We start from the raw sequence: 110,722 nt of genomic DNA, 5'->3' as shown, positions 1-110,722 counted from the left end.
CCATCGCCGATGCTCTGGTTGCACAGCATCGCCAGGTCGCAGCCCGCATCGAGTGCCGCCAGCGCGGCATCGGCATAGCTCAGCAGCTCGCCGTCGATGTAGCGCCCTGCTTCCATGCTCAGGTCATCGCTGAAGATGGCGCCATCGAAACCGAGCCTGCTGCGCAGGATGTCCTCCAGCCACCTGGAAGAAAAGCCCGCGGGCCGCTTGTCGACCTTCGGATAGATCACGTGCGCCGGCATCACTGCGGTGAGCGTGCCCGCGAGCCAGTCGTAGGGCCGCGCATCGTCGGCCAGGATGGCCTTGAGGCTGCGCCGGTCGACCGGGATTTCCACATGCGAATCGGCGGTGACGAAGCCGTGCCCCGGAAAGTGCTTGCCGCAGTTGCGCATGCCCATCTGCAGCATGCCGTGCATCAGGCTCTTGGCCAGCAGCGCCGCCACGCGCGGGTCGCGGTGGAAGCTGCGGTCGCCGATCACGCTGCTGCCGCCGTAATCGAGGTCGAGCACCGGCGCAAAGCTGAAGTCGACGCCGCAGGCGCGCAGTTCGGCGGCAAGCACCTGGCCGGCGGCGGTGGCCGCCTGCGTGGCGCGCATGGCGTCGCGCATCCACAGCTCGCCGAGCGCGCGCATCGAGGGCAGGCGCGTGAAGCCGTCGGTGCGAAAGCGCTGCACCCGGCCGCCTTCATGGTCCACGCAGATCAGCAGGTCGGGGCGGATCGCCTTGATCTCGGCATTGAGCGCGCTCATCTGCGCACGGTCCTGCCAGTTGCGGGCGAAATGGATCACGCCGCCGACCAGCGGATTGGCGATGCGCCGGCGGTCGGCGTCGTTCAGTTCGGTCGCCGCCACGTCGATGATCAGCGGCGCGTGGGTACGGGCGGGCCCGGCGGTCATAGTTTCTCCACCACCACGAAGCTCGCGGCGTATTCGGTTTCGTCGGTCACGGTGACGTGGGCCGTGAGGCCGCGGGCCTCGAACCACTCCTTGAGCTCGCCATGCAGCACGATGACGGGCTTGCCGCTGCGCAGGTTGGCGATCTCGCACAGGCGCCAGCTCATCGGCATGCGCATGCCCAGGCCGATGGCCTTGCTGAAGGCCTCCTTGGCGGAAAAACGCGTGGCGAGATAGCTCAGGCCGCGCTTGGGCCAGCGTTCGCTGCGGGCCTTCCAGACCGCGAATTCCGCGTCGCTGAGCACCCGGTGGGCAAAGCGCTCGCCTTGGCGCTCGAAGGTTGCTGCGATGCGCCGCAGATCGCAGATGTCGGTACCAATGCCGTAGATCATGCCGCTGCAGCGCTCACTGCGCCTCTTGGATGCAGCGCAGGTATTCCTTGGTGGTGGCGGCGTAGCCGAGTTCGAGCGCATCGGCGATGAAGGCATGCCCGATCGACACCTCCTGGACGCCGCGCACCGCACGCAGGAACGGCGTGAGGTTGTCGCGGCTCAGGTCGTGGCCCGCATTGAGGCCGAGGCCCGCCGCCTGCGCCGCGCGGGCGGCTTCGACATAGCGCGCCAGCACGGCCTGCTCGTCCGGCGTGCCGCGCGATGAGGCATAGCCCTCGGTATAGAGCTCGACACGGTCGGCGCCCACCGCCTTGGCCGCGGCCATCATCTCGGGAATGGGGTCCATGAAGAGGCTCACGCGCACGCCCAGCGCCTTGGCTTCGGCAATCAGCGGGCGCAGCCGCTCGGCGTCTTCGGGGAAGCTCCAGCCATGGTCGCTGGTCGACTGGGTTTCGCTGTCGGGCACGAAGGTGGCCTGGTGCGGCTTCAGCGCGCGCACGAAGTCCATCAGGTTGTGGAAGGGGTTGCCTTCGATGTTGAACTCGATCGCGGGCCAGTCCCTGGCCAGCAGCGCGGCCAGGTCGCTCACGTCGTGCGGCCGGATGTGGCGCTCGTCGGGCCGCGGGTGCACGGTGATGCCCTGCGCTCCGGCGGCAAGGCAGGCCTTGGCGGCGGTGAGCACGCTCGGAATGCCGAGATGGCGCGTATTGCGCACCAGGGCCACCTTGTTGAGGTTGACCGACAGCGAGGTGGTAGCGGATTGGCCGGAAGTGCTCATAGGGCTTGCAAATCTCTCATCATCTGCCGCGTGCGCAGCGTGGACACACCGCAATGGTAGTTGAGCAGCGCGCGCAGCTGGTTCCTGAGGGCGCTGTTGCTGCCGGCGTTCATGGTGGCGATCTCGCGCAGCGTGGCCGTGAAGGGCGCGCGGTCGTCGAGCACGCCCTGCAGCGACTGCCAGTCGGCACCGGACAGCGCCGCCTCGCCTTCGGCCGCCAGCCGCAGGCCGGCTTCGGGCACCAGGGTGTAGCGGGCATCGGCCACGAGCGGCTCGAGCGTGAGGGTCTGCACGTCGAGCGACGGCAGGAGGCCCACTTCGCGCAGCAGCAGCAGCTCGAAGGCGCGCAGCGCCGCGGCCTGGGTGGCGGCCTGCGCGCCGGCATGGTCGCCGGCCAGCACCTGGACCACGCCCGCATAGGCATCGAACAGCGCCTCGTGGGCATCGTCCCGCGCCAGCAGGCGCAGCAGCAGTTCGTTGACGTAGTAGCCCGAGAGCAGCGCCTCGCCGGTCGGCATGACGTGGCCGCCCATCCACTCGGCGCCCTTGAGCGTGCGGATCTCGGCGTCGCCGCCGTAGTTGAGCTGCAGCGGCTGCAGCGGCAGCAGCACCGGCCTGAAATTGGAACTCGGCCGCTTCGCCCCCTTGGCCACCAGCGCGATGCGCCCGTGGTGGCGGGTGAAGACCTCGAGGATCAGGCTCGACTCGCTCCAGTCGTAGCGATGGAGCACGTACGCGGGTTCGTGCGAAACGCGGTGGGCAGCGGCCACTTCATTCGTAGCCGAACGAACGCACGCGGGCCTCGTCGTCGGCCCAACCCGAGCGCACCTTGACCCACAGTTCGAGGAACACCTTGGCGTCGGCCAGCTTTTCGAGCTCGACGCGGGTTTCCATGCCGATGCGCTTGATGCGCTCGCCCTTGTCTCCGATCACCATGGCCTTGTGGCCGTCGCGCTCCACCACGATGGTGGCGGCGATGCGCAGCAGGCGCTTCTGGCCCTTTTTCTGCGGCGGCTCTTCCTCGAACTTGTCGATGATCACGGTCGAGGTGTAGGGCAGTTCGTCGCCGGTCAGGCGGAACAGCTTTTCGCGCACCAGCTCGCCCGCGAGGAACTTCTCGCTGCGGTCGGTGAGCTCGTCCTCGGCATAGAACCAGGGCTGCTCGGGCAGGTACTTCTCGCAGATGCCGAACAGGCGCTCGACATCCTTGGCATTCTTGGCCGACATCGGCACGAACTCGGCGAAGGAGTGCTTCGCCTGCATGGTCTGCAGCCAGGGCGCGATGTCGCCGCGGCGATGCACGTTGTCGAGCTTGTTGGCGAGCAGCACGGTCGGGATGCCCTTGCCGAGCAGCTTGAGCACCCGCTCGTCGGCCGGCGTGAAGCTGCCGGCTTCCACCACGAAGAGGATCAGGTCCACGTCGCCGACCGCGCCCTGCACGGTCTTGTTGAGCGACTTGTTGAGCGCGTTGGCATGCAGGGTCTGGAAGCCCGGCGTGTCGACGAACACGAACTGCGTGGCGCCCAGCGTGCGCATGCCCGTGATGCGGTGCCGCGTGGTCTGCGCCTTGCGCGAGGTGATGCTGATCTTCTGCCCCACCAGCGCATTGAGCAGCGTCGACTTGCCCACATTGGGCTTGCCGACGATGGCGATCAGGCCGCAGTGCTGTGGGCCGCTTGCGCCCGTATCGCCCGCCGGGCCCTGGGATTCTGCTGCTGAATTGATAGCGTCGTTCATTCTGATTTCACGCGGCCCCGCGTGCCTTGAGCCGGATCAACATGGCCGCCGCGGCAGCCTGCTCGCCGGCGCGCCGCGAACCACCGATGCCGCGTTCGCGCAGGCCCAGCTCCGGCACCTCGCACTCGACATCGAAGGTCTGCTTGTGCGCTGCGCCGAGCGTGGCCGCCACGCGGTACACCGGCAGCTTCATTTTGTGACCCTGCAGCCATTCCTGCAATTCGGTCTTCGGATCCTTGGCCACCGCGTCCATGCGCGGATTGATCTCGACCGACTCGTAGAGCCGCCGCACCAGCGCCTCGGCGGCCGAAAAGCCGGCATCGAGGTAGACCGCGCCGATCAGCGCCTCGAGCGCGTCGGCCAGGATCGAGGGCCGGTTGGGCCCGCCGGAGCGCGCCTCGCCCTCGCCGAGCCGCAGCAGCGGCGACAGCTGCAGCTCCAGCGCCAGGCGGTGCAGGGTGTCCTGCTTGACCAGGTTGGCCCGCACGCGCGACAGGTCGCCCTCGGGCAGGGCAGAGAGGCGGGTGTAGAGCAGGTGCGAGACCGCGAGATTGAGCACCGAGTCGCCGAGAAATTCGAGGCGCTCGTTGTGGTCGGCCGAAAAACTGCGGTGCGTGAGCGCGAGCTGGAGCAGCCGCGTGTCGGAGAACGAATGCTTGAGGCGCTCCTGCAGCGCCGTGAGGCCGCCGTCCACCTTGCGTGTCGCCGCGTTCAGCGGGTCTGGCCCTTGTACTTGAGCACCAGGAAGGCCGGCCCGAACAAGGGAATCTCGCGCTCGTAGGCATACGAGACGACCACCTTGTCGCCGACCTTCTTGATGTCGAGGTCCTTGCCCGAGACCGACTGGAAGTCGTCGATGGCCTGGGCCCTGTCGAAGATCGCGCGCACTTCGGGCACGGTGGTGCCTTCCTTGGCCTTGTTGGCGGCCTTGTCGATGGCCTGCCATTCGATCAGCGTCGGGATGACCTGCGCGACGACGACGCCGACGCAACCCAGCACCACGGCGACGAACACCAGACCGATGAACGAGATGCCGCGCTGGTGCGCGGCCCTGCTGCGGATGGACCGATTTGTTCTCATGCCCTCTTACCCCTCGAACAATGCTGACTGCTTATTGGAATGGACCGATGCGACCCAGGTCGCCGAAGTTCATCCAGACGAAGAACGCCCTGCCCACGATGTTCTTGTCCGGAACGAAGCCCCAGAAACGCGAGTCCGCCGAATTATCGCGGTTGTCGCCCATCATGAAGTAGTTGCCGGCCGGCACCTTGCAGACCACGCCTTCGACGGAGTAGCGGCAGTTCTCGCGGTACGGGAAGTCGCTGGCACCCTGCACGAAAGCCGGACCGGCATCGTCGTTGAGCAGCCTGTGCTGCTTGCCGCCGAGGTCTTCGTTGAACTGCCGGAGCAGGCGCATCGACTCGCTGTCGAGGTAGTCGGGCATCGGGGTCTTGGAGACCGGCTGGCCGTTGATGGTGAGCTTCTTGTTCAGGTAGGCCACTTCGTCGCCCGGGATGCCGACCACGCGCTTGATGTAGTCCATGCTCGGCTTGGGCGGATAGCGGAACACCACCACGTCGCCGCGCGCCAGCGGCGTGCCGTCGGTGATCTTGGTGTTGATGACCGGCAGGCGCAGGCCGTAGGTGAACTTGTTCACCAGGATCAGGTCGCCCGTGAGCAGCGTCGGCATCATCGAACCCGACGGAATCTTGAAGGGCTCGTACAGGAACGAGCGCAGCAGGAACACCACCAGGATCACCGGGAACAGCCCCGCGGTCCAGTCGAGCCACCACGGCTGCATCAGCAGGCGCTCGCTGGCCTTGGCGTCGACGGTGTCGACCTGCGTGATGCCCTGGCCGGCCAGGCGCGTGTTGCGCTCGCTCAGCGAGGCCTCGAGCGCCGCGGCGGCGCGCTCGCGCCGGGGCAGGAAGTAGAAGCGCTCGGCCAGCCAGTACAGGCCGGTGACCACCGTCGCCAGGAACAGCAGGAGCGCGAAATTGCCCTCGATGGCACCAAAGTACCAGGCACCGACATAGCCGGCAAAGGCCGCGAGGACCAGGGAAGTGATGAATGCCATTTTTGAGATCAGTCTTCGACTTGCAGAATCGCGAGGAAGGCCTCTTGCGGGACCTCGACGGAGCCGATCTGCTTCATTCTTTTCTTACCCGCCTTCTGCTTCTCGAGCAGCTTCTTCTTGCGGGTGATGTCGCCGCCGTAGCACTTGGCAAGAACGTTCTTGCGCAGCGCCTTGATTGTCTCACGCGCAATGATGTTGACCCCGATGGCGGCCTGGATCGCCACGTCGAACATCTGGCGCGAAATGATCTCGCGCATCTTCGAGACCACCGCCCGGCCGCGGTACTGCGACTGGCTGCGGTGCACGATGATCGACAGCGCATCGACCTTCTCGCCGTTCAGCAGGATGTCGACCTTGACCACGTCGGACGCGCGATATTCCTTGAACTCGTAGTCCATCGAGGCATAGCCGCGGCTCACCGACTTGAGCTTGTCGAAGAAGTCGAGCACGATTTCGCCGAGCGGCATCTCGTAGGTCAGCATGACCTGGCGGCCGTGGTAGGCCATGTTCATCTGCACGCCGCGCTTCTGGTTGGCCAGCGTCATCACCGCACCGACGTATTCCTGCGGCATGTAGAGGTGCACGGTGACGATCGGCTCGCGGATCTCGCTCATCTTGCCGACGTCGGGCATCTTGGACGGGTTCTCGACCATGATGACTTCGCCGTCGTTGCGCACCACCTGGTAGACCACGCTCGGCGCGGTCGTGATCAGGTCCTGGTCGAACTCGCGCTCCAGCCGCTCCTGCACGATCTCCATGTGCAGCAGGCCCAGAAAGCCGCAGCGGAAGCCGAAGCCCAGCGCCTGGCTCACCTCGGGCTCGTAGCGCAGCGACGAATCGTTGAGCTTGAGCTTTTCGAGCGCGTCGCGCAGCGAGTCGTACTCGCTGGCCTCGGTCGGATAGAGGCCGGCAAACACCTGCGGCTGGATTTCCTTGAAGCCCGGCAGCGCCTCGGTCGCGGTGGCGGCCGCGCCGCCCGTGCCCGGCTTGATCAGCGTCACGGTGTCGCCGACCTTGGCGGCCTGCAGCTCCTTGATGCCCGCGATGATGTAGCCCACCTCGCCGGCCTCGAGCGATGCGCGCGGTTCGTTGGCCGGCGTGAAGACGCCGATGTTGTCGGCGTTGTACATGGCGCCGGACGCCATCATCTTGATGCGCTCGCCCTTCACCAGGCGGCCGTCCACCACGCGCACCAGCATGACCACGCCCACGTAGGGATCGAACCAGCTGTCGACGATCATCGCGCGCAGCGGGCCGTCGGGATTGCCGCGCGGCGCGGGCATCTTGTGCACGATGGCTTCGAGGATCTCGTCGATGCCCAGGCCCGTCTTGGCGGAACACGGAATCGCATCGGTCGCGTCGATGCCGATCACGTCCTCGATTTCGCTGCGAGCGTTGTCGGGGTCCGCATTGGGCAGATCCATCTTGTTGAGCACCGGCACCACCTCGACGCCGAGGTCGAGCGCGGTGTAGCAGTTGGCCACGGTCTGCGCTTCGACGCCCTGCGATGCATCGACCACGAGCAGCGCGCCTTCGCACGCCGACAGCGAGCGGCTCACTTCATAAGAGAAGTCGACGTGGCCCGGCGTGTCGATCAGATTGAGGTTGTAGACCTGCCCATCGAGTGCCTTGTAGTGCAGCGCGGCGGTCTGCGCCTTGATGGTTATCCCACGCTCTTTTTCGATGTCCATCGAGTCGAGCACCTGCGCTTCCATCTCGCGTTCCGCGAGGCCGCCGCAACGCTGGATCAAACGGTCCGCGAGCGTCGACTTGCCGTGGTCGATGTGCGCAATGATCGAAAAATTTCTGATGTGATTCATCAACGGGAACGCTTAAGTACTTGAATTGGCTCGTGCGCAGAGTGCGACAGGCAAGAAAAAAGGGCGCGTCTTCTGGAGACGCGCCCTGAACCAACAAGCAATGGCAACTGCAGTAGTTGGAACTTCATTGTAGGCAAAAAGGGAGGCACGTACATCCGGGGACAGGGTCAAAACGGGTCGTTGCAGGTCCACAACATCAAAGATATAAACAACTTATCCACAAGATCGGTGGAGCACTCCATGAACAACTTGTGGGCGATCTGTGGAGCGCCGGTGGACTGCTGTCTGACATCTCGCATGGTGGAGGAAAGCTCTCCCCTTATGCGCGGACCCGCCGCCCAATGGCTTCTATTCTACCGAAAATCGTCCTAAGCCTCTTAGAAAGTTAGTGAACGCAAACAAATCTGGGCCGCTTTTGGCCCGGAAATTTTTTTGAAACCGGGCGCTCCAGCGTCGCAAACACCTCAAAAAATAGGCCCCAAACCCGAGTGACGGGTGGGGCCACTTGACGGAAAGGCCGGATCAGCGTGCGGGGCGGATCAGGGCGTACTGGGCCCATTCGCCGCGGCGGAACAGCACGCTCAGGGGCTTGCCCTTGTCGGCCTTGGCGACCGCGGTCTCGAACTCCTTGACGCTCGAGACCTCGATATTGCCCACGGCCAGGATCACGTCCCCTTCGCGCAGCCCGGCCCGCGCAGCCCCATCGCTTGCCGCCTCGATGCGCACGCCGCCGCGCATCTTGAGCTCCTTCTTCTGCGCGTCGGTCAGATCGCTCACCACGAGGCCGAGCGCCTTGCCGGCCGCCGACGGCTTGGCCTGCGGCTCCTCGCGCTCGGGCTGGCGCTTGCTGGACGGCTTGGCTTCCGGATCGCCCTCGGCCACGGTGACCGAGAGCTCGCGCGTGCTGCCGTTGCGGAACACCGTCAGCGTGTTCCTGGCGCCGGGCTTGGTGCTGGCCACCGAGCGCGACAGGTCGCTGGGGGTCTCGATGAGCTTGTCGCCATACTTGGTGATGATGTCGCCCTCGCGCACGCCGGCCTTGTCGGCCGCCGAACCCGGCACCACGCTGCTCACGAGCGCACCGCGCGCCTTGCCCAGGCCAATGGATTCGGCCACATCCTTGGAGACCGAGCCGATGGTCACGCCGATCAGCCCGCGCGAAACACGGCCGGTGGCGCGCAGCTGGTCGCTGACGCGGATCGCCTCGTCGATCGGGATCGAGAACGAGATGCCCATGTAGCCGCCCGAGCGCGAATAGATCTGGCTGTTGATGCCCACCACTTCGCCGCGCAGGTTGATCAGCGGGCCGCCCGAGTTGCCGGGGTTGATGGCCACGTCGGTCTGGATCAGGGGCACCAGGTCGCCGGTGTCGCGCTGCTTCGCGCTCACGATGCCGGCGGTCACGGTGTTCTCCAGGCCGAAGGGCGAACCGATGGCCATGACCCATTCGCCGACGCGCAGCTTCGAGATGTCGCCGATCTTCACCACCGGAAGGCTGGTCGCCTCGATCTTGACCACGGCAACGTCGCTGCGCTTGTCGGCACCGATCAGCTTGGCCTTGAATTCGCGCTTGTCGGTCAGCGTGACGAGGATTTCAGAGGCATCCTCGATCACGTGGGCATTGGTCATGACGTAGCCGTCGGCCGACAGGATGAAGCCCGAGCCCACGCCGCGCGGACGCTCTTCCTCCTGCGGCTGCTGCGGCCGGTTCGGGCGCGGGCCCGGACGCGGGTTGCCCGGCAGCGGCTGCCCGAAGAAGCGGCGGAAGAACTCCTGCATCTCCTCGTCCATTTCGCCGCTGCCGCCGCCCGAGGTCACTTTCTCGACCGTGCGGATACCGACCACGGCCGGCCCCACCTGCTCCACCAGATCGGCGAAATCGGGCAGTCCGCGCGCCTGCGGCGTCTGCGCCATGGCCGGCGCGGCCGGCACGAACGCCACGGCAGCCGAGCAGGCCATGCCGAAGGCGAAGAGATAGGAACGAAGCTTGTGTCCCTCGACTTTGAACATCATCGGTTTTCTTTCAAAAGAACAGAGCGGCCAAAAGAAGAAGAGCTATGAGTCGGTGATATCGACTTGGTTCAGCGCCATCCGCAGCGCAAGCGCAGCGGGTCAGCGCGTGCGCGCCAGGCTTTGAGCGAACGCATTGAGCGTCTGCTGCGGCACCTCGCCCACCGCGGTCAGCCACCAGTCGCTCGCCGGCTCGGGCAATCGCCGGCGAATCGCGTTGGTGGCCCCGATCGTCAGTACGCCATCGCGCGGCGCACGCTTTTCATCGTAACGCTCGATGAAAAGCGACACCGAGGCCAGGCCATCGGAGAAGGTCCACTGGACGGTGCGGTCCTGCCCCGCCTTGCTGTCGCTGCCGGCCGGACGCCGGTAGAAGCTGCGCGGCTTGAAGCCGGCCACCGGGGCCTTGAGCACCCAGCCTTCGTCCTGCGCGCTGGTGCGTTCGAGCTCCAGCTTTTCGACGCGGTAGCCGCTGGTGTTGCTCATCATCTGCGCGAGCGCCTGCGCCTTGATCGGTGCGTCGAGCTGCAATTCGGAAAACGCCGATTGCTCCACCACGCGGGATTCGGCGTCCACGGTCTGCAGCTTGACCACGAGGCCGGAGCGGCGTTCGCTCCAGATGCGGTAGCCGAAGCGCAGTCCGTCGTGCGGCACCAGCTGCACCACGTCGGCATCGAAGCCCGCCACGCGGTCCTTGCCGACGGCGCGAACGTCGTAGAAATCGCCGATCGACGAATCGGGCTTGTCGGGCAGATTGGGGAACAGGTCGAGGTTCTCGCGCTTCTCGACCTTCACGACCTTCGCCTCGGGCAGGAAGGTCATCACATGGTGGTTGCGCCTGAACGTGGAGCGCGGCGGCCCCGACAGCGCCTCGATGCGCTCGATCTGCAGGTCGCCGTCGCGCACATGCCAGATGCGCGCGCTCGACAGGTCGCCGCCCGCGGCCGACACCACGAAGGTGCCGATGTAATTGCGCTGCCGCGCCCCGGTGTGCATGCGCTGCAGCCATTCGACGACGCTCATCGGGGGCGGCGCATCGCCCGCCTGGGCCGAGGCCGTCCCCTTGGCGTTCGCCAGTCCGGGCCGGGTCTGCGCGGCCGCGATCTGCGCAAAACAAAAAGCAGCGAACACCAGCGCGAACGCGCGTGCGGAGATCGGCATCTGAACGGTCATTGGAGAGAGACGGGCGCGGCTCAGCGCGCAGGGCCTTCGAAGGTCGCGTTGCGCAGGAAGCCCGAAGGCATTTGCGATGCGCCGCCAGCTTGCTGGTGCGCTTCGAGCAATTGGTCGAGCCGCGGATCGCGCAGCATGACCTGCGGGCTGCCGTTGCCGACCATCACGCGGGTTGGCGTGAGCGCGGCGGTGGGCGGAAGCTGGCTGTTGGCGGCCGCGGCGGCCAGCACGGAATTGGCGGCCGGCTGCGGCTGCGCTGCTGCGATCTGGGCACCCGGCGAAGGCACGCCGATGCCGTTCCCGACCAGGGTCCAGCTGATCGCGGCAACCGCCACCAGCGACGCCGCGCCGGCCACCAGCTTCCAGCGGAACACCGGCTCATTGGCTGCCTCGGCCCTGCGGCGCGCCGTCAGCACCGCGGGTTCAGCGGCCGGCACCCGTGCCGGCGCCGCAATGGCGGGCTCCGCGGCCAGGCGCTGCTGGAAGCGGGCCAGGAATGCGTTGCTGTCGCTGCAGGGCGAATGGGCACCCGAGCGCAGGATGTCGCCCACCAGGTGATAGGCGCGCCAGGCACCGCGCGCGTCTTCTTCCGCGCAGACGGCGTCGATGGCCCGCGCGAACTCCTCGCCATGCAAATGACCGTCCGCCAATGCGGACACCTGTTCACGAACCGTCATCGTCTGATTCATTTCATTCACCTGCTTACCTACCAACGCTTGCCGGACTGGTTGTCCAGCAGCGGTTTGACCCTGGCCGAAATGGCCTCACGCGCCCGGAAAATACGCGAGCGCACCGTGCCGATAGGGCAATCCATGACCTCGGCGATCTCTTCGTAACTCATGCCCTCGATCTCCCGCAGGGTGACCGCCTGGCGCAATTCGGGCGGCAATGCTTCCATGGCCGCCTCGACCACTTGGGCGATCTCGTTTGCTGCCAGGACTGATTCGGGGGTTTCGTCGCTGATTGGTTCGTTTCCGGGGCGGTAAGTTTCATCGTCCTCGTCAGAAGACGGCCGCAGGGCGCTTTCGGAGATGGTCGGGTCGCGCTTCATGTCGACCAGCGCCTTCTTGGCGGTGTTGACCGCAATCCGGTAGAGCCAGGTGTAGAACTGGGCGTCGCCGCGGAACTGGTGCAGCGCGCGGTAGGCCCGGATGAAGGTTTCCTGGGCGATGTCCTCGACCAGGTCGACGTCGCGCACCATGCGCCCGATCAGGCGCTCGATCCGGCGCTGGTACTTGATGACCAGCAGTTCGAAGGCCTTCTGGTCGCCCGCGACCGTGCGCTGGACCAGCTGAAGGTCGACCTCGCCCGGGCGCGGCGCCTCGGCGGACCCATCGGGCAAGCCGGAGTCCGGTGGCACTGGCGGGGGAGAAGTTGTCATCGGGGAGATTCAGGGCGCATCGGCAGGCGCGGTTGCTCGCCACGGCTCGCCCGCAGGCGAGGCGGACGGGGCGCGCGAATATACCGCACGGCGTACATCGCGCCAGCGCTCGGGCATGGCGCGCTGTTCGATCCATATCCATCGCCCGGCGCGGCCCGGCTGGGTCAGGCGGACCAGCAGCAGCGATTGCAGGTCGAGCGCCACGGCGGCGCGCGCCGCATGAACGGCCCGGCCATGATCGGCGCCCGTCAGGCTCCAGCACAGGCCGTCGAAGTGCAGCACCGCGGCACCGTCGCTTCGCAGCCCGAGTCCGGCCGCAACGCCGGAAAACAGCACGCTCAGGACCAGCAGCAGCTGGCGCCAGCCAACGCTATCGATCAAAAAGCACGAGAGACCTGCGCAGCAGGCGCCCAGGGCCCAGGTGGCAATCAGGATCCGGGTCGCACCGCGCGAGCGCCCCACCGGATAGGTCACCGAGGGTGCGCTGTACATGGAAGAGCAAGATTCAAACGCGCTTGAACACCAGCGTGCCGTTGGTGCCGCCGAAGCCGAAGTTGTTCTTGACCGCGACATCGATCTTCAGATCGCGCGCCTGGTTGGCGCAATAGTCGAGGTCGCACTCCGGGTCCTGGTTGAAGATGTTGATGGTCGGCGGGCTCTTCTGGTGATGCAGCGCGAGCACCGTGAACACCGATTCGATGCCGCCGGCGCCGCCCAGCAGGTGGCCGGTCATCGATTTGGTCGAGTTGACGACGAGCTTCTTCGCGTGATCGCCGAAAGCCAGCTTGACCGCATTGGTCTCGTTGACGTCGCCGATCTGCGTGGAGGTGCCGTGCGCATTCAGGTACTGGACCTCGTCGGGGTTGACGCCCGCATTGGCCAACGCCATGGCCATCGAACGGCGCGGGCCGTCGACGTCGGGCGCGGTCATGTGGTACGCGTCGCCGGTCATGCCAAAGCCCGAGACTTCCGCATAGATCTTGGCGCCGCGCGCCTTGGCGTGTTCGTACTCTTCGAGCACCAGCACGCCGGAGCCCTCGCCCAGCACGAAGCCGTCGCGGTCCTTGTCCCACGGACGCGAGGCCGTGGCGGGATCGTCGTTGCGGGTGCTCAGCGCGCGGGGCGCGGTGAAGCCACCGATGCCGAGCGGAGAAATGGTCGACTCGGCGCCGCCCGCGATCATGACGTCGGCGTCGCCGTATTCGATCATGCGCGCCGACGTGCCGATGGCGTGCAGGCCCGTGGTGCAGGCGGTCACGACGGCGATGTTCGGGCCCTTGAAGCCGTACTTGATCGAGACGTGGCCCGAGATCATGTTGATGATGGAAGCCGGCACGAAGAACGGCGAGATGCGGCGTGGGCCGCGACTCGCGTATTCGCCGTGCGTCTCTTCGATCATCGGCAGGCCGCCGATGCCCGAGCCGATGTTGCAGCCGATGCGCACGGCTTCTTCATAGGACAGCGCTTCGCCGGTCGGCAGTCCGCTGTCCTGCACCGCCTGGATGGCGGCGGCAAGCCCCAGATGAATGAAGCGGTCCATGTGGCGCGCTTCCTTCTCCGAGATGTATTGGGTGATGTCGAAACCCTTGACCTCACCGGCGAACTTGCAGGCGAAGGCGCTTGCATCGAACGCGGTGATGTTCGCAATGCCCGACTTCCCGGCCAGCAGATTGGCCCAGGATTCGGCTGCGGTGTTTCCGACAGGAGCGATGCAACCGAGTCCGGTCACGACGACGCGGCGTTTGGTCATGCCGGCAAACCTTTCTGGAAGCGCTGAACAGCTGCCGAGCGGCGCGGGCGGTTGAAAAAAGGGCCGCCGGCCGTCGTTGCAGTGTCAGCTGGCCGATCAGGCCTTTTGATTCTTGGTGGCGTAGTCGACGGCGTTTTGCACCGTGGTGATCTTCTCGGCGTCTTCGTCGGGAATTTCGATGCCGAATTCGTCTTCGAGTGCCATCACCAGTTCGACCGTGTCGAGCGAGTCTGCACCGAGGTCGGCCACGAAGGCCTTCTCGTTGGTTACTTGGGACTCTTCCACGCCGAGCTGCTCGGCGATGATTTTCTTGACACGTGCTTCGATATCGCTCATTTGGTTCCCTCTGAGGGTTGTAGGTAACAGTGGATTTTAGCCGGGCGCATTGTGGCATTTGCCGTGCGCCCGGTACGGGAAAAGATTGCGCCTTGCGGCTACATGTGCATGCCGCCGTTGACGTGCAGTTCCTGCCCCGTCACGTAGGACGCCTGGGGCGACGCGAGATAGGCCACGGCATGCGCGATGTCAGCCGGCTTGCCCAGGTGGCCCAGCGGGATCTGCTGCAGCAGCGCCTGCTGCTGCGCCTCGGGCAGGCTGGCCGTCATGTCGGTTTCGATGAAGCCCGGCGCCACGCAGTTGACCGTGATGCTGCGGCTGCCCAGCTCGCGCGCCAGTGCGCGGGTCATGCCCGCCACGCCGGCCTTGGCTGCCGCGTAGTTGGCCTGGCCGGCATTGCCGGACGCCCCCACCACGCTCGTGATGCTGATGATGCGGCCGTAGCGCTGCTTCATCATCGGGCGGATCACCGCGCGCGAGAGGCGGAAGACGGCCTTGAGATTGGTGTCGAGCACCGCGTCCCAGTCGTCGTCCTTCATGCGCATGGCGAGCGTGTCGCGCGTGATGCCGGCGTTGTTGACCAGCACGTGGATCGCGCCGTAGGCCTTCACGATCTCGTCGATCAGCGCCTCGACCGCGACGGCGTCGTTCACGTCGAGCGCACGCCCGCGGCCGTCGAAGGCGCTGAGCGCCGAAGTGATCTTGGCGGCGCTGTCGTCGGTGGTGCCGGTGCCGACCACTTTGAGGCCGCGCTGCGCGAGCTCGAGCGCGATGGCCGCGCCGATGCCGCGCGATGCGCCGGTGACCAGGGCGACCTGCCCTTCGAATTTGGGAATGCTCATAAAAGAAGTGTCTGGGCCCGCACCGTTCAGCCGGCGAGCGATTGTCGGGTGTCCGCGAGCGTTGCCGGGTCGTACACCGACGCGGCTTCCAGCTCGGGGGCGATGCGCTTGACCATGCCGGCCAGCACCTTGCCCGGCCCGCACTCGATGATGGAGGCTACGCCGCGCAGTTTCAAGGCCTGCACGCTTTCGACCCAGCGAACCGGGCCGGCGGCCTGGCGCACCAGGGCGTCGCGGATGCGCGCGGGATCGGTCTCGACCGCCACGTCGATGTTGTTCAGCACCGGAATCTGCGGGGGCGCCAATGTGAGGGTGGCGAGCTTTTCGCGCAGCGCCTCGGCGGCCGGCTTCATCAGGCTCGAATGGAATGGCGCCGACACCGGCAGCAGCAGCGCGCGCTTGGCCCCGCCGGCCTTGAGCAGCTCGCAGGCCTTGTCGACGGCTGCCTTGCTGCCGGCGATCACGGTCTGCATCGGATCGTTGAAATTCACCGCCTCGACGATCTCGGCGCTGCCTGCACCGAAGGACGCCGTGGCTTCCGCGCAGCCCGCCACCACCTTGGCGGCTTCCATGCCCAGCACCGCCGCCATGGCGCCCACGCCGACCGGCACGGCCTGCTGCATGGCCCGCGCGCGAAAACGCACCAGCGGCGCGGCCTGCGCGAGCGTCAGCACGCCGGACGCAACCAGCGCCGAATATTCACCGAGCGAATGTCCCGCCACCACCGACGGGGTGGGCCCGCCTTCGGCCAGCCAGGCGCGCCACGCGGCGACGCCAGCCACAAGCATCACCGGCTGGGTGTTGGTGGTCAGCGCCAGTTCTTCCTTCGGGCCGTTCTTGATCAGCCCGCCGATGTCTTCGCCCAGTGCTTCGGAGGCTTCGCGCAGGGTTTCGGCCACGGCCGGGTGATCGCCCCACGCATCGAGCATGCCGACGGCCTGGGAGCCCTGGCCCGGGAAGACAAAAGCAAAGGATTTCATTTTTATCAAAAGCGTCGTGTCGCATCGCAGCCCGAAGGGGCATTGCCATGCACTACAGATTCAATAGCACCGCGCCCCAGGTGAAGCCGCCGCCCACGCCTTCCAGCATGACGGTTTCGCCCTTCTTCACCTTGCCGGACCGCACGGCCTCGTCGAGCGCCAGCGGAATCGAGGCGGCCGAGGTGTTGCCATGCTCGTTGACGGTGACGATGAGTTTTTCGCGCGGAAGCTTCAGCTTCTTGGCCGTGCCTTCCATGATGCGGATGTTGGCCTGGTGCGGAATGAGCCAGTCGATGTCGGCCTCGGTCTTGCCCGCCTTTGCGAGCGTGGCACGCGCGGCGTCCTCGAGCACGCGCACCGCGAGCTTGAACACGGCCTGTCCGTCCATGTGCAGCAGCGGCGTGCCCAGCACGTTGCCGCCGGAGACGTGGCCCGGCACGCAAAGGATGCCGACGTGCTTGCCGTCCGCATGCAGGTCGCTCGCCAGGATGCCCGGCTCCTCGCTGGCCTCGAGCACCACGGCGCCGGCGCCGTCGCCGAACAGCACGCAGGTGGTGCGGTCGTTGAAATCGAGGATGCGCGAGAACACTTCGGCGCCCACCACCAGCGCGCAGCGCGCGGTGCCGGTGCGGATCATCGCGTCGGCCACGGTCAGCGCATAGACGAAGCCGCTGCAGACCGCCTGGACGTCGAAAGCCGGGCAGCCGGCCACGCCGAGCTTGTTCTGGAGAATGGCCGCCGACGACGGAAACACCATGTCCGGCGTCGAGGTCGCGACGATGATCAGGTCGATGTCTTCGGCCTTGCGGCCCGCGGCTTCGAGTGCGTGCCTCGCGGCCTCGAGGGCGAGATCGCTGCTCGTGACCTCGGGCGCCGCGAAGTGCCGCGCGTGGATGCCGGTGCGCTCGACGATCCACTGGTCCGAGGTTTCGATGCCGCGCGTTGCCAATTCCTTGGCAAGGTCGTCATTGGTCACCCGGCGCGGCGGCAGGTAGCTGCCGGTGCCGGTGATGCGTGAATAAGAGCTCATCAAACGTGAAGGGCCGTCGCGTCGGCTGGCACCGCGGGCTCCTGCCGCGCGAGCAATGGCGCGGCGTGAGCGATGCGGGCCCGCACGCGATCGAGCAGGTTGTTGCGAGCGGCATCATAAGCGCGATCCAGCGCATGCCCGAAAGCCACTTCGTCAGCCGAGCCATGGCTCTTGAAAACCAGGCCGCGCAGGCCCAGCAGCGCCGCTCCGTTGTAGCGACGGTGATCGAGCCGGTTTTTAAACGCTTTTAGAACCGGATAGGCAACAATTGCTGCGGCCTTCGTGAAAATGCTCCGCGAGAATTCGACGCGAATGAACTCGCCGATCATCGAGGCCACGCCTTCGCTGGCCTTCAGTGCCACATTTCCGACAAAACCGTCACATACGACGATATCTGTCGTGCCCTTGAAAATATCGTTACCTTCGACGTTGCCGTAGAAGTTCAGATCCTTCGAGTTGGCAGCCGTACGCAGCAGTTGGCTGGCCTTTTTGATTGTTTCGCTGCCCTTGATGGCTTCTTCGCCGATGTTGAGCAGGCCGACCGAAGGCGCCTCGTTGCCCGTGAGCGCCGATACCAGCGCGGAACCGAGCACCGCGAACTGGAGCAGGTCTTCCGCGTCGCAGTCGACGTTGGCACCCAGGTCGAGCACCGTGGTGGCGCCGCCCTTGGCGTTTGGAAGCTGGGGCGCGATGGCGGGGCGGTCGATGCCTTCGAGCGTCTTGAGCAGGTAGCGGGCAATGGCCATGAGGGCGCCCGTGTTGCCGGCCGAGATGGCCGCCTGGGCGGCGCCATCCTTGACCTGCTGGATCGCGATGCGCATCGAAGAATCCTTCTTCTTGCGCAGGGCGATTTCGATCGGGTCATCCATGCCCACCACTTCGCTGGCCGCGACGATGCGGGCACGCGGATGCGCAGCAAAGCCCGCCAGCGCCGCCGGCGCACCAACCAGCAGCAACGAGGCTTCGCTGTGCCGCTCGAGGAACGCGCGGCAGGCCGCAAGCGTGACGCGCGGCCCATGATCGCCTCCCATGCAATCCACGGCGAGCGTGATTGCGGAAGGCGCAGCAGTGGATTCGGGGGAAGAAGGCGTAGCCATCAAAACAAAGGCCCGACGCTACGGCAAAAGTAGCTTCGGGCCTCGGCCTTGGGATGCGAGATCAGGCTTCGGACTTGTTCTTGAGCACCTGGCGGCCACGGTAGAAACCGTTGGGGCTGATGTGGTGGCGCAGGTGCGTTTCGCCAGTGGTCGGCTCAACGGCAATGCCGGGCACGACCAGCGCATTGTGGGAACGGTGCATGCCGCGCTTGGAAGGCGACTTCTTGTTTTGCTGGACGGCCATGATGGCTCCTGGACTGTTAGGTGAGTGATTGGATGCGCTCTCTTGCGGTGGCAATCCAGGGGCATGCATGGAATGCCCTTACCTGTCTTGCTGCTCACGGCGGCGCGCGCGAAGCCCATGATTATAGCCCAGGTGCCGAGAAAGGGCTACTTGCCCTCTTCCGGCTTGCGCGAACGCAACGCCCCGAGCACCGCGAAAGGGTTCGGCTTGGCCTCTTCGGCCGCCTGGAAGTCGTCGTCGCTGGACGAGAGCCGCACCGGGACCGGGCAGACCTCGTGCACGGGCATGACGGGAATCTCCATCAGGAGTTCGTCTTCGATCAGGGTGGGCAGGTCGAAGTCCCGGCTCACGACGAGCAGGTCTTCCTCGGATTCCTCGTCTTCGGCTTCCGCCGTCGCCTCGTCGGCGACGAAACGGAACCAGCGGTCCACCACCAATGGCGTCTCCACAGGCGTCAGGCAGCGCTGGCAGGTCAGCGGCACGGTCGCGTCGGCTTCCAGATGGAGCCAGGGCACGGCTTTGCCATCGGCGCCCGGGCGCTCTTCGCCGGTCGCCGTCCAGCGGACCACGGCATCGGGCGCCGGGGCCGCCAGTTCGGCGGCAAGGCGCACACAGTTGGGCACCGGGTCGGTGGCGCCAAGGGTGGCGGCAGCGGCGGCAAAGCCGGCCACGTCGAGCCGTTGGGGGGCAAATTCTCTCTTCATCCACGCCAGTCTAGCGCGCCGGCCGCTTCACCGCCCCAAAGGCATGCCTGAGGGTTTTGCGCGGCTCCCGCACAATCTGGCCCATGCAACGCCCCTTGATCCTCGCCTCGACCTCGCGCTACCGGCGCGAACTGCTGAACCGCCTGCACCTGCCCTTCGATGTACAACCGCCTGAAGTCGACGAAACGGCGCTGGACGGTGAAACGCCGCGCGAGCTGGCCGAGCGGCTGGCGCTCGAAAAGGCCCGCGCCGTGGCCGCCCGCTTTCCCGAAGCCGTGGTCATCGGCTCGGACCAGGTGGCCGAGCTGGCGGGCGAGGCGCTCGGCAAGCCCGGCGACCACGCGCGCGCCACGGCCCAGCTGCGCCGGATGCGCGGCCAGACGCTGGTGTTCCAGACCGCGGTGGCCGTCGTCTGCGAGGCCACCGGTTTCGTCCAGCGCGACCTGGCGCCGGTGCGGGTGGTGTTCCGCGAACTCAGCGACGCGGCCATCGAGCAGTACCTGCAGGCCGAGCAGCCCTACGATTGCGCAGGCAGCGCGAAGAGCGAGGGCCTCGGCATCGCCCTGCTGAGCGCGATCGACAGCGACGACCCGACGGCCCTGGTCGGCCTGCCCTTGATCCGCACCTGCCGGATGCTGCGCGCCGCGGGGGTCGAACTCCTGTGACGCACGGCAAGCTCTACCTCGTTCCCGCGCCGCTCGACTTCGGCTGCGACACCCAGGCGCCGCTGCAGGACGCCCTGTCCCTGGGCACGATCCAGGCCGCTGCCGGGATCACCCACTGGATCTGCGAGAACGCCAAGTCGGCCCGCGCCTACCTGAAGCGGATCGATGCCGTCGCGCCGCTGGCGGCGCCGCTGCAGGCGCAGGACATCCGCGAACTGCCGCGCGAGGTGCACAAGAAGGGCGACCACGCCGGCCAGTTCGACGCCCGGCCGCTGCTGGCCGCCGCGCTCGAAGGCCACGACATCGGCCTGCTGAGCGAGGCCGGCATGCCGGCGGTGGCCGATCCCGGCTCCTCGGTGGCGCGCGCCGCGCACGACCTGGGCATTGCCGTGGTGCCGCTCACCGGCCCCGTCTCGCTGCTGCTGGCACTGGCCGCAAGCGGCCTCAACGGGCAGAACTTCGCCTTCGTCGGCTACCTGCCGCAGGACGCCGGCGAGCGCCAGGTGCGCATCCGCGAGCTCGAGGCGCTGGCGCTCAAGACAGGCCAGACGCAGCTGTTCATCGAGACGCCCTATCGCAACGCGGCGCTGCTGCAGGCGCTGGTGCAGACGCTGCAGCACAACACCCGGCTCGCGGTGGCGCGCGGCCTCACGCTCGCCAGCGCCCACGTGCGCAGCGAAACCGTGAAATCCTGGCGCGCCAAGGCGCAGCCGGGCACATTGGACGAACGCCTGCCTGCCGTGTTCGCGATCGGGCGTTGACGATGGGAGTGACCGCCGGCACGCGCTGGGCCTCGCGTGCGCAATTCTTTTCGTCCGGATTCATCTTTGCGACCTGGGGCGTCCACGTTCCGACGGTCAAGGCGCACTACGGCATCGACGAGGCCGAGCTCGGGCTGGCGCTGCTCGCGGCCGGCGCCGGCGCGATGTTCGGGCTGACCAGCGCCGGCCGCTGGATCGGCCGCCACGGCCCGCGGCGCATGGCTGCGCTCTGCGGCTCTATCTACGCCCTGCTGCTCGCCGGCCTGATCGCGATGCCGGGCTATCCTTTTCTTTTGGCGTTGCTGGCGGCCTTCGGCCTTGTGACCAGCGTGTTCGACGTGGCCATCAACACCGAGGCGGCGCAGCTCGAGCTGCGCGGCGGCAAGCCCCTGATGAGCGGCATGCACGGCATGTTCAGCCTGGGCGGCATGGCCGGCGCCGCGAGCGGCAGCGCAGCGCTGGCAGCCGGGCTCGGCGCACAGGCGCATCTGCTCTGGGTGGCGGCGGCGATGGTGCTGGTGGTTGCCTGCTCCTCGATGCACATGCTGCCCAAGCCGCCCGTTGCGAGCGATGCGGCCCCGGCAGACCATCGCTTCCGGCTGCCCCGCGGCACGCTGGCGGTGCTTGGCGTGCTCGCCGCGCTGGGCCTGATTGCCGAGGGCGCCATCTACGACTGGAGCGTGCTCTACATGCAGCAGGAACTCGGCAGTCCGCAAAAGCAGGCCGCGCTGGCCTACGCGAGCTTCTCCGCCGCCATGGCGGCCGCGCGCTTCGGCGGCGACGCCCTGCGCGCGCGCTTCTCGCCGACGGCGCTGCTGCGCGGCAGCGGCATTCTTGCGGCGGCGGCCATGGCGCTGGTGCTGCTGACCGACCTGCCCTGGCTCGCGCTGGTCGGCTTCGCGGGCGTCGGCATCGGTTTTGCGAACGTGGTGCCGATCCTGTTCGGCGCCTCGGCGCGCGTGCCCGGCGTCGAGCCCGCCATCGGCATTGCCGCCGTCTCGGCCGTGGCCTACCTGGGTTTCATGGCCGGCCCGGCGGTGATCGGGCTGCTCGCGCGGGCCAGTTCGCTGACGGCCGCGCTCTATGTGGTCGTGGTGTTTGCCGCGGCGCTGGCGGCGTCGGCCCGCTTCACGGGCGACGAGAGCCGCCGCGCCTGAGACGCCTCGCCGCCGCCGGCCTCAGCGCAGCGCCGGCGTGGCGGACTGCAGCGAGCGCACGGTGGCCGCGCCCATGGCCGCGCCGAATTTCTTCGCGAGCTTCTCGGCCACGTTGTCGCGCCGGGTGTAGTCGGTGACCTCTTCGGCCTTGATGACTTCACGCGCCACGAAGTCGACATTGCCCAGCTGGTCGGCCAGGCCGAACTCGACGGCCTGTTCGCCGCTCCAGAAGAGGCCGCTGAAAAGGCCCGGGGTGTCGAGCTTGAGCCGGTCGCCGCGACCGTTCTTCACCACGTTGATGAACTGCGTGTGGATCTGGTTCAGCATGGCCTGCGCATGGGCGCGCTGCGCATCGCTCATGGGGCTGAACGGGTCGAGGAAGCCCTTGTTCTCGCCGGCCGTCAGCAGCCGGCGCTCGACGCCGACCTTTTCCATCACGCCGGTGAAGCCGAAGCCGTCCATCAGCACGCCGATGCTGCCGACGATGCTGGCCTTGTCGACGAAGATCTTGTCGGTGGCAGCGGCAATGTAGTAGGCGGCCGAGGCGCAGGTTTCCTCGACCACCGCGTAGATCGGCTTCTTGTGCTTGGCCTTCAGGCGCTTGATCTCGTCGCTGATGATGCCCGCCTGCACGGGGCTTCCGCCCGGCGAATTGATCAGCAGCACGATGCCCTTGGCGCCCTCGTCCTCGAACGCGGTCTTCATGGCCGCGACCACGAATTCCGCGCTGGCGTCGCCGCCGTTGGCGATCTCGCCCTTGATCTCGACCACTGCCGTGTGGGCCGTGGTCTTGGCGGTGCTCGGCGTGCTGCGCGACATCGCGAGCCAGACCAGGAAGATGAAGAAGGCGAGCCACGACAGGCGCGTGAAGGTCTTCCAGCGGCGCGCCGCCTTTTGTTCGTTGAGCGAGGCGAAGGCGAGTTTCTCGAGCGTTGCGCGCTCCCATCCGGGACGCTGCGTGGGGTCTTTGGCCATGTTTCTCGGCGCGCCCTGCGAGGACGCAATGGGGGTGGCCGGCTCAAAAGGATCAAAACCTTCGGGTTCCGTGCGGTTCGGGTCGGTCATTGTCAAAAGCTCAGGGGATGGAGGTTCCAGGCAGTATGCCAGTGCACCACGCCGTCACGTTCGCTGAGGGCGATCTTCACGAGCCCGCCGCGGCACGGGCCGCCGGCGCATTCGCCGGTGTCCGGCCGGTAGACCGCACCATGGGTGGCGCACAGCAGCCACTGGCCGCTGTCGTCGAAGAAGCGGTCGGGCTGGAAATCCAGTTCCATCGCCACGTGGCTGCACCGGTTGAGATAGGCATGCGGCTGCCCCTCGAAGCGCACCGCGAAGGCCCGGCAGGTTTCGCCGCCGTAGACCACGTCGAAGGGAACGGCCCGGCTGCCTTCGACCAGGTCCGAGGCATTGCACAGGGGAATGCGCTGTTCTTCGCTCATGCCGCGATTTTCAGGCGTTCTCCAGAAGCCATGCCTCCAGGCTGGCCACCGAGTGGGCGACGAACAGCGGCTTCAGTTCATCGAAGCTCTCGGGCTCGTGCGCGCCGTAGCTCACGCCCACGCTCGGGCAGCCGGCATTGAGCGCCAGCTGCAGGTCGTGCGTGGTGTCGCCGATCATCAGGGTGCGTTCGGGCAGCACCTCGAGTTCTTCCATGAGTTCCAGCAGCATGCGCGGATGCGGCTTGCCGAAGGTCTCGTCGGCGGTGCGCGAGGCGTCGAAGCGGTCGCGCAGCGCGACCGACTTCAGCGCCTCGTTCAGGCCGCGGCGCGACTTGCCCGTGGCCACCGCAAGCTTGTGGCCGCGCGCGCGCAGCGCATCGATCATCTGCAGCACGCCGTCGAACAGCACGAGGTCGTCCTGGTGCTGCAGATAGTGGTAGCGGTAACGGGCGCCGAGCTCGGCGTATTTTTCCTTCGGCACGTCGGGCGCGGCGCGCGCAAGAGCCTCGGCCAGGCCCAGGCCGATCACCCATGCGGCATCGTTCTCGCTCGGCTTGGCGCCGCCGACGTCGATCACCGCCGCCTGGATGCAGCGCACGATGAGCCGTGTGGAGTCGTAGAGCGTGCCGTCCCAATCGAAGGCGATCAGGTCGAAGCGCAGGGGTCTGGAGGAATCAGTCATTGGCCGTGGGAGTGGGATGTTGGGCGAGCGCTTCGATCGCCTGGGGCGGCATCAACGCATGCAGTTCAGGGGGCAGGCCGGCCTGCAGCGCCACGCGCTCGCCGGTGGCGGGGTGGTTGAACTGCAGCCGCCAGGCATGCAGGAACATGCGCTTGAGGCCGAGCTTTTGCAACACGCGCTGGCGCTCGAAGTCGCCGTACTTGTCGTCGCCCGCAATCGCATGGCCGGCCGATGCAAGGTGCACGCGGATCTGGTGGGTGCGGCCGGTCTTGATGGTGACCGCCAGCAGCGACAGCGGCGCGGCGTCACCCGGCAGCGTGAGCCGCGCCAGCACGCGCACCAGCGTCACGGCCCGCATGGCATCGGGATGGTCCTTGGCGACCACCCGCACGCGGCGCTCGCCGGCGCCCGCGCCGTCACCCGGCAGCAGGTACTTGGCGAGCGGCGCATCGAGCACCTTCTTGTTGGCGGGCCAGGCGCCCTCGACCAGCGCAAGGTAGGTCTTGCCGGTCTCGCGTTCGCGGAACTGGTCCTGCAGCGCCACCAGCGCGCTGCGCTTCTTGGCCACCAGCAGGATGCCCGAGGTCTCGCGGTCGAGCCGGTGCACCAGCTCCAGGAACTTGGCGCCCGGGCGCGCCGTGCGCAATTGCTCGATCACGCCAAAGCTCACGCCGCTGCCGCCATGCACGGCCACGCCGGCGGGCTTGTCGATGGCCAGCACCGCGTCGTCCTCCAGCAGCACCGGGAATTCGCGCGCCGGCGCGGGCGGCGTGGCGCCCTCTTCGGCGCGCGGCGATATCCGGATGGGAGGCAGCCGCAGCACGTCGCCGGCCTCGATGCGGGTCTCGGCCTGCGCCCGCCCCTTGTTGATGCGCACCTCGCCCGAGCGGATGATCCGGTAGACATGCGTCTTGGGCACGCCCTTCAGATGGCGAAACAGGAAGTTGTCGAGCCGCTGGCCCGCGGATTCCGCATCGACGGTGATGAACTTGATGGCCGCATGCGGCGCGCCGGCCTCCGCCGCAGCCTTTTGGACTGCGGGGCCTGGAACTGCGGGATTTGGAGCGGCCGCGGGGCCTTGCTTCGCACCTATAATGTTTTTCACCAGCGCGGTCGTGTAAGTGCTTGATTAGACAGAAGTTTAGATCACTGCAGTCAAACGCCCAGGACCATGCTGCGAGGTCGATGCCGCTTTGGCGCCGAACCTGCAAACCCCGCGCAATTGCGCAAAGTGGCAGGCGTGGCGCCCAAGTCAAGCCGACACCCACGAAACACCGATACGGAATACCCAGCCTGCAGCTTCCAAGCTGCCGGCGGATCGAAGCGAGTCCCTTGTGTTGATGCTGCTGATTCAAATGTGCCTGCGCTGGCCCACCTGGCTTCTGCCAGCGGCCTCAGGCATTGAGTCATCCGCACCGCGCGCCACCATTGCGCAACCAGCTATCAATAAGATAGCTGCTCAACACCGAACCTGGCTCGCGCCCATCCACGCGCCCCCACCCCGGCTGTCTTCCTGAGCTGACGCTCAAGAGGCCTGTCCGCGCTCGGCGCGGCAGCGACAACATCCGGGGCCAAGCGGCAATTCCCCTCGTTTCGCGGGCGTCGTCCGTGCATCGTTGGCCCGTCATGGGCCTGTAGAACGATACATATAAGGACAACGCATCATGAAGCGGATGCTGATCAATGCCACGCAGGCCGAAGAACGCCGCCTGGCCATCGTCGACGGGCAAAAGCTCCTCGACTACGAAATCGAGATCGAAGGGCGCGAACAGCGCAAGGGCAACATCTACAAGGCCGTCGTCACGCGCGTCGAGCCTTCGCTCGAAGCCTGTTTCGTCGACTACGGCGAAGACCGCCACGGCTTCCTGCCGTTCAAGGAAATCTCCAAGCAATACTTCGCCGAAGGCGTTTCCGCCAACCAGGCGCGCATCCAGGACGTCATCAAGGAAGGCCAGGAACTGGTCGTCCAGGTCGAGAAGGAAGAACGCGGCAACAAGGGCGCGGCCCTCACCACCTTCATTTCGCTGGCCGGGCGCTATGTGGTGCTGATGCCCAACAACCCGCGCGGCGGCGGCGTGAGCCGGCGCATCGAGGGCGACGACCGTGCCGAACTCAAGGAGGCGATGGACCAGCTCGAGTACCCCAAGGGCATGAGCATCATCGCGCGCACCGCCGGCATCGGCCGCTCGGCGCCCGAACTCCAGTGGGACCTGAACTACCTGCTCAAGCTGTGGAGCGCCATCGACGGCGCGGCCAAGGGCGGCAAGGGCGCCTTCCTGATCTACCAGGAATCCTCGCTCGTCATCCGCGCGATCCGTGACTACTTCAATCACGACATCGGCGACATCCTGATCGACACCGACGACATCTACGAGCAGGCGCAGCAGTTCATGGCGCACGTCATGCCCGAGCATGCCGCCCGCGTGAAGCGCTACCGCGACGACGCCGCGCTGTTCAGCCGCTTCCAGATCGAGCACCAGATCGAATCGGCCTATGCGCGCACCGTGCAGCTGCCCTCGGGCGGCGCCATCGTGATCGACCACACCGAGGCGCTGGTCTCGGTCGACGTGAACTCGGCCCGCGCCATCAAGGGCGGCGACATCGAGGAAACGGCCACCCGCACCAACCTCGAAGCCGCCGACGAAGTGGCCCGCCAGATGCGCCTGCGCGACCTGGGCGGCCTGATCGTCATCGACTTCATCGACATGGACGAGTCGAAGAACCGCCGCGAAGTCGAAAGCCGCCTGCGCGACGCGCTGCGCCAAGACCGCGCCCGCGTGCAGTTCGGCTCGATCAGCAAGTTCGGCCTGATGGAAATGAGCCGCCAGCGCCTGAAGCCGGCGCTCAGCGAAGGCTCGTCGATCCCCTGCCCGCGCTGCGGCGGCTCGGGCCACATCCGCGACACCGAATCGAGCGCGCTGCAGATCCTGCGCATCATCCAGGAGGAGTGCCTGAAGGACAACACGGCCGCCGTGCACGTGCAGGTGCCGGTCGAGGTGGCCTCGTTCCTGCTGAACGAAAAGCGCCCCGAGATCGCCAAGATCGAGCTCAAGCAGCGCGTCACCGTGCTGATGGTGCCCAACAAGACGCTCGAAACGCCGAACTACAAGCTCGAGCGCCTGAAGCACGACGACCCGCGTCTGGACCACATCGAAGCCAGCTACAAGATGGCCGACGAGATCGAGGACCCGACCTCGGTCACGCGCCGCTCGCAGGAGCCCACCAACAAGCAGACGCCGGTCATCAAGGGCGTGCTGCCCGATGCGCCCGCGCCCGTGGTGCCGCCCCGGCCCGAACCGGTGCGCGCGCCGGCCGCCGTGGCCCCGGCACCGGTCGCGCCGCCCGTCGCGAGCGCACCGGCACCGGCCGAGACCGGCTTCTTCGCCCGCATCAAGAGCTGGTTCGGCGGCACGCCGGCACCGGCACCCGCACCGGCCGTGATCCCGGTCGAGCCTCCGAAGCCCACGCGACGTGACGGCGGCCGCCCGGGCCGCGACGGCGAAGCGCGCGGCGCCCGCGATGGCGAACAGCGCCGCGGTGGCCGCGGCGGCGAAGGCCGCGGTGAAAACGGCAGCCGCTCCGGTGGCCGCGACGGCGAACGCCGCGGCGGCCGCGGTGGCGAGCGCCGCGAAGGACGCGGCAGCGAGATCCGCAGCGAAGCAGCCGCCCAGCCGCGCGAACAACGCGAGCCCCGTGAACAGCGCGAACCGCGCGAGCTCCGCGAACCTCGCGAGCCCCGTGAAGCACGCGGCCCGCGCGACGGCGAACAGCGCCGCGGTGGCCGCGGCGAGCGCCGCGAAGGCGAAGGCCGCGAGGCACGGCCGGCATCGGCCGAGCCGATCGACGGCAGCCTCGAAGCCCAGCAGCTGGCATCGGGCGCACCCGCCGGCGATGAAGGCAATGCGCCGGCAGAACGCGCGCCCCGCGGCCGCGGCGAACGCCGGGACCGTGGCGAACGCGGTGAACGGACCGAACGCGGCGAGCGCAATGGCACCGATGCACCGCGCGATGCCTCCGGCGGCGACAACGTGGCCGCGCAGGACGGCACGCAGGCCGAACGCACCCCGCGCGGTGGCCGCGAAGAGCGCGCGCCGCGAGGCGAGCGCAGCGATGGCCGCCGCGAGCGCCGCAGCGAAGGCCAGCCGCGTTTCGCCAACGGCGAAGCGGCACCGGCCAATCTCGACGAAGCCGACATCCGCATCGCCGAGGCCGCCGAAATGGCACCCGCCAATGAAGGCGAAGCCAGCAGCGGCGAGCAGCAGGCACCGCGCCGCGAAGGCGAAGAGCGCCGCGGCCGTTCGCGCGACCGCTACGGCCGCGACCGCCGCGAGCGCGGTCCGCGCGACGACAGCGAAGCCAGCGTGGCCGGCGCATCGGCCGACAACGCCGAGGCGGGCGAAGCACCGGCACGCCAGCAGCCCCAGCCGCCGGCAACGGCCGAACGCGCCGCAGTGCGCGAAGAAGAAGCACGCGAACCGGCACCACGGAGCTACTTCGATCGCCCGGCCGCAGCCGCTCCCGCAGCTCCCGCAGCCACGGTCGCTGCAGTCGCGGCGGCGCCTGTCGCCGTCGAGAGCAGCAGCAGCAAGCCCGCGGCTGCAGCCAACGGCCGTGCACTTCCGAAGGTGCAACCCTTCGAGCTGCCGCTGAGCGAACTCGCGCAGATCGCCGAGAGCTCGGGCCTGCAGTGGGTGAACTCGGATGCCGAGCGCATTGCACAGGCCCGCGCAGCGATCGCGGCCGAGCCGAAGCCGGTGCACGTGCCGCGCGAGCGCCCGCCTGCGATCGTGCTCGACGACGGTCCGCTGGTGCTGGTTGAAACCCGCCGCGAACTCGGCGCGATGACGCTGCCGTTCGAAAAGGCACCTTCCGATGCGCAAGGCGTGAACTGAAGAAGAAGCCCGGGCCCGAGGGCCCGGCGGCAAGGAAGAACGGCGCCACATCGGCGCCGTTTTTTTATGGGGAACGCAAGAGCGGCAAGCGCCGCAGCGCGGTGCCGATGCCGGTCAGGCCTTCTCGGTCTGCGCTGCGCGCTTCCAGGCCGCTGCGGCCTGCTCTTCGTCGCCGCGCGTTTCGGCCAGTTCGGCCAGTGCCAGCCAGGCACGCCGGTACAGCTCCGTGTCCTGCAGGCCCAGGCCGGCCTGCATCAGCAGCTGCTGGGCCTTGCCCCAGAGCTGGCGCTTCATGCAGGCCATGCCCGCGAGGTACTGCAGGTTGGGGTCGCGCGGGTTGTTGCGCTGCGCGGTTTCGATGCGGGCCAGCCAATCGGCATCCACCGAGTCGAGCCCCGCCTCGAGGGCGCGCGCCATCTTGACGCGCAGCGTGTCGCCCAGGCCCCGGGGCTGCGACACCATGCGCTCCCAGGCCGGCAGCAGCCAGCCGCGCGCCAGCGACAGGTCGCCGCGCAGCGCCACCATGCGCTGGGCGGCGTGAATCGCGACCTCGGGCATTTCGCGCTCGGCCGCGTCGAGCTCGGCCCAGGCGCGAAGCAGCTGTGCCGGGTCATGCGCGCCCGACAGCAGCTCGGTCGCGAGGCCGCGCACGATGCTCTGCGCCGCGCCATCGGAAAAGGCCCGGTGCTTGGCGAGCAGGCGCGCCGTTTCCAGCGCTTCGAGCGTGCGCCCGTCCTGGCGCGCCGCCTTCAGCCGGATGCGCAGCGCGAGCGTGCGCCGCTGCACGCCTTGGGGAAGCTCCTCGAGCCGGGTGAGGGCTCCCGCGGGATCGTGGTCTTCGAGTGCCCAGCGCGCAGCGCGCAGCTGCACGCCCTCGCGCGTTTCGGGACTGGCGAGCACGTTGCGCTCGACGCTTTCGTTGAGCGCCTGCTGCAGGTGGGCGTCGCGCGCGGGCCGGTCCTGCAGGGCCTGCGCGCTCTCGGCAGCCAGCAGGTGGGACAGCACGCGCACCTGCTGGGACTGCGGCAGGCTCGCGCCGAGCGCAGCCAGCGTTTTCTCCTGCACCAGCGCGGCTTGTGCGGCCTTGCGCGCGCGCGAGAAGCGGCCCGACAGCAGCTGCACCATGGCGTCCAGCAGGGCCGAGTGCAGCATGCGTTCCTTTTGCTGCAGCCGCCATTGGCGCGCCTGGGTCGGCAGCGAGAACAAGGCCGCCAGGCCGCGCAATGCAAGATGGAGCAGCACGAACGCGGCCAGCAGGATGACCAGCACCAGGTTCAGCGACAGGTCGACCCGCCACGGCGGCCAGAACACGGTGATCGTGCCCTGGTTGTTGCCCGCGAACAGCGCCACCGCCGCCGCGACGGCGAACAGCGCGAGGAGCCAGAGGGCGGCTCTCACCTCAGCGCCCCGCCGCGGCCGTGGCCAGCGCCGACAGCGTGTCGTCGATGCGCGGGGGTTCGGCGGTTTTCATCAGCGCCTGCAGTTGCTGCAGCTGCGTGGCGGCGGCCTGCGTGCGCCGCGATGCGGGATCGAAATAGCGGTTCAGCGATGCGGCCACCGTGGCGAGTTCGCTGCGCGCGGCATCGACCTGCCGCGACAGCAGCGAAAGCCGCGCATTGAGCAGCTTGAGCTTGAGGTTCTCGCGCAGGAAATAAGTCTGGTCGGGTGCCAGCAGCACCGCCTCGGGCCGCTCGATGCGCCCGACCCGCACCAGCGACCGCGCTTCGGCGCGTATCGTCAGCAGCACCCTCTCCCACCAGGCGGCATCGGCGGGAATGGGTTCCGGCTGCCAGGCATTGAGCCCCGAGCCGCGCATGGCCACGGCGTTGAGCGGCGGCAGGTCGTCCACGCTGCGCATCAGCTCGTCGAGTTTTTGCAGCGCCTCGCCGCTGTCGGCGCTCGCGCTGCTGCGCAGGCGGTCGGCGTCGCGCTGCATGGCGCGCTGCAGCGGCGCCAGCCGGGGCTGCGCGGCGCGCGCAATGCGCAGGTCGCCGGACTTGAGGGCCGCGAGCAGGGGCTCGACGCTGCCCGTGACCTGCGCCTGCTGAAGGGCGAGGCGCACGGCCGATTCGATGTCGACCACCAGGTTCTCGTCGCGCGAGCGCGAGAGGCTCTGCATCAGTTCTTCGAGCTGCGAGCGCTGCAGCGCGACCTCGGCAACGCGGGTTTCGGTGAGCGCGGCGCGCGCCGCGGTCTCGCGCACCGTGTCGATGGCTTGGCGGGCCAGGGTGCGCGCCTCGAGCGATTGGGCCAGCGCATCGGCGCTCTGGCGCGCCAGCTGCTCCTGCATGCCGCCGACCTTCTGCCACAGCGAGATGGCCATCACCAGGGCCGCCAATGCCACGATGGCCAGCAGTCCGAAGCCGACGCGCGAGAGCATTGTTGCGGCGGCCGCCTGCGACTCGGGCGACTGCGCCATCGCCAGCGTGGCGGGCACCGGCGCGGCGGCAGATGGGGGGGAGAAGTCGTCGGACGGGGACGCAGCACTCATGTGAAGGATTCTATCGACGCGACCAGGGCTTCCCGCAGCGGCGGGCACACGCGCACCACACCGAATCCCGCGGCCCGCGCGGCTTCGCCGATGCGCGCATGGGTCGCCACCGCGCATGCCGCATGCCAGCCGGTGCCCGGCATGGCATCGCACAGGTTGGCAATGGCCTCCGAGCTGCTGAACAGCCAGACCGCGCGCCCCGCGGCGCCGTCGAGTGCCAGCGCACGCGCCGCGTCGTCGAAGGATGGCGGCAGGCGCCGGTAGGCGACCACCGTGTCGCGCAACCCCTTTGCGGCGTCGATCTCGCGCGCGAGCCAGTCGCGTCCGCTCGGCTGGCCGGCCGCATCGCCGCCGCGCACGATCAGCACGCGCACGCCCTGGCCGACCTGCCCTTTCACGCGCTCCCACAGCGCCTCGGAGTCGAAGCGGGCGGCGTCGGGAGGCGGTGCGTCGATGGCGTCTTGCGGCACGCCGGCACGCAACAACGCGCGCGCCGTGCCCGGTCCCGTGGCCCAGAAGCGCGGGCCGGTTGCGCGTTGCCCTTCTTCCGCATGCAGGAAGAAATGCTCGACCGCCGTGGCGCTCACGAACATCAGCGCCGCGTAGTCGGGAAGATGCTTCCACGCTGCGCGCAGCGGCTCCACCTCGATGGCGGGCTCGATGGCGATCAGCGGCAGCACCGCGGCGTCCAGCCCGGCGGCCCGGAATTCGTCCGCCCACTGCGCGGCCTCGCGCGCCGGCCGCGTGACGATGACGGGCTTGGCAGCCATCGCTCTTTGAAGAATCTTCAGTGCGCGCCGGCGTCGCGCAGCAGCGCGGCGGCACGCTCGCCGAGGGCGCCGGCCTGCGCGAAGTCGGCGGCCGGCGCTTGCGCATGGACCCGCACCAGCGCAGCGTTGCCTTCGGGGTCGCCCCAGGCCGCATCGACGCGCAGCGCACCGTCGGCCTGCCAGCGCGCATGGGCCGCCAGCGGCATGGAACAGCTGCCGCCCATCGACCGGCTCACCGCGCGCTCGGCGGCGGTGGCCAGCCAATCGCGCGGATGCGACAAGGCGGCCAGCAGCGCGATCAGGTCCGTGCGGTCGGCCCGCACCTCGATGCCGAGTGCGCCCTGCCCCGCGGCCGGCAGCATGGTGTCGGGATCGAAGGCGACCCGGATGCGATGCTCGAGCCCGAGCCGCTTGAGCCCGGCCGCCGCGAGCACGATGGCGTCGTAGTGGCCTTCGTCGAGCTTGCGCAGGCGGGTGTCGAGGTTGCCGCGCAGCGGCTCGATGCGCAGGTCGGGCCGCAAGGCGCGCAGCAGCACCACGCGCCGCAGGCTGGAGGTGCCGACGACGGCGCCCTGCGGCAGTTCGTCGAGCGAGGCATGGCGCGGCGACACCAGCGCATCGCGCGGGTCTTCGCGCTCCAGCACGCAGGCCAGCACGAAGCCCTCGGGCAGGTCCATCGGCACGTCTTTCAGCGAATGCACCGCGATGTCGGCGCGGCCTTCCTCGAGCGCGAGTTCGAGTTCCTTCACGAAGAGGCCCTTGCCGCCCACCTTGCTGAGCGACTTGTCCAGGATCTGGTCGCCGCGCGTGGTCATGCCCAGCAGGCTGACCGCGTGGCCCCGTTCCTGCAGCAGCGCCTGCACGTGCTCGGCCTGCCACAGGGCGAGCCGGCTTTCGCGCGTGGCGATCACGATATTGCTCAAGGCCGCTCCCAAAAAGTACATGTTGAAGACCTCTGGAATGCTAGCATGTTGCGCCGCAACAACGCAGGCGGCGCATTCTTTCTAGACCAGGAAAAACATCGAAATGAAAGCCAGCAAGACTCCTGCGCCGCCCAAGCGCCGGCAAGCCGAAGACCAGCCGCTGATCGACGACATCCGGCTCCTGGGCCGCATCCTCGGCGACGTGATCCGCGAACAGGAGGGCGAGGAAAGTTATGCGCTGGTCGAGAAGATCCGCACGCTGTCGGTGGCTTTCCGCCGCGATGCCGACCAGGCGGCCGACCGCGCGCTCAAGAACCTGCTCAAGGGCCTGAGCGCGGCCGAGACGGTGCGCGTGATCCGCGCCTTCACCTATTTCAGCCACCTGGCCAACCTGGCCGAAGACCGGCACCTGATCCGCCGCCGCACCGAGGCCGAGCGCGCGGGCGAAAGCGCCGACGGCGACCTGCAGACCGCCCTTGCGCGCATCCGCAAGGCCGGCGTCAAGCCCGACGAGGTGGTGGCTTCGCTGGCACGCAGCTACGTGTCGCCGGTGCTCACCGCGCACCCGACCGAAGTGCAGCGCAAGAGCATCCTCGATGCCGAGCGCGCCATTGCTCAGCTGCTCACCACGCGCGACGAGATCAAGCTGCGCCAGAGCGCCTACGCGGGCGCCAAGGACGCGCTTACGCCGCTCGAGTTTGCCGAGAACGAAACGCAGATGCGCATCCGCGTCACGCAGATCTGGCAGACGCGGCTGCTGCGCTTTTCCAAGCTCACCGTGGCCGACGAGATCGAGAACGCGCTGAGCTACTACGAAGCCACCTTCCTGCGCGAGATTCCGCGCGTCTATGCCGACCTCGAAAAGGCGCTGGGCCAGGGCGGCGTGCTGCCTTCGGTGGCGCCCTTCCTGCGCATGGGCCAGTGGATCGGCGGCGACCGCGACGGCAATCCCAACGTGACGGCCGAAACGCTCGAATACGCGCTGCGCCGCCAGGCCGAGCTGGCACTGCGCCACTACCTCACCGAAGTGCATTACCTCGGCGGCGAGCTCTCGCTGTCCGCCACGCTGGTGGACGTGTCGGTCGAGATGCAGGCGCTGGCCGCGCGCTCGCCCGACACCAGCGAGCACCGCAAGGACGAGCCCTACCGCCGCGCGCTCACCGGCGTGTATGCGCGGCTGGCGGCCACGCTGCGCGATCTCACCGGCGGCGAGGCCGCGCGCCACGCCGTGCCGCCGCAGAACCCCTATGCGAAGGCCGAGGAATTCCTGGACGACCTGCGCACGGTGGAAGAGTCGCTCGTCGAGAAGCACGGCAGCGTGCTGGCGGCGCCGCGCCTGCGGCCGCTGATCCGCGCGGTCGAGGTGTTCGGCTTCCACCTGGCCACGGTCGACCTGCGCCAGAGCTCGGACAAGCACGAGGCCGTGATCGCCGAACTGCTGGCCACCGCACGCATCGAGCCGGCCTACGCTTCGCTGGCGGAAGAAGCGAAGCAGACGCTGCTGCTCAAGCTGCTCGACGACGCGCGTCCGCTGCGCGTGCCCGATGCCGAGTACTCGCCGCTGGCGCAGAGCGAGCTCGCGATCTTCGCGGCCGCACGCACGGCGCGTGCGCGCTACGGCGCGGCGGCCATCCGCCACTACATCATCAGCCACACCGAGACGGTGAGCGACCTGCTCGAGGCCCTGCTGCTGCAAAAGGAAGTGGGCCTCCTGCGCGGCGCGATGAACGGCAAGGCCACCTGCGACCTGATCGTGGTGCCGCTGTTCGAAACCATCGAGGACCTGCGCAATGCCGCGCCCATCGTGCGCGCCTTCTATGCGCTGCCGAACATCCAGGCGCTCATCGAGCGCTCGGGCGCCGAGCAGGACGTGATGCTCGGCTACAGCGACAGCAACAAGGACGGCGGCATCTTCACGAGCAACTGGGAGCTCTACCGCGCGGGCATCGCGCTGGTGGCGCTGTTCGACGAGCTCAACAAGAAGAAGGCCAACCCGATTCGCCTGCGCATGTTCCATGGCCGCGGCGGCACGGTGGGACGCGGCGGCGGACCGAGCTACCAGGCGATCCTCGCGCAGCCGCCCGGCACGGTGCGCGGCCAGATCCGCCTCACCGAACAGGGCGAAGTCATTGGCTCGAAGTACGCCAACCGCGAGATCGGCCGGCGCAACCTCGAGACGCTGGTGGCCGCCACGCTCGAAGCCACGCTGCTGCCGCAGGCCAAGTCGGCGCCCGCCACGTTCCTGTCGGCGGCCGGGGAGCTGTCGAGCGCGAGCATGTCGGCCTACCGCAAGCTGGTCTACGAAACCCCGGGCTTCGGCGACTACTTCTTCGGCTCCACGCCGATCCGCGAGATTGCCGAACTCAACATCGGCTCGCGTCCCGCCTCGCGCAACCCGAGCCACAAGATCGACGACCTGCGCGCTGTGCCATGGAGCTTCAGCTGGGGCCAGTGCCGGCTCACCATTCCCGGCTGGTTCGGCTTCGGCTCGGGCGTGGAGCAGTTCCTGGCCTCGGCCGCAACGCCGGCCGCGCGCAAGGAGCGCACTGCGCTGCTGCGCCGCATGTATGCGCAGTGGCCGTTCTTTCGCACGCTGCTCTCCAACATGGACATGGTGCTGGCCAAGAGCGACCTCGCGCTGGCCTCGCGCTACGCCGAGCTGGTGACCGACCGCAAGCTGCGCCAGAAGGTGTTCTCGATGATCGACACCGAATGGCACCGCACCTCCGATGCGCTCACGCTCATCACCGGCGCCAAGCAAAGGCTCGAAGGCAACGCCGAGATGCAACGCTCGGTGCGCCACCGCTTTCCGTACATCGATCCGCTGCATCACCTGCAGGTCGAGCTGATGCGCCGCTACCGCGCGGGCGAAGGCGGCGAGCGGCTGCAGCGCGGCATCCACATCTCGATCAACGGGGTGGCGGCCGGCCTGCGCAACACCGGATGAAGGCCAATGCACCGAAGGGCAATGCCTCCACGATGACCACCATCCAGTCCCGCCGCAGGCTCATCGTCCTCATCCTGCTGGGCCTGGCGGTCGCGGGCGCGATCGTGCGGCACTACGCCGAGCGCGGCACGACCACGCGCGACATCGGCACGCTGCTGATGGTGCTGTGGGTGCCGATCATCGGCAACGTCATTGCCTGGCTCATCGGCAAGCTGCCGCGGCGCGCGGCGCCGGCCGAGCCCGCGGGCTTCGATGCGGCGCGCGCGTTCACGCCCCACTTCCTGGCCGAGCTCAGGCTGCGCCCGCCGGCACTGCCTTCGCACGACGTGCCGCTCGCGCCGGGCGAATACCGCTGCGCGCTGGTGGTCGGCAACGAAGGCTTCTCGGCGCGCTGGTTCGTGCCGCCGGGGGGAGCGCTCGCGCGGGGCAAGCCGCATGCGCTGGACATCGAGCTGCTGTCGCCGCAGACCGCCGGCCCCCGGTTTCCTGCAGGTGCGGCCTTCCGCGTGCTGGTGGGCGATTCGTTCATTGCCGATGGGCGCGTGCTGGAGCTTCGCGCACCGCATATCTAGGGAAGGTGGGGAACGGCAAAAGGGTCGATTGTTCGCCGCCGGGAAACTGACTACTGCCGGCAGGCCCCTTGGTGGCGGGCCTGTCCGCCCGGACACTGGGAAGCCTTTCGCAACAACGTGTCGGTATGCGCTTGCCGACGCGGTCCAGGACTTCTTCCCATGATGAATTCACCCAGCAGCAACCCCTGCATCGACGATCTTGCGCCCGAGCCCGCCAGGACCGCCCGCTCCGCCTGGCTGGCGGTCGGCTCGATCGCCGTCGGCACCTTTGCCATGGTCTCGACCGAGTTCATGCCCATCGGCCTTTTGACCGACATCGCCCGCGGCCTGAACGTGTCCGACGGCACGGCCGGCCTGATGATCACCATGCCCGGCGTGCTGGCGGCCTTTGCCGGCCCCGCGCTCATCGTCGCTTCGGGCCGGCTCGACCGGCGCACCGTGCTGATCGCGCTCACCACCTTGCTGATCGCCTCGAACCTGCTGGCCGCCTTTGCGCCCAACTTCGCGACCATGCTGGTCGCGCGCCTCATGCTCGGCCTGTGCGTGGGCGGCTTCTGGACCTTTGCGCCGGCCGCCGCCACGCAGCTGGTGCCGGACGCCTCCAAGGCGCGCGCCATGTCGCTGGTGCTGGCGGGCGTGTCCGCCGCCACCGTGCTGGGCGTGCCCGCGGGTTCGTTCCTGGGCACGCAGTTCGGCTGGCGCGCCTCGTTCGCGGTGACCGGCGCGCTCGCGGCCGCGGTGCTGCTGGTGCAGCTGTGGCTGCTGCCCGCGATACCGCCGGTGCGCGCCATCGGTGCGCGCGACCTGCTCACGCCGCTCACGCGGCGCATGGCGCAGGTCGGGCTGCTCGCGGTGCTGTTCTTCATTGCCGGCCACTTCGCGGCCTACACCTACCTGAAGCCGCTGCTGCAGCAGGTGTTCGGCCTCGCGCCCAACTCGGTCTCGACGCTGCTGCTGGTGTATGGCGCGGTGGGCTTTGTCGGCACCTTCCTCGGCGGCAGCCTGGTGGCGCGCAGCGTGCGCGGCACCACCCTGCTGGCGGCGCTGATGCTCGCGACCGCGCTCCTGCTGTCGACGGTGATCGGCTCCGGCTTCGTGCCCGGCGCGGTGGTGGTCGTGATCTGGGGCGTGGCCTTCGGCCTGATCCCGGTCGCGCTCACGGGCTGGATGATGGAGGCCGTGCCCGACGCGCCCGAAGCCGGCCAGGCCCTGCTCGTGAGCGGCTTCCAGGTGGCAATCGCTTCCGGCGCGCTGATCGGCGGCGTGACGGTCGACAACCACGGCATCTCCAGCGCGATGGTGCTCAGCGGCGTGCTGGTGCTGATCGCGGCGCTGATCGTCGGCACGCTGGGCCGGGCGCGCGGCGGCGCCGCGCTCGCTACTTCTTCGGCCGAGTAGCGCGGCTGGCCTGTGCGCCCGCCGCAAGGATCGCATCGAGCACCACGCGCAGGGCCTTGTTGACCGGCTTGTCGCGCCGGATCACCACGGCCAGCGTGCGGTGCATGCGGGGGGCCAGGCGGCTGATCTTCAGGCCCGGGTGCGCGCCGCGGCCCGTCATTGCCATGCGCGGGACGATGCCGTAGCCCAGCCCCGCAGCCACCATTTCCTTCATCGCCTCGACACTGCCCAGTTCCATGACGGGCTGCGGCTGCAGGCCTTCGTCCGCGAACCAGCGGTCGACCAGCTTGCGCGTGTTGGCCGCGGGCTCGAACAGCACCAGCGGCAGCGCCGCCAGGTCGGCGGGTGCCACGCGCGCCTTCAGCGGCGCAAGGTCGCTGCGGCCGATGGCGACGAATTCGTCGTCGAGCACCGGCACCACGCTCAGTGAGCGGCCCGCGGCCGGCAGCGTCACCAGCGCAAGGTCGCTGCTGTTCTCCTCCACCTTGCGGACATGGTCGTCGGTGTTGCCCGTGCTCACCACGATGCCGAGCGCCGGAAACTGCTCGCGCAGGCTGCGCAGCACGGCCGGCAAAAAATAGAGGCAGGCGGTGGCACCGGTGCCCAGCCGCACGCGGCCCGTGACGCCGCTCGCATGGTCCGCCAGCGCGTCGATGGCGTTCTCCACCGCGGTTTCGATGTGGTGGCTGTGCCGCAGCAGTTCCGCACCGGCCGGCGTGGCCTTGGCGCGCTTGCCGACGCGCTCGACCAGGCGCACCGCGAGCCTGCGCTCCAGCTGGCGGACCTGCAGGCTCACCGCGGGCTGCGTGAGGCCGAGCCGGTCGGCCGCAGCCGAGAAGCTGCCGGTTTCGATCACCAGGCCGAAGGACCGGAGCTGGTCGAGGTTGAGCGTCTTATCCAAAGTATTCCTTATGCCTTGCATCAGTCGGCGAAGCTTCACTTATCGTCCGCGCAGCGTCAAGATCCGGACCATGCCTTCGCCTGTTCAAGCCACCCAAGCTCTCGCCTCCACCGAAATCCTCGACGCCGGGGCGCACCACATGCCTTCGGTACAGGCCATCTACAGCCGCTACGTGCTGCACGACCTGTGCTCCTTCGAGGAAGAGGTGCCGAGCGTCGAAGAGATGCAGGCGCGCCGCGCCGGCGTGCTGGCGCGCGGCCTCCCCTACCTTGTCGCGCTGAAGGACGGCGAGGTGGCCGGCTACGCCTATGCAAGCCCCTACCGCAGCCGCTCCGCCTACCGCCACACGGTCGAAGATTCGATCTACGTGGCAGAAGGCATGCAGGGCCGTGGCATCGGCCGCGCGCTGCTCCAGGAGCTGATCCGGCGCTGCACCGACGGCGGCTTCGCGCAGATGGTGGCGGTGATCGGCAACAGCGCCAATGCGGGCTCGCAGCGCGTGCACCAGGGCCTGGGCTTCGAGACGGTGGGCGTGCTGCGCAACGTCGGCTTCAAGTTCGGGCAGTGGGTCGACACCGTGCTCATGCAACGTGCGCTGCGCTGAACCGGCCCCCGCGCGCGGATGGCTTGCGCTGCTGTGCGCGAGCCGGCTGCTGCAGGCCATGGTGGTCACCGCCTATTCCGGCGTGCTGCCCTTCATGATGGCCGACTGGCACATGACGGCCGCGCAGGCTGGCTCGATCCAGAGCGCATGGCACGTGGGCTACATGAGTTCGCTGTTCGCCGTCGGCCTGCTGGCCGACCGCTACGGCCCGCACCGCGTCTTCCTGATCGGCAGCGCGGTCAGCGCGTGCTCGGCACTGGCTTTTGCCGCCTTCGCGCACGGCCATCTTTCGGCGCTGCTGCTCTACGGCCTGGCCGGGCTGTGCGCGGGCGCCTCGTACACGCCGGGCCTGCAGCTGCTCGCGCGCAACGCCGAGCCCGCCGTGCGCGGCCGGGCGATGGGGCTCTTTCTTGGTTCGGCGTCGATGGGCTACGCCTTGTCGCTGGCGGTGGTGGCGGCCTTCAGCCACGCCCTGCACTGGCGCTTCGGCCTGCTGGCGGCGGCGGGCTGCACCTTCGCCGGCGCACTGCTCACGGTGCCGGCGCTGCGGCGCATGCGGCCGCCCGCACCGGCCGCCGGCGCAGGAACGCCGCCGCGCGAAGGCACCTGGCATGCGCTGGCCGAGACGGTGCGCGACAAGCCCGCGATGGCCGGCAACTGGGCCTATGCCTTCCACTGCTGGGAACTGATGGCGCTGTGGGCCTGGCTGCCGGCCTACCTGGTCGCCTCGGCCGGCGGCGCCGCGCCGTGGCAGGGCGCGGGCATTGCGCTGGCGGCGTTCGCGCACCTGGTGAGCGTGTTCGGCAGCATCGGGGGCGGTGCCGCGTCCGACCGCTTCGGCCGCGCACGCATCATGATGGCCGCCACGCTCATGAGCCTGTGCATGTCCTTCGCGTTCGGCTGGATGTGGACCTGGCCGCTGTGGCTGCTGGCCGTGATGGCCGCCCTCTACAACCTGCTCGCGATTGCGGACTCCTCCGTCTATTCGACCGCGCTGGCCGACGTGGTGGCGCCGCACCGGCTGGGCGTGGCGTACTCGGTGCGCTCGGTGATGGGCTTCGGCGCGGGTGCGCTGAGCCCCTGGGTGTTCGGCCTGGTGCTGGACAGGGGACAGACGCGCTTCGGCTTCGGCAGCACGTACAGCTGGGTGGCGGCATGGAGCTCGGTCGGGCTCGGCGCGCTGCTGGGGCCGTGGATGATCGTGCGCTTCGGCCGGCTGGAGCGCGCGCGGCGTGCGCGCTGAACTTCGCCGGCGTCTCGCACCATCAACTCCCGATCGGATATTCGACGGCCACGCGGATCTGGCGGGCGTCGAGTTCGGCCTGCGCCTTGTTGCTGCGGTGCTCGCCATAGCGCAGCAGCAAGGCCAGTCCCTTGGCCGATCCGGCCTGCACCGTGTAGCGCAGCCAGAGGTCGCGCTCCCAGTGCCGGCCGTCCTTGCCGTAGCCCAGCCAGGCATAGCCGCCGCGGGCGGGCACGCGGCTGCCGTCGATGCCGCTGCCGCGGATGTAGGCGGCGCCCATCGCGAGTCCCGGCGCGCCCCAGCTTGCGGCATCGACTTCGTAGCGCAGCTGCCACGATTGCTCGTGCGGCGCATTGAAGTCGGACAGCTGCGCGGCATTGCCGAGCCAGATGGCACCGCGCGTCAGGTAGTCGAAGGGCGTGTCGCCGTCCACCTTCTGCCAGCCCACGCCCAGGCGGTGGGGGCCGTGCGTGTAGGTGGCCATGAGGCTCGCGGTGGTGTTGTCGATCGGGCCGGCCAGCGCGCGGCCGGTGTCCTTGCTGTGATAGAGCTGCAGGTCGAAGGCCAGGGCGCGCTTCGCGCCGAGCGGCACCGCGTAGGAGGCACCGAGGTAGCCGGTGCGCCAGGTGTCCTTCAGCCGCCCGAGGTAGGCCGAGAGCGAAAGCGCGGGCGCCGCCTTCCACGTGGCGCCGGCAAAGTCGAAGGCATCGCCGCGCGGCGACTTCGGGTCGAGGTAGTTGACGACCAGCGGATTGGCGGTGCCGCGCGCGTTGCGGTCGGCCGAGCCGGTGAAATGGCCGGCCTGCAGCGTGAGCTTGTCGATCTCGTGGCTCGTGAGCAGCCAGCCGCGCATGGTCTCGGGCAAGAGGCGCGTGTCGGAGGAACTGAAGATCGGCGCCTTGGCGCGCTGCTCGCCCACCTTGAGGACCGTGGAGGAGATGCGCACCTTCAGCGCCGCGCCGCCGCGCGCAATGCCGTCCTGTGCGTAGCCCTGGCGGTCCACCGGCAGCATGCGGACCTTGCCGACGCGCAGGTCGTCGCCCGAGAGCTTGTGCGCAAAGTAGGCGTGCGCATCGGCGCCGAAGCCGACCACGCCGCGCGTGAAGCCCGACTCCACCGCGCCCATGAGGCCGTAGCCCCATTCCTGCGCGTAGTCGCTGCGCCTGGCCCTGGGCAGCACGGCATTGCGTCCGCCGTTGCTCCTGCCGCCGTCCAGGTAGTCGCGGCGTTCAAGGACGGTGCGGTTCAGCAGGCTCCATCGCGTGTCTTCGACGAAGCCTCCGGTGGCTTCGGCAACCGGGGCTTCGGCACCGGCCGCGGCACCGCCGAGCATCATCAGTGCGGCGCCCCAGCAGCGTCGCCCGGCCCTCGGGAAACGCCGGCACGGGGCCGGACGGGCGGCAGGGAATGCCGATTGCGTGCGGATCATGTCCTGCCCCTCCTCATTCCGGCGCATGCGCGAGCCGGAACGACAGCGTGGCCAGGTGCTCGACCTTGTCGGTGGCGGCGGGATCGTCCGCGGGCGCATCGAGCCTGGCGGCGATCACGTTGAGTCCCTGGTTGCGCACCGGCAGCGTGACCGTGCCGTCGGCGGCGGTCAGCACCGCTTCGCCATCGGGGTCGTTGACGAAGTCGGCCAGCACCGGCACGCCGGCAGCGGGCTCGCCGCGGTAGAGCACGCGCAGGCGCAGCGGTTCGCCGCGCATCGCGGGCAGCGCGGCATCGACCGGCACGATCTGCAGCGCATGGCCAGGCAGCCCTCCAAGCGGCCGGCCCAGCGGCGCGCGCAGATGCACCGCGTATTTGAAGTTGTGGCCGCTGGCCGAGGCGCCCGGCACCTCGCCCCTGGGTTTCTTGAACCACTGCCCGTTGGCTGCCTTGGTCCAGATGCCGTTGTCCAGCACGGCAGCGACGATGGCGGGCTGCTCGCGCAGGTCGACCAGCGCGAGCTTGCCGGCCGCTTCGAGCGCGGTCTGCACCGGGCGGCCCGCCGCGTCGTAGCCGGCCACCGCCTTGATGAGCGGCAGGCGCTTGGCGGCGTCGAGGTCGTCGCCGCCCTCGCCGTAGATCAGCGCCAGGTCGCCCGAGCGCTGGGCAAACCAGATGCCGTGGGCCTGGGCCGCGGCCGATGCGGCCCACAGCAGCGAAGCCGCGACGGCGCCGCGCAGCATGGGGTTGTGAAGAAGGAATGCCATGGCCATCACAGGTACTTGAGCCAGGCGATGTCGCGGCGCCGCGCCTTCAGGCCGGCGAAGGCGCGCACCGCGGGGTACAGCGCAACGGCCAGCACGGCCGCGGCGGCCCACACCATCCACATCGCATCGAAACCGAAGAGCGCCCCGTGGTTCCGGCCCCAGGCCGCTTCGGCGCCGAGATAGAGGAACTTGAGCACGTACAGGTGCAGCACGTAGAAGAACATGGGCGCGGCACCGAACACGGCCAGCGGCGCCAGCCATGCCGCACCCTGCCGGCGCTCGAACGCGCGCAGCAGCAGCAGGCCGATGCCGAGCGTCAGCGCAATGAACAGCAGCGAGGGCGGGTACTTGGTGATGTTGAGAAAGCCCATCCAGCTGGCCAGGGCGGTGTCGCCGGCCGTCCAGGGCTTGTCGCCATACACGTCGAGCAGCCGCAGCAGCACGAAGCCGGCCAGCAGCCCCGCGCCCCAGCCCAGCTGCCGCCGCTGGCGCTGCGCGGCATCGGCGCCGGCCGCGAACCATGGCCCGGCGGCGTAGCCCAGCGCGATCACGCCGATCCATGGAAGCAGCGGATAGGAGGTGCGCAGCTTCAGTGCAGCACCGGGCAGTTCGATCCAGCCCCGGTCATGCAGGATGGCCCAGGGCACGTGCAGTGCATGGCCCACGGGAAAGTGCAGGCCGTCGAGCAGGTTGTGCCCCGCGACCAGCACGATGCCCAGCACGATGAGCACCTTGCGCGGCAGCCATACCAGCGCCGCCAGCGCCAGCATCGACAGGCCGATGATCCAGATCACCTGCAGGAACACCTTGGCCGGCGGGAACTGGAAGGTCCATGCGAAGTTGATGACCGTGACCTCCAGCAGCACGAGGAACAGGCCGCGCTTCCACAGGAAGGAGGAAGCCGCCGCGCGGCCGCCGGGCTGCTTCGCGGCATAGAGAAAGGCCGACAGCCCGGTCAGGAACACGAACACCGGCGCGCACAGGTGGGCCAGCAGGCGGCTGAAGAACAGCTCGGACGGCGTCTCGGCCGCGACCATCGGGTCGGGCACCTGGTGGTGCAGGTAGAAAGTCTCGCGCACGTGGTCCAGCAGCATGAACAGGATCACGAGGCCGCGCAGGGCATCGATGGAAAGCAGCCGGGCGCGGGCCGGCATGGAAGGAGGCGGGATTTCAGGCATGGTGTTATCGGGAATGAATTCCCAATAATGTAGCGTACCGGAAATTCCGCGCCGGCTATTCCCCGAGCAGCTCCCCGATCGGCTGCAGGTCTTCGACCCGGTCGCAGATCGACTTGATCACCATGGTGATCGGAATGCCCAGCAGCAGCCCCCACACGCCCCAGAGCCAGCCCCAGAAGATCACGCCCACGAACACGGCCACCGGGTTCATGCGGCTGGTGCGGCTGGTGAGCCAGGGCATCAGCAGGTTGCCCACCAGCGTGTGGATGGCAAGCGACACGCCGCCCACCAGGATGCCCATCTCCAGGCTGTTGAACTGCAGGAAGGCCACCAGCCCGGCGGCCACCATGACGATCACCGAGCCGACGTAGGGAATGAGGTTGGTCACGGCCGCGATGATTCCCCACACGGCGGCGCTCTCGACCCCGATGGCCCAGAAGGCGAGGCCCGTGGTCACGCCCACCAGCGCGCTGATCAGGATCTGCACCAGCAGGTAGCGCTCGATGTTGCGGGTGATGTCGTCGAGCACGTGCACCGTGACCTTCTTCTTCTGCAGGCTCGGACCGGTGATCTTGATCAGCTTGCGCCGGAAGGTGTCGCCGGAGCACAGCGCGAAGTAGGTCAGGAAGGCGACCAGCGTGAGCTGCCCGATCGCCTCGAGCAGGCCGACGGTGCCGCTCAGCAGGTAGTCGCGCACGTTGAAGGACGGCCGCTCGATCACCACGCGCGCAACGCCCTTGCGGGCCGCGACGCGCGCGGAGTTTTCCTCGGCCGCCTTCTCGAGCTGCGCGGCCGCCTGCTGCACGCTTTCGAGCGGCGTGGCGTTGGCGCTCCTGCTCCGGCGCATGGCCTGCCCCAGTTTCTGGGCCGCGATGGGCAGCGATTCGGCCAGTTGCGTGGCATTGCCCGAAAGCGAATAGCCGGTCCAGCCCAGGCCGCCGAACAGGCCGACGAGGATCAGCGCGGCGGCGATCCAGCGCGGCAGCCACAGGCGGTGCAGCCGCTCGACCAGCGGCGACAGCGCGTAGGTCAGCAGCAGGCTCAGCATCAGCGGGATGAAGACGGCCTGGCCCCATCGCAGCGCGAAGACGCTGGCCAGCACGGCCAGCACCACCAGCGAGGCGCTGCGCACGTCGACCGGCATGTGCAGCAGCAGGCGTTCGGGCTCCGGCCGCAGCTCGGGCGGCACGGCTTCGGGCGGGGACTCCAGCACGGGTTCGGGCGGCACCTCGGCCGGGGGCTCCGCCGGCGATGGCGGCGGCTCCGGGGGCGGCTGCGCGGCCGGGGCATCGCCGGCCGGTTTGTGGTCATCTGTCATCGCGCTTCCTTCAGCACTTCGCGCACTGCAGCCAATTGTCGCCGCGACACCGCCACGGGTTCGGGAATCGCGTCGAGCCGCAGGGCCCAGCCTTCGGCGTCTTCCCCGTCGTCGTATTTCTCGAGCGCACGGATGGCCGAGCGCGCCACCAGCGCATTGCGGTGCACGCGCAGGAAGCGGGTGGGATAGCGCTCCTCGAATTCGTTCAGCGAGCCATCCAGGATGTGGCTGCGCGTGGCGGTGCGCACCGTGAGGTACTTGTACTCGGACTTCAGGTAGAGCACCTCCGACAGCGGGACCCGCTCGGCGCGGCCGCGGTCCTGGATGAGCACGCTTTCCTGCAGCGCGTCGGCCTGCAGCGCGCGCCGCTCCTTCAAAAAACGCTCGGCCTTCTGCAGCGCCTGCTGGAGCCGCTCGGCGCGCACCGGCTTGGTCAGGTAGTCGACCGCATCGAGGTCGAAGGCGGTCACGGCATGCGCCGCGTGGGCGGTGACGAACACCACCGCCGGCGCGTCGGCCCGCCCGCGCAGGGCGCGCGCCACCTCGATGCCGTCGATGCCGGGCATGTGGACGTCGAGCAGCACCAGGTCCAGCGCCATGCCCGCGAGATGCTGCTGCGCCTCGGCGCCCTGGGCGGCCTCGGCCACCACTTCGGCGGCGGGCGAGCGGCAGTCGCGCAGCAGCGTGCGCAGGCGCGAGCGGGCCAGGGCTTCGTCGTCAACGATCAGGGTCTTGAGGGTCATGATTCGGCGGGAATGGCAATGCGCACGCGGTAGTTCTTCTGGTCCATGCCGGCGCTGAACTGCATCTGCATGTCGTGCAAGAGCCGCAGCCGGTCGCGCACGTTGGCCAGCGCAATGCCATGGCCGCGCGGCAGGGGCTCGTCGGCCCAGCGCAAGGGCGGCAGGCTGTTGACCACCTCGATCACCACCACGCTGCCGCGGCGCTCGGTGCGGATGCGCAGCTTGGCGCCCTCGGGGCTGGGCTCCACGCCGTGCTTGATGGCGTTTTCGACCAGCGGCTGCAGCAGCAATGGCGGCAGCCGCGCGCTGCTGGCCGCGGCATCGAGGTCCCAGCGGATGCGCAGCCGGTCGCCGAAGCGCACCTGCTCGATGGCCAGGTAGCGCTCGGCCAGCGCGATCTCGTCGGCCAGCGTGCCCGATTCGCCCGGATCGGCCAGCGCCTGGCGGAACAGCTCGGCCAGGTCTTCGAGCATGGTCTCGGCCTTGGCGGGTTCTTCCCGCACCAGCGCAATGGCGCTGTTGAGCGTGTTGAACAGGAAGTGGGGGCGGATGCGCGACTGCAGCTCTTCCAGCCGGGCCGTCATGGCGGCCGGCGTCTGGCCGCGCGCGCGCAGCACCATCGCCGCCATCACCATGCCCGCGACGAAGGCGCCCGCCACGGCGCTCGCGAGCCAGGGCGCCGTGCCCAGCACGCCGGTCAGCCGCAACAGGCCGCAGCCATAGAGCGAGGAAACGGCACCCAGCGCGGCGCCGGCCGCGTACTGCGCCTGGCGCGGCAGGCGCCCGAGCGGCTTCTTGAGCCCGCAGGCCGCCACCAGCCACAGCAGCGTGGCGGGCAGCGCGCCGCCCGTGACGGTGGCGGTCTGCACCAGCCATTCCCCGGGGGAGGAGGACACGAACAGCGTGGCGGTCGCCACCAGCGCCTCCACGAACAGCACCGCGCGCAGCACCACCCCGATCTGGCAGGCGTCGAACAGCCCCGGGCTGCCGCGCGCGGCCAAACGCCCTCTTTCCGGCGGGGCCGGGGGCGTGGGGGTGGAGGTGGCCGATAAAATCGCCGGATTGCGCATCACTGATACATCGGGTAACCAACCCATTATTGCCTCTACCACGGCTCCCATGACTCAAAACCAACTCGACAAGAAATCCGAAGCCTGGTCGGCCCTGTTCTCCGAACCCATGAGCGACCTCGTGAAGCGCTACACCGCGAGCGTCTTCTTCGACAAGCGCCTGTGGCAGGCCGACATCGAGGGTTCCCTGGCACATGCCGGCATGCTGGCCGCGCAGGGCATCATCGGCAAGCAGGACCACGCCGAGATCGAGCGTGGGATGGCGCAGATCCGCGCTGAAATCGAATCGGGCGCCTTCGAGTGGAAACTCGACCTGGAAGACGTGCACCTGAACATCGAGGCCCGGCTGACCCAGTTGGTGGGCGACGCCGGCAAGCGCCTGCACACCGGCCGCAGCCGCAACGACCAGGTCGCCACCGACGTGCGCCTGTGGCTGCGCGGCGAGATCGACCTGATTGCCGAGCTGCTGGTGGCGCTGCAGGTGTCGCTGGTGGACATCGCCGAGAAGAACGTCGAGGTCATCCTGCCCGGCTTCACGCACCTGCAGGTGGCGCAGCCGGTGAGCTTTGGCCACCACATGCTGGCCTACGTGGAAATGTTCAGCCGCGACGCCGAGCGCCTGCAGGACGTGCGCAAGCGCGTCAACCGCCTGCCGCTGGGCGCCGCGGCGCTGGCCGGCACCAGCTACCCGCTCGACCGCGAGCTGGTCGCCAGAACGCTGAAGATGGACGGCGTCTGCCAGAACAGCCTGGACGCCGTGAGCGACCGCGACTTTGCGATCGAGTTCACCGCCGCGGCCAGCCTGTGCATGGTGCACGTGAGCCGCATGAGCGAGGAACTGATCCTGTGGATGAGCCAGAACTTCGGCTTCATCCAGATTGCCGACCGCTTCACCACCGGCTCTTCGATCATGCCGCAGAAGAAGAACCCCGACGTGCCCGAACTCGCGCGCGGCAAGACCGGCCGCGTGGTCGGCCACCTGATGGCGCTCATCACCTTGATGAAGGGCCAGCCGCTGGCCTACAACAAGGACAACCAGGAAGACAAGGAGCCGCTGTTCGACACCGTCGACACGCTCAAGGACACGCTGCGGATCTTTGCCGAGATGATCGGCGGCATCACCGTGAAGCCCGAGGCCATGGAAGCCGCCGCGCTGCGCGGCTACGCCACCGCCACCGACCTGGCCGACTACCTCGTGAAGAAGGGCCTGCCCTTCCGCGACGCGCACGAAACCGTGGCCCACGCCGTGAAGGCCGCCACTTCGCACAAGGTCGACCTCGCGGAGCTGCCGCTGGCCGTGCTGCAGCAGTTCAACCCGAACATCGAGAAAGACGTGTACGACGTGCTGAGCCTGCGCGGCTCGCTCAATGCGCGCAACATCCTCGGCGGCACCGCGCCGGCGCAGGTCAGGGCGCAGATCGCGCGCCACCGGGCCCGGCTGGCCTGACGCCCAAGGCCCCGCTTGTTCTACGCCATCCCGCTCGAGAACAAACCGAGCTGGCGCAATCCACCGTGGATGACGGTGCTGCTGATCCTCGTGAACATGATCGTGTTCTGGGGGCCGCAGCGCAGCGAGGAAAAGGCCGAGGAGCGCGCGGCCCGCTACTACGTGAACAGCGTGCTGCCCGAGCTGGAGCTGCCGCCCTTCGTGGAGTGGCTCGAGAAGACGGACCCCAGGCGCGGCAAGCAGGCGCGGCGCATGCTGCCGCACGAGGAAACCCATCCGCAGCTGCTGGACAGCCTGCAGAACGACAGCAAATTCCTGCAGAAGCTGCAGGCCGGCGAGGTCATCACGCCCGCGAACCCGCGCCATGCCGAATGGAAGCGCGACCGCCAGCAGTACGAGGCGATGCGGCCGGCGTCCTTCACCCAGCGCTGGTCGCTCGACCATGACAAGGGCGCCGAGCCCAAGCCCTGGACCTGGATCACCGCGGCCTTCCTGCACGCCGACACCGGCCACCTTCTGGGCAACATGCTGTTCCTCTTCCTGTTCGGCTTCTCGGTCGAACTGGCGCTGGGGCGCGGCACCTACCTGGCCTTCTACCTGCTCGGCGCCGTCGGCTCTTCGCTGTTGTCTGGCTGGGCCTATGCCGGCAACGGCGGCCACGGCCTTGGCGCCTCGGGTGCGATCTCGGCGCTGATGGGCATGTACGCCGTGATGTACCGGCTGCGGCGCATCCGGTTCTTCTACCAGCTCTTCTTCTATTTCAACTACGTCACGGCGCCTGCCCTCCTGCTGCTGCCGGCCTGGATCGCCAACGAGCTGATGCAGCAATGGTGGGGTGACCAGAGCGTCGGCTACATGGCACACCTGGGCGGCCTCCTGACGGGCGCCGCGCTGATGGCCGGTGCCATGTGGCTGGGCCGCGTGAAGGCGCCCGAGACCGTGAAATCGGAAATGGCGACCGACGACGACCGCTTCGAACAGCACGTGGCCGCCGCGCGCAAGCTGTCGGCGGCAATGAAGTTCGAGCCCGCCTGCGCCGAGTGGCGCGCCGCCGCCGCCTTGCGCCCCGGCGACACCGACACGCTGCGCGCCTGGTTCAACACCGCGCGGCTGCAGCCCGCGGGCGAAGATTTCCACCAGGCCGCGCGCCGCATCTTCCGCCTCCCCGCCACCGACCCCGACACCCTGGCCCTGCAGCACGCCAGCTACACCACCTACCTCGACCAAGCGAAGCCCGGCGCGCGCCTGAAGGCCGACGACATGGCCCGCCTGGCGCGCCGCTTCACGCGCGTGCGCCAGTTCCAGGACGCCGACAAGCTGTGCCGCGTGCTGCTGAAGACCGCGCCCGACCATCCGGAGCTGGCCGACACGCTGTCGGTCTGCGCCAACGGCCTGCTGCATGCCGGCGAGCGCGACATGGCCGTCGGCTGGCTGCCGCACCTGCTGCGGATCGCGCCCAACGACATGGTGACGCGCGCCCTCGAGCGCGCCTGACCGCGGCTGGAGATCAGGCCGCGGGCCGCAGCAGCCAGCGCACTTCCTGCGTCTGCTCGCTGTCCGGAAAACGAGATTCGAGCGTCGCCAGGATCGGCTGCGCCATGTCGGCGCGGCCGAGCCCCTGCACCAGCACCCGGGCTGCCAGTTCGTAGGCCTGCGGAATGGCTGCATGGCCGCGAAAGCGCCGGTCGAAACCCGACAGCAGCGCCAGCGCCGCATGCGCATCGCCATTGCGCCATTCGGCCTTGGCCAGCGTCATGACGGTGGGGGCGTCGTCGAGCGCGAAGGCCTTGTCCTTTTCGCGGCAGGCCTTGAAGACCTTGAGCGCCTCGGATGCCAGGTCGCGCCGCAGCAGCAGCGGAATGAAGCGGCGCGCCTGGTCGAGCAGCGTGGACGCCTTCTCGGGCGCGAGCAGCAGCACGCGGTGGTAGCGGCGCTGCGCCGCCAGGTCGTCGGCCGCCGCCACGCGCTGCGCCTCGTAGGCGACGCCAAGCGCACCGGCCACGTCGCCGTCGGTGATGAGCTGCGCCACTTCGGCATCGGTGCGCTGCGCGGCGATCTGCTCGGGCGTGCGGCGGTCCACCGGCGCGCCGCCGTCCACGCCGCCGCCGGGCAGGAGGTCGATGCCGAAGGCGTCGTGGTGCTGGTACATCACGTAGCCCAGCAGGCTCGCCATCACCCAGCCGAAGTAGATGAACGCGAAATTGGCGATCGGCAGCATGATGAGGCCGTCGATCATCGGCAGCAGCATGCCGATGGCAATCTGCGCACCCGCGCTCAGCAGGAACAGGAAGAAGCACAGCAGCGCATAGGGCCAGCCGATGATGCGCATCGCATCCATCACGTAGCCGGGGTTCATGGCCTGGAAGAAGCTGCCCGACTGCACCAGCACGATCACCGCGGCCGGAAAGGTGAACGACACCACGAACACCGCGACCGTGCCCAGCACCGGTTCGTACCAGGCGAGCCAGCCGATCAGCGCGCCCTGCACCACCGAAATGGCAAACAGCTTCCAGGGCAGGTTGACCCAGTCTTCGTTCAGCTCGCGCGGAAAATCGGCCGAGCGCCAGATGCCGCGCGATCCGAGCGCCGTGACCTTGAAGCCGTAGCGGCTGGCCGCCAGCACGATGCCCAGTTCGATCACGATCAGCGACAGGCCGGGATGCAGGAAAGGAATGGCCTCGAACAGCAGGCTGCAGAACGCGAGCACCAGGCCGTACATGAACGGCCGCAGCTGGAACGGAAACGCGAAGAAGCTGTTGAGGCGGTGCCAGAAAGGCGGCGGGGGCGGGAGCGATTCCTTGATGCGCATGATGGCCTTGCCCGCGGCTACTTGAAGAAGTCGCTCTGGCTCATGGCGCCGCGCCCGCCCAGGCGCACCACCGTGACGCCGTCGCCGTGCACGAGCCGCATCTGGCCCAGTTCGCGCTCCAGCCGCTGCGTGAAGCTGCTCTTGAACTGCATGGCCGCCTCGCCCATCTTCAGCACGCTGGTGCCTTCGACGGTGGCGCTCTTGCGGTCGCTTGCCACGTCGATGCTGTCGATGTGGTACTCGTACTCGATGGTGAGCATGCCGCCCATGCGCTCGCCCACCGACTCGAACATCTTGAAGGACTTGCGGATGCCGTCGCAGGCCTGCTCGCGGTCGCTGGTGGTCTCCTGCGTGCGGCCCATCATGATCTTCTTGTTCTGGATCACGGCCTTCTTGCTGAGCTGCTTGCACAGCTGCTCGGCATCGCGCGAGTAGATGGCGTGCGCCTCTTTCTCGTAGTACTTGCGCACCATGGCCTCGTCGAGCTTGCGCCCGCCGATGAAAAAGTACCACGCGCCCACGCAGAGCGCGACGACGATCGCTATTTGCTTCATTTCCCCGCCCGCACGCCCGTGCGCCCCGCTCCGATTTTGCGGGGCAGTATACGTTGCGGGATGTTTCTTGAGGGGCTTCGGGCGGGGACCGGATGGCTGCGCTCCATGCCCCACAATCCGCAGATACGATCTGATCAGCGTTCCGCCTTTCCGATGCCTTCGATGAAAACCGCGCTGGCCGCCGCGCTGCTGCTGACAACCGCACTCGCCTCGCAGGCCCAGAACCACAATGCCGTGCTGCCCTACGAGTCGCTGGACGGCACGGCGGCCGATGCGGCCGCCTCCTCCTCCGAATACCTGGCGGCCAAGGCGCGCTGGCACAACGAACTGGCCGCCTTCTTCCGGGCCGACCAGCAGCAGTTCCCGGCGCCCGGCGGCGTGGTGTTCGTGGGCAGCTCCACCGTGCGCATGTGGAAAAGCCTCGCGCAGGATTTCCGCCAGGTGCCCGGCATCGTCAACCGCGGCTTCGGCGGCTCGACCCTGGCCGACTGCAGCCTGTTCGCGCGCGACCTGGTGGTGCGCTACCGGCCGCGGCAGGTGCTGGTGTACGCCGGCGACAACGACCTGGCCGAGGGCCGCACGCCGCTGCAGGTGCTCGAGAGCTTTGCGCGCTTTGCCAACGCGGTGCGCGCGGAGCTTCCGAACACGCGCATCAGCTTCATCTCGATCAAGCCGAGCCCCTCGCGCGAGCACCTGATGCCGCAGATCCGCGAAACCAACAACGTGATCTCGGCCTACCTCAACCGGCTGCCGGACAGCGAATACATCGACGTCTTCACGCCGATGCTCGGCGCCGACGGCCGGCCGCGGCCCGAGCTGTTCAGGAGCGACCGGCTGCACATGACCGACGAGGGCTACCGGCTTTGGCAGTCGGTTATCGCCAGCCACTTGCCAGGGGCCGCGCCGGCACCCGTGCCGGTCGCGGCGCCCGCAGCGGCGCTGCCCTGAGCGGCGCTCCCGGCCAGGCTCAGGCCCGCGCAGTCTCCGTCGGCACGTCTTCCGCCGGCGGCGGCAAGTCGGCGCCGCGCGTGAAGCGCGCCACCGCGTACATGCCCGCGAACACCGCCAGCAGCAGCAGGCCGTCGCCCCACCAGGGCCGGGCGGTCTGGCTGTCGCCGTAGAAGGCCAGCACCAGCAGCACCGCCACCAGGTGCGCGCAGAACACCGGCAGCGAGGCCGCGCCCATGGCCTCGAGCCAGTGCAGGCGCGGAATCCTGCGCATGAGCCCGGGCCCGAAGCGCACCGCCAGGATGCCCAGCGCCACCAGGTTCACGAGGCGCAGCGGCCCGAGCTGCCACTTGTCGAACAGCAGGTTCATCTCCACGTCGCCGCCGAACGGCGCCTGGCCGTTGATGCCGTGGTGGCGCCACCAGAAGCCGTAGAGCGCAATGGCCAGCGCGGGCACCCACAGCCAGGCCGGAAAGCGCAGCGGCCGCGCGCCGGGCAGGTTGCGGCTGGCGCCGAGGCACAGGCCGGCAAACCACAGGAACTGCCAGGCGTAGCTGTTGAAGGCGCCCATCTCGTGGAATGGCACCGGCAGGCCGAGGTAGTTCACCGCCAGCCCGTAGATCCATTCGCTCAAGTCGAACTGCGCGAGCGCCCACAGGGTGACGCTGGCGGCCATCACCAGCGTCCAGCCGTGGCGCATGGCAAAGGCCAGCACCCAGGGGCTCATCAGCATGAAGAAGATGTACATCGGCAGGATGTCGAGCAGCGCGGGCTCGTAGATCAGCAGCAGCCCGAAGAGAAAGCCGTCGCGCGGCTCGGCCAGGTAGTAGGACACCAGGTTCTTCACCGCGGGCTGGTCGATGTGCAGCCCGAGCGCGGCAATCACGGTGAACAGGAACAGCAGGATCGCCGCCTGGCACAGGTAGACCTTGAGCACGCGCCGCCAGAAGGCCTGGCGCATCGGGTCGACGCCGCGCACGTAGCCGATGCGGCTGTAGACCAGCCCGGCCACGAAGGCCGACAGCAGCACGAAGCCTTCGGCGGCCGAGACGAAGCCGAAGGGCTGGCCCAGCGGGTCGGTCAGGCGGGTGGGCAGGTGGGTGACGGTCATCAGCACGAGCATCAGCCCGCGCAAGGCGTCTATTTCCCAGTAGCGTTTCATCGGTCGGCGGCGAGGTCTTGGTGGCGGTCCGCGCGGCGCACGCACGACAGTGCCGATTGTATGAAGAGCGGCCAAGGCATATGACGACTGGCACTGCCGGAGCGCCATTCAAATCGGCTACGCTGCGCGCTGCTTCCAGGTGGAGAAAAAATTGAAAAGAACCATTCCAGCATTGCTTCTGGCCGGCAGCGCCTTGCTCGCCGTCCCGGCCCTCGCCCTCCAGATCACCAGCCTGACGCCGCAGGGCGAAGTGGCGCGCGTGCGCCAGGTAGTCGCCAAGTTCGACCAGCCGGCCGTCAATTTCGGCGACCCGAAGGCGCCCGCGCCGCTTGCCGTGAGCTGCACCGACGCGCAGGCCGGCAAGGGCACCGGCCGCTGGACCGATGCAAAAGCCTGGGTCTACGATTTCGAGAACGACCTGCCACCCGGCGTGCGCTGCACCGTCACGCGGATTGCCGGCTTCAAGCCCGCCTCGGGCGGGGAGCTGACCGGGTCGGAACGCTATCAATTCAATAGCGGCGGACCGTTCGTGCGCAACCACATGCCGGGCAGCTATGGGCGGATCGACGAGCAGCAGATGTTCGTGCTCGAGCTCAACGGCGCCGCCACCGTGGAGAGCGTGCGCCAGAACATCTGGTGCGCGGCCGACGGCATCGGCGAGCGCATTCCCGTGCGGCTGCTCGAAGGCGAGCAGCGTGCCGGGCTCCTCAAGGCCTTCGGCCGCGAGGCGGAAGCCGCCAAGGACCCGCTGCGCTTCATCGCGCTGCAATGCAACCGCACGCTCACGCCCGGCAGCAAGGTGCAGATCGTCTACGGCAAGGGCGTGGCCACGCCCTCGGGCGTGGCCAACAACGTGGAGCGCCGCCTGAGCTTCCAGGTGCGCGAGCCGTTCGCCGTGTCTTTCAGCTGCGAGCGCGAGAACGCCCAGGCCGCCTGCCTGCCGCTGCGGCCGATGCAGCTGCAGTTCAATGCGCCGGTCACGCGCAAGATGGCCTCGCAGATCCAGCTCAAGGGCGGCGGCAAGTCGATTGCCGCCACGCTCGAGAACGACGGCGGCACGCCGAGTGAAGACGACGTGGTCAGCGCCGCGAGCTTCAGCCCGCCGTTCGCCGAGGACGCCAAGTTCAGCATCGAGCTGCCCGCCAAGTTCGAAGACGCCTCGGGCCGGCCGCTGGCCTCGCCCGGCAGCTTTCCGCTGAAGGTGGCCACCGGCGCGATGCCGCCGCTGGCCAAGTTCGCGGCCTCGCCCTTCGGCGTGGTCGAGCGGCTGGCCGAGCCCGGCACGCCGGCCATGATGCCGGTGACCGTGCGGCGCGTGGAACCCGCGCTGATGGTGCAGGCGCTGACGCCCGGCAAGGTCAGCGACATGAACCCGAAGACCGACGCCGAGATCATCGCGTGGTTCCGCAAGGTGCGCCGCTACGACGAATACACCGTGAGCCGCGAACAGGCGCGCAAGGACGTCAAGGGCGCGCTGCCCGCCGTCATCGAGACCAGCGAGCGCACCCATGTGCAAAGCCGCATGCTGTCGCTCCTGGCGGGCCAGCCGGGCGTGAAGGCGCTCGACATGCCCAAGGCCGAGAGCGGCGATCCGCGGCCCTTCGAGGTCATCGGCATTCCGCTGACGCCGGGCTTCCACGTGCTCGAGATCGCTTCGCAAAAGCTCGGCGATGCGCTGCTCGACGAGCGCTACGGCGCCAACCGCACGATGTACGTGCGCACCACCGCGCTGGCCACCAACCTGGCGGTGCACTTCAAGCTCGGCCGCGAGAACTCGATGGCCTGGGTCACCACGCTCGACAAGGGCAAGGTGGTGCCGAACGCCGAGGTGCGCGTGTCCGACTGCCGCGGCGTTGCCGTCGCATCGGGCACCACCGACGCCAACGGCATCGTCAACCTCACGGGCATCGCACCCGATGCGCCCAACTGCAACGGCCCGGACGAATACAACGCGGGCGCCTGGTTCGTCAGCGCCCGCGCCAAGGACGACAAGGGCGTGGAAGACCTCGCCTTCACCTGGAGCGACTGGCAGCGCGGCATCGAGCCCTGGCGCTTCAACGTGCCCACCAGCCTGCAGGCCGAGCCCGACCGCGTGGCCCACACCATCTTCGACCGCACCCTGCTGCGCGCCGGCGAGACGGTGTCGATGAAGCACCTGATCCGCACCCAGACCAGCAAGGGCTTCGGCCTGCCCGAGAACCGGCCCGACACGCTGGTCATCACCCACACCGGCAGCGGCCAGCGCTTCACGCAGCCGCTGGCCTGGCGCAAGACGCCGACCGGCGGCCTGAGCGCGGAGAACAGCTTTGCCATTCCGCCGGCCGCCAAGCTCGGCCTGTACGAAGTGATGCTGCGCAGCGGCAAGGGCAAGGACGCGAACAGCGGCAATTCCGAGGAAGAAGTCGAAGTCGACGACGAAGGCGGCTACAACCGTAGCTTCGCCACCGGCCAGTTCCGCGTCGAGGAATTCCGCCTGCCCGTGCTCGAAGGCCGCATCGCGCCCACCGACAAGAAGCCGCTGGTGAGCGTGGCCTCGGTGCCGGCCGAGGTGCAGATCAACTACGTGGCCGGCGGCGGCGCCGCCAACCTGCCGGTGCGCGTGTCGGCCATGGTGCGCGGCAAGAGCCTCGGCTTTGCCGACCACGAGGCCTTCAGCTTCAGCCCGCCGCGCGTGCAGGCCGACAGCTCGCAGGCACCCGCCGCGGCGGCGGCCGACACCGCGGGCGCCGAGGAAGACATCAACAGCGCCAGCGACACCCGCGTGATCGCCGACAAGCTGCCGCTCACGCTCAACAAGGACGGCGCCGGCAAGCTCACGATCGACAAGGTGCCCAAGGTCAAGGCCGCGCGCGAGCTGCTGCTCGAAGCCACCTATGCCGACCCGAACGGCGAGGTGCAGACCATCCGCAGCACGCAGACGCTGTGGCCCGCCTCGGTGATCGCCGGCATCAAGACCGAAGGCTGGGTCTCGACCAGCCAGAAGCTCAAGTACCAGGCGCTCGCGCTCGACCTCTCGGGCAAGCCGCAGGCCGGCGTCACGCTCAACGTGCGCGCCGTGGCGCGCATCACCACCACCAGCCGCAAGCGCATGGTGGGCGGCTTCTACACCTACGACAACAAGACCGAGACGAAAGACATCGGCACCGTCTGCAGCGGCAAGAGCGACGCGCGCGGACTGCTGCTGTGCGAATCCGAGCTCAAGGAAGCCGGCGAGGTCGAGCTGGTGGCCAGCGCCACCGACAGCGAAGGCCGCGACAGCCGCGCCGCCAGCTCGGTGTACGTGACCAAGCAGGGCGAACTCTGGTTCGGCGGCGAGGACAACGACCGCATCGACGTGCTGCCCGAGAAGAAGAGCTACCAGCCCGGCGAGATTGCCAAGTTCCAGGTGAGGAGCCCCTTCCGCTTTGCCACTGCGCTGGTGTCGGTGGAACGCGAGGGCATCATCGAGACCCACGTGGTGCAGCTCGACGGCAAGGACCCGACCGTGAGCCTGCAGGTCAGGCCCGAGTGGGGGCCGAACGCCTACGTGAGCGTGCTCGCGCTGCGCGGCCGGCTGCGCGAGGTGCCGTGGTACAGCTTCTTCACCTGGGGCTTCAAGGCACCGCGCGAGTGGTGGACCGCCTTCTGGTACGAAGGCAAGGAATACGTCGCGCCCACCGCAATGGTCGACCTCAGCAAGCCCGCCTACCGCCTCGGCATGGCCGAGATCCGCGTCGGCACGCGCGCGCACCAGATCGACGTGACCGTCACCAGCGACAAGCCCAGCTACCCGGTGCGCAGCAAGGCGCAGATCACCATCTCCGCCAAGCTGCCCGACGGCAAGCCCGCGGCGGGCGCCGAAGTGGCGCTGGCCGCGGTCGACCAGGCGCTGCTGGAGCTGATGCCCAACGACAGCTGGAACCTGCTCAACGCGATGCTGCAGCGGCGCAGCTGGGGCGTTGCCACCTCCACCGCGCAGATGGAAATCGTCGGCCGGCGCCACTACGGGCGCAAGGCCGTGCCCGCGGGCGGCGGCGGCGGCAAGGGCCAGACGCGCGAGCTGCTCGACACCCTCCTGCTGTGGAACCCGAAGGTGGTGCTCGATGCCAACGGCCAGGCCGTGGTGACGGTGCCGCTCAACGATGCATTGACCACGTTCAAGATCGTGGCCGTGGCCGACTCGGGCACCAGCCTGTTCGGCACCGGCCAGGCCAGCATCCAGGCCACGCAGGACCTGCAGATCATCAGCGGCCTGCCGCCGCTGGTGCGCGAGGACGACCAGTTCCGCGCCCAGATCACGCTGCGCAACACCACGCAAAAGCCGATGAAGGTGGAGGCTGCGCCGCGCGCCACGCTGCTCACGCTCCCGCCGCAGACGGTGGACATCCCGGCCGGCGAAGCGCGCGAAGTCGCATGGACCGTGACCGCGCCCGCGCAGCTCGCGCAGACGCGCGCCGAAGCCATCCTGTGGGAGATCGAGGCCAAGGACACCCTCGGCGGCGCGCGCGATGCGCTCAAGGTGCGCCAGCGCATCATCCCGTCGGTGCCGCTCACGGTGCAGCAGGCCACGCTGGTGCAGCTCGACGGCCCCTTCACCATCGACGTGGCGCCGCCCGCCGACGCCCTGCCCGGCCGCGGCGGCCTGAAGCTGTCGCTGCAACCCAAGCTGGCCGAGGGCCTGCCGGGCGTGCGCGACTGGTTCGCCAACTACCCGTTCATCTGCCTCGAGCAGAAGACCAGCAAGTCGGTCGGCCTGCGCGACGCGAAGATGTGGCAGGGCGTGATGGCCCAGTTGCCGACCTACCTCGACAGCGACGGCCTGGCCAGCTACTTTCCGCCGCGCGACGGCGAATCGAACCGCGGCAGCGACATCCTCACTTCCTACCTCTTGGCGGCCACGCACGAGGCGGCGGCGCTGAACCCCGCCTTCGCGCTGCCCGACGCGGCGCGCGCGCCGATGGAGTCGGGCCTCATCGCCTTTGTCGAAGGCCGCATCCAGCGCGAGTTCTGGAGCCCGCGCAAGGACCTGGACGTGCGCAAGCTCGCCGCGCTCGAGGCCCTGTCGCGCTACGGCACGGCCAAGGGCAGCATGCTCGGCAGCATCACCATCGCGCCGAACCAATGGCCCACCAGCGCGGTGATCGACTGGCTCAACATCCTCAAGCGCGTGCAGGACGTGCCGCAGCGGCAGCAGCGGCTGGAGGAGGCCAACAACGTGCTCAAGGCGCGCCTGTCCTACCAGGGCACCAAGCTCATCTTCAGCACCGAGCAGGACGACTACTGGTGGTGGCTCATGACCAACGGCGACGTCAACACCGCGCGCCTCCTGCTCAGCGTGATGGACGACCCGGCCTGGAAGGACGACATCGGCAAACTGGCCAACGGCTTCATCGGCCGCCAGCAGAACGGCGCCTGGCACACCACCACCGCCAACCTGTGGGGCGGGCTCGCGCTCGAGAAGTTCTCCAAGGTGTTCGAGAGCACGCCGGTGGCCGGCGTCACGGCCGCCACGCTCGGCGCCGTGAAGGCGCAGGTCGACTGGCGCAGCGTCGAGCGCGTGAAGACCACCGACGCGGCCGGCGCGCCCAACCAGAGCACCTTCTTCGGCGCGCCCGCGTCGCCCGGCAACCTGAAGAACAACAGCATGTTCCTGCCCTGGGCCGCATCGCCCGCGGGCACGCCGGTGCGCGACACGCTGCTGGTCACGCAGCAGGGCAGCGGCAAGCCCTGGCTCACGATGCAGTCGATTGCCGCGGTGCAATTGAAGGCGCCGTTCGCCGCGGGCTATGCGATCAAGAAGACCATCACGCCGGTCGAGCAGGCCACCGCGGGCAAGTACACACGGGGCGACGTGCTGCGCGTGACCGTCGAGGTGAACGCCAGCACCGACATGACCTGGGTCGTGGTGAGCGACCCGATCCCGGGCGGCGCCACCATCCTGGGCACGGGCCTTGGCCGCGACTCGCAGATCGCCACGCAGGGCGAGCGCAAGTCGGGCGCCGGCTGGCTGGCCTTCGAGGAGCGCAGCTTCGAGGCCTTCCGCAGCTACTACGAGTACCTGCCCAAGGGCGTGGTGAAGATCGAATACACCGTGCGCCTCAACAATGTGGGCGACTTCGCGCTGCCGCCGAGCCGCGTCGAGGCGATGTACGCGCCCGAGATGTTCGGCGAGACGCCGAATGCGCGCGTGAAGGTGGAGGCGGCGAAGTAAGAAAAGAAGTGGCGGGGCCTGCTTATGCCGGCCCCGCCGCCGCAAGCGCCGCTTCGTACACCGCCAGGTCCGCGTCCGAGAAGCAGCAGAACGTGGTCTCCTGCACGCTGGCACTCGCGGCCAGCGCCGATCGGACCGTGGCCACCGCAATGAGCGCCGCGAGCTCGATCGGGTAGCCGTAGATGCCCGTGCTGATCGAGGGGAACGCAATAGTGCGAACGCCGTGCTGCTCGGCGATTTCCATCGACTTCCGGTAGCACGAGGCCAAGAGCTCCGGCTCACCGCTCGCACCGCCGCGCCAGACCGGCCCGACGGTGTGGATGACGAAGCGGGCCGGCAGCCGGTAGCCCCGGGTCAGCTTGGCGTCGCCGGTCTTGCAGCCCGACAGCAGGCGGCATTCATGCAGGAGCTCGGGCCCCGCCGCGCGGTGGATGGCGCCATCGACGCCGCCTCCGCCGAGCAGCGAGGAATTGGCCGCATTGACGATGGCATCGACCTGCAGCGTGGTGATGTCGCCGCGGATGGCACGAAGCGCTTTCTGCATGATCCAGGACAGATTAGGCGACCGGCGCGGTGAATGCAATCAGCTTGCCCATGTTGGCGACGAAGCTCGCGACCGTGATGCCCTGCGGCTGCTCCTTCTTGACGTAGGGCTCGATCAGCGGCGGGTCCGCCGGGTCGTAGGGCGAGGTGTCGAACACGTCGCCCACATGCTTGCTGCGGTAGGCATCGCCCGTGTACGGCGTGGAAGACCCATCGCCCTTGTAGGGGTTGGTCACGGCCGACAGCGGCGCGAGCCAGTAGCCCTTGGGGTCGAGCTTGTCCATCACGGCCGCGGCATCGGCGGCGCTCACCACGGGGGTTGTCATCACGCGGTCGGCGAACAGGTCGGCAAAGTCCACTTCGCGCAGCGAAAAGTACTTGGGCAGCGGCCGCTGCTCGCCATGGCGCAGCGGAGAAGCCGCCACCATCTGCTGGACCGCGGCGTCGCTCATGCCGTTGAGCTGGGCGTAGGTCTGGCGCATGCCCGCAATGTCGATGGCGCGGCCGGCCGAGTAGTGGCTGGGCGTATTGCGATGGTCGTGGTCGACGTAGTAGGCGCCGTTGTGGATGTTCGAACCGTAGCGGTGCACGAAGCGCGGCTGGTTGGTGCCGAGCTCCACGAAAGTGGGATGCGTGCGGCCCTTGAGCAGCGGATTCTCCGCAATCATGGTGTCGGTGAGCTTGCAGCTGTCCAGCCAATCGAGCGCCTCGGGCACGCGCGCCAGGTAGCCGCGGTCGCCCGTCAGGCGGAAATAGTTGAACAGCTGCTGCACGTTGGTCTGCGTCGTGTGCGTGGCCAGCGACCGCGGCTCGTAGCTGCGCGCGCCGGCGGGCGCCCCGGCCAGGCGGCCGTTCTGGTCCGTGGCCAGGTGCTGCAGGCCCCAGCCGGCCTGCGGCCCGGGCTGCTGCATGCGGCGCAGGCAGTCCATCGCGCGGGTGATGTGCGGCACCAGGCTCTGGTCGCCCAGCGCCACCACGCACATCAGCAGGAACTTGATGTTCTCGCCCGCCACGTCGTCGTTGAAGGTGACGTGGCGCGTGTAGTCGCCGTCTTCCATGCCTGCGGTCGCGCCCGAAGGCAGCTGCTGCGGGTTGGGCAGCGGCATCGACGAGATCGCATCGGGCGAGGGCGGATAGCGCTGCGGCCAGCCGCCGTCGGCCACGCCTGAGCTGAACTGCGCCTGCGTGACGAAGCCGATGGCCTTCTGCAGCGCCGCCAGGAAGCGCGCATCGCGCTTTTCCAGGTACATGCGCAAGAGGAACTGCGACGACACCGCCGTGCCCGCATCGTCGAAGGTGGCGTTGCCGTAGTAGTGCTGGAACTCCTCGAGCCGCCAGCCATTGGCGCCCACGGTGGCGTACCACTCGCGCAGCGAGGCTTCGCCGGCAAAGTCGTGGATGTAGTTCCAGCCGCCTGCCGGATGCTGCGCCTCGACCAGCGCGAGCGCGGTGCGCTCGGCGGCGCTGTAGAAGAGTTCGTCGCCCGTGGCATGGTAGGCATCGAGCATGCAATGGCCGGCGGTCGGCGTGCCGGGCGGCTGGATCCAGCACATGGTGCGGCGCGCCTCCATTTCGCCCCAGATGGTGGAGAAGTCGGGCAGGTAGGCCCAGACGTAGCCGCCGCGATAGGACACCGTCTCGTCCATGAAGCCCGCGGCGCGCCGCATCGCCTTGCGCGCCAGTGCCTCGGTGCTCGGCGGAGGTTCGGGCGCGGGTGCCGGCGGCGGCACCGGGAACGGCGGAAAGCCGGGGCCGTCTCCCCCGCCGCCGCACGCGCTCAGCGCCAAGGGAGAAAGTGTCGAAATGACGAAGTTCCTGCGTTTCATCTTTTGTCTCCAGTTAGGCAGCGGTTGAGCCGCCTTGGTACTTTTCAACTCATACGATGTCCGATGAGTCGCTGGAATTCTGCCATTTTCGATGGTTTTCGAATCCAGTTGTACGACAACTAAAGATGCAAGAACGCCGACTTTTTTGTGTTGAATCGTTCGTTTCATGGCCGAGCGGAGCGCCCGGCGGCTCGGGCACTGCGCATGTGCCCGGTGCTGCTCAGCCTCAGCGGTAGAACGCCTCGACCCTGCCCTTGAGCTTGAGCAGCAGCGGCTTGCCCTTGCGGTCCACCGTCTTGCCCGCGGGCACCTTGATCCAGCCTTCGCTGATGCAGTACTCCTCCACGTCGAGGCGTTCCTTGTCGTTGAAGCGGATGCCGATGTCGTGCTCGAAGACAGCCGCCACGTGGTGGGGGCTGCGCGGGTCGGTGGACAGGTGGTCGGGAAGAGGGGGAAGAGAATTGGCTTCGGTCATGCCGCGGATGATATGGCCTCTGCCCCGCGCCCCCGGGGCCGCACCTACCGCCGCGTCTTCTTCTTCGCCATGCGGGCCGCCGGCTTGGGCCCAACGCCCAGCGAGGCGCGCGCGAGCGCATCGGCCTCGTGGTTGCGGTGCCGCGGCACCCAGCGCAGGCTCGCCTCCTCGAACGAGCCGAGCAAGGCGCGGGCGTCCTCGAACAACCCGGCCATGCGCGCGATCGGCCGGGCGCCGGGCGCACCGAGCTGCTCGACGAGGATGCTGTTGTCGGTATAGGCCAGCACCGCGGTCGCGCCCCTGGCCTTGAGGTCCTCGAGCGCGAGGGTCAGCGCCCTGAGTTCGGCTTCGTTGTTGCAGCCCGTCGCATGGCTGGCCAGCGAGAGGGTGTGGCGGGTGCCGTCGGGCTCGGTGATGACCGCGCCGGCGCCCATGCGGCCGGGGTTCGGCATCGCGCTGCCGTCGCAGTACACGGTCCAGTGGGGGAGTTGCATCGGCTGCGTCGATTCAGCAGTTGTTGCGCTTGATGCCCGCGAGGTTCTGGCAGGGCCGCTGGCCCGGAGGCGGTCCCGGATCCTGCGGGCGCGGAGGCCGTGGCGGGCGAACAATCGGGCGGCCGGGGTCGTAGTACGGGTCGGGCCCCCAGCTATAGACCGGCGGCGATTCGGGCGCGGGGCGCTGCGGCTCGCCGACGTTGCGCGGAATGATGGCCGGGCCCTGCGGCGCGTTGCTGGCCGCGGGCGGCGGCGGTGGTGGTGGCGGCGTGTATGCCGGCCGGCGCGCTTCTTCGGGGGAAGCGGGCGGCGTCACCGTCAGCGGTTCGGTGATGGGCACCTGGCGCGAGAGCCGGCTGCCGGCGGGGCAAGGGCCGTCGGTGTAGACGATGCCTCCGCCCGCATCGGTGCAGCGCACCACCTCGGCCGCCTGCGCACCCATGGCCGCGGCGGCCGCGCCGAAGAAGAAGACCGGAATGAACAGAACCGATGTGCGCATCATGCGACCTCCGCCGTTGGCAGCCGAAGACGACAGTGTCTCCCCTGCCCTGCATTCTGGCCGGGTTTCTACAATCGAAGGTTGTCCGCTCCTTCCTCCAACCGCACCAGGCCATGACCGTATACAACCCGCGCCACCAGCCCACGCGCGTGGCCGACCTGCACCGCTTCGACACCCTCATCGACGCGCGCTCGCCCTCCGAATTCGCGCTCGACCATATTCCCGGCGCCATCAACTGCCCGGTGCTCGACGACGAGGAGCGCCGCATCGTCGGCACCATCTACAAGCAGACCGGCGCCTTCGAGGCGCGGCGCGTGGGCGGCGCCATGGTGGCCGCCAACCTCGCGCAGCACCTGCGCGAACGCTTTGCCGAGCAGCCCGCCAACTGGCGCCCGCTCGTGTATTGCTGGCGCGGGGGCTTGCGCAGCGGCTCGATGGTGACCTGGCTGCGCCTGGTCGGCTGGGACGCGCAGCAGCTCGCCGGCGGCTACAAGAGCTATCGCCAGCACGTGCTGGCGCAGATCGAGGCCACGGTGCCCAAGCTCCGGCTCAAGGTGATCTGCGGCGCCACCGGCAGCGCCAAGACGCGCGTCCTGCAGGCGCTGGCCGCGCGCGGCGAACAGGTGCTCGACCTGGAGCACTGCGCGAGCCACAAGGGTTCGCTGCTGGGCGCCCTGCCCGGCGTGCCGCAGCCTTCGCAAAAGCAGTTCGAGACGCGCATCGCCACCTGCTTCGATGCGCTCGATGTGTCGCGCACGCTCTACGTGGAAGGCGAAAGCGCGCGCATCGGCCGGCTCTCGGTGCCCATCCCGCTGGTCGCGCACATGCGCGCGGCCGACTGCATCGAGGTGCAGGCCGACGCGGCCGCGCGGCTCGACTACCTGCTGCGCGACTACGCCTACCTGGGCGACGACCGCGCCGCGCTGGCGGGCCAGCTCGACAGGCTCAAGGAAATGCAGGGCAAGGCCGTGGTGCAGCGCTGGCAGGAATGGGCGCTCGCGGGCAACCTGCCGCAGCTCTTTGCCGAACTGATGGCGCTTCACTACGATCCGCACTACGAACGCTCGCAGGCGCGCCATTTCGAGAAGTGGCCGCTGCGCCAGCAGGTGGCGGCGCCCGACCTGACCGACGCGGGCATCGACACGGTGGCGGAGGCCATCCTGCGGTTGAACGCCGCAGGGTAGCGGGCACATTCACGGCAACGGCAAGGCAGGCTCATGACACTCGAATGGCGCGATTCGCTCGAAGGCCTCGACTGGGACGAACTCTCGCGGCTCTACCAGGCCGCACCGCTGGGCAACAAGCAGCCGGACGGCCTGAAGCTCGTGTTCGGCAACAGCATGTTCAAGTGCCTGGTGTTCGACGCGGGCCGGCTCGTCGGGGCGGGCCGCGCGATGGCCGACGGGCTCGACTGCTCCTACATCTGCGACGTGGCGGTGCACCCGAGCCACCAGGGCACCGGCCTGGGCAGGCAGATCGTCTCGCGGCTGCTGGAGCTCTCGCGCGGACACCGCAAGATCATTCTCTATGCGGTGGCCGGCAAGGAGCCCTTCTACGAGAAGCTCGGCTTCAGGCGCATGAAGACCGCGATGGCGATCTTCGAGAACCAGGCGCAGGCGGCCGAGCGCGGGCTGATCGAGTGAACCATTCCGTCGTCGCCACCGAAGAGCACCACTTCGAAAGCCTGCACCAGGCGCTCGACGTGGTGGCGCGGGAACGGAAGTACCTTGCGCTCATGCAGGCGCCGCCCTGGGAACAATCGCTGGCCTTCTACCGCAGCGTGCTGGCGGCGGGCTTCCCCCATTTCGTGGCGGTGAATGGCAGCGGCAAGGTGGTGGGCTGGTGCGACGTGTCGCCGGTCTTCGGCCACTCGCGGGCCCACATCGGCCTGCTCGGCATCGCGCTGCTGCCCGAGGCACGCGGGCTCGGACTCGGCGCCAAGCTGCTGCAGGCGGCCATCGACAGGTCATGGGCGCGCGGCCTCACCCGCATCGAGCTTGCCGTCCGCGCGGACAACCTGAATGCGAAGGCGTTGTACGAACGGTTCGGCTTCGAGCACGAAGGCCTGCTGCGCCGCGCAAGCCTGGTCGACGGCACCTACCACGACGCCCACGCGATGGCGTTGCTTCGCTAGACTGAAGCATCCACTGCATGCAACCGGAGAGCGCCCCATGTGCAGAAGCATCAAGACCCTCTACAACTTCGAACCTCCCGCCACCGAGCAGGAGATCCGCGCCGCCGCGCTGCAGTTCGTGCGCAAGCTCAGCGGCTTCAGCGTGCCGTCCAAGGCCAACCAGGAAGCCTTTGAACGCGCGGTCGACGAGGTGTCCGCGAGCGCCTCGCGGCTGATCGGTTCGCTGGTCACCACCGCCGAGCCGCGCGACCGCGCCATCGAAGCCGAACGCGCAAAGGCCAGGTCGGCCGCGCGCTTCGGCACCTGACTGCCAACTGCATTTTTCTGGAGAACCCATGCCGATCGAACTCTGGCTCGCCTTCGTCGCCGCATCGTCCGTGCTGCTGATCATTCCCGGGCCGACCATCCTCACGGTGATCAGCTATTCCATGTCGCACGGCCGGCGCGCCAACGTGCCGCTGGTGGCCGCGGTGGCGCTCGGCGATTCCACCGCGCTGGTGGTGTCGCTGCTCGGCCTGGGCGCGCTGCTGGCCGCGTCGGCGTTCTGGTTCACGGTGGTGAAGTGGGTGGGCGGGCTGTATCTGCTGTACCTCGGCATCAAGCTGCTGCGCGCGGGCATCGGCGGCACCGAAATCGCGGCGCCCGCGGCGCCCGATTCGCGCTGGCGGCTGTTCGCCAACACCTACCTGGTGACGGCACTCAACCCCAAGGGCATCGTGTTCTTCGTGGCGTTCCTGCCGCAGTTCCTGAGCCCCGCGGCCGACATGACGCGCCAGCTCTGGGTGCTGGCCGTCACCTTCGTGGCGATGGCTGCGCTCAATGCCACGTTCTATGCCGTGTTCGCGGGATCGGCCCGCAAGCTGCTGTCTTCGCCGCGCGCGCAGCGGCGCTTCAACCTTGCGGGCGGCTCGCTGCTGAGTGCGGCGGGCGTGTGGGCGCTGCTCGCGCGCCGGCCCGCCTGAGGCGCGCGGCGGCCAGGCTCAGCGGTAAGGATTGTTCGGGTTGCGGTCGTAGCGGTTCGGTATGCCGTCGCCGTCGCGATCGCGGTCATAGCGGTTGGGCACGCCGTCGCGGTCGCGGTCTCCGTAGCCGTAGTTCGGGCGCGGCGCCGGACGGTCATAGGGTGCCACAACGCAGCCGGCCAGCACGGCCGATGCGGCAAGCACAAGGGCCAATGTCTTCGTCATCATCATTTGGTTTCTCCTTGGAGTTGTAGGAAGGCGGCTCGCCTCGCGCAAGCCGGCAACTGCATTGAAGGCCATCTGCGTCTCGGCTGCGTATCCGCCATGAGGCCGGGACGTGAAGTTGGTTACCGGATGTGGAACATGCTGCGGACTTTGGCGCCAAGTTCCTGCGGCCGCAGGCGGCGGCGCACCCGTTCGCAAGTAGGTGCAGTTCCCGTGGCCGCTTCGCCGAGAATGGCGCCGCCACGCCGCCGATTTCCGCTTTCCACCGCCATGCACCGCCCGCCCTTCCCCGCCAGCCGCAGCCGCCTTGCCGCAGCGCTGGCGGCCATCGCCTGCGCGCTGCCGGTTGCTGCCGGCGCCGTGAGCTTCGACGAGGTGAAGCGCGAGTTCCGCCCTTCCGACACCGCGGTGCTCGACCGCAACGGCGAGCTGCTGCAGCGCGTGCGCACCGATGCCAGCGTGCGGCGCGGCCAGTGGGTGGTGCTGGCCGATGTTTCGCCCGCGCTGCGCATGGCCATGGTGCTGAGCGAAGACCGGCGCTTCTACGAGCACAGCGGCATCGACTGGCGCGCGGTGTCGTCCGCCGCCTGGGGCAACCTCTGGAACACCCGCACGCGCGGCGCATCCACCATCACGATGCAGCTGTCGGGCCTGCTCGACGAAGACCTGCGCCGCGCCAACAGCGGGCGCAGCTTCACGCAGAAGATCGGCCAGACCGTGGCAGCCGCGCAGTTGGAGCGCAGCTGGCGCAAGGACCAGATCCTGGAGGCCTACCTCAACACCGTGCCCTTCCGCGGCGAGATCGTGGGCATCGACGCGCTCTCGCGCACGCTGTTCGGCAAGGCGCCCAGTGGCCTGGACGCGCGCGAGGCCAGCGTGGCCGCGGCGCTGGTGCGCGCGCCCAACGCCAAGCCGGCCCTGGTGGCGCAGCGTGCCTGCGAGGTGATGCGCGCGATGGAGCCGGGGCAGAAGATCGATTGCGATGCGCTCGACATGTTCACGAGCGCGGCGGTGCAGCGGCGGGCCTTCGATGCGACCGAAGGCATTGCACCGCATGCGGCGCGGCGCGTTCTGAAGGAACTGCGCGAGGCCGGCGAGACGGCCGCGCCGCCCTCGCGCCAAGCAGCAGCAGCCGGCAAGGAGGCCGCCGTGCGGACCACGCTGCGTGCGCCGCTGCAGCGCTTTGCGCTGGCCACGCTGCAGCGCCACCTGAAGGAATTGCGCGGCCGCCACGTGGAAGACGGCGCGCTCGTGGTGCTGGACAACGCGAGCGGCGAGGTGCTCGCCTGGGTCGGCTCCTCGGGCCCGCTGAGCCAGGCGGCCGAGGTCGATGCGGTCACCGCGCTGCGCCAGCCCGGCTCCACGCTCAAGCCGCTGCTCTATGCGCAGGCCATCGCCGAGCGGCGGCTCACGGCGGCTTCGCTGATCGACGATTCGTCGGCGCAGATCAGCACCGCGAGCGGGCTCTACATTCCGCAGAACTACGACCGCCAGTTCAAGGGGCCGGTATCGGCGCGCACCGCGCTGGCCGCCTCGCTCAACGTGCCGGCCGTGCGCACGCTGGTGATGGTGTCGCCCGAATCGTTCGCGCGCCAGCTGCGCGCGGCCGGCCTGCCGCTGCGTGAAAGCGGCGACTACTACGGCTACAGCCTGGCGCTGGGCAGCGCCGAGGTGTCGCTGCTGTCGCTCGCCAACGCCTATCGCATGCTGGCCAATGGCGGGCGCTACGGGCCGCCCACCCTGATGGCGCGGCCTCCCGTGCCGGCGCCGGCTGCGCCCATCCTCGATCCGCGCGCGGCCTTCATCGTCGGCGACATCCTGTCCGACGCGAACGCACGCACGCGCACCTTCGGGCTCGACAGCATTCTTTCCACGCGCTTCTGGACCGCCGTGAAAACGGGCACCAGCAAGGACATGCGCGACAACTGGGCCGTGGGCTGGTCGCAGCGCTACACGGTCGGCGTGTGGGTCGGCAACGCGAGCGGCGCATCGATGTGGGACGTGAGCGGCACCAGCGGCGCGGCCCCGGTGTGGGCCGAGGTGATGCGCTTCCTGCACGCGCGCGAGCCGAGCCGCGCGCCCCGGCCGCCCGCCGGCCTGGTCGAGGCGCAGGTGACGTTCGGCCCCGGCGCCGACGGCAACGCGCTCGAGGCGGCGCGCAGCGAATGGTTCCTGCAGGGCACGGAGCAGCCGCTCTTCGCGCTCGACAACGCCGGCACGCCGGCAGGCGCCGGGGCCGCGCCGCGCATCACCGCGCCGGCCGACGGCACCATCATCGCGCTGGACCCCGACATTCCGCCGCTGCACCAGCGCGTGCGCTTCGAGTCCGAAGGCCGCGGCGTGCAATGGCGCATCGACGGCAAGCTGTTTGCGCGCGGCAACAGCGCGCAGTGGCTGCCGTGGCCCGGGCGCCACGTGATCGAACTCGCCGATGCCACGGGCAAGGTGGTCGACCAGCGCAAGCTCGAAGTGCGCGGCGCGGGCGTGGTCGCGAAAAGCGCGCGCCGGTAGACGCGCCGGCGGCCGCCCGAATCCCCCTGCTTTCGACTGCGGCATTGCAGTCGCGCGAAAATTCATCCAATGATTGAATGAATTAGGTCTTTCTTATTCATATGCTGCTCCAAGCCCCCCGAACCTCCCTGGCCGACAGTGCCGCCGACAGCATCCGCGCCGAGATCGCGGCCGGCCGCTGGACCGTCGGATCGCGCATTCCGATCGAGCCGCAGCTCGCGCAACTGCTCGGCGTGAGCCGCGGCACCGTGCGCGAAGCGGTGAAGACGCTGGTCTCGCGCGGCCTGCTCGAAGTGCGGCAAGGCTCGGGCACCTATGTGCGCTCGGGCTTCGACCCGTCGGCCAGCCTGCAGAAGATGCGGCGCGCAAGCCTGCGCGACCAGTTCGAGGTGCGCCGCGCGCTCGAGGTCGAGGCCGCGCGGCTGGCCGCCGTGCGCCACACCGCCAAGGACCTGCGCAACCTCAACAGCCTGCTCAACAAGCGCGGCGTGCCCGACGCGAGCGACGGCGGCGCGGGCTTCATCGAGCGCGACCTGGCCTTCCACCTGGCCATCGTCGACATCTCGGGCAACCTCGCGCTGGCAGAAACCTGCCGCTTCATTGCCGGCTACATCAAGGAAACCATCGCGAGCACGATGGGCACCAGCCTGCCCGAACCCGACACGGCTGCGCACACCGCCATCCTCGAGGCCATTGCAAGCCGCGACCCCGACCGCGCCGCCGAGGCGGTGCGCGCCTTCATGTCGCCGATGATCGACGCGCTGGCGCAAGACGCCGAGCCTGTCCGATGAGCGCGGTGGCATTCCGGACGGCCCGCGCTGCCGACGAACTGCTGATCGACGCCGAGGCCGACAGCACGCCCGCGCCGCGCCCCACGCCGGCGGCCGGCCTGGGCCGGCGCATCCTGCTGGGTGCGAGCGTGGTGCTGATCGCCTTCAACCTGCGGCCGGTGTTCGCCAGCCTGTCGGTGGTGCTGCCGGAGATCATCGCGGCCACCGGACTCTCGGCCACCGCCGCGAGCCTGCTGACCACGCTGCCGATCGTCTGCTTGGGCGTGTTCGCGCCGCTGGCGCCGGGCCTGGGCCGGCGCTTCGGCACCGAGCGCACGCTGCTCGCCTGCATGGTGCTCATCCTCGTGGGCACGCTGCTGCGCGGCACCGGCAGCATCCCGCTGCTGTTCGTGGCCTCGGCCATCGCGGGCAGCGGCATCGCGGTGTCGAACGTGCTGCTCTCGGGCCTGGTGAAGCGCGACTTCGCCAGGCAGGCGGCGCTGATGATGGGCCTCTACACCATGGCGGTGTGCGGCGGCGCGGCCAGCGCGGCGGGCCTCACGGTGCCGCTCGAACATGCGCTGGGCGGCGGCTGGACCTATGCGCTGGCGATGTGGGCGGTGCCCGCGTTGCTGGTCACGCTGATCTGGGCGCCGCAGGCGCTGCCGCTGAAACCGGTGGCCAGCGAATCGGGCTTCACCGTGCGCGGGCTGTGGCGCGACCGGCTGGCCTGGCAGGTCACTTTCTTCATGGGCCTGCAATCGGCACTGGCCTACACCGTGATGGGCTGGCTCGCGCCCATCCTGCGCGAACGCGGACTCGGCGGCGAAACGGCCGGCTACGTCGTGTCGCTGGCGGTCATGACGCAGGTCGTGACCTGCCTCATCGTTCCCGCAGTGGCCGTGAGGCTGCGCAACCAGCGCGGGCTGGCGGTGGTGCTGGCCGTCATCACCGTGGCCGCCATGCTGGCGATGCTGTTCGCACCGCTGGGCGGCGTGTGGCTGTGGGCCGTGCTGCTGGGCATTGCTCAGGGCGGCACCTTTGCGCTGGCGCTCACCTTCATGGTGCTGCGCTCGCCCGATTCGCACGTGGCGGCGCACCTCTCGGGCATGGCGCAGGGCGTGGGCTACGTGGTGGCTGCCTGCGGGCCGCTGGTGGCGGGCCTGCTGCACGGCTGGACCGGCAGCTTCCGCGCGTCGTCATGGCTCTTCATCGGGCTGGGCATTGCGCTGGTGATGGCGGGCCTTGGCGCGGGGCGCTCGATGCACGTGGGCGCGGTGACGGTTCCGCGGCACTGAGAAGAGAAGAGCGCGCGGCGCTGCCGCCTACTGCGGTCCGCCGCAGAAGCTCGCCCTTTCGGTGGTCCGGGCCGTGAAGTGCAGGCGCGTGGTGGTGGTCTCGCTGGCCGGCGTGTTCTGCGGCCATTCGCTCTGCAGCCAGGTGTACTGCCAGGCGTAGGCTCCACCCGGGTTCGCGGGTTCGCCGTAGCTGATGCGAAGGCTGCCGCTGCTTTCGTCGTGGCAGTGCTTCGACTGCTTGTATTCCTTTTCGCTGAAGCAGGCGCGGACCATCTTCGAGCACGAAAAAGGAATGCCTTCATGCACGGCGCGGCTCGCATCCTCGAGCGGAACGAAGTCGGCCTTGCTGAACGAAGCACCGCCGCCCGAGTACATCTCCGACACGGTCTGGAGCACCGCCACGGCCCACTGCCCTTCGGCCAGCGGATAGAGCGCCGGCGCCAGCGAAATGCGTGCGTCCGCGGTGGCCGGGTCGGCCGCCTTCTTCAGCAATGCGGCCGCATAGCCGCTGAAGTCGTGCAGGCGGTTCAGCTGCCACGCGCCTGTGCCCGCGATGCGCTTGACGCGCGCCATGGCCAGCGGCTCGCCCGAGAACACCGCGTAGTCGCCCGCTGCGCCGCCGCGCGGCCGGTACAGGCCCAGCGCCTGCGGATCGCAGGGCTGCGGCAACAGCGCACAAAGCTGCGCGCGCCAGTCCGCATCGAGCGACTCCGGCTTCTTGACCGCATCGAAAAGCTGCGCCGACGGCGCGGCGCCCGCAGGCCCCGCAAGCAGCAGGGCGAACATCGGCAGGGCGGCGGTGCGAAGAATGGGCAGCGGGTTCATGGACCGGCATGGTAGCCAGCCCGCCCGGAACTTGCTGCAACCAATTGCGGTGCGGGCGGGTCGATGCTGTAGCCTTCGTTCGTTCATTCACGCGGGCCATTCCGGCCTCGAACGGAGCAGAGATGGCTGACAGGATCCTGGTGTTCTATGGCTCGTACCGCTCGGACCGCATGGGCATCCGCCTGGCCGACTACCTGGTGGCGGGCCTCGATGCGCGCGGCGCCGAGGCCGAACTGATCGACGCCAAGGCCGTCGGCCTGCCGATGCTCGACCGCATGTACAAGGAATATCCCCCCGGCACCGCGCCCGCGGCGATGGAAGCGCTGGCGCAGAAGATACGCGGCGCGGATGCTTTCGTCTTCGTGACCGGCGAATACAACTGGGGCCCGCAGCCCGGCCTGAAGAACCTGACCGACCACTTCCTCGAGGAATGGTTCTGGCGCCCCGCCGCCATCGCGAGCTATTCGGCCGGCCGGTTCTCGGGCGTGCGCTCGGGCACCGTGTGGCATTCGGTTTTGTCGGAGATGGGCATGGTCGTGGTGTCGAGCACATTGGCCATCGGCCCGATCTCGCAGACGCTCGATGCGAGCGGCAAGCCCACCGGCAGCGCGGGCGAATCGCTCGATCGCTCATTCGGAAGGTTCGCGGACGACCTGGCATGGTGGACCGAGGCGGCGCGCGCGCAGCGGGCGCGCAAGGCGCCGCCTTATTGAGCGACCCTAGACACCCGCCTTCGCAGCCTCCGTCAGCGCCACCGACACGCACTCCAGCGCAATCGCCAGCTGCGTGAGCGTCGGCAGGCCGAAGCCCAGCCGGAACACCAGCGGGTCGTCGCCGAACCACGGACCGGGCGCGACGCGCGTGCTGTACCTGGCCAGCGCCGCATAGAAGCGCTCGACGGCCGCGGCGTCGAAGAGCTCGCGCCTGAGCCGCATGCAGCACAGCGCCCCGGCGTCCGGGCGCACCCACTCGATGTGGCTGGCATGGCGCGACACCCAGGCCTCGGTGAGCTGCAGGTTTTGCGCGAGGAGCTTGCGCCGCTCGCCGATGATCCGGTCGCGCTGCCTGAACACGGCCAGCGCAAGCGCCTCGTCGACCGGCGAGCACGAGATCACCGTGCTGAACTTCGCCGTGACCAGCGCCTGGCGCAGCGCCGCGTCGCGCGTGATGGCCCAGCCGATGCGCAGGCCCGCCGAACCATGGCACTTGGACAGCGAGGACACCGAGATCACCCGGTCCCCCAGCCCGGCAGCAGGGGGCACCGCGGCGGCGTCGCCATAGGCCGCCTCGCGGTAGGTCTCGTCGATCACGAGCCAGGCCTTCGGCGCAAGTTCGGCCAGCATCGCCACGATCTCGCGCAAGGTCTGCGACGGAATCGCGACGCCCGAAGGGTTCTGCGGCGAGGCCAGGCTCAGCACCCTGGTCTTCGGGGAGAGCAGCTGGCGCAGCGCGTCCAGGTCGATGCGGTAGCCGGTGTCGAAAGCGAGCGGCAGCGCGCGCGTGGTGGCGCCGACGGCGGCCAGCGCGTTGCGCGCCAACGGAAACACCGGCTCGGCCACCACGGCTTCGTCGCCCGCCTGGCACAGCGTGAAGGCGATGAGGAACAGCGCGTGGGCACCGCCGACCGTGACCACCACGTCGTCGGCCTCGACGCCATGCTCGTTCGCGATTTCCTGGCGCAGGGCGGAGCTGCCGGCCGCGGTGCCGTAGTCCAGCGAAAAATCCGCATCCTCGCCGAAGGCCATGTCCGCCAGTTCCGACAGCCGCACGCTCGGCCCCACGCTTTCGGCAAGGTCGAAGCGCGGTGCCTTGCTGACGAGGGAAATGATTTCGTTGTCGGGAAACCGTGCCATGAACTGCCGCTTGATCCGTTGCTGTCGATGGCTCCGATGTTGCAGTTTCATGACCGTCGATAACAGCCACACTTTTCTGAAATTTGGTGCAGTACAGTTGGGTGCAGTGCCATCCACGCCAGCAGGAGTGATCCGTGTCGCAATCTCCCCGGTTCCGCTATGAAGAAATTGCCGATTTCGTGGCCGGCCTGGCCGGCCGCGGCACGCTGAAGCCGGGTGCGCGGGCGCCTTCGCTGCGCGAGATCAGCACGCAGCAGCGCACCAGCCTGAGCACCGCGGTGCAGGCCTACCGCCTGCTCGAAGACCGCGGCATCCTCGAAGTGCGGCCGCAGTCGGGCTACTACGTCGCCAAGCCGCCGCCCGCCCTGCCCGTGCCCACCACCGCGCGCCATTCGATCCGGCCCGCCAAGGTGGAGCTGTCGGGCCTCATGCTCGACCTGCTGAAGCACGCGTCGGACGAAGCCTTCGTGCCGCTCGGCTGCGCCATTCCCAACCAGCGGCTGCTGTCTTCCTCCAGGCTCGACCTCGTGCTGGCCCGCACGGCCCGCGTGAAGGGCAGCCAGTGCAACACCTACTCGCCGCCGCACGGCGAGATGTCGCTGCGGCTGGAGATCGCGCGCCGCGCGCTGCGCTTCGGACAGGCGCTGGCACCCGACGACATCGCCATCACCTGCGGCTGCACCGAGGCGCTGGCGCTCGCGCTCGATGCGGTCACGGAGCCGGGCGACACGGTCGCCATCGAATCGCCGACCTACTTCGGGCTGTTGCAGGTGCTGCGCGCAAAGAGACTGAAGGTGGTCGAGCTGCCGACCGATGCGGACACCGGCGTCGCGGTCGATGCGCTGCGCGAGGTCGTGGCCTCGGGCAAGGTGCGCGCCTGCGTGCTGGCGTCGAGCTTCAGCAATCCGCTCGGCTGCACCATGCCCGAAGAGAACAAGCGCGCCGTGCTGCGCATCCTGGCCGAACACGGCGTGCCGCTGATCGAGGACGACGTGTACGGCGACGTCCATTTCGGCGAGGAGCGGCCTCTGCCCTTCAGCGCGCTCGACACGCACGACAACGTCATCTATTGCGGCTCCTTCTCCAAGACGCTCGCGCCGGGCTACCGCATCGGCTGGATCGCCACGCGCCGCCACATGGCCCGCGTGCTCGAAACCAAGTTCGCCACCAGCCTGGCGACGCCGGTGCTGACGCAGGTGGCGCTCGCCACCTTCCTGTCGAACGGCGACTACGACCGCCACCTGCGCCGCGTCCGGCGCGAGTTCGCCGACACGCTGGCCCGCATGACGCGGGTGATCGAGCAGGCGTTCCCGCCGGGCACCAAGGTGTCGAGGCCGGCCGGCAACTTCGTGCTGTGGGTCGAACTGCCCGAGCCCGCGGACACGCGGCTCCTGTTTGCGCAGGCGCTGGAGAAACGCATCTGCTTTGCGCCCGGCGTGGTGTTCTCGGCCAGCGGCAAGTACGCCCACTGCCTGCGCCTGAGCGGCGGCCACGGCTGGGACGCGCGCATCGAGAAGGGCCTGCGCACGCTCGGCGCCATGGCGGGCCGGACCGCAGGTCTTGCAGGATCAGGCAAGAAGCCTGTTCGATCCGGATAACGCCCGAGGCCCCATCCGCGAGAGACTTGCCTCCATGCCCGGCGCAGTGTTGCGCCATGGTCCACACCCATCGCACGAGGAGAGTCTCATGAGCGCAATCCAGGAAAAAGTCGTCCTCATCACGGGCGCAAGTGGTGGCATCGGCGCGGCGGCCGCGCGGCTCCTGGCGCGGCGCGGCGCCAAGGTGGTGCTCGGCGCGCGCCGCACCGACCGGCTCGAAGCGCTGGCCGAAGAAATCGCCGCCGCCGGCGGCACCGCGCACTTCCAGCGGCTGGACGTCACCTACCGGCCCGACGTGGAAGCATTTGCCGAATTCGCACTCGAAACGCACGACCGCATCGACGTGCTGGTGAACGCCGCGGGCGTGATGCCGCTGTCGCCGCTGTGGACGCGCAAGGTCGACGAATGGGAGCTGATGCTCGACGTCAACCTGCGCGGCGTGCTGCTGGGCATTGCGGCGGTGCTGCCGACCATGCAGGAACAGGGCTGGGGCCACATCGTCAACGTGGCGCCGGTGCCCGCGCAGGGCGTGTCGCCGAACTCGGCCGTGTATTGCGGCACGCAGTATGCGGTGGACGCCATCTCCGAGGGCCTGCGGCAGGAGCATGCAGGGAAGGTACGCGTGACGGTGGTGCGCCCCGACGTGAGCGAGGCGGACAGCACGCTGGCCGACCGCATCGCAGCCTGCAGCAGCTTCGAGCGCATGGTCACGCGGCGGCGCATCGCAGTGCCCGCGGAGGCCGTGGCCCGCTCGATTGCGGGCGCCATCGAGGGCAGCAGCATCTCGGCCCCGCGGCGCCCCGCGTGGCGCCCAAGGCCGGCCGAGCACGCGGCGTTCTGAGGTTCGTTCCGAGGGACCGCGTCAGTAGGTCTTGTAGGGCAGGAACTTGCCCGACAGCACCACGTTGACGCGGTCGCCCTTGGGGTCGGCCTGGCGCTGGATGTCCATGCTGAAGTCGATCGCGCTCATGATGCCGTCGCCGAATTCTTCATGGATCAGTTCCTTGATGGTGGTGCCATACACGCTCACCACCTCGTACCAGCGGTAGATGAGCGGATCGGTCGGCACCGGCGTGGGCAGCGAGCCCTTGTAGGGCACCACCTGGAGCCACTTCTGCTCTGCGGCCGTGAGGCCGAAAATCTTGCCCACGACCTTGGCCTGCTTGTCGTCGAGCGTCATCTGGCCGAGGCAGGCGGCGGTGGTCCACTCCTTGGAGAGGCCGACCTTCTTTGCCACGTCGGCCCACTGGATGCCCTTGGACACCTTCACGGTGATGATTTTCTCGGTGACGTCGTTGCGGTTCATGCGGGTTTGCTCCTGATGGGGTGTGTCACCCGCAGCAAGCAACAGCCGTGCCGGGCGATCGGCATCGGACCGCGGCCCTCATACGCGTTCCCAGCGGAACTTGCGCTCCGACTCGGCAATGGGCTGGTCGTTGATGCTCGCGAAGCGCCGCTGCATCAGGCCGTTCTCGGCGAATTCCCAGTTCTCGTTGCCGTGGCTGCGGAACCATTGCCCGGCCGCGTCGTGCCATTCGTACTCGAAGCGCACCGCGATGCGGTTGTCCATGAAGGCCCAGAGCGACTTCTTCAGGCGGTAGTCGTGCTCGCGCTCCCATTTGCGGGTGAGGAATTGCACCACCTGCTCGCGGCCGTTGACGAAGTCGGCGCGGTTGCGCCATTCGGTGTCGGGCGTGTAGGCCAGGCTCACGCGCACCGGGTCGCGCGTGTTCCAGGCGTCTTCGGCGGCCTGCACCTTCTTCGTTGCGGTTTCGAGGGTGAAGGGAGGCAGCGGCGGGCGGGATTCCATGGCGGTCTTTCGTTGAATGAGGGATGGCGAAGGCCCGCAATGTGCCACACGTAGACAGACCTGTCTACATGCCTACAATCGCGCCATGGACATCTCCGCACTGCCCGCGCGCGAACGCATCCTGCTCACCGCGCACGACCTCTTCTATGCCGACGGCATCCGCGCCACCGGCATCGACCGCGTCATTGCCGCATCGGGCGTCACCAAGGTCACCTTCTACCGGCACTTCCCATCGAAGGACGACCTGGTGCGCGCCTTTCTCGATCACCGGCATGCACGATGGATGGCATGGTTCGTCGATGCACTGGGGCGCCGCGGCGCGCACGAACGCGCCGGCAATGCCGGGGCCCTGCTGCTGCTCGCCGACGCGATGGCCGAATGGTTCGCCGACGCGGCCTTTCGCGGCTGCGCCTTCATCAACGCGGTGGCCGAGGTGGGCGGCAGCGTGGAGGGCGCCGCCGAGCGCGCGCGCGAACACAAGCGCGAGATGGTGGAAGTCATTGCCGGCCTGCTGCCCGCGGCCTTGCCCGCGCGCATGGCGCTCGCCCAGGCCGCGGCGCTGGGTGTCGACGGTGCCATCGTCAAAGCGCAGATGGGCGGCGCCGCGCTGGCGCGCGAAGCCGTCGACGACCTGCGGCGCCTGCTCGAGGCACTGGCCGCCACGCTGCATCGATAAGATCGCTCCCGGAAAACACCCATGGCATCGACGCGACTTCCCTCCACGCAGGGCCTGCAGGCCTTCGAGGCCGTGGCGCGCCTGCGCAGCGTGAACCTCGCAGCGGAAGAGCTCAGCGTCACGCCCAGCGCGGTGAGCCACCGCATCCGCCAGCTCGAGACGCTGCTCGAACTCAGGCTTTTCACAGGCAACGACTTCGGCCTGAGCGCCGACGGCATGGCCTACCTGGCCCGCGTGCGCGAGGCCATTGCGGCGCTGCAGCGGGTGCCCGGCCGCGAGCCCGCATCGCAGGTGCGCCGGCTGCGCGTGGCAGTGACGCCCACCTTCTCCCGCCAGATGCTGCTGCCCCGGCTCGCGCGGTTTCGCGATGCCTATCCGAACATCGAGCTGATGCTGCAGGTGACCATGCCGGTGCGCAACATGACGGCCGAAGAGGCCGACCTGGAACTGCGCTTCGGCACCGGGCCTTTTCACGACCGCGAGTTCTGCCAATTGCTGGCCGATGACGTCGCGCCCGCCTGCAGCCCGGCGTACCTGCAGCGCCACGGGCCGTTCGACGGCTTTGCGACCGATGCCGAGGCCTCGCGCGTGCAGCTGCTGCGCACGCCGCTCGAGTCGTGGCGCACCTGGTTCAAGGCCCGCGGCATCGGCCTGCCGGAGCCGGCCACGGGCCACCAGTTCAACGACCTGGGCCTGGCGCTCGATGCCGCGGCCGAAGACTTCGGCGTGGTGCTGATGCACCTGAAGCTCGGCAGCGCCTGGCTGGAGAACGGGCGCCTCGTGCGGCTTTCGGCAGAGAGCGTGCCCTCGCCCAACGCCTACTTCCTGTGCTGGCGGCCGGGGGCGATGGAGCGCTGGGAGTGCGCGACCTTCGTCGAATGGCTGCGGCAGGCGCTGCGGGACTGACTGAATTCTTTTCAGGTCCGGCCCGGGTATTTTTCAGATCGGGGTCCCATCCGGACGCCACACTCGGCCCGCGGCGGAGCGTGTCCATAATCCCCGCTCGCGCGATCGAACAACAGAGACTACCCAGGAGACTCCCCCGTGGCCGACCTTTCCAAGATCACCTGCATCGAAGACCTGCGGGTGATCGCCAAGCGGCGTGTGCCGAAGATGTTCTACGACTACGCCGATTCCGGCGCGTGGACCGAAAGCACCTACCGCGCCAACGAGAGCGACTTCCAGAAGATCAAGCTGCGCCAGCGCGTGGCCGTGAACATGGAGGGCCGCTCCACGCGCTCCACCATGATCGGGCAGGACGTTGCGATGCCCGTGGCCATTGCGCCCACCGGCCTCACGGGCATGCAGCATGCCGACGGCGAGATCCTGGGCGCGCGCGCGGCCAAGGCCTTCGGCATTCCGTTCACGCTCTCGACCATGAGCATCTGCTCGCTCGAGGACATTGCCGAGCACACCGGCCGGCATCCGTTCTGGTTCCAGCTCTACGTGATGAAGGACCGCGACTTCATCGAGCGCCTGATCGAGCGAGCCCGGGCCGCGAACGTGTCTGCGCTGCAGCTCACGCTCGACCTGCAGATCCTCGGCCAGCGCCACAAGGACATCAAGAACGGCCTGTCGACGCCGCCCAAGCCGACCCTCGCCAACATGATCAACCTGGCGACCAAGCCGCACTGGTGCCTGGGCATGCTCGGCACCAGGCGCCGCACCTTCGGCAACATCGCGGGCCATGCCAAGGGCGTGAAGGACCTGTCGTCGCTGTCGTCCTGGACGGCCGAGCAGTTCGACCCCGCGCTCAGCTGGGCCGACGTCGAATGGATCAAGAAGCGCTGGGGCGGCAAGCTGATCCTCAAGGGCATCATGGACGTGGAAGACGCGCGCCTGGCCGCCGCGAGCGGCGCCGACGCTCTCATCGTCTCCAACCACGGCGGGCGCCAGCTCGACGGCGCGCCCTCTTCCATCGCGGCACTGCCCGCCATCGTCGATGCCGTGGGCCGCGAGATCGAGGTGTGGATGGACGGCGGCATCCGCAGCGGCCAGGACGTGCTCAAGGCGCGCGCACTCGGCGCCCGCGGCACGCTGATCGGCCGCAGCTTTCTCTACGGCCTGGGTGCCCATGGCCAGGCCGGCGTGACGCGCGCGCTGCAGATCATCCACAAGGAACTCGACATCACCATGGCCTTTTGCGGACGCACCGACATCGAAAAGGTGGATTCGAGCATCCTGCTGCCGGGCAGCTTCTAAACCCCTCGGGCATCAGGCTTGCGGCGCTGGCTGACAGCGCACATATGCGCGGGTGCAGAAAATGTTGCTTCCAACAACATCGCCTGCACGGGCGGCACAACGCATCATGAGCGCAGCCACTTCCAATCCGGGGAGCTCATCGGCCCTCGCATCGCCACCCCCTCCCCACTACACGGCAGAAGAAAAACGCCACCGCGTCTTCTCGATCATGGCGGCCTCGTCGGGCAACCTGGTCGAGTGGTTCGACTTCTACGTGTATGCCTTCTCGGCGCTGTATTTCGCGTCGTCGTTCTTTCCCAAGTCGGACCCGACGGTGCAACTGCTGAACACCGCCGGCGTGTTCGCGGCGGGCTTCCTGATGCGGCCGATCGGCGGCTGGCTGTTCGGGCGCATTGCGGACAGGGTCGGGCGCAAGACCTCGCTGCTGATCTCGGTGTCGATGATGTGCGGCGGCTCGCTGGTGATTGCCTTCCTGCCCACCTATGCGCAGATCGGTGCCTGGGCGCCGTTCCTGCTGCTGGTCTGCCGCCTGTTCCAGGGCCTGTCGGTGGGCGGCGAATACGGCACCACCGCCACCTACATGAGCGAGGTCGCGCTGCGCGGGCAGCGCGGCTTCTACTCGTCGTTCCAGTACGTCACGCTGATTGGCGGGCAGCTGCTGGCGGTGCTGGTGATCGTGGTGCTCGAGCAGCTGCTCACCGAAGCCGAGCTCAAGGCCTGGGGCTGGCGCATTCCGTTCGTCATCGGCGCGGTGGCCGCGGTGGTGGCGCTGCTGCTGCGGCGCACGCTGCACGAGACGCAAAGCGCCGAAGCCAAGGCCAACAAGGAGGCCGGCAGCATGACCGGGCTCTTCAAGCACCACATGCCGGCCTTCCTGACGGTGCTGGGCTTCACGGCCGGCGGCTCGCTGATCTTCTACACCTTCACCACCTACATGCAGAAGTACCTGGTGAACACGGTGCACCTGCCGATCAAGACCGCCAGCTACGTGATGACCGGCGCGCTCTTCCTCTACATGTGCATGCAGCCGCTGTTCGGCGCACTGTCGGACCGCATCGGACGGCGCAACAACATGCTGCTGTTCGGCGGGCTCGGCGCGCTGGCCACGGTGCCGATCCTCACGGCACTGCAGCACACCACCAACGCCGTGGCCGCCTTCGCGCTGATCATCGCGGCGCTGGCGATCGTGAGCTTCTACACCTCGATCAGCGGCATCGTGAAGGCCGAGATGTTTCCGCCCGAGGTGCGCGCGCTGGGCGTGGGCCTGGCCTACGCCGTGGCCAACGCGATCTTCGGCGGCTCGGCCGAGTACGTGGCGCTGGGGCTCAAGTCGCTGGGCCACGAATCGGCCTTCTTCTGGTACGTGACCGCGATGATGGTGATCGCCTTCCTCGTGAGCCTGCGGCTGCCGCGGCAGGCGAGCTACCTGCACCGCGACCACTGAGCCTGCGCCGCTTGCTGCCTCGCCTCGCTCAAGGAGCCCGCACGGGCACGCGGGTTTCGAGCGCCGGCGCCTGCCATTCGGGCTTGATGTGGCAGCCGTTCCTGCCGTCGGTGCCGTAGCGCGGCATCAGCGCCGCGCAGCGCTGCGCCAGGCTTGCGGGCGTGGGCTTCTCGCCCTTGTCGATCCAGTCCATCAAGGCTTCGAAGAGCGCCGGGTATTCCGAATCGCTCAGGTAGCTGTGCTCGCGCTCGGCACTGAAGCTCTGCACCAGCGTGCCGCCCGTGCCCGCGGCATCGCGGATGCGCCGGTAGGCGTTCTCGAGCTCGACGAAAGCGGTGGGGTCGTCGATGGCATGCAGCGCCACGGTGGGCAGCGCGGTGCGGCCGGTGGGCTGGCTGTCGGCGGCGAGAGCGCCCTTGGCCTGCGGGTCGGCCGCATAGCGCGCCACGCCGGCATTCAGCGCCGCATCGTCGGCCGAGCCCTGGTAGGCCACGCCGATGTTGCCGAAGGGGTTGCGTCCGCCCAGGCGCTGCTGCACCAGGTCCTGGAACAGCCAGGTGGCCCAGTTCAGGTGCCCCAGCAGCGAGCGCTCCTGGATCTTCACCACCGACAGGATGGTCTTGAGCCGCGCGGCCTGCTCGGGCGTGCGCTGCGCCGCGGGCAGGCCGACGCCGGTGCATTCCTTGACGCGCGCGGCCAGCTCGGCGCGCGTGAGCTTCGAGTCCATCGGCAGGCCCTGCCACAGCGGGTATTGCGGCTCGTCGGGCTTGGGATGGTTGCGGCACACGTACTGGTAGACCACGCGCAGGTCGAGCCGGAAGTCGTAGGCGCTGTTGCCGCCGCCGAGCACGCCGCTGGTGAGCAGCAGGCCGTCGTACGGGCTCTTGGCATCGCCGGCCGGTGCATAGAGTTCGGCCGCCTTCGCGGCCACGCCCGCGCCGTAGCTCTGGCCATGCAGCAGCGTGCGCCGCGGTGGGCCGAAGCGCTGCACGAAGATGCGGCGCAGACGCTCGGTGTCCTCCGCGGCCATGGTCACGCCGTAGCCGCCGCGGCGGTAGGTGGAGCCGGCCCATGCGTAGCCGGCCTTCACGGTGACGGCCCAGCGCTTCAGGTCTTCCTCGCTGCGCTCGAGCCTGGGCGGGCCGGTCTCGGGGCCGCCATGGGCGTGCATCACGAGCACGCGGTTCCACGCCTGCGGTATGGCAATCCAGTAGAGCGCGCCGGCGCCATCGGCACCGGTGTAGCAGCGCGTTTGCGCGGGCACCGGCGCCGGGCAGGCCGTGGGCCTGGGGCCCCAGGCGGCGGCCTCGGCCGACAGCGCGGCCATGGTGCCGAGCAGCGCGAAGGCGAAGGTGCGAAGAAGTGGTTTGCTGTGGGTCATCAATGCCGTGGCGACCATCAGGCTTCGGCGCTCCAGAGGCCCGGGTAGTCGCGCACGAAGCCGTCCTGCGTGACGCGCAGGGTAGCCGCGTAGTCGAAGCGCTTGGCCTCGTAGGCATAGGCGTCGTCCGCGGTTCGCTCGTAGCGCTGCATCAGCTCGCTGAGCACGCCGCCGCCGTCCAAGTCGACCCAGGCGGCCGGCGCATCGGCGCCCTCGCCCTTTGCCAGGTTGAGCCGGCGCAGCTGCAGCAGGTTGGTGGCGGGCGTGAAGCCCAGGTCGAGGTCGGTGCAGTGCGACAGGTCGGGCACCGCCTCGTCGTTGAGCTTCCAGTGGCCGCGCGCATCGCGGGCAATGGCCAGGTCGATGGCGCTGCCGCCGAGCCAGCCGCGCACGGTGCCCCACTGCGTGTGCCAGTGCAGGTCGCAGCGCACGCGGTAGTGCAGCTGGCCGATGCGGCCGTCCTCGAGGCGGAACACGGCGGCGCCGTCGAGCTGCCACGCGGTCGCGTTGCGCTCGAGCCGGCAGGCGTCATGGCCCGGTGCATCGAGCCTGCGCCACAGGATGGAGGAAACTGTCTGCATGGCGCGGATGATGGCACCGGCATGCCGCCGAGCGCAAGCCGTGCCCTTTTTGCCGCAGGTGGCGGTCAGGTTGCGGCGATAGGGTTGCCCGCGACATGACGCTCCCGCCGGAACATCCCGAACCGACCGATTCGCCTTCAGCGCCGCCATCGCTGCGCGTGCTGGACCTGATCGATCGCGCCGCGATGCCGCTGGCCATTGCGATCGCGCTGCTGCTCTTCGTGCAATGGCCGCTGCGCGACCTGACTCGATCCGGCAGCGGGCCGACGCAGGCCAACGATCTCGCGCAGTGGCTGTTCGCGCTCTACGTGGCGGTGGCGCTGCGGCATGCCGGGCGGCGCGGTGCGCACCTGGTGGCGCGGCCCGACCTCGCGGCCGACACCACGAGCCGCATCGCGCGGCTGCGCCGCACCGGCGCGGCACTGTGCGTGCTGCCCTGGGCGCTGTTCCTGGTCTGCAGCGCCGCGGTGCCGGTCGCGGATGCGGTGACGGCGCTGGAACGCTTTCCCGACACCTTCAATCCGGGCTACTTCATGATCAAGGTTGCGCTGCTTCTGCTCGCGGCGCTGCTGGCGGTGCAGGGCGCGCTCGACCTCTGGTGCGAGCGGCGGCGGTCGTAAAGGCAACGCCATGGCATGGACCGGACTCGCCCTGCTTGCGCTGGCCCTGGTGCTGATGATGGCCACCGGCTGGCCGACCTACGCCGTGCTGCTCGGCGTATGCTCGCTGGGCGCTGTTGCGGGCCTCGCGCTCGGTGCCTTCGACCTGGCGCTGCTGCAAAACCTGCCCTGGCGCATCGTCGGCCTGCTCGAGCACGATCTGCTGCAGGCGCTGGCACTGTATGGGCTGGTCGGTGCGCTGCTCAACCGGCTGGCCCTGGCCGAGCACCTGTACACCGGCCTGCGCAAGGTGCTCGCACGCATCACACCGCGGGCCGCGCCCGAACTCGCAGGCATGCTGCTGGGCCTGATGCTCGCACCGATGAACGGCTCGGTCGGCGCCAGCCTGCTCACCCTGGCGCGCACCGCGGGCGAAGGCTGGGCGCGCGAGGGAGTGCCCCCGGCCCAGCGCACCGCACTCGTGGCCCTCACCAGTACGCTGGGCGTGAGCGTGCCGCCCTCGCTCGTGCTGCTGCTGCTCGGCGACGCGATGCTGCGCGCCCACACCGAAGGGACGAACATGGCCCGCGAGCTGGGGCTCCCGACGGCCGCCGCCGGCGCCGCGAACCGCATCGTCAACACGCAGGACATCCTGCAGGCGGCACTGGTACCCGCCGCCGTCCTGCTGGCCGGCTGGCTCGCGGTGGCGTGGTTCGGCGCACGGCGCAAGCCGCGGCCGCCGGTGCAACGGGAGCCATTGAACCGGCGCGAGGGCTGGACGCTGCTGCTCGTGCCCCTGCTGATCGGCACACTGCTGGTGCTGGTCACGCTCGGCAAGGTGCGCGCGGTCGAAGGCGCGGCCGCGGCCGGCGTGCTGCTGCTCGGCTGGGGCCTGGCGTCGCGCCAGCTCACGCGCCCGGTGCTGTGGCAGGTGCTCGACGATGCCATGGCGCTCACCGGCGCGCTGTATGCGCTGCTGGTGGCGGCCACCACCTTCTCTCTGCTGCTGCGCGGCTTCGGCACCGACGGGCTGATTGCACGGCTCGTGCTGTCGCTGCAGGGCCACCCTATGGCGGGATTGGGCGTGGTGCTGGCCGTTCTGCTGGCCTTCGCCTTCGTGCTCGATGCCTTCGAGCTGATCTTCCTGATCGTTCCCATCGTGATGCCGCCCGTGCTCGCACAGCTCGACGATGCAGCATGGATCGCCGAGCTGACCCTGCTGGTGCTGCAGGCGGGCTTCCTGCTGCCGCCCTTCGGCTATGCGCTGGTGCTCGCGCGCGGCCAGGTCGCGCCGCGGCCGCCTGCGGCCGCCGTCGCGCGCGCGCTCGCGCCTTACCTCGCGGTGCTCGCCACCGTGGCCGCGCTGGTGATGGCGCTGCCCGTGACCACGCGCTGGCTGCGCACTTCGCCGACTGCGCTGGCGCCGGCCGAGCAGATGAGCGACGAAGCGCTGGACAAGCTCATGCGTGACATGGTGCCGCCGCCCTGAGAAGAATGCGCGCCGGACATGCCGCAGAGTGCGCGGCTGCGCCTCGGGCTAACATCGTCCGCCCGACCATTCAGAGGAGCGCGCAAGTGGAACCCTGGTTCGCCGACGCCAAGCCGATCAACTCGCTGGAGCCCGAGATCGCATTTCATTTGTGGGACGAGTTCCATCCCGTGCGGGACCGCCCGCCCGAGCCGCTCGCGCTGCCGGAATTCCCGCGCGCCGAGCGCCTGCGGGTGAGCGTTCCGGAGGCCATCGGGCACGAGGCGGAGCTTGCTGCCTACTACGGCCGGGTGGCTGCACTGGCCCGGCAGCGCGGGCTGAAACTCCAGCAGGTGCGCCAGTATTTCTGGATGGATCTGCGGCTGGACAACGAGGATGCGGACGTGCACCTGTCCTTCCCCTGGTACGACACGTTCTCTTCCATGGACCACTTCCTTGCCGCCGTGGCGGGGCACGACGAGGGCATGGTCTATGCCGACCAGGACCAGGGCTGGGCGGTGGAGGCCTGGGCCCGCAACAGCACGCTCTACATCCGCGAAAGCGACCCCGATTCCGACGCGACCGTCCAGGCCGCAGCGCTGCCCCGGGCCGGCCTGCAGGCCCGCATTGCCCCGCTGCGCGAGCGCACCGCCAGGCTGCTGGCCCGCCTGGCCGAAGAACTCGGCGCCGACGTGTGGACGACGGGCGAAGCCCCGTCCTTCCTGTAGGCGCTCGCGGCGCCGCGCGGCTCAGATCGGATAGGCCGTGAGGATGTAGAACGGCTTGCCGTTGTAGGTTTCCATCTTGAGGATGATCCGCACGCCGGAGAGGTCGTTGACGGCGGTGCTGCCGAACTGCACGCCCCGCCCCACCACGTAGCCCAGCACGTGCTCCAACTCCGGCGACTTGCTGCCCGCGGCCGCCCCGCGCGACCAGGCGCGCACCGCGGCGGCGTTGGCGCGCAGCGTCTCGGTGATCGCGCGTTCTGCAGTGGCCAGGTCGGCAAAGGTGGACACCGCCCGCGGGCCCGGCCGGGTGGCGGTTCGTACCCTGGCCAGCAGCTGGGCATCGGTCTGCCCGACGTGGCGCGCCATGGTGTGGCCGCCCAGCCGCGATCCCGCCGCGGCCTCATGCTCCACCAAGCGGATGCGGCCGCCGCGCATCACGGCGACGATGCGCGCGGCGCCCAGCCCCGAAGCCACGACCAGCGGCACCGCCACGTCCACGGCAAGCCCGATGCCATCGGCCGTTTCACGCGAGGCGCCCAGCGCCTCGGCCGCCGAGCTGGCGGTGACGGCGGTGGCGGTGCGCTGCGGGGTGCCGGTCCAGACCTGGCGGCCCGAGGTCGCCAGGGTGTCGAAGCCGTGCACGCCCAGCACCACGCAGCCGGCCTTGGTCACCATCGTGGGCTCGGGCGCGACGCACAGGATGCCGGCGCCCACCAGTTCCACCACGCCGCCCACCAGCCCCACCGTGCCCCAGAGCCGGTTGCTCAGGCTCGCGGATTCGGGCACGTCCTCCCCGCCCAGAACCGCGGCCATCTGCACCGGCGTCAGCGCGATGGTCATGCCTTCGACTTCGTCATCCATGCCAGATTCCTTTCCATGCCACCGGAGGGCCAGCCTGCAAATCGGCCGCATTCTTGCACGCGGCCGCCCGGCAGGCGAACATCGCCCGGCCGCGAGACAATCCATGCCGTGAGCTCCCCGACCGTTCCAACGCCCCCGATCCGCCGCATCGCCCACCTCGACATGGACGCCTTCTACGCGTCGGTCGAGCTGCTGCGCTATCCGCAGCTCAAGGGCCTGCCGGTGGTGATCGGCGGCGGGCGGCGCAGCGTGGACGAGGCGATCCGCCACGTGCCCGAGGGCGGCACGCTGGCCGACATCCCGGTGGAGGCCTTTCCGCGGCTGAGAGACTACGTGGGCCGCGGCGTGATCACCACCGCCACCTACCCGGCGCGGCAGTTCGGCGTGGGCTCGGCCATGGGGCTCATGAAGGCCGCCAAGCTGTGCCCGCAGGCCATCATCCTGCCGGTGGACTTCGAGGAGATCCGCAAGTACTCGCGCACCTTCAAGCAGGTCATCAGGGAGGTCGCGCCGCTGATGGAAGACCGCGGCGTGGACGAGGTCTACATCGACTTCACCGATGTGCCCGGCGGCCAGCGCGACGGCGGCCGATCGCTCGCGCGGCTCATCCAGAAGGCCATCCTCGACGCCACCGGCCTCACCTGCTCCATCGGCGTGGCGCCCAACAAGCTCATCGCCAAGATGGCGAGCGAGTTCAACAAGCCCAACGGCATCTCGGTGGTCTACGAAGACGACCTGCAGACGCGCATCTGGCCGCTGCCCTGCCGCAAGGTGAACGGCATCGGACCCAAGGCCGACGAGAAGCTCAAGCGCTTCGGCATCGAGACCGTGGGCCAGCTCGCGGCGCGCGAGCGCGACTGGCTGATCCAGAACTTCGGCAAGTCCACGGGCGCGTGGATGCACGAGGTGGCCTGGGGCCGCGACAACCGGCCGGTGGTGACCGAGAGCGAGCCCGTGTCGATGAGCCGCGAGACCACCTTCGACCGCGACCTGCATGCGGTGCGCGACCGCGCCGAGCTGGGCGCGATCTTCACCCACCTGTGCGAGAAGGTGGCCGAAGACCTGCAGCGCAAGGGCTACGTGGGCAAGACCATCGGCATCAAGCTGCGCTACGACGATTTCAAGATCGCCACGCGCGACCAGACCATCGAGCGCCACACCGCCGACGGCAAGACCATCCGCCAGGTCGGCGGGCTGTGCCTGAAGCGCGTGCCGCTGGAGCGGCCGCTGCGCCTTTTGGGCGTGCGCGTGGGCGCGCTTGCGAAGGCGGGCAGTCCCGAGGCCACGGCGCCGGCTGTGGTCGGCCCGGCCTCGCGCGCGTCGGCGGAGGCGGCCTCGGCCACCGCGTCGCTCTTCTGAAACACCCGGCGCCGTGATCAGACGCTGGCTCCGGCGCATCGCATTCACGCTGCTGGGCTTCACGATGGCCGCGGGGCTGTACGTGGGCGCGGCCTGCGCGCTGATGCTCTGGCCGGCCAATGCACGGGCGCCCGCGTCGCCGCCCGCCGTCCAGGCCTGGGTGCTGAGCAACGGCATCCACACCGACCTGGTGTTTCCGATCCGCTCGGCCACCGTCGACTGGCAGCAGCTCTTTCCGTTCGCGCACTTCAGGGCCGTGCCGCCCGATGCGGAGTTCATCGCCATCGGCTGGGGCGACCGCGAGTTCTACCTGCACACGCCCACCTGGGCCGACCTCACGGCCTCGCGCGCATTGGGCGCCCTGCTCGGCGGCAACCGCGCGCTGCTGCACGTGACCTATCTCACGCGCGCCTCATTGCGCAGCAACGCCTTCCACCTGCCGCTCTCGCAGGCGCAGTACGCGCAGCTCGCGGGCTACGTGCAGGCGACGCTCGCCTCGGGCGGCGCGACACCCGTTGCCGGCGCCCACTACGGCAACGACGACGCCTTCTACGAGGCCGAAGGCGGCTACCACCTCTTCGAGACCTGCAACACCTGGACCGGCCGCGGCCTGCGGCAGGCGGGCGTCACGGTGAGCCGCTGGACGCCCTTCGATTTCAACGTGACGTGGCACCTGCAGCCGGTGCGGCCCTGAACCCGCTCAGGGCTTGGGCACGCCGGCCTGCCACTGCGGCCAGTTGGCCACGATGTGGTCCACCACGCGCGTGCCCACCAGCGCAATGTTCTCCACCGTCTCGGCAAAGCCGCCCGCCGTCTCGCCCGGGGCCGGGTCCAGGTGCTGCAGCGTGCTTTCCTTCGGGCTGCCCTGGTCGAAGTTGACGGCACCGCGCAGGCTCATCACGCGGTCGGTGCCATGGGTGCGCTTGATCACGAGCGTGATGGCGGCGGCTTCCATTTCGGTGATCACGTAGTCGTCGGCGCCGTAGAGCCTGGCGATGTATTGCGCCTGCTTCGACATGCCGGGACCGTGGAAGAAGGTGTCGCCGGTCATGTGGGTGCCGGTGGCCACGAAGGGCGCGCGCCGCGCGGCCGCATCGGGGTAGCGCAGGCGGTACTTGCGCGCGCTGTCCGAATCCTTGAGCGGCGTGTCGGACGAGAGCTTCATGGCCCAGCCCACGAGGTCGGGGTTGAGCTTGAAGCGGCGGTATTCCTCGTAGCCCTTGCGCGGCATGAAGGTGGGTTCGCCGGGCTTGTTCTCCTCGGGCGCCCAGCGGTGGCCGAGGTCGTAGTCCACGAGCCAGGTGGCCCAGCTCACCTCGCCGATGGTGCCGCGCGCCGGCGGCGTGCCGGCCACGCCGGAAATCACGTAGTAAGCCTGCGAGAAGTCGAACTGCGGGTTCAGCAGGATGGCCTGCATCGACGACGACGAGTTGACCTTGCCCATGCCGAGCACCGCGCCGCACACGCCGTCGGCATTGCAGTACACCGGCTGCAATGCGCCGGGCACCGCCATGGGCGCGGCGCCCTTCCAGTAGCGCTCGTACCAGTGCTGGAACTCGCCGGCCCGGTCGCCGGTGTTCTGGCCGATCTCGAACATGGCCGCGACGAAGACCTTCACCTTGACGGGCGCGGCAGCAGCAGCAGCTGGGCGTGCAGCCGATACCGGCGAAGTCGGCGAAGTTGGGGAAGCGCAGGCCGCAACGAGCAGCGCCGCGCCGCAGGCCGAGAGCCAGCGCACGCAGGAAGACGGGAACGGCCGATGGAAGAACATCATTTCTTTGGGACTCCAGGAAAAGAACAAAGCGCCTCCATCGCACCAGCGGCGATTGCGGCGTCCTACAGGCGGCGATTGTCGGTGCAGGCACAAGCGCTGGGTACCGTCACCACGCAAACCCCATGCCGGCCCGCTCCAGATCGACCGCCCCGCCCTCCAGGCCCTCGCCGACGGCCGCGCCCATTGCCAACGGCCTGGTCTACGTGAACCCCGACATGCCGGGCATCCGGCGACTGAAGCACGGCGAGCACTTCCGCTACCGCGACGCGCAGGGCCGCTGGGTGCGCGACGCGGACGAGCTCTCCCGCATCCGCATGCTGGCCATTCCGCCGGCCTACACGCAGGTGTGGATCTGCCCGCTGCCCAATGGCCACCTCCAGGCCACCGGCATCGATGCCCGCGGCCGCAAGCAGTACCGCTACCACCCCGACTGGCGGCTTTTCAAGGACGAGACCAAGTTCGAGCGCCTCGAGGCCTTCGGGCTCGCGCTGCCGCGCATCCGCGCCCGCGTCGCACGCGACCTGCAGGAAGGCGCGGCAACGGCCAAGGCGCCCGGTCGCCAGCAGGTGCTGGCAGCCCTGGTGCGGCTGCTCGACACCACGCTGCTGCGCGTGGGCAACGAGGAATACGCCAGCAGCAACGGCTCCTTCGGCCTCACCACGCTGCGCAACCGGCACGCGGCCGTGCAGGGCGCGGCGCTGCGGCTGCGCTTCAGGGGCAAGAGCGGCGTGATGCATGAAGCCCGGCTCGACGATCCGCGCGTGGCCAGGGTGGTGCGCCAATGCCAGCAGCTGCCCGGCCAGGCGCTGTTCCAGTACCAGGACGAAGACGGGGAGCTGCGCAGCGTCTCGTCCACCGACGTCAACGGCTACATCGCCGAAGCCTCGCCCGGCGAGCGCTTCACCGCAAAGGACTTCCGCACCTGGCACGGCACGGTGCAGGCGCTGGAGCTCACGCGGCTGGCCTGCGAACCGGGGCGCACGGCCGCCGACGGCACGCGCTACAGCGCCAAGGAAATACTGGCCGCCGTGGCCAGGCAGCTGGGCAACACGCCCGCGGTCTGCAAGAAGGCCTACGTGCACCCGGCCGTGCTGGCGCTGGGCAGCGCGCTGGCGGGCGACGAGGAAGACCCCGCGGCCGAACTGCTGCGAAAGATGTCGGCCCGTACCGCGGCGCGCAAGACGCGCGGGCTGCACGCCGCCGAACAGCGGCTGCTCGCCTTCCTGCGGATGCATCGGCAAGGCCAGGCGCGCCAGCAACGCGAGGCACGCAGCGCCAACGGCCGGCGCAAGGCCGGAGAAGAACGACGAAGGCCTCAGCCCGGCGCGAGCGGAAAGCGCACGCTGTCGCGCTCGAGCGCCACGGTGTAGCCCAGGTCTTCCGCCAGGCTCTGGAGCGCAATCGCGTCGATGGCCAGCGCACGCGGGGCGCGGTGCGCGTCGAGCACCGGGCTGGCACCGGCCGATTCGCGCGGCAAGGCGCTGAGGCGAAGCGCGTTGCCGCCATCGGCCTCGATGCGGATCGCGCCGGCTTCGGATGCGCCGTCGTGCAGGTATCCGAGGCCGCCAAGCACCAGGTAGCGCAGCGCGGCGCCCTGGGGCCAGCGCGTTTCGCCCTCGCGCGGTTCGAGCGCGGCATCGACAGCCAGCTCGACGCCGTGCATGTCGAAGGCTGCGCGCATCAGGCCCACGCACTGCGCCACCAGCGCGCTGCGCGTGATGCCGTCATCCGTCGTGGCCAGCTCCCAGTCGCGCAGCGAGCGGATGCCCTCGACGAGTTCGGACACCTGGTTGTCGATCAGCGCCACACGCTCCTCGCAGACCGGTGCATCGATGACCGGCGCGCCGATCTGGCGCTTGAGCATGAGCAGCGCCATGCGGATCACCGACACCGGCGCCGCCATGTCGTGGCGCAGTGCCGGCAAGGCGCGGGTGAGCAGTTCGTGGCGTACGCCGGCGGCGATCCAGCTTCGGGCTCCGGGCGAGGCCTTCATTGGGCGCGGAGAGCCGAAGGCTTCGCCTCGGTGAGGGGGTGGCAGGCCCGCGGACCACTGCTGCTGGTGCGGGGTTCGGCATTCGGCTCGTTCACTTTGCGCGTCCTGAAGCGAAGGAAAGCCAAAGTATCGGTCCCGCCCCCCGCAGCGGGTGTAGGAGCGTACCTACGCTTTCGCCACCCGCCTAGGGTTTGCCGAGGTAGACCCGCACGTCCTTCACCTCGACGCCCGCGGCGGCCACGGCCGAACGCAGCTGCGCCTCGGTCACGCCCAGCGTCTCGGTCCAATAGCGCACCTCGTGCGGCTCGTTGACATTGATGCGGGTCCGGTCCTGCGGGCCGCGCTTGTTCGGGTCGTCTGCCATGGCGTGCTTCCTGTGTTTCGTATGTCGATGCAGGGACGATGCGCGCCCCTGCGGCGCGGCACTGGCGGACGGCGGCGCGGCTCCTTGCAGGAAATGTCCGAAACCGGCGTGCGGGCGCCGCGGGCCGCGCCTATGGTCAGGGCATGAACTCCGAACAGAACAAGCGCACCATCGCCGACGCATGGAAGGCTTTCGCAAGCCGCGACCCCCAACGCATCGCATCCTGGTTCACCGAGGATGCCGAATGGCTGGCGCCACGCGGCAACGCCACCGCGCTGGCACTCGATGCGCCCGACCACATGATCGGCCCGGACGCCATCGTTCATTTCCTGGCCGAGAGATTTCCGGCGCTCTTCGTCTCCGACGTCGCGGTCGATTTCCGCAGCCGCTATTGCGAGGGCGATACCGTGATCGTCGAGCTGCGCCTGCAGGCCACGCTCGCGAACGGCCGCCGGTACGACAACGACTACTGCTTCATCTTCGAACTGCGCGATGGGCGCATCGCCCGCGTGCGCGAGTACATGGACACGCAGAAGGGCCGCGCCTGCATCTTCGGCTAGGGCCGGGCGGCGCGCGCCTGCAGCTCGCGCTTGAGCAGCTTGCCGTTGGCCGTGGTCGGCATGGCGTCGATGGTCTCGATGCGCGCGGGCCGCTTGTAGGGCGACAGGTGCTCCGCGAGGTAGGCGCGCAGCGCCGGTTCATCGAGCACGGCGCCGGGCTTCATCTCGACGAAGGCGACGATGCGCTCGTTGCCGTCGGCCTCGGGCACGCCCACCACCGCGCAAAGGTGCACGCCCGCAAAGCGGCCGATCACCGCCTCGATCTCCGCCGGATAGACGTTGAAGCCCGAGCGGATGATCATTTCCTTGAGCCGGCCGACCACGAACAGCGCACCGTCCGCATCGAGGCGCCCGAGGTCGCCGCTCGCATACCAGCCGCCGGGTCGCATGACCTGCGCCGTGGCCGCCGCATCGCGGAAGTAGCCCAGCATGAGGCCGGGCCCGCGCAGCCAGATCTCGCCGGTCTCGCCCGGCGCCAGGTCCTGGCCGTCAGGTCCGACGATGCGCGCCTCGCCGCCCTCGACCCCATGGCCCGCGGCGGTGTCCGCGCGCGGTGCCTCCACGCGCGTGAGGAACACCGAGCCCGCGTACTCCGACAGGCCATAGCCATAGTGCAGCGGCTGGCCGAACAGCGCCTCCACGCGCTGCTTGAGCGCTGGATCGAGCGGCGCCGAGCCGGTGTAGACATAGCGAAGCGCCGGAAAGCGCGGCGCGCCGTGCCCGGCCTCGACGTGCGCCAGCAGCCGCGCGTACATCGTGGGCGGCCCGAGCAAGTTGGACACCTCTTCATGCGCGAGCGCATGCAGCATGTCGGCCGGCGAGAAGCTCGCGCGCAGCACCAGCGCGGCGCCGCCCGTGAGCGCGGCCATGAGCACCGTGCCGATGCCGAAGATGTGCGTCATCGGCAGGAAGGCGTAGACCCGGTCGTGCGCGCCCAGCGATCGCACGCCGGCCGACACGCGGCCGAAATGCAGCAGCCCGCGGTGCGACACCATCACGCCCTTCGGCGTGCCCGAGGTGCCTGAAGTGAAGATGATGGCCGCAGTGTCCGCCAGCGCGGAGTCGGCCTCCGGGCTGGCCTCGGCGCGCACGGCCGAGCGCATCACGCCCGGCAGCGCCGAGGGCACCGCGCCGGCGCGCTGCGCATGCTGGCGCGCGGCGTCCGAAGCATCGCTCGTGAAGCAGCATAGCCGCGCATCGGCGCGGTCGGCAATGGCCGCGACCTCGCCGGGCGACATGCGCGCGTTGACCCCGCACGACCATGCGCCGATGCGGCTGCACGCCATGATGAGCGCGATGTGCGCGGCGCAGTTCTCGGCCACCAGCAGCACGCGGTCGGTCGGCCGCACGCCGGCGGCCAAGAGGTCCTGCGCGGCCGCCTCGGCCATGGCCTGCAGCGCGCCGTACGACACGGTGCCCGATGGCTCGAAGAGAAAGGCCGCGCCCGGTGACTGCAATGCGCGTGCTTCGAGCAGCTCGTGGATCCGCGTGGGTGCCGGCATTTCGCTCATTCCGCCTCGATGCCCTGCGCTGCGGTGGCCCAGAGCCTGCGGTCGGCCTGGCCCTTGGCCGCGAGCAGCTCCGCGCCGCCGCTCCAGACCTCGTAGCCCTGCTCGCGCAGCCGATGGGCGACATCCTCACGCGCCAGCGCCTTGTGCGCGGCGGCGTTCAGGCGCGCGACCAGCGCCGCGTCCATGCGCGCCGGACCGTAGAGGCCGAACCAGCCGCCCACGTCGTAGCCGGCCACACCCGACTCGATCATGGTCGGCACCTCGGGCAGCATGCGGTTGCGCTGGCGCGAGGTGACGGCCAGCGCGCGGATCTTGCCCGACTGGATGAAGGGCCGCGAGGTGGCGATGATGTCGAACATCATGGTCACGGTGCCGCCCATCACATCGGCCAACGCGGGTGCGCTGCCCTTGTAGGGCACGTGCGTGAGCTGCACGCCGGTCATCTTCTCGAGCAGCGCGCCGCTCAGGTGGTTCGACGCGCCGATACCGGCCGAGCCGTAGAACACCTTGCCCGGGTGCGCCTTCGCATAGGCCAGCAGCTCGGCCACGCTGCGCACCGGCAGGTCCTTGTTGACCACGAGCACGTTGGTGTAGTCGACCAGCGGCGCGATGGGCGTCAGGTCCTTCATCGGATCGAAGGCCATCTTGCGCTGGACGTTCGGATTGATGGTGATGGTCGGGCTCGCGCCGAAGAACAGCAGCGCGCCGTCGGGTGCGGCCTTGGCCACTGCGTCGCCACCCACCGAGCCGCTGGCGCCGGGCCGGTTGTCGACGATGACCTGCGTGCCGAGCTCCTGGCTCAGCGCGGGCGCGAGCAGGCGCGCCGCGCCGTCCACCGGACCGCCGGCCGAATAGCCGACCACCAGCTTGATGAGCGGCGGCAGGGGCTGCTGCGCGAAGGCGCGATGCGGCAGTGCAGACAGCGCCGCGCTGCCTGCCATCGCGGCCATGAGGTGGCGGCGCGAGAAGTGAGTCGATGTCATGGCGTTGTCTCCTGGTGTGTATTTCTTCGGCGGCTCGCATCGATCAGGCCGGCAGGTCCAGCACCTGCCGCGCAAGGATGTTGCGCTGGATCTCGTTGGTGCCGCCGTAGATCATTGCGGCGGTGGAGCCGATGAGCGGCGACAGCACGTTGAAGCTCTGCCCGTCGAGCAGCTGGTCGCCCGCGACGGCGCCCTGCTCTTCGCCGGCCTCGACCAGCAGCGCGCCGATGCGGTGGTAGGTTTCGCTGGCCCATATCTTGAGCAACGACACCGATGCCGGCAGCGGCTGGCCCGCGCGCACGATGTCGGCAAAGCCCGTGTATGCGGCCGACAGGTCGAGCACGTCGAGCCGCAGTGCGGCAAAGCGCTGCGCGAACACCGGGTCTGCAAATAGGCGCCGCGCCTGCGCCAACCGCGCAAGCTGTCCCAGCGCGTACTGCGACTGCTTGGGGCTGCCCAGGAAGATGCGCTCGAAGCCCAGCAGCGCCTTGGCAATCGTCCAGCCGCCATGCAGCTTGCCCACGAGGTTTTCGGCCGGCACGCGCACGTTGTCGAAGAACACCTCGCAGAACTCGGGCTCGCCCGAGAGCGTGTGGATGGGCCGCACCGTGATGCCCGGCGTGCGCAAGTCGCACAGCAGGAAGCTGATGCCCTCCTGCTTGCGCGCGGCCTTGTCGGTGCGCACCAGCATGAAGATGTGGTTGGCATCCTGCGCGAGCGTGGTCCAGATCTTCTGGCCATTGACGATGAAGTGATCGCCCTCGGCATCGCGCCCCGCCACGGCCTCGGTGCGAAGGCCCGCCAGGTCGGAGCCGGCGTTGGGCTCCGAATAGCCCTGGCACCACACATGCTCGCCGCTCAGGATGCGCGGCAGGAAGCGCTGCTGCTGCTCCGGCGTGCCATGCTGGATCAGCAGCGGGCCGATCATCACGATGCCCTGGTCCGGCGCGCGCGCCACGCCGTGCTGCTCGAGCTCCTCGATCCATGCAATGAGCTTGTCGGCCGGCAGCCCCATGCCGCCATGCACCTCCGGCCACGCCGGCGCGATCCAGCCCTGCGCCGACAGCGTGAGGTACCACTCGCGGATCTCGCTCCAGCGTGCGCGGTGCGACAGGTAGCGCAGCTGCTGCGGATAGCGCTGCTGCAGGAAGGCGCGCACCATGCGCCGGAACTCGGCCTCGGGCATCGCATGCCAGTCGGCGCTGCGCGGAAACTCGCCCTCCCATGCGGCGGTGCCCGCCCGCGCTTCGCCGCCGTCGGCCAGCGCGGCATGCCGGCGCTGGTGCGCGGCCACGTTGCCGAGCCACGCCGAAAGGCACAGCGTGCGCTTGTAGTAGAGGCTCAGCTCGCACTCCTGCGTGTAGCCGATGGCGCCATGCAGCTGCACTGCCGTGCGCGAGGCCTGCAGCGCCGCGGCGGTGCAGCGGGCGTTGACGCGGCTGGCTTCGGCTTCGAGCCGTTCGGCCGGGAGCCCCTGGTCCGCCAGTGCCAGCACCTCGGCGAGCGCGGCCTGCGCCACTTCGAGGTGGATGAACATGTCCACGCAGCGGTGCTGCAGCGCCTGGAAGCTGCCGATGGGCTTGCCGAACTGCGAACGGGTGCGCAGGTAGGCCAGCGTCTGCGCGAGCATCGCCTGGCCCACGCCCAGCAGTTCGGCCGCCTGCAGGACCTGGCCGGCCGCGAGCGCGTGGCGTAGCGCGTCCTGCGCGGCGGGGCCTTCGGCCAGCACCGCATCCGCGGGCAGCGCCACCTGCTCGAAGCGCAGGCTCGCAGCCTGGCTGCCGTCAACCAGCGGCACCAGGGTTTCGCTCACGCCGGCCGTGCCGCGCGGCACCCACAGCAGCACCGCGTCGTCGCTGCCGCGCGCCGACACCAGCCAGCCGCTGGCGGCCGCGCCGGGCAGCACCATGAGCTTCTCGCCCTGCAGCAGCACGCCGCCCGCATGCCCCCCGCGCGGCTCGCAGCCGCAGGCCAGCGGCACGGCGCTCAGGTCGCCGGCGCTCTCCTGCCAGGCCAGCGCCGGCAGGCTGCGGCCCGCGACCAGCTCCGCCAGCAGCGACTGCGCGGCCGGAGCCTTGAGCCGCGCGAGCAGCATCGCGCTCAGGCCCGCCACCGCCAGCAACGGCTCGGGCGCCACATGCTCGCCCGCGGCCCGCAGGATCTGCGCGGCGCCCGCGAGCCCCAGACCGAGCCCGCCTGCGGATTCGGGTGCCAGCATGCCGGTCCAGCCCAGCTCGGCCATGGCGCTCCAGCCCTGCGCCTCGTCGGCATCGGGCCGCTCCATGCGCTCGCGCCGCCGCTGGATGGAACGGCTGCGAACGAAGTAGTCGAGCGCAGCATCGCGCACGGCGGAAAGTGATTCTGTGTCCATCGCCGCAGCGTGACAGAACGCCCCGCCGCGCGGCATTTGCATTTGCCGAAGGGAGGGTTTCGCATTCACAGACCCGCCTCGCGCGAGGGCGGCATAGATTCGGCACATGACCACCACAAAGATCAAGAAATCCCTGCACACCGAGCTCGGCCACAGCACGCCCGACCGAATCACCGTGCGCGGGCGCGACCTGCCCTCCGAGATCCTGGGCCACCTGAACCTCGGCGACATGGCCTTCCTGGAGCTCACGGGCCGCATCCCGACACCGCAGGAGTCGGTCACTTTCAACGCCATCGTCGTCACGCTGGTCGAGCATGGCATCACGCCCAGCGCGCTGGCCGCGCGCCTCACCTATGCAGGCGCGCCCGAGGCGCTGCAGGCTGCGGTGGCCGCGGGCCTGTGCGGCCTGGGCACGGTGTTCGTGGGCAGCACCGAAGGCGCAGCCAGGATGCTCTACGAGGCCATTCCCTTCGGCGAGAAGCCGGCGCGGCCACTGGCCGACATGGCGAAGGACATCGTGGCCGACCATCGCGCGCGCAAGCAGATCGTGCCGGGCCTCGGGCATCCGCTGCACAAGCCGATCGACCCGCGCACGCCGCGCCTGTTCCAGATCGCCGAGGAGAACGGCCTCTCGGGCCATTACGTGGCGCTGATGCAGGCGGTGCAGCAGGAGGCCGAGCGCGTCTCGGGCAAGTCGCTGCCCATCAATGCGACGGGCGCCATCGGTGCGATTGCGGCCGAGTTCGGCTTTCCGTGGAAGATCATCCGCGGCCTCGGCGTGATGGCGCGCGCCATCGGGCTCGTGGGCCACCTCTTGGAGGAAATCGACGACCCGATGGCCATCGAGATCTGGCAGCGCGTCGAAAAGGAAGCCGGCGGCCCGCGCCAGGATTGGACGAGATGAACAACCACAACGACACCCGCTTTGCCGACATCCGCGATGCCGTGCGCGACCTGTGCGCGCAGTTTCCCAACGAGTACTTCCGCAAGATCGACGAGGCGCGCGGCTACCCGGCCGAATTCGTCGACGCGCTCACCAAAGCCGGCTGGATGGCCGCGCTCATTCCACAGGAATACGGCGGCTCCGGCCTCGGGCTCACCGAAGCCTCGGTGATCATGGAAGAGATCAACCGCTCGGGCGGCAACTCGGGCGCCTGCCACGGCCAGATGTACAACATGGGCACGCTGCTGCGCCACGGCAGCGAGGCGCAGAAGCGCAACTACCTGCCGCGCATCGCCACTGGCGAGCTGCGCCTGCAGTCGATGGGCGTGACCGAGCCCAGCACCGGCACCGACACCACCAGGATCAAGACCACGGCCGTGAAGAAGGGCGACCGCTACGTCGTCAACGGCCAGAAGGTGTGGATCTCGCGCATCCAGCATTCGGACCTGATGATCCTGCTGGCGCGCACCACGCCGCTTGCGGAGGTCAAGAAGAAATCCGAAGGCATGTCGATCTTCATCGTCGACCTGCGCGAGGCCATCGGCCAAGGCATGACGGTGCGGCCCATCCTGAACATGGTGAACCACGAGACCAACGAGCTGTTCTTCGAGAACCTCGAGATCCCGGCCGAGAACCTGATCGGCGAAGAGGGCCAGGGCTTCAAGTACATCCTCGACGGCCTCAATGCCGAGCGCACGCTGATCGCGGCCGAATGCATCGGCGACGGCTATTGGTTCATCGACAAGGTCACGGCCTACACCAAGGAGCGCGTGGTGTTCGGCCGGCCCATCGGCCAGAACCAGGGCGTGCAGTTTCCGATTGCCGAGGCCTTCATCGAGATAGAGGCCGCCAACCTCATGCGCTACGAGGCCTGCCGCCTGTTCGATGCGCGCGAGCCCTGCGGCGCACAGGCCAACATGGCAAAGTACCTGGCGGCCAAGGCCAGCTGGGAGGCGGCCAATGCCTGCCTGCAGTTCCATGGCGGCTTCGGCTTTGCGTGCGAATACGACATCGAGCGCAAGTTCCGCGAGACGCGGCTCTACCAGGTGGCACCGATCTCGACCAACCTCATCCTGAGCTACGTGGCGGAGCACATGCTCGGCCTGCCGCGTTCGTTCTGAAGGCACTCCATGACCACCTCATCGAATCATCCCAGCCGGGATCTCGCCACCTTCGCCGCCGAACTCAAGTTAGCGGACATTCCCGCCCCCGTGCTGCGCCGCACCGAGGACCTGATGCTCGACTGGCTGGGCTCGGTGCTCGCGGCGCGCACGGCGCGGCCGGTACGCAGCATCGAGCGCTTCGCGCAGACGATGGGGCCGGCCGAGGGGCCGAGCGAAATGCTCACCTCGCGCCGCACCACTTCGCCAGTGTTCGCCGCGCTCGTCAACGCCGCGGCCTCGCACTACGTGGAGCAGGACGATGTGCACAACGGTTCGGTGTTCCATCCCGCGGCCGTGGTCATTGCGCCCGCACTGGCCGTGGCGCAGAGCATCGGCGCCAGCGGTGCGCAGCTGCTGACGGCCGTGGTCGCGGGCTACGAAGTCGGCATCCGCGTGGGCGAGTTCCTGGGCCGCTCGCACTACAAGACTTTCCACACCACCGCGACGGCGGGCACGCTCGCGGCTGCCGCGGCAGTGGGCCGGCTGCTCGAACTCGCGCCGCAGCAGATGCTGCACGCCTTCGGCTCGGCCGGCACGCAGTCGGCCGGCGTTTGGGAATTCCTGCGCGATGCGGCCGATTCGAAGCAGCTGCACTGCGCGCATGCGGCCGCGAGCGGACTGATGTCGGCCTACCTCGCGCAGGACGGCTTCACGGGCGCGGCGAAAGTGCTCGAAGGCGCGCAGGGCCTGGGCGTGGGCATGTCGAGCGATGCCGATCCGGCACGGCTCACCGACCGCCTCGGCACGCGCTGGGCGCTGGCCGAAACCTCGTTCAAGTACCACGCCTCCTGCCGCCACACGCATCCCGCGGCCGATGCGCTGCTGCAGGTGATGAGCGAGCACCAGCTCGCGCACGGCGACGTGGCCCGCGTGACCGCGCATGTGCACCAGGGCGCCATCGACGTGCTGGGCCGGGTCACGGTGCCGGCCACCGTGCACCAGGGCAAGTTCTCGATGGGCACGGTGCTGGGCCTGATCGCGGTGCATGGCCGCGCCGGCCTGGGCGAATTCGACCGCGACTTTCTCGCGCCCGAGGTGGCCACGTTCCGCGACAAGGTGGCGATGGAACTCGACGCCGAGGTCGACACCGCCTACCCCGCGCGCTGGATCGGCAAGGTCAGCGTGCAGACCCGCGACGGCCGCACGCTGGCCGGCCGCGTCGACGAGCCCAAGGGCGACCCGGGCAACAGCCTGAGCCGCGCCGAGATCGAGGACAAGATGCAGCGCCTTGCGCACTACGGCGAGGGCGCCACGGCCGACGAGGCGAAGGCGCTGTGCCAACGCATCTGGCAGCTCGAGTCTGCGCCGCGCGTGGGCCGCTGGCTCGGCTGAGGCCCTTCAGGCGAACAATCGGCCCTGCCCCGGCGAGCGCGCATCGAGCCCGGCGGTGCGCACGAGGTCCCAGAAGCCCGCGGGCGAACTGGACACCACGGGCACCTGCAGGCGCGCCTCGACCTCGCGCACGGCATCGAGCGTGACGAGGCCCCCGCACGAGATGAGGAGGCCATCGGCGCCGGGCTGGTCCTCGAACACCTTGAGGCACAGGTCGACCAGCACCTCGGTCGGCACCTGGCCCACGGCCTGCACATCGGAGATGGCGAGGCCTTCGAGCGCCAGCGGTTCGAAGTCGCTCTGTTCGAGATAGGTTCGCAGCTGCGTGTTGACCTCGTCGATGTAGGCGGTGGCGACGGCCACGCGCCGAACCTTCAGGTGATGCAGGCCCGCGATGATGGCGTCGCTCATCGTCGTGCAAGGCAGGTCCGTCGCCTGTTCCATCTCGCGCTGGAGTTGACGCGTGAAGGCGACGCCGCGGAAGAAGCTCAGCGACGTGCCCATGAGGGAGACGGCGCTGGCGCCCTCCGCCTTGAGTTCCAGCGCTTTGTCGACGACCGAGTCGATCACTTCGGTGTAGCCGCGGGTCGAGATTTCGCCGAGTCCCAAGCCTCTTGCTGAAAAGCGGATGCGCTCGCCGTAGAGCAGCGGGCCGTCCACCGGCACCGCGCCGGCGGCCGGCGGCACGATCAGGCCCAGGTGCGGCCGCGCCATCTACTTGCCCTCCGCCACGATGTTCTGCTCGGCAATGATGCGCTGCCAGCGCTTCGTCTCCTCCGCCATGTCCTTGCCGAGCTGCGCCGGCGTGGCGTAGGCGCGCAGCGTGCCTTGCGCGGCTGCCGCGGCGCCGGCGTCGGGCGTGTCGAGCACGGTCTTCACCGCGGCCGAGAGCCTGTCGACGATCTCGTCGGGCGTGCCGGCGGGCGCGAGCACGAAGATGCGCGGCGCCACGTCGAAGCCCGGCAGCGCATCGGCCAGCGGCGGCACGCTCTCGGCGCCTTCGAGCCGCGCGGTGTTCATCAGTGCGATCGCGCGCAGCTTGCCGGCCTTGGCCTGCGCCATGCCGGCCGTGGCGCTGACCACGCCGATGGGCACCTGCCCGCCGACCACGTCGGGCACGATCTGCGCGGCGCCGCGGTAGGGCACGTGCACCACCCTGCTGCCGCTGGTCTGCTTGAGCATCTCGAAGCCCAGGTGGTGCACCGTGCCCACGCCCGAGGTGGCGTAGGAATAGTGTCCCGGCCGGGCCTTGATCTCCTTCACGAATTCGGCCGGCGTCCTGGCCGGGAAGTCGTTGCCTGTGACGATCATCAGCGGCGAGACGAAGGCGCCCGCGACGGGCCTGAAGCTGGTGAGCGGATCGACCGGCGCCTTCGGCTGCAGCAGCTTGGCGGCCAGCAGCGCGCTGTCGCCCATCATCAGCGTGTAGCCGTCCGGCGCCGACTTGGCGACGTATTCGGCGGCGATCATGCCGGTGGCGCCGGTGCGGTTGTCGACCATCACCTGCTGGCCGAGCACCGCCGACAGGCGCGTGCCGAGCAGGCGCGCGACCGCATCGACGCCGCCGCCGGCCGAATAGCCGACCACGAGGCGGATCGGCTTGTCGGGGTACTTCTGGGCCCAGGCGGCGGGCGCGGCGAGCGCACCCGCAAGGCCCAGGGCCATGGCGGCACGCAGCGCCTGGCGGCGTGCAGGGCGAGCAATCTCTCTGGCTTTCATCATGTCTCCAATGGTCATCGATCAGCGGCCGTCTGCGCGGCTCGTTCAAGTGCACCCGCGGAACCGGCTTTGCCGGGCCGCCGGGTGCGCCCCCAGTGGGGGGAAGCGCCCAAGGCGCTTCGGGGAGCGTCCATTTTTATGCTTTGCCCTTGCCGCGCGAAGTCGGCAGCTTCGCAAGCTCGCGCACGCGATCCGCATTGGGCGCGAAGCCCAGGCCCGGCGTCTCGGGCAGCTGCAGCCAGCCGTCCTGCGGCACCGGCAGGCCGTCGAAGACCTGCTTGAGCATCTGCACGGCCACGTAGTGGTATTCGGCCATGCCGCCGTTCGACACGCCCGCATGCAGGTGCATGTTGTGGAAGGGCCAGGCACCGCCGTTGTCGATCGGCACGTTGAAGGCCGCGGCCATGCCCGCGATCTTCAGGCACTGCGAATAGCCGCCCGAGATGGTCACGTTGGGCTGCAGCACGTCGGCCGCCTGGTTCACCAGCAGGTCGCGGAAGCGGAAGGCCAGCCCTTCGTTCTGCCCGCAGGCCAGCGGAATGCTGGTGCGCGCGCGCAGCTGGGCCATCTGCCGCACGTCGTTCTGCGTGAGCGGCTCCTCGAAGAAGCTGATGCCGTAGGGCTCGATGCGGCGCGCGAGTTCGGTGGCGTGGAACAGGTCGAGGCCGCAGTTGGCGTCGACGTACAGCTTCACATCAGGACCGACCGCCTCGCGCACGGCCGCCACGCGGCGCACGTCCTCGGCAATGACCTCGTCGATGGGCCGCGGCTCGTCGCGCCGCGCGAGCGCATGGCCACCGACCGTCATCTTCAGGCGCCGGAAACCCTGCGAGACCCAGAGCTTGGCGGCGGCGGCGAGCTGGTCGCGCTCGAAGAAGCCGAAGCCGAAGGTCGCATAGACCGGCACCTTGGAGCGCGCACCGCCCAGCAGGCGCCACAGCGGCTGGCCGAGCGCCCTGGCCTTCAGGTCCCACAGCGCGATGTCGAGCGCGGCGATGGCGTGGCTCGCATAGCCGGTCTGGCCGCGCGGCGAGAGCAGCCAGTAGAGCTTGTCCCACAGGCGCTCGGTGGCCATCGGGTCTTCGCCGATCAATGCCGGGCCGGCCACCTCGCGCACGGCAGCGGCAATGATTTCTTCTTCGGTGATGGCCGTCATGCCATGGCCGACAAGGCCGGTGTCGGTCTCGATCTCGGTCAGGCAGAGCGACAGCGAGGTCTGCTGGTTGAGCCCCAGCACATCGATGGTGACGGGAATGTTCAGCGGCGTGGCGCTGACGCGGATGATCTTCAAGAACGTCTCCTGTTGCTTTGCTTCGGCTGCACGATTCTTGGTGCGCAGGCCGCGGAGAACAATTCGTTTTTGGCGGGCGCGAGGCTTCGCGCCGCGCGAAGGCTCGGGGCTCAGTCCGGCCGGCCGAGATGCTCCAGCACCGAGCGCGCGGCCGCGGTCAGGTCCTGCTGCCGCCGCACGCACAGCAGGTGGCGGCGCACCGCCCACGGCGCATCGAGCTTGAGGCAGCGCAGCTTCAGTATCTGCAGCTGCGGCAGGATGGCCGCATAAGGCAGCACGCCGATGCCCACGCCCTGCTCCACCATGCGGCACACCATGTCGAAGCTGCCCACCTGCATGCGCACCTTGAGCGGCAGCTGCGCCTCCAGCGCCGCGTTCAGCAGCACGCGGTGCAGCGCCGTGCCTTCGCGCACCACGATATGGTCGTGCCGCAGCACCTCCTCCACGCCGATGCGCTTGCGGCGGGCCAGCGGATGGTCGCGCGCCACCACCACGGCCAGTTCGTCGCTGCGGTAGGGCAGGCATTCGAGCATGTCGGCGGGCGTGTTGCCCTCGATCACGCCGATGTCCGCCAGGCCGGCCTGCACGGCCTTCACGACCTCGGTGCTGGCGCGCTCCTGCAGGTCGATCTTGAGCACCGGATGCAGCCGCAGGAAGGAGCCGATCTGCGCGGGCAGGAACTGCGCGATGGTGGACGCGTTGGCCGTGATGCTGACCACGCCCGCCACGCCGTTCTGGAAGTCGTCGAGCTCGGCGCCGAGCCGGTCCATGGCCGAGAGCACGGCGCGCGCATGCAGCAGCAGGCCGTGGCCGGCCGAAGTGAGCGTCACGCCGCGCGCATGGCGCACCAGCAGCGGCAGCCGCGCGCGGGCTTCCAGGTCGGAGATGCGCTTGCTCGCGGCCGCGAGCGCGATGTGGCAGCGCTTGGCGCCTTCGCTGATGCTGCCGTGGTCGGCCACGGTCACGAACAGGCGCAGCGACTTCAGGTCGGCGGACATGGCCTGCGCGCCTTCTTCTTCAGGGCGCAACGAGGTGGTCGAACAGCTCGCGCGCCGAGGCCGGCAGCTGCTCGCGGCTGCGTGCGATGAGCTTGAGCTCGCGCTCGGCCCAGGCATCGCTGAGCGCCACGGTCGCGATGCGCATCGCCATCGACAGCCGCTGCGCCGACGAGGCCGGCAGCACGCCCACCCCCACGCCCGCCTCGATCATCAGGCAGATCGCCTCGAAGCTGCTGACCTGGATGCGCGGGTTGAAGCCGCGGCCGGCCAGCTCGGCCCGGCGCTGCAGGAAGCGGTGGATGGCGCTGCCGTGGTGCAGGCCCACGTGCTGCTCGTCGAGCGTGTCGGCAAAGGCCACCGAGGCCGCACCCGCCAGGTGGTGCGCAGCGGGCACCACCAGCACCAGCTGGTTGCGGCCGAAGGGGCGCGCGTCGAGTTCGCCGGTGTGCACGTCGCCGGCCAGGATGCCGATGTCGGCCTCGCCGTCGGCCACGGCGCGCACGATCTCCTCGCTCAGGTATTCGCGCAGGTCCACCTGCACCGCCGGATGCTGCGTGAGAAAGCCGGCCAGCTTCTGCGGCAGGTATTCGGTGATGGAGGTGGTGTTGGCGAACACGCGCACATGGCCCTTGATGCCCTTGCCGAAATCCTGCATGTCGCAGCGCAGGTGCTCCATCTGCTGCATCACGCGCTTGGCGTGGTAGAGCACCGCCTGCCCTGCCGCCGTGAGGCTCACGCCCTGCGCACTTCGGTGCAGCAGCTTGCCGCCCACGGCCTCTTCCATCTGCTTGATGCGGGTGGAGGCGGCCGCCAGCGAGATGCAGGCCTTCTCGGCGCCGCGCGTGAGGCTGCGCGCGTCCGCCACGTAGACGAACAGTTTCAGGTCGAACAGGTCGAAATGCAGGTTCACCGGACAAGCGCGCCAGAAAGAAAGGAAGCGTGCATTGTCCGGCGAATGGCGCCGCGCGCGCCGGCCTCAGGGTTTGACCTCAGGAGCGGGCCCCGCTCAGACCGGGTCCCAGCTGAACACGTCGGCCGAGCGGTCCAGCGGATGGAAGCTCGCGCGCATGGCCGGCATGGCGTGCTCGGCAATGCTCTGCGGGGTCCAGCCCTCGGAGCGATGGATGGAGCGCACCGGCCGCGGCTGGCTGATGAGCGAGATCTCGTTGTTGCGCACCGAGAAGATCTGGCCGTTGACCGCGCCGGCCGCATCGCTTGCCAGGTACACCGCGAGCGGCGCCACCTTGGCGGGCGTCATCTGCTTGATCTTGTCGACGCGGGCGCGCTGCTCGTCGGTGTCGGTGGGAATGGCGCCGATCATGCGGCTCCATGCAAACGGTGCGATGCAGTTGGAGCGCACGTTGAACTTGAGCATGTCGAGCGCGATCGACTTCGACAGTGCCACGATGCCGAGCTTGGCCGCCGCATAGTTGGCCTGGCCGTAGTTGCCGATGAGGCCCGAGGTCGAGGTCATGTGCACCATCGCGCCCGAGTTCTGCTCCTTGAAGTGCGTGGCGGCCGCGCGGCTCACGTAGTAGGCGCCGTACAGGTGCACCTTGAGCACGGCGTCCCACTCGTCGACCGACATCTTGTGGAAGAACCGGTCGCGCAGGATGCCGGCGTTGTTGACCACCGCATCGATGCGCCCGAAGCTCTCGACCGCGCACTCGACGATGCGCGCCGCGCTGGCCGCATCGGCCACGCTGTCGGTGTTGGGCACGGCCTGGCCGCCCGCAGCGCGGATCTCGTCGACCACCTGCTGCGCGGGGCCGGCGCTGCCGCCCGCACCATCAAGGGCCGCGCCGATGTCGTTCACCACCACCTTGGCGCCATGGCTCGCCATGGCCAGCGCGATGTCGCGCCCGATGCCGCCGCCCGCGCCGGTGACGACGACTACTTTTCCTTCAACCATGTGTGTCTGCTCCGGATAGCCGCCCGCAGTGTCGCGGGCAGTTCCAGAATGCCACAGGGGCCGCGCTGCGGGTTCCGGATTTCCGAAGAGGGGCTTCGGCGGCGCCCTTGCCCCTCCCTTATTGCCGCGCGGTGCGGATGTTCGGCGGCAGCGCCTGCGGCCAGCTGGTGCGGAACGGATTGATGTCGAGCCCGCCGCGCCGCGTGTAGCGCGCATACACGGCGAGCTTGTTGGGCTGGCAGCGGCGCCAGATGTCGGTGAACATGCGCTCCACGCAGGGTTCGTGGAACTCGTTGTGGTTGCGAAAGCTCACGATGTATGCGAGCAGGCCGGCCTGGTCGATGGCCGGGCCGCTGTAGCGGATCTGCACGCTGCCCCAGTCGGGCTGGCCGGTGACGAGGCAGTTGCTCTTGAGCAGGCGGCTCGTGAGCGTCTCGTTCACCGGCGGCTGGGTGCTGTCGCTGGACAGCAGTTCGGGCGCGGGCTGGTAGTGGGTGCACTCGATGTCGAGCCGGTCGAGGTCCAGGCCGTCGAGTTCGTGCACCGGCTCGCGGTCGAACATGTCGGGTGCCAGCAGCTTCACGCCGATGCCGGCCGATTGGTCGCTGCCGCGCCAGAGCGCCTCGGACAGGTCGGCGCGCAGGCGGTCTCGCACCGCCTCGACGCTCGCGAAGGCGCTGCTGTTGAAGCTGTTGAGATACAGCTTGAACGACTTGCTCTCGATGATGTTGGGCGTTTCGCAGGGGATGGTGAAGTGCGCGATGGCCAGCTGCGGCTTGCCGCGCAGGTTGAGCCAGCTCACCTCGAAGGCGGTCCAGAGATCGGCGCCGAAGAAGGGCAGCGCGCCGGCGGCGATGCCCATGGCTTCGCGCTGGGTGCTGCGCGCAATCGGAAAGAGCAGCGAGGGGTCGTACCTGTCGGCATAGGCCGAGGCGCGGCCCAGCTGCGACTGCTCGGGCGTGTTGGGGTTGGCGGGGGGGATGTTGTCGAGGCTCATGGCTTGTGGTGTTCTTCGGCCGCATGCAGGAACGGCGCGATGTGGTGGGCGAGGATCGCGCAGACCTCGGGCGGCAGGTCGTGGCCCATGCCGGGAATGCTGACGAACTTTGCGCCCGGAATGCGCTTGGCGGTATCCAGGCCGCAGGCCATCGGCACCAGCGCATCGGCTTCGCCGTGCAGCACCAGCGTCGGGCACTTGATGCGCGGCAGCACTTCGGGGCGGCGCGCATCGGCGCCAATGGCGAGCATCTGGCGGAACATGCCGGCCGGGCGGTAGGCGCGGCGCATGCTGAAGGTGAGGCGCTCTGCCAGCGCCTCGGTGCTTTGCGGATAGGCGGGGCTCTGGATGAGCCTGAGCAGCCGGATGCTGTGCGCCACCAGCTCGGCCTCGCCGCCGCCCAGCGGCCGGCGCAGCAGCATGGCGGCCACGTCGCTGCGCGGTCCGGGCAGGCCGCGCGCGCCGCTGGAGCTCATGATGCTCACGAGGCTGGCCACGCGCTCGGGCGCTTCGGCGGCCAGGTGCTGCGCGATCATGCCGCCCATCGAGGCGCCGATGACGTGCGCCTGCTTGATGCCCAATGCGTCGAGCACGCCCAGCGAATCGCGCGCCATGTCCTGCAAGGTGTAGGCCGATCGGACCTGCAGGCCCAGCTTCTGTCGAATGCTCTCCCACACGATGTTGCCGGTGCCCGCATGGTCGAAGCCCTGGCTCAGGCCGATGTCGCGGTTGTCGTGGCGCACCACGCGAAAGCCCGCATCGACCAGCGCCTGCACGAAGTCCTGCGGCCAGCCGACCAGCTGCATGCCCAGGCCCATGATGAGCAGGGCCACCGGGCGGCCTTCGCCGCCGGTGTCGTCGACCTCGATCTGCAATCCGTTGGCCAGCAGCTTCATGGCGCTCCCGTGTCTGTTTATTTGAATTCGCGTTCGCGCAACCACTTGGTGGCGACCCACTTCTCGCCCGCGAGCACGGGCGCGCCGCCATGCAGCGTGCGGGTGGCGGGGTCGGGATCCTCGTAGCTGAAGAACACGCCGGTGCCGCGCACGGGCGCCACTTCCAGGCCTACGTCGGGGAAGGTGGTGGCGCCGCCCTGATCGGGCTCCTGCAGGTACATCACGAGCGTGGCCACGCGCTGGCCGCCGCGCTTGAGGATGGTGGGCGTGCCGGGCTCGCCGGGGTCGAAGTAGTCGTAGTGCGGCCGGTACTGGGCGCCGGGCGCATAGCGCAGGATCTGCAGGCCTTCGCCAAACTCCACCGGCCAGCGCAGCAGCGCGGCAATGCGCTGCTCGAGGCGCGCGACGATGTCGTTCTCGCCGCGCTCGAAGAACATGCCCTCGCTGGTGCGGTCGACGTTGAGCACCTCGCCGCCGGTGCGCGTCTCGA

Annotated in this window: 106 protein-coding genes (2 of these 106 running past the window's edge); 38 read left to right on the top strand and 68 right to left on the bottom strand. The window is 69.1% G+C overall.

Annotated features, from left to right (window positions below; genetic code table 11):
• From nagZ to AC1DSC_RS00685, 22 genes are all read right to left on the bottom strand, one after another.
• Window positions 1-896, bottom strand: partial view of a beta-N-acetylhexosaminidase gene (gene nagZ, locus AC1DSC_RS00790; protein WP_012746552.1) — the 5' portion only. It extends 211 nt beyond the left edge of the window; 896 of the gene's 1,107 nt are visible here — the first part of the coding sequence; its start codon is at window positions 894-896; its stop codon lies off the left edge, out of view.
• On the bottom strand, window positions 893-1,285 hold the full coding sequence (gene acpS, locus AC1DSC_RS00785) for a holo-ACP synthase (protein WP_012746551.1): 393 nt from the start codon (window positions 1,283-1,285) through the stop codon (window positions 893-895). The genes nagZ and acpS overlap by 4 nt, the downstream gene beginning before the upstream one ends.
• A gap of 13 nt (window positions 1,286-1,298) precedes the next feature.
• Window positions 1,299-2,063: a pyridoxine 5'-phosphate synthase gene (locus tag AC1DSC_RS00780; protein ID WP_436287356.1), complete on the bottom strand. Its 765-nt coding sequence runs from the start codon at window positions 2,061-2,063 to the stop codon at window positions 1,299-1,301.
• The gene (gene recO / locus AC1DSC_RS00775) at window positions 2,060-2,833 is read right to left on the bottom strand and encodes a DNA repair protein RecO (protein ID WP_012746549.1); all 774 of its coding nucleotides are present in this window, start codon (window positions 2,831-2,833) and stop codon (window positions 2,060-2,062) included. The genes AC1DSC_RS00780 and recO overlap by 4 nt, the downstream gene beginning before the upstream one ends.
• A 1-nt stretch (window position 2,834) precedes the next feature.
• The gene (gene era, locus AC1DSC_RS00770) at window positions 2,835-3,800 is read right to left on the bottom strand and encodes a GTPase Era (protein WP_018903253.1); all 966 of its coding nucleotides are present in this window, start codon (window positions 3,798-3,800) and stop codon (window positions 2,835-2,837) included.
• A 7-nt stretch (window positions 3,801-3,807) separates the two neighbouring features.
• Window positions 3,808-4,494: a ribonuclease III gene (gene rnc / locus AC1DSC_RS00765; RefSeq protein ID WP_012746547.1), complete on the bottom strand. Its 687-nt coding sequence runs from the start codon at window positions 4,492-4,494 to the stop codon at window positions 3,808-3,810.
• A gap of 17 nt (window positions 4,495-4,511) precedes the next feature.
• Window positions 4,512-4,880, bottom strand: a complete 369-nt coding sequence (locus tag AC1DSC_RS00760) for a DUF4845 domain-containing protein (RefSeq protein WP_012746546.1) — start codon at window positions 4,878-4,880, stop codon at window positions 4,512-4,514.
• 31 nt (window positions 4,881-4,911) lie between these two features.
• Entirely contained in the window at window positions 4,912-5,877 is a 966-nt protein-coding gene (lepB, locus tag AC1DSC_RS00755) for a signal peptidase I (protein ID WP_436287355.1), read from the bottom strand.
• An 8-nt stretch (window positions 5,878-5,885) separates the two neighbouring features.
• Complete coding sequence (gene lepA / locus AC1DSC_RS00750; RefSeq protein WP_012746544.1) at window positions 5,886-7,697, bottom strand: translation elongation factor 4; 1,812 nt, start codon at window positions 7,695-7,697, stop codon at window positions 5,886-5,888.
• Between the two features lie 522 nt (window positions 7,698-8,219).
• Entirely contained in the window at window positions 8,220-9,710 is a 1,491-nt protein-coding gene (locus AC1DSC_RS00745) for a DegQ family serine endoprotease (RefSeq protein ID WP_012746543.1), read from the bottom strand.
• Window positions 9,711-9,809: 99 nt separating this feature from the next.
• A complete protein-coding gene (locus tag AC1DSC_RS00740) occupies window positions 9,810-10,880 on the bottom strand; it encodes a MucB/RseB C-terminal domain-containing protein (protein WP_012746542.1) in 1,071 nt (356 codons plus the stop codon).
• A gap of 20 nt (window positions 10,881-10,900) precedes the next feature.
• Window positions 10,901-11,569: a sigma-E factor negative regulatory protein gene (locus AC1DSC_RS00735; RefSeq protein ID WP_062362774.1), complete on the bottom strand. Its 669-nt coding sequence runs from the start codon at window positions 11,567-11,569 to the stop codon at window positions 10,901-10,903.
• Window positions 11,570-11,586: 17 nt separating this feature from the next.
• On the bottom strand, window positions 11,587-12,261 hold the full coding sequence (gene rpoE / locus AC1DSC_RS00730; RefSeq protein ID WP_012746540.1) for an RNA polymerase sigma factor RpoE: 675 nt from the start codon (window positions 12,259-12,261) through the stop codon (window positions 11,587-11,589).
• 9 nt (window positions 12,262-12,270) lie between these two features.
• On the bottom strand, window positions 12,271-12,753 hold the full coding sequence (locus AC1DSC_RS00725) for a hypothetical protein (RefSeq protein ID WP_012746539.1): 483 nt from the start codon (window positions 12,751-12,753) through the stop codon (window positions 12,271-12,273).
• Window positions 12,754-12,766: 13 nt separating this feature from the next.
• Window positions 12,767-14,011 (bottom strand): beta-ketoacyl-ACP synthase II, encoded by a 1,245-nt coding sequence (gene fabF / locus AC1DSC_RS00720; RefSeq protein WP_012746538.1) that lies wholly within the window; start codon window positions 14,009-14,011, stop codon window positions 12,767-12,769.
• Window positions 14,012-14,107: 96 nt separating this feature from the next.
• Window positions 14,108-14,347, bottom strand: coding sequence for an acyl carrier protein (acpP, locus tag AC1DSC_RS00715; protein ID WP_007830471.1), 240 nt, complete (start codon window positions 14,345-14,347; stop codon window positions 14,108-14,110).
• A gap of 98 nt (window positions 14,348-14,445) precedes the next feature.
• Complete coding sequence (gene fabG, locus AC1DSC_RS00710; protein WP_062362777.1) at window positions 14,446-15,189, bottom strand: 3-oxoacyl-ACP reductase FabG; 744 nt, start codon at window positions 15,187-15,189, stop codon at window positions 14,446-14,448.
• A 26-nt stretch (window positions 15,190-15,215) separates the two neighbouring features.
• Window positions 15,216-16,169, bottom strand: a complete 954-nt coding sequence (fabD, locus tag AC1DSC_RS00705; protein WP_062362779.1) for an ACP S-malonyltransferase — start codon at window positions 16,167-16,169, stop codon at window positions 15,216-15,218.
• 52 nt (window positions 16,170-16,221) lie between these two features.
• Window positions 16,222-17,199: a beta-ketoacyl-ACP synthase III gene (locus tag AC1DSC_RS00700; protein ID WP_012746535.1), complete on the bottom strand. Its 978-nt coding sequence runs from the start codon at window positions 17,197-17,199 to the stop codon at window positions 16,222-16,224.
• On the bottom strand, window positions 17,199-18,296 hold the full coding sequence (gene plsX / locus AC1DSC_RS00695) for a phosphate acyltransferase PlsX (RefSeq protein ID WP_080642485.1): 1,098 nt from the start codon (window positions 18,294-18,296) through the stop codon (window positions 17,199-17,201). The genes AC1DSC_RS00700 and plsX overlap by 1 nt, the downstream gene beginning before the upstream one ends.
• A gap of 61 nt (window positions 18,297-18,357) precedes the next feature.
• Window positions 18,358-18,540 carry a 50S ribosomal protein L32 gene (gene rpmF, locus AC1DSC_RS00690; protein WP_007830466.1) on the bottom strand — a complete coding sequence of 61 codons (183 nt, stop codon included), beginning with the start codon at window positions 18,538-18,540 and terminating at the stop codon, window positions 18,358-18,360.
• 146 nt (window positions 18,541-18,686) lie between these two features.
• Window positions 18,687-19,244 carry a YceD family protein gene (locus AC1DSC_RS00685; RefSeq protein WP_062362782.1) on the bottom strand — a complete coding sequence of 186 codons (558 nt, stop codon included), beginning with the start codon at window positions 19,242-19,244 and terminating at the stop codon, window positions 18,687-18,689.
• 83 nt (window positions 19,245-19,327) lie between these two features.
• On the opposite strand from AC1DSC_RS00685, the gene AC1DSC_RS00680 reads away from it, so the two are divergent.
• From AC1DSC_RS00680 to AC1DSC_RS00670, 3 genes are read left to right on the top strand one after another with little or no spacing between them, the layout of a single operon-like run.
• Window positions 19,328-19,909 carry a Maf family protein gene (locus AC1DSC_RS00680; RefSeq protein ID WP_018903247.1) on the top strand — a complete coding sequence of 194 codons (582 nt, stop codon included), beginning with the start codon at window positions 19,328-19,330 and terminating at the stop codon, window positions 19,907-19,909.
• On the top strand, window positions 19,906-20,670 hold the full coding sequence (locus AC1DSC_RS00675; protein WP_478131765.1) for an SAM-dependent methyltransferase: 765 nt from the start codon (window positions 19,906-19,908) through the stop codon (window positions 20,668-20,670). The genes AC1DSC_RS00680 and AC1DSC_RS00675 overlap by 4 nt, the downstream gene beginning before the upstream one ends.
• 2 nt (window positions 20,671-20,672) lie before the next feature.
• Window positions 20,673-21,827, top strand: a complete 1,155-nt coding sequence (locus AC1DSC_RS00670; RefSeq protein ID WP_062362785.1) for an MFS transporter — start codon at window positions 20,673-20,675, stop codon at window positions 21,825-21,827.
• 21 nt (window positions 21,828-21,848) lie between these two features.
• Here AC1DSC_RS00670 and AC1DSC_RS00665 read toward each other — a convergent pair whose 3' ends face one another.
• Genes AC1DSC_RS00665 through AC1DSC_RS00650 form a run of 4 tightly spaced genes read right to left on the bottom strand, consistent with a single transcriptional unit; the run spans window position 21,849 to window position 25,053 of the window.
• A complete protein-coding gene (locus tag AC1DSC_RS00665) occupies window positions 21,849-22,892 on the bottom strand; it encodes a S49 family peptidase (RefSeq protein ID WP_012746529.1) in 1,044 nt (347 codons plus the stop codon).
• Between the two features lie 2 nt (window positions 22,893-22,894).
• Complete coding sequence (locus tag AC1DSC_RS00660) at window positions 22,895-23,266, bottom strand: Rieske (2Fe-2S) protein (protein ID WP_012746528.1); 372 nt, start codon at window positions 23,264-23,266, stop codon at window positions 22,895-22,897.
• Window positions 23,267-23,276: 10 nt separating this feature from the next.
• Complete coding sequence (locus AC1DSC_RS00655; RefSeq protein WP_062362788.1) at window positions 23,277-23,948, bottom strand: HAD family hydrolase; 672 nt, start codon at window positions 23,946-23,948, stop codon at window positions 23,277-23,279.
• Window positions 23,941-25,053, bottom strand: a complete 1,113-nt coding sequence (locus tag AC1DSC_RS00650; RefSeq protein ID WP_012746526.1) for an RluA family pseudouridine synthase — start codon at window positions 25,051-25,053, stop codon at window positions 23,941-23,943. The genes AC1DSC_RS00655 and AC1DSC_RS00650 overlap by 8 nt, the downstream gene beginning before the upstream one ends.
• Window positions 25,054-25,612: 559 nt before the next feature.
• Here AC1DSC_RS00650 and AC1DSC_RS00645 point away from each other — a divergent pair.
• Window positions 25,613-28,840, top strand: a complete 3,228-nt coding sequence (locus tag AC1DSC_RS00645) for an Rne/Rng family ribonuclease (RefSeq protein WP_062362790.1) — start codon at window positions 25,613-25,615, stop codon at window positions 28,838-28,840.
• Window positions 28,841-28,954: 114 nt separating this feature from the next.
• Here AC1DSC_RS00645 and AC1DSC_RS00640 read toward each other — a convergent pair whose 3' ends face one another.
• From AC1DSC_RS00640 to hemC, 4 genes are read right to left on the bottom strand one after another with little or no spacing between them, the layout of a single operon-like run.
• Entirely contained in the window at window positions 28,955-30,238 is a 1,284-nt protein-coding gene (locus AC1DSC_RS00640) for a heme biosynthesis HemY N-terminal domain-containing protein (RefSeq protein WP_012746524.1), read from the bottom strand.
• Window position 30,239: 1 nt separating this feature from the next.
• Window positions 30,240-31,331: a uroporphyrinogen-III C-methyltransferase gene (locus AC1DSC_RS00635; RefSeq protein ID WP_062362794.1), complete on the bottom strand. Its 1,092-nt coding sequence runs from the start codon at window positions 31,329-31,331 to the stop codon at window positions 30,240-30,242.
• A complete protein-coding gene (locus tag AC1DSC_RS00630; protein ID WP_062362798.1) occupies window positions 31,328-32,101 on the bottom strand; it encodes a uroporphyrinogen-III synthase in 774 nt (257 codons plus the stop codon). Before AC1DSC_RS00630 ends, AC1DSC_RS00635 begins: the two co-directional genes overlap by 4 nt.
• Window positions 32,102-32,118: 17 nt before the next feature.
• Window positions 32,119-33,045 (bottom strand): hydroxymethylbilane synthase, encoded by a 927-nt coding sequence (hemC, locus tag AC1DSC_RS00625; RefSeq protein WP_062362801.1) that lies wholly within the window; start codon window positions 33,043-33,045, stop codon window positions 32,119-32,121.
• An 82-nt stretch (window positions 33,046-33,127) separates the two neighbouring features.
• Between hemC and ppc the strand changes: the two genes are divergently transcribed.
• The 3 genes from ppc to AC1DSC_RS00610 all read left to right on the top strand — a co-directional run bounded on the left by ppc (window position 33,128) and on the right by AC1DSC_RS00610 (window position 37,941).
• Complete coding sequence (gene ppc / locus AC1DSC_RS00620; protein WP_062362804.1) at window positions 33,128-35,971, top strand: phosphoenolpyruvate carboxylase; 2,844 nt, start codon at window positions 33,128-33,130, stop codon at window positions 35,969-35,971.
• Window positions 35,968-36,543: a hypothetical protein gene (locus AC1DSC_RS00615; RefSeq protein ID WP_062362808.1), complete on the top strand. Its 576-nt coding sequence runs from the start codon at window positions 35,968-35,970 to the stop codon at window positions 36,541-36,543. Before ppc ends, AC1DSC_RS00615 begins: the two co-directional genes overlap by 4 nt.
• A gap of 159 nt (window positions 36,544-36,702) precedes the next feature.
• Window positions 36,703-37,941, top strand: a complete 1,239-nt coding sequence (locus AC1DSC_RS00610) for an MFS transporter (protein WP_018903235.1) — start codon at window positions 36,703-36,705, stop codon at window positions 37,939-37,941.
• Here the strand turns inward: AC1DSC_RS00610 and AC1DSC_RS00605 are convergent.
• A complete protein-coding gene (locus AC1DSC_RS00605) occupies window positions 37,922-38,863 on the bottom strand; it encodes a LysR family transcriptional regulator (RefSeq protein ID WP_062364424.1) in 942 nt (313 codons plus the stop codon). The two genes, AC1DSC_RS00610 and AC1DSC_RS00605, sit on opposite strands and share 20 nt — an antisense overlap.
• 49 nt (window positions 38,864-38,912) lie before the next feature.
• Here AC1DSC_RS00605 and AC1DSC_RS00600 point away from each other — a divergent pair, with 49 nt between their 5' ends.
• Both AC1DSC_RS00600 and AC1DSC_RS00595 read left to right on the top strand, forming a co-directional pair.
• On the top strand, window positions 38,913-39,446 hold the full coding sequence (locus AC1DSC_RS00600) for a GNAT family N-acetyltransferase (protein WP_062362811.1): 534 nt from the start codon (window positions 38,913-38,915) through the stop codon (window positions 39,444-39,446).
• A complete protein-coding gene (locus tag AC1DSC_RS00595; protein ID WP_062362814.1) occupies window positions 39,433-40,689 on the top strand; it encodes an MFS transporter in 1,257 nt (418 codons plus the stop codon). The genes AC1DSC_RS00600 and AC1DSC_RS00595 overlap by 14 nt, the downstream gene beginning before the upstream one ends.
• A 22-nt stretch (window positions 40,690-40,711) precedes the next feature.
• Here the strand turns inward: AC1DSC_RS00595 and AC1DSC_RS00590 are convergent, their stop codons facing one another.
• From AC1DSC_RS00590 to AC1DSC_RS00565, 6 genes are read right to left on the bottom strand one after another with little or no spacing between them, the layout of a single operon-like run.
• Complete coding sequence (locus AC1DSC_RS00590) at window positions 40,712-42,118, bottom strand: OprD family porin (RefSeq protein WP_244883388.1); 1,407 nt, start codon at window positions 42,116-42,118, stop codon at window positions 40,712-40,714.
• A gap of 13 nt (window positions 42,119-42,131) precedes the next feature.
• Window positions 42,132-42,884 (bottom strand): DUF4198 domain-containing protein, encoded by a 753-nt coding sequence (locus AC1DSC_RS00585; protein WP_062364426.1) that lies wholly within the window; start codon window positions 42,882-42,884, stop codon window positions 42,132-42,134.
• Between the two features lie 5 nt (window positions 42,885-42,889).
• Window positions 42,890-44,062: an acetyltransferase domain-containing protein gene (locus AC1DSC_RS00580; protein WP_081247501.1), complete on the bottom strand. Its 1,173-nt coding sequence runs from the start codon at window positions 44,060-44,062 to the stop codon at window positions 42,890-42,892.
• Between the two features lie 55 nt (window positions 44,063-44,117).
• Window positions 44,118-45,380 (bottom strand): AI-2E family transporter, encoded by a 1,263-nt coding sequence (locus AC1DSC_RS00575; RefSeq protein ID WP_012746511.1) that lies wholly within the window; start codon window positions 45,378-45,380, stop codon window positions 44,118-44,120.
• Window positions 45,377-46,123 (bottom strand): LytR/AlgR family response regulator transcription factor, encoded by a 747-nt coding sequence (locus tag AC1DSC_RS00570; protein WP_012746510.1) that lies wholly within the window; start codon window positions 46,121-46,123, stop codon window positions 45,377-45,379. The genes AC1DSC_RS00575 and AC1DSC_RS00570 overlap by 4 nt, the downstream gene beginning before the upstream one ends.
• Window positions 46,120-47,193, bottom strand: coding sequence for a sensor histidine kinase (locus tag AC1DSC_RS00565; RefSeq protein WP_062362823.1), 1,074 nt, complete (start codon window positions 47,191-47,193; stop codon window positions 46,120-46,122). The genes AC1DSC_RS00570 and AC1DSC_RS00565 overlap by 4 nt, the downstream gene beginning before the upstream one ends.
• Window positions 47,194-47,242: 49 nt before the next feature.
• Here AC1DSC_RS00565 and argH point away from each other — a divergent pair, with 49 nt between their 5' ends.
• Both argH and AC1DSC_RS00555 read left to right on the top strand, forming a co-directional pair.
• Window positions 47,243-48,640, top strand: a complete 1,398-nt coding sequence (argH, locus tag AC1DSC_RS00560) for an argininosuccinate lyase (RefSeq protein WP_062362826.1) — start codon at window positions 47,243-47,245, stop codon at window positions 48,638-48,640.
• Window positions 48,641-48,655: 15 nt separating this feature from the next.
• A complete protein-coding gene (locus AC1DSC_RS00555) occupies window positions 48,656-50,134 on the top strand; it encodes a rhomboid family intramembrane serine protease (RefSeq protein ID WP_062362829.1) in 1,479 nt (492 codons plus the stop codon).
• Between the two features lie 13 nt (window positions 50,135-50,147).
• Here the strand turns inward: AC1DSC_RS00555 and AC1DSC_RS00550 are convergent, their stop codons facing one another.
• Window positions 50,148-51,449 carry a tetratricopeptide repeat protein gene (locus AC1DSC_RS00550; RefSeq protein WP_478131764.1) on the bottom strand — a complete coding sequence of 434 codons (1,302 nt, stop codon included), beginning with the start codon at window positions 51,447-51,449 and terminating at the stop codon, window positions 50,148-50,150.
• A 17-nt stretch (window positions 51,450-51,466) separates the two neighbouring features.
• A complete protein-coding gene (locus tag AC1DSC_RS00545) occupies window positions 51,467-52,003 on the bottom strand; it encodes a hypothetical protein (protein WP_436287342.1) in 537 nt (178 codons plus the stop codon).
• 162 nt (window positions 52,004-52,165) lie between these two features.
• Here AC1DSC_RS00545 and AC1DSC_RS00540 point away from each other — a divergent pair, with 162 nt between their 5' ends.
• Window positions 52,166-52,951, top strand: coding sequence for an SGNH/GDSL hydrolase family protein (locus AC1DSC_RS00540; protein ID WP_307596241.1), 786 nt, complete (start codon window positions 52,166-52,168; stop codon window positions 52,949-52,951).
• A 19-nt stretch (window positions 52,952-52,970) separates the two neighbouring features.
• Here the strand turns inward: AC1DSC_RS00540 and opgC are convergent, their stop codons facing one another.
• Window positions 52,971-54,113, bottom strand: a complete 1,143-nt coding sequence (gene opgC / locus AC1DSC_RS00535; RefSeq protein ID WP_018903225.1) for an OpgC domain-containing protein — start codon at window positions 54,111-54,113, stop codon at window positions 52,971-52,973.
• 151 nt (window positions 54,114-54,264) lie between these two features.
• Between opgC and AC1DSC_RS00530 the strand changes: the two genes are divergently transcribed.
• Complete coding sequence (locus tag AC1DSC_RS00530; RefSeq protein ID WP_478131763.1) at window positions 54,265-60,303, top strand: alpha-2-macroglobulin family protein; 6,039 nt, start codon at window positions 54,265-54,267, stop codon at window positions 60,301-60,303.
• 22 nt (window positions 60,304-60,325) lie between these two features.
• On the opposite strand, the gene AC1DSC_RS00525 is transcribed toward AC1DSC_RS00530, so the two are convergent.
• The 5 genes from AC1DSC_RS00525 to AC1DSC_RS00505 form a co-directional block, all read right to left on the bottom strand.
• Window positions 60,326-60,847 (bottom strand): O-acetyl-ADP-ribose deacetylase, encoded by a 522-nt coding sequence (locus AC1DSC_RS00525; RefSeq protein WP_307596215.1) that lies wholly within the window; start codon window positions 60,845-60,847, stop codon window positions 60,326-60,328.
• Between the two features lie 13 nt (window positions 60,848-60,860).
• Entirely contained in the window at window positions 60,861-62,672 is a 1,812-nt protein-coding gene (locus tag AC1DSC_RS00520) for a pectate lyase (RefSeq protein WP_436042874.1), read from the bottom strand.
• A 226-nt stretch (window positions 62,673-62,898) separates the two neighbouring features.
• The gene (locus tag AC1DSC_RS00515) at window positions 62,899-63,147 is read right to left on the bottom strand and encodes a DUF3297 family protein (RefSeq protein ID WP_062362845.1); all 249 of its coding nucleotides are present in this window, start codon (window positions 63,145-63,147) and stop codon (window positions 62,899-62,901) included.
• A 44-nt stretch (window positions 63,148-63,191) separates the two neighbouring features.
• Complete coding sequence (locus tag AC1DSC_RS00510) at window positions 63,192-63,641, bottom strand: ribonuclease HI family protein (protein WP_062362848.1); 450 nt, start codon at window positions 63,639-63,641, stop codon at window positions 63,192-63,194.
• A gap of 13 nt (window positions 63,642-63,654) precedes the next feature.
• A complete protein-coding gene (locus AC1DSC_RS00505) occupies window positions 63,655-64,140 on the bottom strand; it encodes a DUF4124 domain-containing protein (RefSeq protein WP_162269813.1) in 486 nt (161 codons plus the stop codon).
• Between the two features lie 113 nt (window positions 64,141-64,253).
• On the opposite strand from AC1DSC_RS00505, the gene mnmH reads away from it, so the two are divergent.
• The 5 genes from mnmH to AC1DSC_RS00480 are packed head-to-tail and all read left to right on the top strand — an operon-like array spanning window position 64,254 to window position 67,236.
• Window positions 64,254-65,324, top strand: coding sequence for a tRNA 2-selenouridine(34) synthase MnmH (mnmH, locus tag AC1DSC_RS00500; RefSeq protein ID WP_062362853.1), 1,071 nt, complete (start codon window positions 64,254-64,256; stop codon window positions 65,322-65,324).
• Between the two features lie 33 nt (window positions 65,325-65,357).
• Window positions 65,358-65,783: a GNAT family N-acetyltransferase gene (locus AC1DSC_RS00495; protein ID WP_062362856.1), complete on the top strand. Its 426-nt coding sequence runs from the start codon at window positions 65,358-65,360 to the stop codon at window positions 65,781-65,783.
• Window positions 65,780-66,274 carry a GNAT family N-acetyltransferase gene (locus AC1DSC_RS00490; RefSeq protein ID WP_062362858.1) on the top strand — a complete coding sequence of 165 codons (495 nt, stop codon included), beginning with the start codon at window positions 65,780-65,782 and terminating at the stop codon, window positions 66,272-66,274. The genes AC1DSC_RS00495 and AC1DSC_RS00490 overlap by 4 nt, the downstream gene beginning before the upstream one ends.
• A 37-nt stretch (window positions 66,275-66,311) precedes the next feature.
• On the top strand, window positions 66,312-66,581 hold the full coding sequence (locus tag AC1DSC_RS00485; RefSeq protein ID WP_012746493.1) for a DUF2277 domain-containing protein: 270 nt from the start codon (window positions 66,312-66,314) through the stop codon (window positions 66,579-66,581).
• Between the two features lie 28 nt (window positions 66,582-66,609).
• A complete protein-coding gene (locus tag AC1DSC_RS00480) occupies window positions 66,610-67,236 on the top strand; it encodes a LysE family translocator (RefSeq protein WP_062362861.1) in 627 nt (208 codons plus the stop codon).
• An 18-nt stretch (window positions 67,237-67,254) separates the two neighbouring features.
• On the opposite strand, the gene AC1DSC_RS00475 is transcribed toward AC1DSC_RS00480, so the two are convergent.
• Window positions 67,255-67,467 carry a thrombospondin type 3 repeat-containing protein gene (locus AC1DSC_RS00475; RefSeq protein WP_012746491.1) on the bottom strand — a complete coding sequence of 71 codons (213 nt, stop codon included), beginning with the start codon at window positions 67,465-67,467 and terminating at the stop codon, window positions 67,255-67,257.
• Window positions 67,468-67,731: 264 nt separating this feature from the next.
• On the opposite strand from AC1DSC_RS00475, the gene pbpC reads away from it, so the two are divergent.
• The 3 genes from pbpC (at window position 67,732) to AC1DSC_RS00460 (ending at window position 72,040) form a co-directional block, all read left to right on the top strand.
• Entirely contained in the window at window positions 67,732-69,972 is a 2,241-nt protein-coding gene (pbpC, locus tag AC1DSC_RS00470; protein ID WP_062362864.1) for a penicillin-binding protein 1C, read from the top strand.
• Window positions 69,973-70,073: 101 nt separating this feature from the next.
• Window positions 70,074-70,763 (top strand): FadR/GntR family transcriptional regulator, encoded by a 690-nt coding sequence (locus AC1DSC_RS00465; protein WP_012746489.1) that lies wholly within the window; start codon window positions 70,074-70,076, stop codon window positions 70,761-70,763.
• A complete protein-coding gene (locus tag AC1DSC_RS00460; protein WP_018903215.1) occupies window positions 70,760-72,040 on the top strand; it encodes a CynX/NimT family MFS transporter in 1,281 nt (426 codons plus the stop codon). The genes AC1DSC_RS00465 and AC1DSC_RS00460 overlap by 4 nt, the downstream gene beginning before the upstream one ends.
• Before the next feature lie 27 nt (window positions 72,041-72,067).
• Here AC1DSC_RS00460 and AC1DSC_RS00455 read toward each other — a convergent pair whose 3' ends face one another.
• On the bottom strand, window positions 72,068-72,865 hold the full coding sequence (locus AC1DSC_RS00455) for a hypothetical protein (protein ID WP_018903214.1): 798 nt from the start codon (window positions 72,863-72,865) through the stop codon (window positions 72,068-72,070).
• 122 nt (window positions 72,866-72,987) lie between these two features.
• Between AC1DSC_RS00455 and AC1DSC_RS00450 the strand changes: the two genes are divergently transcribed.
• Window positions 72,988-73,578 (top strand): NADPH-dependent FMN reductase, encoded by a 591-nt coding sequence (locus AC1DSC_RS00450; RefSeq protein ID WP_018903213.1) that lies wholly within the window; start codon window positions 72,988-72,990, stop codon window positions 73,576-73,578.
• Window positions 73,579-73,584: 6 nt separating this feature from the next.
• On the opposite strand, the gene AC1DSC_RS00445 is transcribed toward AC1DSC_RS00450, so the two are convergent.
• A complete protein-coding gene (locus AC1DSC_RS00445) occupies window positions 73,585-74,718 on the bottom strand; it encodes a pyridoxal phosphate-dependent aminotransferase (RefSeq protein WP_062362867.1) in 1,134 nt (377 codons plus the stop codon).
• A 134-nt stretch (window positions 74,719-74,852) separates the two neighbouring features.
• On the opposite strand from AC1DSC_RS00445, the gene AC1DSC_RS00440 reads away from it, so the two are divergent.
• Together AC1DSC_RS00440 and AC1DSC_RS00435 are read left to right on the top strand one after the other, a co-directional pair.
• A complete protein-coding gene (locus AC1DSC_RS00440; protein ID WP_062362870.1) occupies window positions 74,853-76,316 on the top strand; it encodes an aminotransferase-like domain-containing protein in 1,464 nt (487 codons plus the stop codon).
• Window positions 76,317-76,404: 88 nt separating this feature from the next.
• Window positions 76,405-77,157: an SDR family oxidoreductase gene (locus AC1DSC_RS00435; RefSeq protein ID WP_062362873.1), complete on the top strand. Its 753-nt coding sequence runs from the start codon at window positions 76,405-76,407 to the stop codon at window positions 77,155-77,157.
• Window positions 77,158-77,178: 21 nt separating this feature from the next.
• On the opposite strand, the gene cynS is transcribed toward AC1DSC_RS00435, so the two are convergent.
• Window positions 77,179-77,622 carry a cyanase gene (gene cynS, locus AC1DSC_RS00430; protein WP_062362876.1) on the bottom strand — a complete coding sequence of 148 codons (444 nt, stop codon included), beginning with the start codon at window positions 77,620-77,622 and terminating at the stop codon, window positions 77,179-77,181.
• Window positions 77,623-77,700: 78 nt separating this feature from the next.
• Entirely contained in the window at window positions 77,701-78,126 is a 426-nt protein-coding gene (locus AC1DSC_RS00425) for a nuclear transport factor 2 family protein (protein WP_012746481.1), read from the bottom strand.
• An 85-nt stretch (window positions 78,127-78,211) separates the two neighbouring features.
• On the opposite strand from AC1DSC_RS00425, the gene AC1DSC_RS00420 reads away from it, so the two are divergent.
• The 4 genes from AC1DSC_RS00420 (at window position 78,212) to AC1DSC_RS00405 (ending at window position 82,448) form a co-directional block, all read left to right on the top strand.
• Entirely contained in the window at window positions 78,212-78,802 is a 591-nt protein-coding gene (locus tag AC1DSC_RS00420; protein WP_062362879.1) for a TetR/AcrR family transcriptional regulator, read from the top strand.
• 21 nt (window positions 78,803-78,823) lie between these two features.
• Complete coding sequence (locus AC1DSC_RS00415) at window positions 78,824-79,708, top strand: LysR substrate-binding domain-containing protein (RefSeq protein ID WP_062362881.1); 885 nt, start codon at window positions 78,824-78,826, stop codon at window positions 79,706-79,708.
• 138 nt (window positions 79,709-79,846) lie between these two features.
• Entirely contained in the window at window positions 79,847-81,004 is a 1,158-nt protein-coding gene (locus tag AC1DSC_RS00410; RefSeq protein WP_062362884.1) for an alpha-hydroxy acid oxidase, read from the top strand.
• A gap of 106 nt (window positions 81,005-81,110) precedes the next feature.
• Window positions 81,111-82,448 (top strand): MFS family transporter, encoded by a 1,338-nt coding sequence (locus AC1DSC_RS00405; protein WP_062362887.1) that lies wholly within the window; start codon window positions 81,111-81,113, stop codon window positions 82,446-82,448.
• 28 nt (window positions 82,449-82,476) lie between these two features.
• Here the strand turns inward: AC1DSC_RS00405 and AC1DSC_RS00400 are convergent, their stop codons facing one another.
• Together AC1DSC_RS00400 and AC1DSC_RS00395 are read right to left on the bottom strand one after the other, a co-directional pair.
• The gene (locus AC1DSC_RS00400; RefSeq protein WP_062362890.1) at window positions 82,477-83,847 is read right to left on the bottom strand and encodes an alpha/beta hydrolase; all 1,371 of its coding nucleotides are present in this window, start codon (window positions 83,845-83,847) and stop codon (window positions 82,477-82,479) included.
• Entirely contained in the window at window positions 83,847-84,410 is a 564-nt protein-coding gene (locus tag AC1DSC_RS00395) for a putative glycolipid-binding domain-containing protein (RefSeq protein ID WP_012746475.1), read from the bottom strand. Before AC1DSC_RS00395 ends, AC1DSC_RS00400 begins: the two co-directional genes overlap by 1 nt.
• Window positions 84,411-84,505: 95 nt before the next feature.
• Between AC1DSC_RS00395 and AC1DSC_RS00390 the strand changes: the two genes are divergently transcribed.
• The 3 genes from AC1DSC_RS00390 (at window position 84,506) to AC1DSC_RS00380 (ending at window position 87,205) form a co-directional block, all read left to right on the top strand.
• A complete protein-coding gene (locus AC1DSC_RS00390) occupies window positions 84,506-85,030 on the top strand; it encodes a C4-dicarboxylate ABC transporter substrate-binding protein (RefSeq protein WP_062362895.1) in 525 nt (174 codons plus the stop codon).
• 10 nt (window positions 85,031-85,040) lie between these two features.
• On the top strand, window positions 85,041-86,498 hold the full coding sequence (locus tag AC1DSC_RS00385) for a TRAP transporter large permease subunit (RefSeq protein WP_062362898.1): 1,458 nt from the start codon (window positions 85,041-85,043) through the stop codon (window positions 86,496-86,498).
• A gap of 86 nt (window positions 86,499-86,584) precedes the next feature.
• On the top strand, window positions 86,585-87,205 hold the full coding sequence (locus AC1DSC_RS00380; protein ID WP_062362901.1) for a hypothetical protein: 621 nt from the start codon (window positions 86,585-86,587) through the stop codon (window positions 87,203-87,205).
• A 21-nt stretch (window positions 87,206-87,226) separates the two neighbouring features.
• Here the strand turns inward: AC1DSC_RS00380 and AC1DSC_RS00375 are convergent, their stop codons facing one another.
• The gene (locus AC1DSC_RS00375) at window positions 87,227-88,066 is read right to left on the bottom strand and encodes an RNase A-like domain-containing protein (protein ID WP_012746471.1); all 840 of its coding nucleotides are present in this window, start codon (window positions 88,064-88,066) and stop codon (window positions 87,227-87,229) included.
• A 108-nt stretch (window positions 88,067-88,174) separates the two neighbouring features.
• On the opposite strand from AC1DSC_RS00375, the gene AC1DSC_RS00370 reads away from it, so the two are divergent.
• Together AC1DSC_RS00370 and AC1DSC_RS00365 are read left to right on the top strand one after the other, a co-directional pair.
• Window positions 88,175-89,425, top strand: coding sequence for a Y-family DNA polymerase (locus AC1DSC_RS00370; protein ID WP_062362904.1), 1,251 nt, complete (start codon window positions 88,175-88,177; stop codon window positions 89,423-89,425).
• Between the two features lie 13 nt (window positions 89,426-89,438).
• Entirely contained in the window at window positions 89,439-90,119 is a 681-nt protein-coding gene (locus tag AC1DSC_RS00365) for a TIGR02117 family protein (RefSeq protein ID WP_062362906.1), read from the top strand.
• A 6-nt stretch (window positions 90,120-90,125) separates the two neighbouring features.
• Here AC1DSC_RS00365 and AC1DSC_RS00360 read toward each other — a convergent pair whose 3' ends face one another.
• The gene (locus tag AC1DSC_RS00360) at window positions 90,126-91,199 is read right to left on the bottom strand and encodes a purine-nucleoside phosphorylase (protein ID WP_062362908.1); all 1,074 of its coding nucleotides are present in this window, start codon (window positions 91,197-91,199) and stop codon (window positions 90,126-90,128) included.
• Window positions 91,200-91,321: 122 nt separating this feature from the next.
• Here AC1DSC_RS00360 and AC1DSC_RS00355 point away from each other — a divergent pair, with 122 nt between their 5' ends.
• Window positions 91,322-92,569: a DNA topoisomerase IB gene (locus AC1DSC_RS00355; protein ID WP_062362910.1), complete on the top strand. Its 1,248-nt coding sequence runs from the start codon at window positions 91,322-91,324 to the stop codon at window positions 92,567-92,569.
• On the opposite strand, the gene AC1DSC_RS00350 is transcribed toward AC1DSC_RS00355, so the two are convergent.
• Both AC1DSC_RS00350 and AC1DSC_RS00345 read right to left on the bottom strand, forming a co-directional pair.
• Window positions 92,515-93,192, bottom strand: coding sequence for a hypothetical protein (locus AC1DSC_RS00350; protein ID WP_012746466.1), 678 nt, complete (start codon window positions 93,190-93,192; stop codon window positions 92,515-92,517). The genes AC1DSC_RS00355 and AC1DSC_RS00350 overlap by 55 nt on opposite strands.
• Window positions 93,193-93,376: 184 nt before the next feature.
• Window positions 93,377-93,556, bottom strand: a complete 180-nt coding sequence (locus AC1DSC_RS00345) for a DUF3606 domain-containing protein (protein WP_012746465.1) — start codon at window positions 93,554-93,556, stop codon at window positions 93,377-93,379.
• Window positions 93,557-93,699: 143 nt separating this feature from the next.
• Between AC1DSC_RS00345 and AC1DSC_RS00340 the strand changes: the two genes are divergently transcribed.
• Window positions 93,700-94,116: a nuclear transport factor 2 family protein gene (locus AC1DSC_RS00340; protein ID WP_012746464.1), complete on the top strand. Its 417-nt coding sequence runs from the start codon at window positions 93,700-93,702 to the stop codon at window positions 94,114-94,116.
• On the opposite strand, the gene AC1DSC_RS00335 is transcribed toward AC1DSC_RS00340, so the two are convergent.
• Genes AC1DSC_RS00335 through AC1DSC_RS00325 form a run of 3 tightly spaced genes read right to left on the bottom strand, consistent with a single transcriptional unit; the run spans window position 94,113 to window position 98,981 of the window.
• Window positions 94,113-95,618 carry a class I adenylate-forming enzyme family protein gene (locus AC1DSC_RS00335; RefSeq protein ID WP_062362914.1) on the bottom strand — a complete coding sequence of 502 codons (1,506 nt, stop codon included), beginning with the start codon at window positions 95,616-95,618 and terminating at the stop codon, window positions 94,113-94,115. The two genes, AC1DSC_RS00340 and AC1DSC_RS00335, sit on opposite strands and share 4 nt — an antisense overlap.
• 5 nt (window positions 95,619-95,623) lie before the next feature.
• Complete coding sequence (locus AC1DSC_RS00330; RefSeq protein WP_062362917.1) at window positions 95,624-96,610, bottom strand: Bug family tripartite tricarboxylate transporter substrate binding protein; 987 nt, start codon at window positions 96,608-96,610, stop codon at window positions 95,624-95,626.
• Between the two features lie 43 nt (window positions 96,611-96,653).
• Window positions 96,654-98,981 carry an acyl-CoA dehydrogenase family protein gene (locus tag AC1DSC_RS00325; protein ID WP_062362920.1) on the bottom strand — a complete coding sequence of 776 codons (2,328 nt, stop codon included), beginning with the start codon at window positions 98,979-98,981 and terminating at the stop codon, window positions 96,654-96,656.
• Window positions 98,982-99,087: 106 nt separating this feature from the next.
• Here AC1DSC_RS00325 and AC1DSC_RS00320 point away from each other — a divergent pair, with 106 nt between their 5' ends.
• The 3 genes from AC1DSC_RS00320 to AC1DSC_RS00310 are packed head-to-tail and all read left to right on the top strand — an operon-like array spanning window position 99,088 to window position 102,419.
• On the top strand, window positions 99,088-99,885 hold the full coding sequence (locus AC1DSC_RS00320; protein ID WP_369664279.1) for a citryl-CoA lyase: 798 nt from the start codon (window positions 99,088-99,090) through the stop codon (window positions 99,883-99,885).
• Window positions 99,882-101,045, top strand: a complete 1,164-nt coding sequence (locus AC1DSC_RS00315) for an acyl-CoA dehydrogenase family protein (protein ID WP_012746459.1) — start codon at window positions 99,882-99,884, stop codon at window positions 101,043-101,045. Before AC1DSC_RS00320 ends, AC1DSC_RS00315 begins: the two co-directional genes overlap by 4 nt.
• Window positions 101,046-101,054: 9 nt before the next feature.
• Window positions 101,055-102,419, top strand: coding sequence for an MmgE/PrpD family protein (locus AC1DSC_RS00310; RefSeq protein ID WP_062362924.1), 1,365 nt, complete (start codon window positions 101,055-101,057; stop codon window positions 102,417-102,419).
• Between the two features lie 6 nt (window positions 102,420-102,425).
• Here the strand turns inward: AC1DSC_RS00310 and AC1DSC_RS00305 are convergent, their stop codons facing one another.
• The 9 genes from AC1DSC_RS00305 to AC1DSC_RS00265 form a co-directional block, all read right to left on the bottom strand.
• Window positions 102,426-103,133 (bottom strand): arylmalonate decarboxylase, encoded by a 708-nt coding sequence (locus tag AC1DSC_RS00305; protein WP_062362927.1) that lies wholly within the window; start codon window positions 103,131-103,133, stop codon window positions 102,426-102,428.
• A complete protein-coding gene (locus AC1DSC_RS00300) occupies window positions 103,134-104,141 on the bottom strand; it encodes a tripartite tricarboxylate transporter substrate-binding protein (RefSeq protein ID WP_259347634.1) in 1,008 nt (335 codons plus the stop codon).
• Window positions 104,142-104,274: 133 nt separating this feature from the next.
• The gene (locus AC1DSC_RS00295; protein WP_062362931.1) at window positions 104,275-105,429 is read right to left on the bottom strand and encodes a mandelate racemase/muconate lactonizing enzyme family protein; all 1,155 of its coding nucleotides are present in this window, start codon (window positions 105,427-105,429) and stop codon (window positions 104,275-104,277) included.
• Window positions 105,430-105,539: 110 nt separating this feature from the next.
• Entirely contained in the window at window positions 105,540-106,427 is an 888-nt protein-coding gene (locus AC1DSC_RS00290; RefSeq protein WP_062362934.1) for a LysR family transcriptional regulator, read from the bottom strand.
• A 19-nt stretch (window positions 106,428-106,446) separates the two neighbouring features.
• Window positions 106,447-107,337: a LysR family transcriptional regulator gene (locus AC1DSC_RS00285; protein ID WP_062362937.1), complete on the bottom strand. Its 891-nt coding sequence runs from the start codon at window positions 107,335-107,337 to the stop codon at window positions 106,447-106,449.
• A 96-nt stretch (window positions 107,338-107,433) separates the two neighbouring features.
• Window positions 107,434-108,339 carry an SDR family NAD(P)-dependent oxidoreductase gene (locus AC1DSC_RS00280; protein WP_012746452.1) on the bottom strand — a complete coding sequence of 302 codons (906 nt, stop codon included), beginning with the start codon at window positions 108,337-108,339 and terminating at the stop codon, window positions 107,434-107,436.
• Between the two features lie 118 nt (window positions 108,340-108,457).
• Window positions 108,458-109,336 (bottom strand): NADPH-dependent 7-cyano-7-deazaguanine reductase QueF, encoded by an 879-nt coding sequence (queF, locus tag AC1DSC_RS00275; RefSeq protein ID WP_062362940.1) that lies wholly within the window; start codon window positions 109,334-109,336, stop codon window positions 108,458-108,460.
• Complete coding sequence (locus AC1DSC_RS00270; protein WP_062362943.1) at window positions 109,333-110,232, bottom strand: alpha/beta fold hydrolase; 900 nt, start codon at window positions 110,230-110,232, stop codon at window positions 109,333-109,335. The genes queF and AC1DSC_RS00270 overlap by 4 nt, the downstream gene beginning before the upstream one ends.
• Window positions 110,233-110,249: 17 nt before the next feature.
• Window positions 110,250-110,722, bottom strand: partial view of a 2OG-Fe(II) oxygenase gene (locus tag AC1DSC_RS00265; RefSeq protein ID WP_062362946.1) — the 3' portion only. 367 nt of this gene lie beyond the right edge of the window; the window shows 473 of its 840 coding nt (coding positions 368-840); its start codon lies off the right edge, out of view — the gene reads right to left on this strand; its stop codon occupies window positions 110,250-110,252.

It is taken from the genome of Variovorax sp. 01N425 (genome assembly GCF_056399465.1).
The sequence above is the reverse complement of the archived record's forward strand: the minus strand, read 5'-3'. Positions and strand labels throughout refer to the sequence as shown.

Excerpts from the sequence above, each read along its gene's own strand:
- acpS (WP_012746551.1), bottom strand. The coding sequence starts at position 1,285 with ATGATCTACGGCATTGGTACCGACATCTGCGATCTGCGGCGCATCGCA.
- AC1DSC_RS00780 (WP_436287356.1), bottom strand. The coding sequence starts at position 2,063 with ATGAGCACTTCCGGCCAATCCGCTACCACCTCGCTGTCGGTCAACCTC.
- era (WP_018903253.1), bottom strand. The coding sequence starts at position 3,800 with ATGAACGACGCTATCAATTCAGCAGCAGAATCCCAGGGCCCGGCGGGC.
- AC1DSC_RS00760 (WP_012746546.1), bottom strand. The coding sequence starts at position 4,880 with ATGAGAACAAATCGGTCCATCCGCAGCAGGGCCGCGCACCAGCGCGGC.
- lepB (WP_436287355.1), bottom strand. The coding sequence starts at position 5,877 with ATGGCATTCATCACTTCCCTGGTCCTCGCGGCCTTTGCCGGCTATGTC.
- lepA (WP_012746544.1), bottom strand. The coding sequence starts at position 7,697 with ATGAATCACATCAGAAATTTTTCGATCATTGCGCACATCGACCACGGC.
- AC1DSC_RS00745 (WP_012746543.1), bottom strand. The coding sequence starts at position 9,710 with ATGATGTTCAAAGTCGAGGGACACAAGCTTCGTTCCTATCTCTTCGCC.
- AC1DSC_RS00740 (WP_012746542.1), bottom strand. The coding sequence starts at position 10,880 with ATGACCGTTCAGATGCCGATCTCCGCACGCGCGTTCGCGCTGGTGTTC.
- AC1DSC_RS00735 (WP_062362774.1), bottom strand. The coding sequence starts at position 11,569 with ATGAATCAGACGATGACGGTTCGTGAACAGGTGTCCGCATTGGCGGAC.
- rpoE (WP_012746540.1), bottom strand. The coding sequence starts at position 12,261 with ATGACAACTTCTCCCCCGCCAGTGCCACCGGACTCCGGCTTGCCCGAT.
- AC1DSC_RS00725 (WP_012746539.1), bottom strand. The coding sequence starts at position 12,753 with ATGTACAGCGCACCCTCGGTGACCTATCCGGTGGGGCGCTCGCGCGGT.
- fabF (WP_012746538.1), bottom strand. The coding sequence starts at position 14,011 with ATGACCAAACGCCGCGTCGTCGTGACCGGACTCGGTTGCATCGCTCCT.
- acpP (WP_007830471.1), bottom strand. The coding sequence starts at position 14,347 with ATGAGCGATATCGAAGCACGTGTCAAGAAAATCATCGCCGAGCAGCTC.
- fabG (WP_062362777.1), bottom strand. The coding sequence starts at position 15,189 with ATGAGCATTCCCAAATTCGAAGGGCAGGTCGCCCTGGTCACCGGCGCA.
- fabD (WP_062362779.1), bottom strand. The coding sequence starts at position 16,169 with ATGAAATCCTTTGCTTTTGTCTTCCCGGGCCAGGGCTCCCAGGCCGTC.
- AC1DSC_RS00700 (WP_012746535.1), bottom strand. The coding sequence starts at position 17,199 with ATGAGCTCTTATTCACGCATCACCGGCACCGGCAGCTACCTGCCGCCG.
- plsX (WP_080642485.1), bottom strand. The coding sequence starts at position 18,296 with ATGGCTACGCCTTCTTCCCCCGAATCCACTGCTGCGCCTTCCGCAATC.
- rpmF (WP_007830466.1), bottom strand. The coding sequence starts at position 18,540 with ATGGCCGTCCAGCAAAACAAGAAGTCGCCTTCCAAGCGCGGCATGCAC.
- AC1DSC_RS00685 (WP_062362782.1), bottom strand. The coding sequence starts at position 19,244 with ATGAAGAGAGAATTTGCCCCCCAACGGCTCGACGTGGCCGGCTTTGCC.
- AC1DSC_RS00680 (WP_018903247.1), top strand. The coding sequence starts at position 19,328 with ATGCAACGCCCCTTGATCCTCGCCTCGACCTCGCGCTACCGGCGCGAA.
- AC1DSC_RS00670 (WP_062362785.1), top strand. The coding sequence starts at position 20,673 with ATGGGAGTGACCGCCGGCACGCGCTGGGCCTCGCGTGCGCAATTCTTT.
- AC1DSC_RS00665 (WP_012746529.1), bottom strand. The coding sequence starts at position 22,892 with ATGACCGACCCGAACCGCACGGAACCCGAAGGTTTTGATCCTTTTGAG.
- AC1DSC_RS00660 (WP_012746528.1), bottom strand. The coding sequence starts at position 23,266 with ATGAGCGAAGAACAGCGCATTCCCCTGTGCAATGCCTCGGACCTGGTC.
- AC1DSC_RS00655 (WP_062362788.1), bottom strand. The coding sequence starts at position 23,948 with ATGACTGATTCCTCCAGACCCCTGCGCTTCGACCTGATCGCCTTCGAT.
- AC1DSC_RS00645 (WP_062362790.1), top strand. The coding sequence starts at position 25,613 with ATGAAGCGGATGCTGATCAATGCCACGCAGGCCGAAGAACGCCGCCTG.
- AC1DSC_RS00635 (WP_062362794.1), bottom strand. The coding sequence starts at position 31,331 with ATGAGTGCTGCGTCCCCGTCCGACGACTTCTCCCCCCCATCTGCCGCC.
- AC1DSC_RS00630 (WP_062362798.1), bottom strand. The coding sequence starts at position 32,101 with ATGGCTGCCAAGCCCGTCATCGTCACGCGGCCGGCGCGCGAGGCCGCG.
- hemC (WP_062362801.1), bottom strand. The coding sequence starts at position 33,045 with ATGTACTTTTTGGGAGCGGCCTTGAGCAATATCGTGATCGCCACGCGC.
- ppc (WP_062362804.1), top strand. The coding sequence starts at position 33,128 with ATGAAAGCCAGCAAGACTCCTGCGCCGCCCAAGCGCCGGCAAGCCGAA.
- AC1DSC_RS00615 (WP_062362808.1), top strand. The coding sequence starts at position 35,968 with ATGAAGGCCAATGCACCGAAGGGCAATGCCTCCACGATGACCACCATC.
- AC1DSC_RS00610 (WP_018903235.1), top strand. The coding sequence starts at position 36,703 with ATGATGAATTCACCCAGCAGCAACCCCTGCATCGACGATCTTGCGCCC.
- AC1DSC_RS00605 (WP_062364424.1), bottom strand. The coding sequence starts at position 38,863 with ATGCAAGGCATAAGGAATACTTTGGATAAGACGCTCAACCTCGACCAG.
- AC1DSC_RS00600 (WP_062362811.1), top strand. The coding sequence starts at position 38,913 with ATGCCTTCGCCTGTTCAAGCCACCCAAGCTCTCGCCTCCACCGAAATC.
- AC1DSC_RS00590 (WP_244883388.1), bottom strand. The coding sequence starts at position 42,118 with ATGATCCGCACGCAATCGGCATTCCCTGCCGCCCGTCCGGCCCCGTGC.
- AC1DSC_RS00585 (WP_062364426.1), bottom strand. The coding sequence starts at position 42,884 with ATGGCATTCCTTCTTCACAACCCCATGCTGCGCGGCGCCGTCGCGGCT.
- AC1DSC_RS00580 (WP_081247501.1), bottom strand. The coding sequence starts at position 44,062 with ATGCCTGAAATCCCGCCTCCTTCCATGCCGGCCCGCGCCCGGCTGCTT.
- AC1DSC_RS00575 (WP_012746511.1), bottom strand. The coding sequence starts at position 45,380 with ATGACAGATGACCACAAACCGGCCGGCGATGCCCCGGCCGCGCAGCCG.
- AC1DSC_RS00570 (WP_012746510.1), bottom strand. The coding sequence starts at position 46,123 with ATGACCCTCAAGACCCTGATCGTTGACGACGAAGCCCTGGCCCGCTCG.
- AC1DSC_RS00565 (WP_062362823.1), bottom strand. The coding sequence starts at position 47,193 with ATGCGCAATCCGGCGATTTTATCGGCCACCTCCACCCCCACGCCCCCG.
- argH (WP_062362826.1), top strand. The coding sequence starts at position 47,243 with ATGACTCAAAACCAACTCGACAAGAAATCCGAAGCCTGGTCGGCCCTG.
- AC1DSC_RS00550 (WP_478131764.1), bottom strand. The coding sequence starts at position 51,449 with ATGCGCATCAAGGAATCGCTCCCGCCCCCGCCGCCTTTCTGGCACCGC.
- AC1DSC_RS00545 (WP_436287342.1), bottom strand. The coding sequence starts at position 52,003 with ATGAAGCAAATAGCGATCGTCGTCGCGCTCTGCGTGGGCGCGTGGTAC.
- AC1DSC_RS00540 (WP_307596241.1), top strand. The coding sequence starts at position 52,166 with ATGAAAACCGCGCTGGCCGCCGCGCTGCTGCTGACAACCGCACTCGCC.
- opgC (WP_018903225.1), bottom strand. The coding sequence starts at position 54,113 with ATGAAACGCTACTGGGAAATAGACGCCTTGCGCGGGCTGATGCTCGTG.
- AC1DSC_RS00525 (WP_307596215.1), bottom strand. The coding sequence starts at position 60,847 with ATGCAGAAAGCGCTTCGTGCCATCCGCGGCGACATCACCACGCTGCAG.
- AC1DSC_RS00520 (WP_436042874.1), bottom strand. The coding sequence starts at position 62,672 with ATGAAACGCAGGAACTTCGTCATTTCGACACTTTCTCCCTTGGCGCTG.
- AC1DSC_RS00515 (WP_062362845.1), bottom strand. The coding sequence starts at position 63,147 with ATGACCGAAGCCAATTCTCTTCCCCCTCTTCCCGACCACCTGTCCACC.
- AC1DSC_RS00510 (WP_062362848.1), bottom strand. The coding sequence starts at position 63,641 with ATGCAACTCCCCCACTGGACCGTGTACTGCGACGGCAGCGCGATGCCG.
- AC1DSC_RS00505 (WP_162269813.1), bottom strand. The coding sequence starts at position 64,140 with ATGCGCACATCGGTTCTGTTCATTCCGGTCTTCTTCTTCGGCGCGGCC.
- mnmH (WP_062362853.1), top strand. The coding sequence starts at position 64,254 with ATGACCGTATACAACCCGCGCCACCAGCCCACGCGCGTGGCCGACCTG.
- AC1DSC_RS00495 (WP_062362856.1), top strand. The coding sequence starts at position 65,358 with ATGACACTCGAATGGCGCGATTCGCTCGAAGGCCTCGACTGGGACGAA.
- AC1DSC_RS00485 (WP_012746493.1), top strand. The coding sequence starts at position 66,312 with ATGTGCAGAAGCATCAAGACCCTCTACAACTTCGAACCTCCCGCCACC.
- AC1DSC_RS00480 (WP_062362861.1), top strand. The coding sequence starts at position 66,610 with ATGCCGATCGAACTCTGGCTCGCCTTCGTCGCCGCATCGTCCGTGCTG.
- AC1DSC_RS00475 (WP_012746491.1), bottom strand. The coding sequence starts at position 67,467 with ATGATGATGACGAAGACATTGGCCCTTGTGCTTGCCGCATCGGCCGTG.
- pbpC (WP_062362864.1), top strand. The coding sequence starts at position 67,732 with ATGCACCGCCCGCCCTTCCCCGCCAGCCGCAGCCGCCTTGCCGCAGCG.
- AC1DSC_RS00465 (WP_012746489.1), top strand. The coding sequence starts at position 70,074 with ATGCTGCTCCAAGCCCCCCGAACCTCCCTGGCCGACAGTGCCGCCGAC.
- AC1DSC_RS00460 (WP_018903215.1), top strand. The coding sequence starts at position 70,760 with ATGAGCGCGGTGGCATTCCGGACGGCCCGCGCTGCCGACGAACTGCTG.
- AC1DSC_RS00455 (WP_018903214.1), bottom strand. The coding sequence starts at position 72,865 with ATGAACCCGCTGCCCATTCTTCGCACCGCCGCCCTGCCGATGTTCGCC.
- AC1DSC_RS00450 (WP_018903213.1), top strand. The coding sequence starts at position 72,988 with ATGGCTGACAGGATCCTGGTGTTCTATGGCTCGTACCGCTCGGACCGC.
- AC1DSC_RS00445 (WP_062362867.1), bottom strand. The coding sequence starts at position 74,718 with ATGGCACGGTTTCCCGACAACGAAATCATTTCCCTCGTCAGCAAGGCA.
- AC1DSC_RS00435 (WP_062362873.1), top strand. The coding sequence starts at position 76,405 with ATGAGCGCAATCCAGGAAAAAGTCGTCCTCATCACGGGCGCAAGTGGT.
- cynS (WP_062362876.1), bottom strand. The coding sequence starts at position 77,622 with ATGAACCGCAACGACGTCACCGAGAAAATCATCACCGTGAAGGTGTCC.
- AC1DSC_RS00425 (WP_012746481.1), bottom strand. The coding sequence starts at position 78,126 with ATGGAATCCCGCCCGCCGCTGCCTCCCTTCACCCTCGAAACCGCAACG.
- AC1DSC_RS00420 (WP_062362879.1), top strand. The coding sequence starts at position 78,212 with ATGGACATCTCCGCACTGCCCGCGCGCGAACGCATCCTGCTCACCGCG.
- AC1DSC_RS00415 (WP_062362881.1), top strand. The coding sequence starts at position 78,824 with ATGGCATCGACGCGACTTCCCTCCACGCAGGGCCTGCAGGCCTTCGAG.
- AC1DSC_RS00405 (WP_062362887.1), top strand. The coding sequence starts at position 81,111 with ATGAGCGCAGCCACTTCCAATCCGGGGAGCTCATCGGCCCTCGCATCG.
- AC1DSC_RS00400 (WP_062362890.1), bottom strand. The coding sequence starts at position 83,847 with ATGGTCGCCACGGCATTGATGACCCACAGCAAACCACTTCTTCGCACC.
- AC1DSC_RS00395 (WP_012746475.1), bottom strand. The coding sequence starts at position 84,410 with ATGCAGACAGTTTCCTCCATCCTGTGGCGCAGGCTCGATGCACCGGGC.
- AC1DSC_RS00390 (WP_062362895.1), top strand. The coding sequence starts at position 84,506 with ATGACGCTCCCGCCGGAACATCCCGAACCGACCGATTCGCCTTCAGCG.
- AC1DSC_RS00385 (WP_062362898.1), top strand. The coding sequence starts at position 85,041 with ATGGCATGGACCGGACTCGCCCTGCTTGCGCTGGCCCTGGTGCTGATG.
- AC1DSC_RS00375 (WP_012746471.1), bottom strand. The coding sequence starts at position 88,066 with ATGGATGACGAAGTCGAAGGCATGACCATCGCGCTGACGCCGGTGCAG.
- AC1DSC_RS00360 (WP_062362908.1), bottom strand. The coding sequence starts at position 91,199 with ATGATGTTCTTCCATCGGCCGTTCCCGTCTTCCTGCGTGCGCTGGCTC.
- AC1DSC_RS00355 (WP_062362910.1), top strand. The coding sequence starts at position 91,322 with ATGCCGGCCCGCTCCAGATCGACCGCCCCGCCCTCCAGGCCCTCGCCG.
- AC1DSC_RS00350 (WP_012746466.1), bottom strand. The coding sequence starts at position 93,192 with ATGAAGGCCTCGCCCGGAGCCCGAAGCTGGATCGCCGCCGGCGTACGC.
- AC1DSC_RS00345 (WP_012746465.1), bottom strand. The coding sequence starts at position 93,556 with ATGGCAGACGACCCGAACAAGCGCGGCCCGCAGGACCGGACCCGCATC.
- AC1DSC_RS00340 (WP_012746464.1), top strand. The coding sequence starts at position 93,700 with ATGAACTCCGAACAGAACAAGCGCACCATCGCCGACGCATGGAAGGCT.
- AC1DSC_RS00335 (WP_062362914.1), bottom strand. The coding sequence starts at position 95,618 with ATGCCGGCACCCACGCGGATCCACGAGCTGCTCGAAGCACGCGCATTG.
- AC1DSC_RS00330 (WP_062362917.1), bottom strand. The coding sequence starts at position 96,610 with ATGACATCGACTCACTTCTCGCGCCGCCACCTCATGGCCGCGATGGCA.
- AC1DSC_RS00325 (WP_062362920.1), bottom strand. The coding sequence starts at position 98,981 with ATGGACACAGAATCACTTTCCGCCGTGCGCGATGCTGCGCTCGACTAC.
- AC1DSC_RS00320 (WP_369664279.1), top strand. The coding sequence starts at position 99,088 with ATGACCACCACAAAGATCAAGAAATCCCTGCACACCGAGCTCGGCCAC.
- AC1DSC_RS00315 (WP_012746459.1), top strand. The coding sequence starts at position 99,882 with ATGAACAACCACAACGACACCCGCTTTGCCGACATCCGCGATGCCGTG.
- AC1DSC_RS00310 (WP_062362924.1), top strand. The coding sequence starts at position 101,055 with ATGACCACCTCATCGAATCATCCCAGCCGGGATCTCGCCACCTTCGCC.
- AC1DSC_RS00305 (WP_062362927.1), bottom strand. The coding sequence starts at position 103,133 with ATGGCGCGGCCGCACCTGGGCCTGATCGTGCCGCCGGCCGCCGGCGCG.
- AC1DSC_RS00300 (WP_259347634.1), bottom strand. The coding sequence starts at position 104,141 with ATGATGAAAGCCAGAGAGATTGCTCGCCCTGCACGCCGCCAGGCGCTG.
- AC1DSC_RS00290 (WP_062362934.1), bottom strand. The coding sequence starts at position 106,427 with ATGTCCGCCGACCTGAAGTCGCTGCGCCTGTTCGTGACCGTGGCCGAC.
- AC1DSC_RS00280 (WP_012746452.1), bottom strand. The coding sequence starts at position 108,339 with ATGGTTGAAGGAAAAGTAGTCGTCGTCACCGGCGCGGGCGGCGGCATC.
- queF (WP_062362940.1), bottom strand. The coding sequence starts at position 109,336 with ATGAGCCTCGACAACATCCCCCCCGCCAACCCCAACACGCCCGAGCAG.
- AC1DSC_RS00270 (WP_062362943.1), bottom strand. The coding sequence starts at position 110,232 with ATGAAGCTGCTGGCCAACGGATTGCAGATCGAGGTCGACGACACCGGC.